Annotated in this window: 111 protein-coding genes and 2 tRNA genes (1 of these 113 only partly in view); 52 read left to right on the forward strand and 61 right to left on the reverse strand. The window is 61.8% G+C overall.

The annotated features are described in order from the left end of the window. Positions 1-89: 89 nt before the first annotated feature. Positions 90-569, reverse strand: a complete 480-nt coding sequence (gene smpB / locus V6617_RS11425) for an SsrA-binding protein SmpB (RefSeq protein WP_338607094.1) — start codon at positions 567-569, stop codon at positions 90-92. A 10-nt stretch (positions 570-579) separates the two neighbouring features. Beyond that, on the reverse strand, positions 580-1,458 hold the full coding sequence (gene dapA / locus V6617_RS11430; RefSeq protein WP_338607095.1) for a 4-hydroxy-tetrahydrodipicolinate synthase: 879 nt from the start codon (positions 1,456-1,458) through the stop codon (positions 580-582). A 378-nt stretch (positions 1,459-1,836) separates the two neighbouring features. On the opposite strand from dapA, the gene V6617_RS11435 reads away from it, so the two are divergent. Next, positions 1,837-2,796, forward strand: coding sequence for an alpha/beta hydrolase (locus tag V6617_RS11435; protein WP_338607096.1), 960 nt, complete (start codon positions 1,837-1,839; stop codon positions 2,794-2,796). 24 nt (positions 2,797-2,820) lie between these two features. Here V6617_RS11435 and V6617_RS11440 read toward each other — a convergent pair whose 3' ends face one another. The 3 genes from V6617_RS11440 to V6617_RS11450 all read right to left on the reverse strand — a co-directional run bounded on the left by V6617_RS11440 (position 2,821) and on the right by V6617_RS11450 (position 6,061). Beyond that, the gene (locus V6617_RS11440) at positions 2,821-3,249 is read right to left on the reverse strand and encodes a hypothetical protein (protein ID WP_338607097.1); all 429 of its coding nucleotides are present in this window, start codon (positions 3,247-3,249) and stop codon (positions 2,821-2,823) included. A gap of 239 nt (positions 3,250-3,488) precedes the next feature. Next, complete coding sequence (locus tag V6617_RS11445) at positions 3,489-4,685, reverse strand: OmpA family protein (RefSeq protein ID WP_338607098.1); 1,197 nt, start codon at positions 4,683-4,685, stop codon at positions 3,489-3,491. A 200-nt stretch (positions 4,686-4,885) separates the two neighbouring features. After that, positions 4,886-6,061: a porin gene (locus tag V6617_RS11450; RefSeq protein ID WP_338607099.1), complete on the reverse strand. Its 1,176-nt coding sequence runs from the start codon at positions 6,059-6,061 to the stop codon at positions 4,886-4,888. Positions 6,062-6,478: 417 nt separating this feature from the next. Between V6617_RS11450 and V6617_RS11455 the strand changes: the two genes are divergently transcribed. Then, positions 6,479-7,093, forward strand: coding sequence for a hypothetical protein (locus V6617_RS11455; protein WP_338607100.1), 615 nt, complete (start codon positions 6,479-6,481; stop codon positions 7,091-7,093). A gap of 54 nt (positions 7,094-7,147) precedes the next feature. After that, positions 7,148-7,223 (forward strand) — tRNA-Ala (locus tag V6617_RS11460). A gap of 282 nt (positions 7,224-7,505) precedes the next feature. Here the strand turns inward: V6617_RS11460 and V6617_RS11465 are convergent. Next, entirely contained in the window at positions 7,506-9,173 is a 1,668-nt protein-coding gene (locus V6617_RS11465) for a thiamine pyrophosphate-binding protein (protein ID WP_338607101.1), read from the reverse strand. Positions 9,174-9,521: 348 nt separating this feature from the next. On the opposite strand from V6617_RS11465, the gene V6617_RS11470 reads away from it, so the two are divergent. The 3 genes from V6617_RS11470 to V6617_RS11480 are packed head-to-tail and all read left to right on the forward strand — an operon-like array spanning position 9,522 to position 11,716. Continuing rightward, positions 9,522-9,992, forward strand: coding sequence for an Lrp/AsnC family transcriptional regulator (locus tag V6617_RS11470; RefSeq protein ID WP_338607102.1), 471 nt, complete (start codon positions 9,522-9,524; stop codon positions 9,990-9,992). Positions 9,993-10,040: 48 nt separating this feature from the next. Further along, a complete protein-coding gene (locus V6617_RS11475) occupies positions 10,041-10,790 on the forward strand; it encodes an electron transfer flavoprotein subunit beta/FixA family protein (RefSeq protein WP_338607103.1) in 750 nt (249 codons plus the stop codon). Further along, positions 10,787-11,716, forward strand: coding sequence for an electron transfer flavoprotein subunit alpha/FixB family protein (locus tag V6617_RS11480; RefSeq protein ID WP_338607104.1), 930 nt, complete (start codon positions 10,787-10,789; stop codon positions 11,714-11,716). Before V6617_RS11475 ends, V6617_RS11480 begins: the two co-directional genes overlap by 4 nt. Before the next feature lie 52 nt (positions 11,717-11,768). Here V6617_RS11480 and V6617_RS11485 read toward each other — a convergent pair whose 3' ends face one another. Next, positions 11,769-14,051 (reverse strand): VWA domain-containing protein, encoded by a 2,283-nt coding sequence (locus V6617_RS11485; protein WP_338607105.1) that lies wholly within the window; start codon positions 14,049-14,051, stop codon positions 11,769-11,771. 308 nt (positions 14,052-14,359) lie between these two features. Between V6617_RS11485 and V6617_RS11490 the strand changes: the two genes are divergently transcribed. Further along, complete coding sequence (locus tag V6617_RS11490; RefSeq protein WP_338607106.1) at positions 14,360-16,114, forward strand: pyrroloquinoline quinone-dependent dehydrogenase; 1,755 nt, start codon at positions 14,360-14,362, stop codon at positions 16,112-16,114. Positions 16,115-16,402: 288 nt separating this feature from the next. Then, positions 16,403-17,197 (forward strand): transporter substrate-binding domain-containing protein, encoded by a 795-nt coding sequence (locus V6617_RS11495; protein ID WP_338607107.1) that lies wholly within the window; start codon positions 16,403-16,405, stop codon positions 17,195-17,197. A 19-nt stretch (positions 17,198-17,216) separates the two neighbouring features. Here V6617_RS11495 and V6617_RS11500 read toward each other — a convergent pair whose 3' ends face one another. The 4 genes from V6617_RS11500 to V6617_RS11515 all read right to left on the reverse strand — a co-directional run bounded on the left by V6617_RS11500 (position 17,217) and on the right by V6617_RS11515 (position 20,371). After that, on the reverse strand, positions 17,217-17,663 hold the full coding sequence (locus V6617_RS11500) for a cytochrome c (RefSeq protein WP_338607108.1): 447 nt from the start codon (positions 17,661-17,663) through the stop codon (positions 17,217-17,219). Positions 17,664-17,847: 184 nt separating this feature from the next. Further along, entirely contained in the window at positions 17,848-18,738 is an 891-nt protein-coding gene (locus tag V6617_RS11505) for a carbohydrate kinase family protein (RefSeq protein ID WP_338607109.1), read from the reverse strand. A gap of 2 nt (positions 18,739-18,740) precedes the next feature. Next, positions 18,741-19,658 carry a pseudouridine-5'-phosphate glycosidase gene (locus V6617_RS11510; protein ID WP_338607110.1) on the reverse strand — a complete coding sequence of 306 codons (918 nt, stop codon included), beginning with the start codon at positions 19,656-19,658 and terminating at the stop codon, positions 18,741-18,743. A gap of 74 nt (positions 19,659-19,732) precedes the next feature. After that, complete coding sequence (locus V6617_RS11515) at positions 19,733-20,371, reverse strand: DUF1028 domain-containing protein (protein ID WP_338607111.1); 639 nt, start codon at positions 20,369-20,371, stop codon at positions 19,733-19,735. A gap of 278 nt (positions 20,372-20,649) precedes the next feature. On the opposite strand from V6617_RS11515, the gene V6617_RS11520 reads away from it, so the two are divergent. The 8 genes from V6617_RS11520 (at position 20,650) to V6617_RS11555 (ending at position 29,326) form a co-directional block, all read left to right on the forward strand. After that, on the forward strand, positions 20,650-22,203 hold the full coding sequence (locus tag V6617_RS11520) for an ABC transporter substrate-binding protein (protein WP_338607112.1): 1,554 nt from the start codon (positions 20,650-20,652) through the stop codon (positions 22,201-22,203). Between the two features lie 238 nt (positions 22,204-22,441). Then, positions 22,442-23,389 (forward strand): ABC transporter permease, encoded by a 948-nt coding sequence (locus tag V6617_RS11525; protein ID WP_338607113.1) that lies wholly within the window; start codon positions 22,442-22,444, stop codon positions 23,387-23,389. Next, positions 23,386-25,176, forward strand: a complete 1,791-nt coding sequence (locus tag V6617_RS11530) for a dipeptide/oligopeptide/nickel ABC transporter permease/ATP-binding protein (protein WP_338607114.1) — start codon at positions 23,386-23,388, stop codon at positions 25,174-25,176. The genes V6617_RS11525 and V6617_RS11530 overlap by 4 nt, the downstream gene beginning before the upstream one ends. After that, the gene (locus V6617_RS11535; protein ID WP_338607115.1) at positions 25,173-25,973 is read left to right on the forward strand and encodes an ATP-binding cassette domain-containing protein; all 801 of its coding nucleotides are present in this window, start codon (positions 25,173-25,175) and stop codon (positions 25,971-25,973) included. Before V6617_RS11530 ends, V6617_RS11535 begins: the two co-directional genes overlap by 4 nt. A 174-nt stretch (positions 25,974-26,147) precedes the next feature. Continuing rightward, entirely contained in the window at positions 26,148-26,951 is an 804-nt protein-coding gene (locus tag V6617_RS11540; RefSeq protein ID WP_338607116.1) for a FadR/GntR family transcriptional regulator, read from the forward strand. Beyond that, a complete protein-coding gene (locus V6617_RS11545; RefSeq protein ID WP_338607117.1) occupies positions 26,948-28,036 on the forward strand; it encodes an osmoprotectant NAGGN system M42 family peptidase in 1,089 nt (362 codons plus the stop codon). The genes V6617_RS11540 and V6617_RS11545 overlap by 4 nt, the downstream gene beginning before the upstream one ends. Positions 28,037-28,096: 60 nt before the next feature. After that, on the forward strand, positions 28,097-28,924 hold the full coding sequence (locus V6617_RS11550) for a TIGR02587 family membrane protein (RefSeq protein ID WP_338607118.1): 828 nt from the start codon (positions 28,097-28,099) through the stop codon (positions 28,922-28,924). Positions 28,925-28,933: 9 nt separating this feature from the next. After that, on the forward strand, positions 28,934-29,326 hold the full coding sequence (locus V6617_RS11555) for a hypothetical protein (protein WP_338607119.1): 393 nt from the start codon (positions 28,934-28,936) through the stop codon (positions 29,324-29,326). Here V6617_RS11555 and V6617_RS11560 read toward each other — a convergent pair. The 6 genes from V6617_RS11560 to V6617_RS11585 form a co-directional block, all read right to left on the reverse strand. Continuing rightward, positions 29,317-30,834: an aldehyde dehydrogenase (NADP(+)) gene (locus V6617_RS11560; protein WP_338607120.1), complete on the reverse strand. Its 1,518-nt coding sequence runs from the start codon at positions 30,832-30,834 to the stop codon at positions 29,317-29,319. The genes V6617_RS11555 and V6617_RS11560 overlap by 10 nt on opposite strands. 119 nt (positions 30,835-30,953) lie before the next feature. Further along, on the reverse strand, positions 30,954-31,559 hold the full coding sequence (locus V6617_RS11565) for an ABC-type transport auxiliary lipoprotein family protein (protein WP_338607121.1): 606 nt from the start codon (positions 31,557-31,559) through the stop codon (positions 30,954-30,956). A gap of 54 nt (positions 31,560-31,613) precedes the next feature. After that, complete coding sequence (locus tag V6617_RS11570) at positions 31,614-33,281, reverse strand: MlaD family protein (RefSeq protein ID WP_338607122.1); 1,668 nt, start codon at positions 33,279-33,281, stop codon at positions 31,614-31,616. Positions 33,282-33,284: 3 nt separating this feature from the next. After that, on the reverse strand, positions 33,285-34,064 hold the full coding sequence (locus V6617_RS11575; protein ID WP_338607123.1) for an ABC transporter ATP-binding protein: 780 nt from the start codon (positions 34,062-34,064) through the stop codon (positions 33,285-33,287). Positions 34,065-34,067: 3 nt separating this feature from the next. Further along, positions 34,068-35,207, reverse strand: coding sequence for an ABC transporter permease (locus V6617_RS11580; RefSeq protein ID WP_338607124.1), 1,140 nt, complete (start codon positions 35,205-35,207; stop codon positions 34,068-34,070). Positions 35,208-35,421: 214 nt separating this feature from the next. Continuing rightward, a tRNA-Ser gene (locus tag V6617_RS11585) sits at positions 35,422-35,511 on the reverse strand. A 151-nt stretch (positions 35,512-35,662) separates the two neighbouring features. On the opposite strand from V6617_RS11585, the gene V6617_RS11590 reads away from it, so the two are divergent. Further along, on the forward strand, positions 35,663-35,866 hold the full coding sequence (locus tag V6617_RS11590; RefSeq protein ID WP_338607125.1) for a CsbD family protein: 204 nt from the start codon (positions 35,663-35,665) through the stop codon (positions 35,864-35,866). A gap of 56 nt (positions 35,867-35,922) precedes the next feature. On the opposite strand, the gene V6617_RS11595 is transcribed toward V6617_RS11590, so the two are convergent. Together V6617_RS11595 and V6617_RS11600 are read right to left on the reverse strand one after the other, a co-directional pair. Continuing rightward, on the reverse strand, positions 35,923-36,630 hold the full coding sequence (locus V6617_RS11595) for a glutathione S-transferase N-terminal domain-containing protein (RefSeq protein ID WP_338607126.1): 708 nt from the start codon (positions 36,628-36,630) through the stop codon (positions 35,923-35,925). A 112-nt stretch (positions 36,631-36,742) separates the two neighbouring features. Next, positions 36,743-37,162 carry a glyoxalase superfamily protein gene (locus V6617_RS11600; protein WP_422394829.1) on the reverse strand — a complete coding sequence of 140 codons (420 nt, stop codon included), beginning with the start codon at positions 37,160-37,162 and terminating at the stop codon, positions 36,743-36,745. Positions 37,163-37,483: 321 nt separating this feature from the next. Here V6617_RS11600 and V6617_RS11605 point away from each other — a divergent pair, with 321 nt between their 5' ends. Next, a complete protein-coding gene (locus V6617_RS11605) occupies positions 37,484-38,239 on the forward strand; it encodes a sulfite exporter TauE/SafE family protein (RefSeq protein ID WP_338610700.1) in 756 nt (251 codons plus the stop codon). Between the two features lie 21 nt (positions 38,240-38,260). On the opposite strand, the gene V6617_RS11610 is transcribed toward V6617_RS11605, so the two are convergent. Beyond that, positions 38,261-38,722 (reverse strand): DUF1206 domain-containing protein, encoded by a 462-nt coding sequence (locus V6617_RS11610; RefSeq protein WP_338607128.1) that lies wholly within the window; start codon positions 38,720-38,722, stop codon positions 38,261-38,263. Positions 38,723-38,825: 103 nt separating this feature from the next. Between V6617_RS11610 and V6617_RS11615 the strand changes: the two genes are divergently transcribed. The 3 genes from V6617_RS11615 to tnpC all read left to right on the forward strand — a co-directional run bounded on the left by V6617_RS11615 (position 38,826) and on the right by tnpC (position 41,225). Then, complete coding sequence (locus V6617_RS11615) at positions 38,826-39,176, forward strand: transposase (protein WP_332717534.1); 351 nt, start codon at positions 38,826-38,828, stop codon at positions 39,174-39,176. Beyond that, positions 39,173-39,517 carry an IS66 family insertion sequence element accessory protein TnpB gene (gene tnpB / locus V6617_RS11620; protein ID WP_332717533.1) on the forward strand — a complete coding sequence of 115 codons (345 nt, stop codon included), beginning with the start codon at positions 39,173-39,175 and terminating at the stop codon, positions 39,515-39,517. Before V6617_RS11615 ends, tnpB begins: the two co-directional genes overlap by 4 nt. A 73-nt stretch (positions 39,518-39,590) precedes the next feature. Then, positions 39,591-41,225: an IS66 family transposase gene (gene tnpC, locus V6617_RS11625; RefSeq protein ID WP_338607130.1), complete on the forward strand. Its 1,635-nt coding sequence runs from the start codon at positions 39,591-39,593 to the stop codon at positions 41,223-41,225. Here the strand turns inward: tnpC and V6617_RS11630 are convergent. Beyond that, positions 41,213-41,629, reverse strand: a complete 417-nt coding sequence (locus V6617_RS11630; protein ID WP_338607131.1) for a DUF1206 domain-containing protein — start codon at positions 41,627-41,629, stop codon at positions 41,213-41,215. The genes tnpC and V6617_RS11630 overlap by 13 nt on opposite strands. Positions 41,630-41,808: 179 nt before the next feature. Next, positions 41,809-42,243 carry a hypothetical protein gene (locus tag V6617_RS11635; RefSeq protein WP_338607132.1) on the reverse strand — a complete coding sequence of 145 codons (435 nt, stop codon included), beginning with the start codon at positions 42,241-42,243 and terminating at the stop codon, positions 41,809-41,811. A 506-nt stretch (positions 42,244-42,749) separates the two neighbouring features. On the opposite strand from V6617_RS11635, the gene V6617_RS11640 reads away from it, so the two are divergent. Next, complete coding sequence (locus V6617_RS11640) at positions 42,750-43,151, forward strand: hypothetical protein (protein ID WP_338607133.1); 402 nt, start codon at positions 42,750-42,752, stop codon at positions 43,149-43,151. Positions 43,152-43,313: 162 nt separating this feature from the next. Here the strand turns inward: V6617_RS11640 and V6617_RS11645 are convergent, their stop codons facing one another. Further along, on the reverse strand, positions 43,314-44,306 hold the full coding sequence (locus V6617_RS11645; RefSeq protein ID WP_338607134.1) for a heparan-alpha-glucosaminide N-acetyltransferase: 993 nt from the start codon (positions 44,304-44,306) through the stop codon (positions 43,314-43,316). Then, positions 44,303-46,402 (reverse strand): molybdopterin oxidoreductase family protein, encoded by a 2,100-nt coding sequence (locus tag V6617_RS11650; protein WP_338607135.1) that lies wholly within the window; start codon positions 46,400-46,402, stop codon positions 44,303-44,305. Before V6617_RS11650 ends, V6617_RS11645 begins: the two co-directional genes overlap by 4 nt. A 186-nt stretch (positions 46,403-46,588) precedes the next feature. Here V6617_RS11650 and V6617_RS11655 point away from each other — a divergent pair, with 186 nt between their 5' ends. Beyond that, complete coding sequence (locus tag V6617_RS11655; protein WP_338607136.1) at positions 46,589-47,341, forward strand: transferrin-binding protein-like solute binding protein; 753 nt, start codon at positions 46,589-46,591, stop codon at positions 47,339-47,341. Between the two features lie 141 nt (positions 47,342-47,482). Next, positions 47,483-48,790 carry a hypothetical protein gene (locus tag V6617_RS11660; protein ID WP_338607137.1) on the forward strand — a complete coding sequence of 436 codons (1,308 nt, stop codon included), beginning with the start codon at positions 47,483-47,485 and terminating at the stop codon, positions 48,788-48,790. Positions 48,791-48,967: 177 nt separating this feature from the next. Here V6617_RS11660 and V6617_RS11665 read toward each other — a convergent pair whose 3' ends face one another. Then, a complete protein-coding gene (locus V6617_RS11665; protein WP_338607138.1) occupies positions 48,968-50,506 on the reverse strand; it encodes an MDR family MFS transporter in 1,539 nt (512 codons plus the stop codon). Between the two features lie 100 nt (positions 50,507-50,606). Here V6617_RS11665 and V6617_RS11670 point away from each other — a divergent pair, with 100 nt between their 5' ends. Further along, positions 50,607-51,230 (forward strand): helix-turn-helix domain-containing protein, encoded by a 624-nt coding sequence (locus tag V6617_RS11670; RefSeq protein WP_338607139.1) that lies wholly within the window; start codon positions 50,607-50,609, stop codon positions 51,228-51,230. Here the strand turns inward: V6617_RS11670 and V6617_RS11675 are convergent. Further along, entirely contained in the window at positions 51,210-52,076 is an 867-nt protein-coding gene (locus V6617_RS11675) for a LysR family transcriptional regulator (RefSeq protein ID WP_338607140.1), read from the reverse strand. The genes V6617_RS11670 and V6617_RS11675 overlap by 21 nt on opposite strands. Positions 52,077-52,183: 107 nt before the next feature. On the opposite strand from V6617_RS11675, the gene V6617_RS11680 reads away from it, so the two are divergent. Then, on the forward strand, positions 52,184-52,441 hold the full coding sequence (locus V6617_RS11680; protein WP_338607141.1) for a DUF1127 domain-containing protein: 258 nt from the start codon (positions 52,184-52,186) through the stop codon (positions 52,439-52,441). Between the two features lie 12 nt (positions 52,442-52,453). Here the strand turns inward: V6617_RS11680 and V6617_RS11685 are convergent, their stop codons facing one another. Continuing rightward, positions 52,454-53,371 carry a hypothetical protein gene (locus V6617_RS11685; RefSeq protein WP_338607142.1) on the reverse strand — a complete coding sequence of 306 codons (918 nt, stop codon included), beginning with the start codon at positions 53,369-53,371 and terminating at the stop codon, positions 52,454-52,456. Positions 53,372-53,726: 355 nt separating this feature from the next. Continuing rightward, positions 53,727-54,149 carry a nucleoside-diphosphate kinase gene (ndk, locus tag V6617_RS11690; protein WP_338607143.1) on the reverse strand — a complete coding sequence of 141 codons (423 nt, stop codon included), beginning with the start codon at positions 54,147-54,149 and terminating at the stop codon, positions 53,727-53,729. 154 nt (positions 54,150-54,303) lie between these two features. On the opposite strand from ndk, the gene V6617_RS11695 reads away from it, so the two are divergent. Both V6617_RS11695 and V6617_RS11700 read left to right on the forward strand, forming a co-directional pair. Beyond that, positions 54,304-56,178, forward strand: coding sequence for an ABC-F family ATP-binding cassette domain-containing protein (locus V6617_RS11695; RefSeq protein WP_338607144.1), 1,875 nt, complete (start codon positions 54,304-54,306; stop codon positions 56,176-56,178). A 44-nt stretch (positions 56,179-56,222) separates the two neighbouring features. Next, the gene (locus V6617_RS11700; RefSeq protein ID WP_338607145.1) at positions 56,223-57,128 is read left to right on the forward strand and encodes a DUF4344 domain-containing metallopeptidase; all 906 of its coding nucleotides are present in this window, start codon (positions 56,223-56,225) and stop codon (positions 57,126-57,128) included. Positions 57,129-57,269: 141 nt separating this feature from the next. On the opposite strand, the gene V6617_RS11705 is transcribed toward V6617_RS11700, so the two are convergent. From V6617_RS11705 to V6617_RS11715, 3 genes are all read right to left on the reverse strand, one after another. Next, positions 57,270-57,887 (reverse strand): YitT family protein, encoded by a 618-nt coding sequence (locus V6617_RS11705; RefSeq protein ID WP_338607146.1) that lies wholly within the window; start codon positions 57,885-57,887, stop codon positions 57,270-57,272. 85 nt (positions 57,888-57,972) lie between these two features. After that, on the reverse strand, positions 57,973-58,422 hold the full coding sequence (locus V6617_RS11710; RefSeq protein WP_338607147.1) for a DNA polymerase III subunit chi: 450 nt from the start codon (positions 58,420-58,422) through the stop codon (positions 57,973-57,975). Positions 58,423-58,475: 53 nt separating this feature from the next. Continuing rightward, positions 58,476-59,069 (reverse strand): TetR/AcrR family transcriptional regulator, encoded by a 594-nt coding sequence (locus V6617_RS11715; protein ID WP_338607148.1) that lies wholly within the window; start codon positions 59,067-59,069, stop codon positions 58,476-58,478. Between the two features lie 80 nt (positions 59,070-59,149). On the opposite strand from V6617_RS11715, the gene V6617_RS11720 reads away from it, so the two are divergent. Together V6617_RS11720 and V6617_RS11725 are read left to right on the forward strand one after the other, a co-directional pair. Continuing rightward, on the forward strand, positions 59,150-60,061 hold the full coding sequence (locus V6617_RS11720; protein WP_338607149.1) for an SDR family oxidoreductase: 912 nt from the start codon (positions 59,150-59,152) through the stop codon (positions 60,059-60,061). A gap of 9 nt (positions 60,062-60,070) precedes the next feature. After that, positions 60,071-60,592: a GNAT family N-acetyltransferase gene (locus tag V6617_RS11725; RefSeq protein ID WP_338607150.1), complete on the forward strand. Its 522-nt coding sequence runs from the start codon at positions 60,071-60,073 to the stop codon at positions 60,590-60,592. A 63-nt stretch (positions 60,593-60,655) separates the two neighbouring features. Here the strand turns inward: V6617_RS11725 and V6617_RS11730 are convergent, their stop codons facing one another. Then, entirely contained in the window at positions 60,656-62,152 is a 1,497-nt protein-coding gene (locus V6617_RS11730) for a leucyl aminopeptidase (protein WP_338610702.1), read from the reverse strand. Between the two features lie 199 nt (positions 62,153-62,351). On the opposite strand from V6617_RS11730, the gene V6617_RS11735 reads away from it, so the two are divergent. The 6 genes from V6617_RS11735 to rsmA all read left to right on the forward strand — a co-directional run bounded on the left by V6617_RS11735 (position 62,352) and on the right by rsmA (position 69,682). Continuing rightward, positions 62,352-63,431, forward strand: a complete 1,080-nt coding sequence (locus V6617_RS11735; RefSeq protein ID WP_338607151.1) for an LptF/LptG family permease — start codon at positions 62,352-62,354, stop codon at positions 63,429-63,431. Then, a complete protein-coding gene (locus V6617_RS11740) occupies positions 63,428-64,507 on the forward strand; it encodes an LptF/LptG family permease (protein WP_338607152.1) in 1,080 nt (359 codons plus the stop codon). Before V6617_RS11735 ends, V6617_RS11740 begins: the two co-directional genes overlap by 4 nt. Further along, positions 64,507-66,786 (forward strand): LPS-assembly protein LptD, encoded by a 2,280-nt coding sequence (locus V6617_RS11745; protein WP_338607153.1) that lies wholly within the window; start codon positions 64,507-64,509, stop codon positions 66,784-66,786. Before V6617_RS11740 ends, V6617_RS11745 begins: the two co-directional genes overlap by 1 nt. Before the next feature lie 133 nt (positions 66,787-66,919). Next, positions 66,920-67,840, forward strand: a complete 921-nt coding sequence (locus tag V6617_RS11750; RefSeq protein WP_338607154.1) for a peptidylprolyl isomerase — start codon at positions 66,920-66,922, stop codon at positions 67,838-67,840. Between the two features lie 34 nt (positions 67,841-67,874). After that, complete coding sequence (gene pdxA / locus V6617_RS11755; protein ID WP_338610703.1) at positions 67,875-68,840, forward strand: 4-hydroxythreonine-4-phosphate dehydrogenase PdxA; 966 nt, start codon at positions 67,875-67,877, stop codon at positions 68,838-68,840. Then, positions 68,837-69,682: a 16S rRNA (adenine(1518)-N(6)/adenine(1519)-N(6))-dimethyltransferase RsmA gene (rsmA, locus tag V6617_RS11760; RefSeq protein ID WP_338607155.1), complete on the forward strand. Its 846-nt coding sequence runs from the start codon at positions 68,837-68,839 to the stop codon at positions 69,680-69,682. Before pdxA ends, rsmA begins: the two co-directional genes overlap by 4 nt. Here the strand turns inward: rsmA and gmk are convergent. The 8 genes from gmk to V6617_RS11800 form a co-directional block, all read right to left on the reverse strand. Further along, on the reverse strand, positions 69,679-70,323 hold the full coding sequence (gmk, locus tag V6617_RS11765) for a guanylate kinase (protein WP_338607156.1): 645 nt from the start codon (positions 70,321-70,323) through the stop codon (positions 69,679-69,681). The two genes, rsmA and gmk, sit on opposite strands and share 4 nt — an antisense overlap. 40 nt (positions 70,324-70,363) lie before the next feature. Then, a complete protein-coding gene (locus V6617_RS11770) occupies positions 70,364-71,257 on the reverse strand; it encodes a YicC/YloC family endoribonuclease (RefSeq protein ID WP_338607157.1) in 894 nt (297 codons plus the stop codon). After that, positions 71,257-72,402 carry an endolytic transglycosylase MltG gene (gene mltG, locus V6617_RS11775; protein WP_338607158.1) on the reverse strand — a complete coding sequence of 382 codons (1,146 nt, stop codon included), beginning with the start codon at positions 72,400-72,402 and terminating at the stop codon, positions 71,257-71,259. Before mltG ends, V6617_RS11770 begins: the two co-directional genes overlap by 1 nt. Before the next feature lie 249 nt (positions 72,403-72,651). Continuing rightward, positions 72,652-73,914: a beta-ketoacyl-ACP synthase II gene (fabF, locus tag V6617_RS11780; RefSeq protein ID WP_338610704.1), complete on the reverse strand. Its 1,263-nt coding sequence runs from the start codon at positions 73,912-73,914 to the stop codon at positions 72,652-72,654. 33 nt (positions 73,915-73,947) lie between these two features. Further along, positions 73,948-74,184 (reverse strand): acyl carrier protein, encoded by a 237-nt coding sequence (locus V6617_RS11785; RefSeq protein ID WP_090595791.1) that lies wholly within the window; start codon positions 74,182-74,184, stop codon positions 73,948-73,950. 206 nt (positions 74,185-74,390) lie between these two features. Beyond that, positions 74,391-75,128 carry a 3-oxoacyl-[acyl-carrier-protein] reductase gene (gene fabG / locus V6617_RS11790; protein ID WP_338607159.1) on the reverse strand — a complete coding sequence of 246 codons (738 nt, stop codon included), beginning with the start codon at positions 75,126-75,128 and terminating at the stop codon, positions 74,391-74,393. 21 nt (positions 75,129-75,149) lie between these two features. Further along, positions 75,150-76,097: an ACP S-malonyltransferase gene (gene fabD / locus V6617_RS11795; RefSeq protein ID WP_338607160.1), complete on the reverse strand. Its 948-nt coding sequence runs from the start codon at positions 76,095-76,097 to the stop codon at positions 75,150-75,152. A gap of 137 nt (positions 76,098-76,234) precedes the next feature. Continuing rightward, on the reverse strand, positions 76,235-76,426 hold the full coding sequence (locus V6617_RS11800) for a hypothetical protein (protein ID WP_338607161.1): 192 nt from the start codon (positions 76,424-76,426) through the stop codon (positions 76,235-76,237). A 294-nt stretch (positions 76,427-76,720) separates the two neighbouring features. Between V6617_RS11800 and rpsF the strand changes: the two genes are divergently transcribed. The 9 genes from rpsF to V6617_RS11845 all read left to right on the forward strand — a co-directional run bounded on the left by rpsF (position 76,721) and on the right by V6617_RS11845 (position 85,627). Further along, positions 76,721-77,095 carry a 30S ribosomal protein S6 gene (gene rpsF, locus V6617_RS11805; RefSeq protein ID WP_338607162.1) on the forward strand — a complete coding sequence of 125 codons (375 nt, stop codon included), beginning with the start codon at positions 76,721-76,723 and terminating at the stop codon, positions 77,093-77,095. A 14-nt stretch (positions 77,096-77,109) separates the two neighbouring features. Next, positions 77,110-77,364: a 30S ribosomal protein S18 gene (gene rpsR / locus V6617_RS11810; RefSeq protein ID WP_408636241.1), complete on the forward strand. Its 255-nt coding sequence runs from the start codon at positions 77,110-77,112 to the stop codon at positions 77,362-77,364. Positions 77,365-77,450: 86 nt separating this feature from the next. Then, entirely contained in the window at positions 77,451-78,062 is a 612-nt protein-coding gene (gene rplI, locus V6617_RS11815; RefSeq protein WP_338607163.1) for a 50S ribosomal protein L9, read from the forward strand. Positions 78,063-78,354: 292 nt separating this feature from the next. After that, entirely contained in the window at positions 78,355-79,845 is a 1,491-nt protein-coding gene (locus tag V6617_RS11820) for a replicative DNA helicase (RefSeq protein ID WP_338607164.1), read from the forward strand. Positions 79,846-79,914: 69 nt separating this feature from the next. Beyond that, positions 79,915-81,048 (forward strand): alanine racemase, encoded by a 1,134-nt coding sequence (gene alr / locus V6617_RS11825; RefSeq protein WP_338607165.1) that lies wholly within the window; start codon positions 79,915-79,917, stop codon positions 81,046-81,048. A gap of 76 nt (positions 81,049-81,124) precedes the next feature. Beyond that, on the forward strand, positions 81,125-82,519 hold the full coding sequence (gene radA / locus V6617_RS11830) for a DNA repair protein RadA (RefSeq protein ID WP_338607166.1): 1,395 nt from the start codon (positions 81,125-81,127) through the stop codon (positions 82,517-82,519). Positions 82,520-82,631: 112 nt separating this feature from the next. Next, the gene (locus tag V6617_RS11835) at positions 82,632-83,240 is read left to right on the forward strand and encodes a CvpA family protein (RefSeq protein WP_338607167.1); all 609 of its coding nucleotides are present in this window, start codon (positions 82,632-82,634) and stop codon (positions 83,238-83,240) included. 193 nt (positions 83,241-83,433) lie between these two features. After that, positions 83,434-84,894, forward strand: coding sequence for an amidophosphoribosyltransferase (gene purF / locus V6617_RS11840; RefSeq protein ID WP_338610706.1), 1,461 nt, complete (start codon positions 83,434-83,436; stop codon positions 84,892-84,894). A 1-nt stretch (position 84,895) separates the two neighbouring features. Further along, the gene (locus V6617_RS11845; RefSeq protein WP_338607168.1) at positions 84,896-85,627 is read left to right on the forward strand and encodes an SDR family NAD(P)-dependent oxidoreductase; all 732 of its coding nucleotides are present in this window, start codon (positions 84,896-84,898) and stop codon (positions 85,625-85,627) included. 157 nt (positions 85,628-85,784) lie between these two features. Here V6617_RS11845 and der read toward each other — a convergent pair whose 3' ends face one another. Both der and V6617_RS11855 read right to left on the reverse strand, forming a co-directional pair. After that, entirely contained in the window at positions 85,785-87,245 is a 1,461-nt protein-coding gene (gene der, locus V6617_RS11850; RefSeq protein ID WP_338607169.1) for a ribosome biogenesis GTPase Der, read from the reverse strand. A gap of 111 nt (positions 87,246-87,356) precedes the next feature. Continuing rightward, positions 87,357-88,139: a tetratricopeptide repeat protein gene (locus V6617_RS11855; protein ID WP_338607170.1), complete on the reverse strand. Its 783-nt coding sequence runs from the start codon at positions 88,137-88,139 to the stop codon at positions 87,357-87,359. Between the two features lie 98 nt (positions 88,140-88,237). Between V6617_RS11855 and V6617_RS11860 the strand changes: the two genes are divergently transcribed. Further along, complete coding sequence (locus V6617_RS11860) at positions 88,238-88,933, forward strand: YafY family protein (protein ID WP_338607171.1); 696 nt, start codon at positions 88,238-88,240, stop codon at positions 88,931-88,933. A gap of 74 nt (positions 88,934-89,007) precedes the next feature. On the opposite strand, the gene V6617_RS11865 is transcribed toward V6617_RS11860, so the two are convergent. Beyond that, on the reverse strand, positions 89,008-89,910 hold the full coding sequence (locus V6617_RS11865; RefSeq protein WP_338607172.1) for a LysR substrate-binding domain-containing protein: 903 nt from the start codon (positions 89,908-89,910) through the stop codon (positions 89,008-89,010). Between the two features lie 99 nt (positions 89,911-90,009). On the opposite strand from V6617_RS11865, the gene V6617_RS11870 reads away from it, so the two are divergent. After that, positions 90,010-90,237, forward strand: coding sequence for a hypothetical protein (locus tag V6617_RS11870; protein ID WP_338607173.1), 228 nt, complete (start codon positions 90,010-90,012; stop codon positions 90,235-90,237). On the opposite strand, the gene glpD is transcribed toward V6617_RS11870, so the two are convergent. Both glpD and V6617_RS11880 read right to left on the reverse strand, forming a co-directional pair. Beyond that, complete coding sequence (gene glpD / locus V6617_RS11875; protein WP_338607174.1) at positions 90,234-91,745, reverse strand: glycerol-3-phosphate dehydrogenase; 1,512 nt, start codon at positions 91,743-91,745, stop codon at positions 90,234-90,236. The two genes, V6617_RS11870 and glpD, sit on opposite strands and share 4 nt — an antisense overlap. Positions 91,746-91,834: 89 nt before the next feature. Further along, on the reverse strand, positions 91,835-93,841 hold the full coding sequence (locus V6617_RS11880) for an aldo/keto reductase (protein WP_338607175.1): 2,007 nt from the start codon (positions 93,839-93,841) through the stop codon (positions 91,835-91,837). Positions 93,842-94,007: 166 nt separating this feature from the next. Here V6617_RS11880 and msrB point away from each other — a divergent pair, with 166 nt between their 5' ends. Both msrB and msrA read left to right on the forward strand, forming a co-directional pair. Continuing rightward, positions 94,008-94,448, forward strand: coding sequence for a peptide-methionine (R)-S-oxide reductase MsrB (msrB, locus tag V6617_RS11885; RefSeq protein ID WP_338607176.1), 441 nt, complete (start codon positions 94,008-94,010; stop codon positions 94,446-94,448). Continuing rightward, complete coding sequence (msrA, locus tag V6617_RS11890) at positions 94,449-94,955, forward strand: peptide-methionine (S)-S-oxide reductase MsrA (RefSeq protein WP_338607177.1); 507 nt, start codon at positions 94,449-94,451, stop codon at positions 94,953-94,955. 46 nt (positions 94,956-95,001) lie between these two features. Here the strand turns inward: msrA and guaA are convergent, their stop codons facing one another. From guaA to guaB, 10 genes are all read right to left on the reverse strand, one after another. Further along, on the reverse strand, positions 95,002-96,564 hold the full coding sequence (gene guaA, locus V6617_RS11895) for a glutamine-hydrolyzing GMP synthase (protein ID WP_338607178.1): 1,563 nt from the start codon (positions 96,562-96,564) through the stop codon (positions 95,002-95,004). Positions 96,565-96,972: 408 nt separating this feature from the next. Continuing rightward, entirely contained in the window at positions 96,973-97,773 is an 801-nt protein-coding gene (locus V6617_RS11900; protein ID WP_338607179.1) for a hypothetical protein, read from the reverse strand. A 147-nt stretch (positions 97,774-97,920) separates the two neighbouring features. After that, entirely contained in the window at positions 97,921-98,760 is an 840-nt protein-coding gene (locus tag V6617_RS11905; RefSeq protein ID WP_338607180.1) for a helix-turn-helix domain-containing protein, read from the reverse strand. Between the two features lie 86 nt (positions 98,761-98,846). Then, positions 98,847-99,590 carry a helix-turn-helix domain-containing protein gene (locus V6617_RS11910; protein ID WP_338610708.1) on the reverse strand — a complete coding sequence of 248 codons (744 nt, stop codon included), beginning with the start codon at positions 99,588-99,590 and terminating at the stop codon, positions 98,847-98,849. A gap of 208 nt (positions 99,591-99,798) precedes the next feature. Further along, positions 99,799-100,290, reverse strand: coding sequence for a TspO/MBR family protein (locus V6617_RS11915; RefSeq protein ID WP_338607181.1), 492 nt, complete (start codon positions 100,288-100,290; stop codon positions 99,799-99,801). A 58-nt stretch (positions 100,291-100,348) separates the two neighbouring features. Continuing rightward, complete coding sequence (locus V6617_RS11920; RefSeq protein ID WP_338607182.1) at positions 100,349-100,741, reverse strand: hypothetical protein; 393 nt, start codon at positions 100,739-100,741, stop codon at positions 100,349-100,351. Between the two features lie 5 nt (positions 100,742-100,746). Further along, positions 100,747-102,036, reverse strand: a complete 1,290-nt coding sequence (locus V6617_RS11925; protein ID WP_338607183.1) for an RsmB/NOP family class I SAM-dependent RNA methyltransferase — start codon at positions 102,034-102,036, stop codon at positions 100,747-100,749. Then, entirely contained in the window at positions 102,036-102,401 is a 366-nt protein-coding gene (locus tag V6617_RS11930) for a hypothetical protein (RefSeq protein WP_338607184.1), read from the reverse strand. The genes V6617_RS11925 and V6617_RS11930 overlap by 1 nt, the downstream gene beginning before the upstream one ends. A 3-nt stretch (positions 102,402-102,404) precedes the next feature. Further along, positions 102,405-102,839, reverse strand: a complete 435-nt coding sequence (locus V6617_RS11935; protein WP_338607185.1) for an MAPEG family protein — start codon at positions 102,837-102,839, stop codon at positions 102,405-102,407. Positions 102,840-102,843: 4 nt separating this feature from the next. After that, positions 102,844-104,343 carry an IMP dehydrogenase gene (guaB, locus tag V6617_RS11940; RefSeq protein ID WP_338607186.1) on the reverse strand — a complete coding sequence of 500 codons (1,500 nt, stop codon included), beginning with the start codon at positions 104,341-104,343 and terminating at the stop codon, positions 102,844-102,846. 257 nt (positions 104,344-104,600) lie between these two features. On the opposite strand from guaB, the gene V6617_RS11945 reads away from it, so the two are divergent. Together V6617_RS11945 and V6617_RS11950 are read left to right on the forward strand one after the other, a co-directional pair. Further along, the gene (locus V6617_RS11945; protein ID WP_338607187.1) at positions 104,601-105,065 is read left to right on the forward strand and encodes a DUF4126 family protein; all 465 of its coding nucleotides are present in this window, start codon (positions 104,601-104,603) and stop codon (positions 105,063-105,065) included. Then, the gene (locus V6617_RS11950) at positions 105,062-106,435 is read left to right on the forward strand and encodes an FAD-containing oxidoreductase (protein ID WP_338607188.1); all 1,374 of its coding nucleotides are present in this window, start codon (positions 105,062-105,064) and stop codon (positions 106,433-106,435) included. Before V6617_RS11945 ends, V6617_RS11950 begins: the two co-directional genes overlap by 4 nt. Positions 106,436-106,591: 156 nt before the next feature. Here the strand turns inward: V6617_RS11950 and V6617_RS11955 are convergent, their stop codons facing one another. The 5 genes from V6617_RS11955 to V6617_RS11975 form a co-directional block, all read right to left on the reverse strand. Next, positions 106,592-107,146, reverse strand: a complete 555-nt coding sequence (locus V6617_RS11955; protein WP_338607189.1) for a hypothetical protein — start codon at positions 107,144-107,146, stop codon at positions 106,592-106,594. 11 nt (positions 107,147-107,157) lie between these two features. Further along, positions 107,158-107,571 carry a VOC family protein gene (locus V6617_RS11960; RefSeq protein WP_338607190.1) on the reverse strand — a complete coding sequence of 138 codons (414 nt, stop codon included), beginning with the start codon at positions 107,569-107,571 and terminating at the stop codon, positions 107,158-107,160. 108 nt (positions 107,572-107,679) lie between these two features. Next, positions 107,680-108,420, reverse strand: coding sequence for a glycosyltransferase family 2 protein (locus V6617_RS11965; RefSeq protein WP_338607191.1), 741 nt, complete (start codon positions 108,418-108,420; stop codon positions 107,680-107,682). Between the two features lie 301 nt (positions 108,421-108,721). Then, on the reverse strand, positions 108,722-109,552 hold the full coding sequence (locus V6617_RS11970) for a metallophosphoesterase (RefSeq protein ID WP_338607192.1): 831 nt from the start codon (positions 109,550-109,552) through the stop codon (positions 108,722-108,724). Then, on the reverse strand, positions 109,552-110,523 hold the full coding sequence (locus V6617_RS11975; protein WP_338607193.1) for a diacylglycerol/lipid kinase family protein: 972 nt from the start codon (positions 110,521-110,523) through the stop codon (positions 109,552-109,554). Before V6617_RS11975 ends, V6617_RS11970 begins: the two co-directional genes overlap by 1 nt. Positions 110,524-110,677: 154 nt before the next feature. On the opposite strand from V6617_RS11975, the gene V6617_RS11980 reads away from it, so the two are divergent. Then, positions 110,678-112,123, forward strand: coding sequence for an MFS transporter (locus tag V6617_RS11980; RefSeq protein ID WP_338607194.1), 1,446 nt, complete (start codon positions 110,678-110,680; stop codon positions 112,121-112,123). Between the two features lie 130 nt (positions 112,124-112,253). On the opposite strand, the gene V6617_RS11985 is transcribed toward V6617_RS11980, so the two are convergent. Next, a protein-coding gene (locus V6617_RS11985) for an RlmE family RNA methyltransferase (protein ID WP_338607195.1) crosses the window boundary here: on the reverse strand, positions 112,254-112,387 show its end. The gene runs 583 nt beyond the window's last position; only the last 134 of its 717 coding nucleotides appear in the window; the start codon falls outside the window, past its right edge; its stop codon occupies positions 112,254-112,256.

Below are 112,387 nucleotides of genomic sequence, written 5' to 3' on the forward strand. Positions count from 1 at the left end.
GGAGCATCCCTACCCCCTTGGTCATCCCGGACTTGATCCGGGATCCAGTACGCTCGGCATTCGAGCAGGCCCGACCGTCCGAGGCCAGATCAGCCCTGCTTCAAGATCCGCTGTTTGTCGCGCGCCCAATCGCGATCTTTCTGGACGTCGCGTTTGTCGTGGGATTTTCGGCCCTTGGCGAGCCCGATCAGCAGTTTGGCCATGCCGCGATCGTTGAAATAGAGTTTGAGCGGCACGATGGTGTTGCCCTGCCGCTCGACGCCCTTGGCGAGCTTGTCGAGTTCGCGGTGCGAGACCAGAAGCTTGCGGCGGCGCTTTTCGTCGTGGTTGAAGCGGTTGGCCTGCACATATTCGGGAATGTTGGCATTGATCAGCCAAAGCTCCCCGCCCTCGGGCGACACGTAGGATTCGGCGATCTGGGCCTTGCCGTTACGCAGGGATTTCACCTCTGTCCCGCGCAGCACGATGCCGGCCTCGATGGTGTCGAGAACCTCATAATCGAACCGGGCACGGCGGTTTTCGGCCACCATGCCGGTTTCGAGCAGACCTTTTTCTTTCTTCGGTGCCATTACTTATCGATCAGTTGATGAGCCCGGCGTGGACCAGTGCGGCGTCGATGGCCGCGCGGGTGGTTTCTGTCACCGGAACCAGCGGAAGCCGGATTTCGTCGCCGAACAGGCCGAGCCTGGACGCGGCATATTTGACGCCCTGCGGGTTGGGCTCGATAAACAGTGCCTTGTGGAGCGGTGCCAGCCGATCCTGAATGGTGAGCGCGGTGCTGAAATCTCCAGCCTGACAGGCGGCCTGAAACGCCGAGCACAGCCTTGGCGCAACGTTGGAGGTGACCGAAATGCACCCCCTGCCCCCATGGGCGTTGTACCCCAGCGCGGTAATGTCCTCGCCCGAGAGCATGACGAACTCCGAGCCCAGCGCAGCGCGCGTCATTGTCGCCTTGCTCATGTCGGCGGTCGCGTCCTTGACGCCGACGATATTGGGGCACGCATCGCGCAGGCGCTTCATGGTGTCGACGTTGATATCGACCACCGTGCGGCCGGGCACCGAATAGAGAATGACGGGCAGGCTGGTCGCCTTTGCAATCGCTGAAAAATGCTGGAACAGACCCTCCTGGTTGGGCTTGTTGTAATAGGGCACGATGGTCAGAATGCCATCGGCGCCGGCCTTTTCGGCAAACTGGGCGAGATGGATGGCTTCACGCGTCGAATTGGAGCCGGCCCCGGCGATGACGGGAACGCGCTTGTCCGCTACTTCGATGGCGATCTCGATGACGCGGCGATGTTCCTCGTGGCTGACCGTGGGGCTTTCGCCGGTGGTTCCCACCGGCACCAGACCGTTGGTGCCTTCCTCGATCTGCCATTTGACGAAGCGCGCCATGGCGTCTTCATCAACAGCACCCTTATGGAACGGCGTTACCAACGCCGTGATCGACCCGGAAAACATGTGAGACAGTCCTTGATTTTCGACAGTAGGCGCGCCTGGCAGCCGCCTTTAACGAGATTATCGCGCTCCCAAAGAAAGCGCTTCAACTTTCTATTTTTGTCGCGCTTCCGAACCCAAAATTGGTCCCCACTTCTGCTGGAAGCACTCCAACATTTTGTTTTGTCGCGCTTCCGAACAGCAAAAGTGGTGCCCACTTTTGCTGGAAGCACTCCAGTATCGCCCTCGATCCCTAAGGGGATGTTTCTTGATGGCGCGGGATGACGGTTTTGTCACCCCAGAACTGGCGCACCATAATGGCACTTGCATGGCGCGACAAGGAGGGCCACGGCCTCACGCTCACCGCGATTGCCTGCGCCGCCGGGCGTGGTATGAAGCATCATGTTCAAGCGCGCAACTCCCCTGCCCCAAACACAGCTTTTTTCCGACCTTCCGGTCAGGACGATCACCTGCGGCAGTGCCAGTACACAGATTGCCGTGCATGTTCATGGCGAGATTTCCGATGATGTGGTCCCGATCGTGTGCCTGCCGGGCTATGTGCGCAATATGTCCGATTTCGCCGGACTGCCCGCCGCGATCAACCGGCTGCCCGGTACCGGCTTTAGCTTCATCCTGATCGATCTGCCCGGTCGGGGCCGGTCGTCGTACATGGGCAAGGGTGCGCGCTATTCCACGCTCGCCGATGCCGATTGCGTGCTTGATGTGATGGCGGCGCTCGACGTGCCGCGCGCCGTTCTGGCCGGCGAAGGCCATGGCGGCCAGGTCGCCATGATCATTGCCACGCGCCGTCCCCTTGCCGTTGCCGGAACCATTCTGATCGACGCCGGGCCGGTGACCGACCCGCGCGGGCTGGTGCGCACGCGCAACAATTTTCGCCATTTGACAGCGCTCAGATCGGCGCCGGCTTGCCGGGCTGCGCTACGCAAGATCCTGAGCACCGATTATCCGGGCGAGTCCGAGGCGCGGCTCGACGGGTTCGCCCAGCGCATTTATGCCGAAGACGGGCGCGGAAAGCTGCGCCCGCTTTTCGACAGCCAGTTGATCGCCCAGCTCGAACAGTTCGAATTCGACGACGTTCTCGAACCGCAATGGCAATTGTTCGATACGCTTTCCCACGTCCCGCTGATGATCGTGCGCTCGCAACTGACCGATCAGGTGCGGCGGGCAAGTTTTGACGAGATGGTGCGCCGGCGCCGCGACGCGGCAACGCTGGTCATATCCGACCAGGGATCGCCCGCCCTTCTCGAAGATGCCGAGGAACATCAGGCCATGGCGGCATTCTTGCGCGACATATGCCGGGCAGATGAGCCTGATGTCGGCGACAGGGCCGCGTCTGCCTGACATCGACGCCCCAACCGCGCACGCTCACTCCCGGCTGGCGGCCTTGGCCAGCGCCTTGGCCTGTGAGACCCATTTTTCCCGCTCGATGCGGCCCTTGAAGGACAGTCGGGCGTTCATCATGGCGATGGATTTGGCGTTCCAGGCGGCAATCTGGCTGAAATGATACACACCATTGTGGTGCAGAACCGATTCAAGTTTGGGGCCTATCCCCTTGATTTTCTTGAGATCGTCAGGTTGTCCGCCAATCGGTTCATTGAGCAGGCCAAGCGCTGGGTCGCCGAGGTCGGGCCGTTCGGGCGCAACCGGCGTTTGAGATTGATCGGGCTGGGCGACCGGTTCGGCGCGCCGGCTGGGCCCGAACATCCGCTTGAGCAGATATCCGACAAGACAGCCGATGAAAAAGGCGGCGAGCAGCAGCAGCGCGCTGGGAAGGATGTGCGGCGTGGGATCCATGGACTTGCTTTCAAATTCTTGTTTGCCGCGCTTCCGGACCGGAAAAGTCTGCAGCTTTTCCTGGAAGCATTCAACGCCCCTCTTCGGGTGCGCCGTACCATCCGGTCGCAATGCCGATCAGCACGGCCAGAACCAGAAATGGCCAGTTGATGGCGATCAGATATGCTATGTCACTCACTGCCCAAGCCCCCTCTTTCCGGTCGGAGCCCTGCCTTTGCGGCGGCTCACATCCGGCATTGCTATTGCGCAATGTCTTCGAAGCTGAAGACGATGCGCCGATTTTGCGCCTTGCCCGCCGCCGTTTCGTTGGACGCAACGGGAAGACTTGCCCCATAGCCGACGGCGAAAAGGCGCTGGGGGTCGATCCCCTGCGCCACCAACCGGTCGACAACCGCCTCGGCACGGCTGAGGGACAAAACCAGATTGGTTTCGTCGCGCCCATCGGCGTCGGTATGTCCTTCTACATAAACCGGCTGCGCAGGGCAAATGGCCAGTACTGCGGCGATATCGGCAATAAGGCTCTCGGACGACGCCGTCGGGGTCGTGCGGCCCGAGGCGAAGGAAATTGCGTTGTCTTGCGTGAGCGCGGCCAGCTGCTCACGGCACTGTGTAGCTTCCGCCTCGAGATTTGCATTCGCGGCAGCGTCCCCATCCGGAACGATCGGATCGGCGGGAGCAATGTCCTGCTGTTCCTGGACGAACGCCTGATCTTGTTGGCTGTCCTCATCGACCGGCGCTTGCCGTTCGGTCGTTCCTTCCGTGGGGACGATGTCGTCGGACAGCGGCTGTTCGCCGGTCGCGTCGTCGGCCTCGACCTCGGGCTCGGGCTCGGGCACCGTATCGGCTGTAGATTGCGTGGACGCCTCGGCATCCGCCGTTTCGATAATCTCCGTTATATCTTCGCGTGCTGGCTCGCTTTCCTCAAGCAGGCCTTCAACCGACTCCATGACATCCTCACCGATCGGCTCTGGGGGCTGGACGCTTTCAGTTTCGCCACCTCCCGGCCCTTCGACCGCCACGACCCATTCCGCACCGTCGCCGGCAGATCCAAGAGCTTCGATCAGCGCATCGCGACTCGCATCGGGCCGCAATGTGCCCGTCGCCGTCCATTGCCCCTCGCCATAGGCAATCGATCCGTCTTCCAGCATCTCGCTGGCCGCTATGGCTTTCATCGCATCACGCAGGAATCCCAGCGGCGCGCCGTCGGCAATCGTCATGCCGTCATCGTCGATCCCTGCCTGTCCGGAAAGAATCGTCGCGACCGACTGGTATGGCACATTGCCATTCAGCGTGATGTCGCCGGCATCGATCTGCACGGCCCAGACAAAGGCATCGCCGGACCCAATCTCCGCTGTCTCATCGAGTGATTGATACTGCGCATGCGCCGCCTGGATCGGGGTCAATACGATGACGGCGGGCAGGACAAAAAAGAGCAAGCGGGGAAAAGTCATTCAAAGCCAATAGGTTTACGCCGCGTGCCGCGGCAATGTCGGTCGACTCGGGATTTCGAGGTTCAGTGTAAAGCATTTTGGCCGCCGACGAAGCCAGTCCAGCCCATCATTTCCGGCTCAACGCAAAAGAAAAGGCCCGGCAAACGCCGGGCCTTTCCAAACAATCGCCTCGAGGCGAAGAGTTCTTAGAACTCTTTGGAAGCTTCGAAGGTCAGCTTGTAGTGGTCGTCGGTGTCGGCGAACACGTTCAGGCTGGTTTCGAAACCGCCGCCCGGTGCGTAGGTCACACCAGCAGCGCCGTAGATGTAGTCAGCGCCGCCGTTGTCGGTGTAGCCGAGTTCAGCGTTGGCAGCGATGGTTTCGGTGACATCAACGTCAACACCACCGTAAACGGTGAAGATATCGACAGCGACGTCTTCCTGGTAGCCGGCGCCGAGATAGACGGCAACGGTTTCAGTGGCGTCGAACGAACCTTCACCAGCAATGCCCCAATCGTTGTCGCCAGCGATTTCGTCGATGAACGCGTCAACGTCGAGCGTGAACATGTCGAGCGTTGCAGTGGCACCGAGCGAAGCAATGTAGTCACCGCTATCATCAAAGATCACAGCAGCGCGAGCTTCGAACGAATCGAACTCTGCAGTCAGAGCGGCATAGAAGTTGACCGGATCAGTGGCACCATAAAGGTCGCCAAGGAGAACGGCAGCTTCAGCCGAGAACATGCCGCCGTCATATTCGACGCCGAGCAGTGCAGTGCCGTCGCCGTCGAGGTCTTCGAGACCGGCGATGACGGTGAAGCCATCAGCAACCAGCGATTCGATGGTGATGACGTGGCCGCCCTGAGCAACGGTGTTGGACAGTTCGCCTTCGTCGAGATCCCAATCGAAATCGCCGTGCTCGTCGCCACCATAGGTGCGGTCGAGAACTTCGGTGTCGAGGATCTTGTCCTTCAGACCGGCCGAAAGAACGGTGGTGTCACCGAACTGAACATAGGCCTGATCGACAACGGGATCTTCCGAATAGGTGTGAACGAAGCCGGTAACGGTTTCGGTGTCATCATCAACGAACGAGATGAAGGCAACGGCAGCGCCGGCGTCGGTCTGGGTGGTGGCTTCGAAGGCCAGTTCCCAATCGACGTTCGAAATGATTTCGTAGCCGGTGATATCCTGGTGCGTATATTCGTACGACACTTCACCCGAGATCGACAGGCAGGTGTCGTCGGATTCGATGGTCAGGCCCGAGATGCCGTAGGCATCGCAAACGCCGAGCGACACGAAAGTCGCCGGAATCGGATCAGCGGCCTGAGCACCCGTCGACAGGGCCAGAACAGCTGCAGAACCCAGAAGAAGGCTCTTAAGTTTCATAATTGACCTCCAAAGTCAGTCATTCAGTTTGTTTGTGCCGGGCTATCCGGCAGTTTGTCGAAACGCGACCACATTATTGTTGGTGTCGTGTGTTGCCGTCGCGTTGCGACCGACAAACGATCCCATGCATGGATTCGCAAGACCCACTCTAGCGATGCCGGTTGGGTTCGCAACAGCCGTTCGCCCTGTTCAACGGCCATTCGGGAGGGTTGCGGGACCAATGTTGCAAAATGTCCACACATACGGAAACCACTCGTTAACACTTGAGGCAATCATTGTTTACGAGTCCTTTATCTATCGCCTGCGACAGACTGGGACGAACCGGTTTCGCAAAACAGCCACATTGGTGATGTGCTTGGGTTTCAAGCGCCACTTCGTATAATCGCAGGATTTCTCTTGTCCGACCGAACATCATTGTTGTCAGGCGCATTCGCTGTGCTGCTGGCCGTCTCGGTGGCCGGCCAGGCATCGGCGCAGAGTGGCGCGGCGGACGTCGACCAGATGCTGGCCGATGCAGATGCTCTGGTCGTGAGCACCGATGTCACCACGCGGTGTGCCCTTTTCGATGATTCCATCGTGTACCTCACGCCACTCGAACAGGTGGCCGCCCAGATCCGGCTCGGCGAAATCGCCACCGCGGCCGCAGAGACGATCGAGGACGCGCCGCACCGCATTGCCCGGATGCGGGCCGAGGCGGCAGCGATAGCCTGCGGCGATCCCGACCTCACGCCCTATATGGATTTCGGGCGGCAGACCGCGCGCGACGTCATCGATATCGCGCTGTTCGCCTGGCGGTCGATCGACGTTCCGGGCTGCAACTATTTCGCCGATGACGATTTCATGCGCGCCGCCGAACGGGCCACCACGGCTGCGGAGCAGGCAACGATCGAGGGCGCGGCCAACCGCGTCACCTATATCGAGCAGCGCGGCGCGGCTTGGGCCGAAATTTTTGCCACCAATTGCGCCAATCTCGGCTTTGAGCCGGTGGAGACCCTGCCGGGCCAGATCGCCCTGGCACTGCCCACACAATAGTCGCCATTCACCCCTTCCAGCCTGCGCGATATTGCGCTAAACCGATCCCCGAATGGGGCTGTAGCTCAGTTGGGAGAGCGCGTCGTTCGCAATGACGAGGTCGTCGGTTCGATCCCGATCAGCTCCACCATTTTTTCTCTCACGGGCCGCACCGCTCACGGCATGACGCGCTTGAACCGCGCTATGCCGCTCACTGGCCCTCCGAGGGGCGGCGAACGGTCGCCGGGGTCCTCGGCTCCGCCTCGTCCATTTTGTCTCGCGGCGCGCACCACGGCGGGCATGACGGCGCTGAAACCGCGCTTATGCCCTCCGCTGCGCCTGCGACGGCGCGGCGAAAACGTTCGCCGGGGTCCTCGACTCCGCCTCGTCCGTCCGTCTCAAGGCCGCTCGACGGCATGACGGGACCAGGGCCTCAAGCCTTGTCCCGGGCCGCCTGTCGCAGCTTGGTGAGAGTGGTTCGGGGCGTGATCGCCTCGGGATCGAGTTTGAGGTCGATCACCGCCGCCTTGCCCGATGCCAATGCACGCTCCATCGCCGGGGCAAACTCAGCGGTCGCGTGCACCGTTTCGCCATGCGCGCCGAAGGCTTTTGCGTAGGCTGCGAAGTCGGGGTTGACCAGATCGGTGGCCGAAACGCGCCCCGGGTAATGGTTTTCCTGGTGCATGCGGATGGTGCCCAGAATGCCATTGTTGAAGACGATGGTGACCGGTTTGGCACCGGCCGACATGGCCGTGGCGAGATCCTGTGCGCTCATCAGGAAATCGCCGTCCCCGGCAAAGCAGACCACCGGCGTTTCGGGCTGGACAATCGCGGCGGAGATGGCGGCGGGAAACCCATAGCCCATTGACCCCGAGGTCGGGGCCAGTTGTGTGCCAAGGCGGCGATAGCGATGGAAGCGGTGCAGCCAGACCGAGAAATTGCCCGCGCCATTGGTGTATATCGTTTCAGCCGGCATATTGGCCTCGAGCCATTCCATCACCGCGCCAAGCTGGATATCGCCGGGATTGGGCGGACAGACCTGCCATTGGGCATAGGCCGCATGGGCAGCCTCGCCGGACCCGGCCCAGGCCGGAGACGCAATCGGGGCAAGGATCTCGAGCGATTTGGCAAATTCGCGCGGGGTGGCGTTGATGGCCAGCGCGGGATGATAGACCCGGCCCAATTCCTCGGGATCGGGATGAACATGGACAAGTCTCTGTTTGGGCACGGGTATGTCGAACAGTGTATAGCCCCCCGTCGTCATTTCCGTCAGCCGGGCACCGACAACGATCAGCAAATCCGACGCCTTGATGGTTTCGAGCAGTTTGGGATTGGGCCCGATGCCCAGATCGCCCGCATAGAGCGGATGGGAATTGTCGAACCTGTCCGCACGGCGAAAGCTGGTAGCGACCGGCAGCTGGTTGGCTTCGGCAAATCGCTGGATGGCGGAAACAGCCTCGGCATCCCAGGGGGCGCCGCCGAGCAGCATCATGGGGCGCTGCGCCTCGGCCAGCATGTCTGCCATTGCGTCAAGTTGATCGGCGCCCGGCCAGCTTGCCAGCGGCGTATAGGCCAGCGCATCGGGCACGTCGGCCATCTCGGTCAGCATGTCCTCGGGCAGCGCGATGGCCACAGGGCCCGGCCGGCCGCTGGTTGCCACCCTGAAGGCGCGGGCGATCAGTTCAGGCAACCTGGACGTGTCATCGACCTGTGCGGTCCATTTGGTGACCTGCCCGAACATGCGGCGATAATCGATCTCCTGGAACGCTTCGCGCTCGATCTGGTCGCGCGCCACCTGCCCGATAAACAGAATCATCGGGGTGGCGTCCTGCATGGCCACATGCAGGCCGGCGCTGGCATTGGTCGCACCGGGACCCCGCGTCACCATGCAGATGCCGGGGCGGCTGGTGAGCTTGCCATGGGCCTCGGCCATCATGGCCGCATTGCCTTCCTGCCGGCAGGTGACCGTCTTGATCTGCGGTGCATCGTAGAGCGCATCGAGCACGGCGAGATAGCTCTCACCCGGCACGCAGAAAACGTGGTTGGCGCCGTGAATCCTGAGTTGATCGACGAGTATCTGTCCGCCGGTGCGGTTTGCCATGTAAAGGCTCCTGAACCCTGTGTGGTTATCCCCTACCGAGAGAGGGCAGGTCTTGTCGAGGCCGGCTTGGCATCAGGCCGCCGCGAGGACCCTCGGAACATTCAATCGAGTCCGCGACTTGGCAAGGGTTTTTCACAAAGCGATTCCAAACGGCCACCCGACAGGATCGATACTGGAAACCGGGTGCCCGAGCCGCCGGCGCATGTTTATTGCCATGAACCGGTTCGGCTGGGTCAGGATCGGATGCTCTGCCCCATCGAAGCGGAGAACTTGACTTCATTCTCCGACTATCGCGTAATGATTGAGACTTCTATCCTATCATTTTGCACATATTGAGGAGACGATTACATGGACGAGATGGATCGCAAGATACTGGCGGTGGTCCAGGACGACTCGTCCCTGTCGGTCGCCGATATGGCCGAAAAGGTGGGCCTGTCCCACACCCCCTTCTGGCGGCGTCTCAAGCGGCTCGAAAAGGACGGCGTCATCAAGGAGCGGGTCTCGATCCTCGACCAGCACAAGCTTGGGCTCGACATCACCGTCTTTGCCCACATCAGACTCAAGGAGCACGATGAGGAAACGCTTGAGGCGTTCGAGCGGGACGTGGCGGGTTACCCCGAGGTGGTGGAATGTTATTCCATGAGCGGGGAGACCGACTATGTGGTGCGTGCGCTGGTCGCCTCGATTGAGGAATATGAGCGGCTTTTGAAGCGCAAGCTGTTGCATTTGCCCGGCGTTGTGGCCATCAACTCCCATTTCGCGCTCAAATGCATCAAGCTCACCACCAAGCTGCCAATCGCTGCACAAACAGAGCGCTAGACGGGAAACGGCCTCACGTCCCGGATGACTGAATAAGAGGAGACGGCTTTGAAAATTCTAGTCCCGGTCAAGCGGGTGCTCGACGCCAACATCACCGTGCGGGTGAAGTCGGACGGAACGGGCGTCGATCTCGCCAACCAGAAAATGAGCATGAACCCGTTCGATGAAATCGCCGTCGAAGAGGCGATCAAGCTCAGGGAAGCGGGCATCGCGACCGAGATCGTCGCCGTTTCCATCGGCCCCGCCCAGTCGCAGGATACGCTGCGCACGGCGCTCGCCATGGGCGCGGACAGCGCCATTCTGGTCAAGACCGACGAGACCGTAGAGCCACTGGCGGTGGCCAAAATCCTCAAGAAGATTGCCGAACAGCAAAGCCCCGATCTTGTCATCATGGGCAAGCAGGCCATCGACGACGATTCCAACCAGACGGCGCAGATGCTCTCGGCTCTGCTCGGCTGGCCGCAGGCGACCTTTGCCTCCAAGGTCGAAATCGCCGACGGCAAGGCCACAGTGACCCGCGAAGTCGATGGCGGCCTCGAAACGCTCGAACTCGCCCTGCCCGCCGTCATCTCCACCGATCTGCGGCTCAATACCCCCCGTTATGCCTCGCTGCCCAATGTGATGAAGGCCAAGAAAAAACCGCTCGAGGAAATCGACGCGGCCAGCCTCGGCGTGCCGCTGGCACCGACCTTGAGCGTCCTTTCGACCGCCAAACCGGCTGAGCGCAAGCCCGGTTCGATGGTGGGTTCGGTGGCCGAACTCGTCGAAAAGCTCAAGACGGAGGCACGGGTGCTATGAGCATTCTCATCCTCGCAGAACACGACAACTCCACCCTCGCCGTCGCGACCGCCAAGGCCGTTGCCGCTGCGCGCAAGATCGGTGGCGACATCGATGTGCTGGTGGCCGGGTCCGGTTGCGGCCAGGTCTCCGAGGCTGCGGCAAAGCTCGATGGGATCGCAAAGGTTCTGGTGGCCGACAGTGACGCCTACGCGCACCAGCTTGCCGAGCCGGTGTCTGAACTGCTCGTCCATCTGGCGGCTGGTTACAGCCATATCGTTGCCGCCGCGACGACCGCGGGCAAGAACGTTATGCCCCGCGTCGCGGCATTGCTCGACGTGATGCAGGTGTCCGATATCACGGCGGTGCTGTCCGAGAAGCGCTTCGAGCGGCCCGTTTATGCCGGTGCGGCGATCCAGACCGTCGAAGCCACTGCAGACAAGATCGTTCTCACCGTGCGCGCCTCGGCGTTCGACGCCGTGGGGACAAGCGGTTCGGCCGCTATCGAAGCTATCGATTTTGCCCCCTCGGCGCCGAAGGTCAAATTCGTCTCGCGGGACGCGGCGGTCAGCGCCGGGCCGGAACTCGCCAATGCGCGGATCGTGGTTTCCGGCGGGCGGGCACTGGGCTCGGAAGAAAAGTTCAACGCAATCATCAAACCGCTGGCCGACAAGCTCGGTGCCGCCATGGGCGCTTCGCGCGCCGCCGTGGACGCCGGCTATGCGCCCAATGACTGGCAGGTGGGCCAGACCGGCAAGGTCGTCGCCCCCGATCTCTATATCGCGGTGGGCATTTCCGGCGCGATCCAGCATCTGGCGGGAATGAAGAATTCCAAAATCATCGTCGCCATCGACAAGGACCCCGAAGCTCCGATTTTCGGCGTGGCCGATTACGGGCTGGTGGGCGATCTGTTCGAGCTGGTGCCGGAACTGACCAAGGCGCTTTAAGCGCCCTGTCTTGTCGCAAAAGGGCGGCGCCATAGCGCCGCCCCTTTCTTTTTTATTCCACGGTGATCGGGGAGCGTCCCAGCACCGACTGGTTGGCAACATCGAGAAAGCGCACCTCGTAGGTGCCCGGCTCATCGGGGATGGTCAGTTTGGTCGCCTTCTCGCTGCTCGCGGACTGCGCCTCGATCCAGGCGAAATCGGCCTGATCGGCCCGGGCCAGCGAGATGCGCGCGCCCTCGACATCGGCGGTCCAGGTCACAAGGATCGTTTCGCCCGGCGCTGCCGAAGGCGGCACATCGAGGCCGGCACCGAAATCGATGGCACTGCCCTCTTCGAGCACCTCGACGGGCGTCGAGGCCATGGTGAGACCGCCTTGATCGAGCACGTAGCGCACCTCATAGAGCCCCGGATCGGCCGGCGCCGTGAGGTCTTGTTCGGACGCATCGCTCACGCGGCGGTAGTCGGTATAGCTCCCTTCCTCGGCTCCGGCGGGGACAATCGTCACATAGTCGCTGCCGTTGATCGCGCCGGTATAGCCGACCGAAAAGCGCTCATTGGCGATCACCACGGTGGGGGCCGAAACGCTCACATCGCCCGCCACGACCTCGACCGGGGTCGACGCCATGGTCCGTCCGCCCTCGTCGAGCACATAGCGCACTTCATAAAGGCCGGTCTCGGCGGGCGCCGTCAGCTCCTGCTCGGACGCATCGCTTACACGTCTGTAGTCGGTATAGCTGCCTTCCTCGGCTCCAGCGGGGACGATTGTGACATAGTCGCTGCCGTTGACGGCTCCCGTGTAGGTCACGGTAAACCGCGAACCGATGGTCACCGTTTCGGGGGCGGAAACCGTCGTCTCGCCCTCAACGACCTCGATGGGCGATGAGGCCAGGGTCCGCCCGCCCTCGTCGAGCACGTAGCGCACTTCATAAAGGCCAGGCTCGGCGGGCGCCGTCAGCTCCTGCTCGGACGCATCGCTTACCCGCCGATAGTCGGCATAGCTGCCTTCCTCGGCCCCCATGGGGACTATGGTGACGTAGTCGCTGCCATTGACAGCCCCTGTGTAGCCGACAGTGAAGCGGGCGCCCACCGTTACGGTTTTGGGAGCGGAAACCGTGGTTTGCGGCTCGACCACCTCGATCGGTGTCGAGGCCATTGTCCGCGCGCCCTCGTCAAGGACGTAGCGCACTTCATAAAGGCCGGCGTCCGCGGGAGCGGTCAGTTCCTGTTCGGACGCATCGCTTACCCGCCGATAGTCGGCATAGCTGCCCTCCTCGGCCCCGACCGGAACGATGGTGACATAATCGCTGCCATCGACAGCGCCTGTATAGCCCACTGTAAACCGGGCCCCGGTGGTGACCGTTTCGGGTGCGGTGACGGTAACGTCGGCATCGACCACCTCGACCGGGGTCGAGCCGGCCGTTTCGCCTGTGCTCTCAAAAACATACCGCACTTCGTAAAGCCCGGTTTCGGCCGGCGCCCTCAATTCCTGCTCGGAATCGTCGCGCACGCGCTGATAATCGCCATAGCTTCCTTCATCGGCACCGACCGGGACGATGGTGACATAATCGCTTGCCTCGAGCGTCGGCGCCCAGCTCACGGGGAACCGCATGCCGACCGTTACGCTGGCCGGCGCCTTGATATCGACCTGAGCGACTTCAGGTTCGGGTTCCGGCTCTGGCTCGGGTTGCGGCTCGGGCAAGGGCGCCTCCTCGATCACCTGCTTGACCTCGGCCAGGGCGTCGGCCAGTTCGCCGGCATTGGATGCGGGCACGAAGATGCCGCCCGTGTTTTCGGCTATGCAGGAAAGCTGAGCGTATTCCTCGGACGCCACGTCAAACCCGATGACGTGGGTGGTGAACGCGATGCCGCGCTCTTCAAGATGGGTCGCGAGCGCGCAGGGGTCGGCCTCGCAATTTTCGATGCCGTCTGAAATCAGAACCACAGTGGCGGGGTTTTCGAGATAGACCAGTTCTTCTGCTGCATGCTCGACGGCAGCCGAGAGCGGCGTGCGGCCCAGCGGGTTGATGGCGTTGACCGCATCACTGAAAGTGGCGGGCGAAATCGGTTGCGGTGCAATTACCGTTTCAATGTCCCCGCAATCGCCCTCGCGGCGATGGCCGTAGGCCACGAGTCCAAGATTGGTCTCGTCCGGCCACTGGTTGACAAGGTCCCCCAGCACCTCGCGGGCAATCTCGATCTTGGTGACGCCCTCGATCTGGCCCCACATGGATCCCGAAGCGTCATAGACCACCATGACGTCCTGTGCCGGAGCCTGGCCAGCCCCCAGCCCGACAGCGAGCGCTGCTGCCATCACAAATGTTTGTATGCGTCTCATCCTCGTCCCCTTGGCGATGCGAAGTCCTCGCAGTGCAGCGGCCAAAATGAGCACAAGCAAAAGGCAATTCAGGCCGCGCGCGCAGTAAACGCAATTTTTGAACGCCTGACAATCGCTGCGGGCGGGACCGCGGCACCCCAAGACAAGGGACCTCAAAAGAGCCGCCGTTAACCAGGAGTTGACGGCCTCTGTTTGGTAGGCGTACGATCAAATCGTACTAGCAAGGGCCTTGTCTGCCGACGCTACTGTGCCGGCCAAACATTTCAAGGGAGAGAGCTAGTAACTTCAGGCTTTGGAGGAGGCCTCTTATGACCAGAACTAAGATTTTACTTGGCTTTTTGGCGGTCGCTGCGTCATCGGCATCATTGTTGGCCGTGCAGGCGGCAAGTGCCCAGGACAGCCCGATCGACAACCTCACACCGGTCACCGACGAAATGTTGGTCGATCCGCCCGATGGCGACTGGCTGATGTGGCGACGCACCTATGACGGCTGGGGCTACAGCCCGCTTGAAGAAATCAACAAGGACAATGTCGGCGATCTGCAGCTGGCCTGGGCCTGGGGCATGTCGCCGGGCGGACGGTCGCAGGAAACCCCGCTGGTTCATGACGGTATCTTGTACCTGCAGAATTCGACCCACCTCATCCAGGCCCTCGACGGGGCCACGGGCGACTTGATCTGGGAGTATGAATACGAGCTGTCCGAAGGGACCAACCCCAGCGGCCAGCGGTCCAAGGCGATCTATGAAGACAAGCTGATCATCGCAACCCGCGATGCCCATCTGGTCGCGCTCGACGCCAAGACCGGTCAGTTGATCTGGGACAAGCAGGTCGCCAATCCTGAATTTGGCTACAGCTTTTCGAGCGGGCCGATCGTGGCGAACGGCGTTGTCGTTCAAGGCATGACCGGCTGCGGCGGCGGACAACCCGGCGGCTGCTTTATCACCGGTCACGACGTCGAGACCGGCGAGGAGCTGTGGCGCGTCAATACGATCGCGCGTGGCGATACGGCCGAAGGCAACAGCTGGAACGGGCTTCCCGTGGAAAGCCGCCACGGCGGTTCGGCCTGGATCAGCGGGTCTTACGATCCCGAACAGAACCTGATCTTCGCCGGTGTGGGTCAGCCCTACCCCTGGATTGCCGAGATCAGCGGGCTGCTGCCTGAAAGCTCGGAAGAAGGCGTTACCAACGACGCTCTCTACACCAACTCGACCCTGGCCATCGTGCCGGAAACGGGTGAGCTGAAATGGTATCACCAGTACCTGCCCAATGACTCGCTCGACCTCGATTATGTCTATGAGCGCATGCTCATCGACCTGCCGTTCAATGGCGAGGACCGTCAGATGGTGGTGACGACCGGCAAGCTCGGCATCATCGAAGCCATTGACCGGGTATCGGGCGAATGGCTGTGGGCTCAGGAAACCGTGCCCCAGAACGTGGTGGCCTCGATCGATGAGGAAACCGGCGAAAAGACCATCAATCCCGACACGATTCCCCATATCGGGGAGACGACGTTCAACTGTCCGGCCGATCCTGGCGGACGGGCCTGGCAGGCGACAGCCTACAGCCCGCGCACCCAGATGCTCTATCTGCCGACAGTCGAGTTCTGCTCGAACACGACGCCGAACCCGCTCGATCCGGGCGAAATCTACACCGGCGGCGGCATGGCGACCTTCGCCCGTGTGCCCCATCCCGATGGTGACGGCAATATCGGCCAGGTCCGTGCGATCGACATGACCGACCAGTCCGAAGCCTGGCAGTACCGCCAGCGCCCGGCAGTCACCAGCTCGACGCTGCCGACCGGCGGTGGGGTGGTGTTCGTGGGCAGCCTGGACCGCAAGTTCATGGCGCTCGACGACGAAACCGGTGAAGTGCTGTGGGAAAGCGGACCTTTGAGCAACTCGCTCGAATCCTTCCCCATCAGCTACGAAGCTGACGGCAAGCAATATGTTGCCGTCGTTGCGAACTGGGCCTCGGGTCTGGGCCGTCTTGCTTCGCTGACCCCGGACATCCGGCTGCCACCGGACAATCCGGCAACGCTGTATGTGTTCGCACTTCCCGACTGATCGGAAGGTGTAATCTGAGAAGTGGGGCGGGCACGGAAATTTCCGGTCCGCCCCGCCTCTCTTAAGGAGGCCCGGTTTCGAAACTGTCTGTTCTCCACACCGATCGCTTCCCCGGCGAAAGCCGGGGCCCATGGGGGGCCGCCGCAAGCGATGGTGGCTCGCCTCTTGCTGCTAGACCCCGGCTTTCGCCGAGGAAGCGAAGAGAGGGAGGGCGATCCGTATTAAGGGAGCTCGAACTTGCCCATTGCTTTGCGCTCGACATTACCGCTTTTGTTCTCGGCGCTAGCCATGCTCGCAACGAGCACCGCCCCCGCGCAACAGCCCGAATTCTATGACGTGCCCTTCGCGCCCGGCCAGTGGAACATCGGCCAGCCGCTCGATGCGTCCCATCTGCGCTATTGCATCGACGAGCGCGACCCCGACTGGGAGATTGCTGGCGATATCGCCGATGCCATAGCGGCGGGGTTGCTGCTCGAGCCACAGCGCTATGTGGTGCAAAGTGACATGGTGCGTGAAGACATCACCAAAATCTACCAGACCCTGCTCGAACATTGCGACGTTCAGATGGGCTTCAAGCTCATCCCGGACGGTCTGCCCGAATGGGTGATCGCCACCCGGCCCTACTATGAAGCCGAGTATGTTTTCGCGACCACCGACCCCTCCATCGAGACGCTCGGTGATCTGGCACCGGCAACCCCCATCGCGGCGACGATGGGAACGTCGGCTCACCTGCAATTGTTCACCTATGTCCAGACGCTGGCGCCCGAAGAGCGTTTGCGGGTCTTTCCAATGGGCACCAACGAGCTTTCTCTCGATTCGCTGCTCAACGGCACCGCTGACGTGGCGCTGGTCTGGGGACCCAGCCTGTGGGCAGCGGAACGCGAAAATCCCGATCTGCCTCAATTGCACCTGGTCGACCCCAGCCCGATGCGGCCCACGACCCTTGGCGTGGCCGGACTGTTGCTCTCGCAGAACACCTATCTGCGCACCGCCATCGACCAGGCGATTGCTGCGCTGACAGCGGATGGCACGATTGGCGCCATCCTCGAGAATTACGATTTTGCGGCTACGCCGGCCCGGTGAACGGCCGGCCCCCGGCCCCTTACTTCTGGACGATCAGGTTGTTGAGCGATTCCATGTCCGAGGGGAGCGGTTCGCCGTCCGGAAAGCCGTTTTCCTGGAGAATATAGGCCATCAGATCGGCATAAACCTCGGGCGTATAGCGGCCCGGGGCATTGGGCGGCATCAGGGCGCTCATAAACCCGAACATCGCCGAGGCGGGCGCGCCATCGGCGAATTTCTGTTCGAATGCCAGGCCGCGCAGGGGCGGCCCCCCGATCAGCCCGCCGCGCAGGTCGTCGCCGTGGCAGTCTTCACAGTCTCTCTCAAATCTCTCTTCGCCGCGATCGGCTTGTTCGGACGAATAGTGCACAGGGCTGGTGGTGCTCTCGTCCTGCGCATAGCCCTGGACCGGAAGCGACAGCCCTGAGGCAAAAAGCCCCCCGCTCAGAACCAGCACCGCGACAGGGCTGCGAGTAAACATAGTCATAAATTTCCTCCCTTTGCAGACCAGCTGCCACAGAGGCCAATCATGAGAGAAGGCATCTTCAACTGGGGCGAGATGGTCCTTGCCTGCCCAGAATGGGCCGACACGAAGGGCATTTGCAAGCACTATATCGATGGCCGGAGCGTGCCGTGACCGAAGATCGGCATGCAGCGCAGTGGATGCCCGTTCAGAGCGCCAGTGGCTGCGCGCCGAGCCGCGATACCGCCCGCGCGCCTGCCGCAATGGCGGCGGCCATGGCGCCAGCCGGCGTTTCTCCGCGCAGATCGGCGGCAAGAAAGCCGGCCAGAAACGCGTCTCCGGCGCCGGTGGTATCGACGATTTTTACCGCCTCGGCCGGCAGCGCGATGGTGTCCATACCTCTTGCGGCGTAGATGGCCCCTTCCCCGCCGCGCTTGAGCACCACACGGGGAAAGATATCGAGCAGAGCCGCGATCTGGCGATCAGGGTCGGTCTGCCCGGTCAGAAGTTGAGCCTCGTCGGCGTTCGGGAAGATGATTTCGGCATCTTGCGCCCAGCCAGGAAAATTGCCGGGCCCTGCCGCTGCAAGAAAGCCCGTGGAGGCCGGGTCGATGCTCACCGGAATATCTCTTGCCTTGGCCCGCGCGGCGAGCGCCATGACGGCGGCGCGGGGTTTTACCTCGAACAGGGCGTAGCCCGAGATGTGCAGGCGATCCATGCCCTCGAGCAGTTCGAACGGCAGATCGGTTTCACCCAGATGGGCATTGGCGCCGCGGTCGGTGAGAAAGCTGCGCTCGCCATCGGTATCGACCAGACAGATGAGCGACCCCGTGGGGTTGGCTTCGTCCCCCGCCAGATGGGCGGCGACGCCCTGTCCTTCGAAATGACGGCCGAGCCGGACCAGGTCGGAGGCTCCGACGCGGGCGGCGAAATGGGCATCGACGCCCATTGCGGCCAGCCATACCGCCTGATTGGCGCCCGATCCTCCCGGCATCTGCCGGATTGTTGCCGGCGTATCGGTGCCGCGCGCCACCGGCCCTTCAGGCACAGCCAGAATATCGGTGATGACGTCGCCGACAACCAGGATACGGCCCGTCATGGTCAGTGACGCTTGACGAGGGCGGCGGCGATCTGCGCGGCGACCTTGGCGTTGTTCTTGACCAGGGCGATATTGGCCACCAGCGATTTGCCGTCCGTCAATTCGAAAATGCGGTTGAGCAGATAGGGGGTGAGATCCTTGCGGGTAACGCCCTGCGCCTCGGCATCGGCGATGGCGGCGGCGATGCGCTCGTTGATCTCGTCGGCATCGAGCGCGTCGGCCTCGGGTATCGGGTTGGCGACCAGAACACCCCCAGTCATGTTCAGCGCCGCCTGCGTCGCGATCAGGGCCGCAACCTCCTCGGGACTGTCGAGCCGGTAATCGACCCCATACCCGCTTTCGCGCGCGAAGAACGCCGGGAAGGCGTCGGTGCCATAGCCGATAACCGGAACGCCATTGGATTCAAGCACTTCTAGGGTTTTGGGAATGTCGAGAATCGACTTGGCGCCCGCGCAGACCACCGCCACCGGGGTTTGCGAGAGTTCGGTCAGGTCAGCGGAAATATCGAATGTGGATTCGGCACCGCGATGCACGCCGCCGATCCCTCCGGTGGCGAACACCTTTATGCCCGCCATCGCCGCGATCTGCATCGTGGTGGCGACGGTCGTCCCGGCGGTCAGACCCTTGACCAGAATGGCCGCAAGATCGCGCCGCGAGGCCTTGGCTGCATCCAGACCCGTCTTTGCCAGTGCCTCGAGCGTCTCACCCGCGACGCCCACATGGCACCTGCCGCCGATAACCGCGATGGTGGCCGGCACCGCGCCATTGTCGCGCACCACCTGCTCGACGGCCAGCGCCGTCTCAAGGTTCTGCGGATAGGGCATGCCGTGGGTGATGATCGTGGATTCAAGCGCCACGACCGGCTGACCATCGGCCAGCGCGTATTTGATCTCGGGAGAGATTTCGAGGAAATCGGACATGAAAGGACCTTGTGCGTTTGCGCGATGCAAACCACAGCTTTGGGGGATGCGCAAGCGCCGTCGGGCCTGGCTGGTCAGCGCCGCGGCAGGGTGGCGAAGAAATCGGCGTAGCCGCCGGCGCGGACTTTCTCGAGAACGGTCGAGAGGTCGTCGAGGGGATTGAGAGAATAATCAATCCGCACGTCGATGGCCGGATAGGGTTGGTCGGAATAGGTCTTTATCGCCGCCGACTGGATGCCGCGCGCATCGCCGCCCGCCACATCGCCTGCGGTGAGCGCGGCAAGCAGGCGCAGCTCAAGCGGGCCGCCGGCGCGCGCAAACGCTTCGGCCATGGCGGGGACGACATCTGTGTTGGCGAGGAGATTTCCGGCGATGGCGATGTCGGTTTGCAGATGCAGGCCCACCGCCTCGGTCAGTCCCTGCCCGCTCCAGCCGGCCGTTGCGCCGGTGCGGTCCATGACGATCAACTGCCGCCGGTCGCGTTCGGAATCGGCGGTGGTCAGCGCATAGACCACGGCCTCGGCGCCCTGCCCGGCGTCCAGCGCCGCCAGCCCGTCAAAGGCATAAAGCGGGTTGGTGTAGCCTTGCGTTGCCAACGCCCCCACCCCGGCCCGCGCGTGCGGCACCAACGAGCCGACGGCCGGCCCGCCCGTCGCCGTTGCGACACCGAACGAACCGTTTGTACGGTCATGGGCGAGAATTGAGAACGTCATGGGCAGTTTTTCTCCCTGATTGAATTTATAGCGATAAATGTATTGCCATGTCCATTTATGCTGATAAATTCATTAGGAGACCAGCGCCTCCAAGGCAAGCTCCGGGGGCCAAGTCAGAACCGGGCAACGATCCGGAATACGTAATTAAGTCGTCGCGTTCCCGAACCGAAAAAGTGGGAGCCACTTTTTCTCGGAACGCCAGAAGCTGCCAAATCGCGTTCCCGAACCGGAAAAGTGGGGGCCACTTTTTCTGGGAACGCTCCAAAGGAGAGGTTATCATGAAGAAGCTTTTAGCCGGGGCCGCAATCGCCGTGCTCATGGCCGCATCGCCGGTTGTTGCACAGACCCCGCCCAATGTCCTGATCGTGGGCCAGATCGCCGAGCCCCAGACGCTCGATCCGCAGGTTTCCACCGCGGCCAACGATTTCCGCATTCTGACCAACATGTTTGAAGGCCTTGTGCGCTTTGCCGAAGGCACGCTGGAAGTCGAGCCGGCCCTGGCGACGGACTGGACCATTTCCGATGACGGGCTGGTCTATACCTTCACCCTGCGCGAGGGCGTCACCTTCCACGATGGCACCCCGTTCAATGCCGAGGCGGTCAAGTTCACCTTCGATCGCATGCTCGACGAGGAACACCCCTATTACGATACCGGCCCCTTCCCGCTTTCGTTCAATTTTGCCGACGTGACCTCGGTGGAGGTGCTCGACGAGTACACCGTCGAATTTACCCTGGGCACCCCGTTCGCGCCGTTCATGACCAATCTCGCCACCAACACCGGCGTCATCGTGTCCCCGACCGCCGTTGCCGAATATGGCGAGGATTTCGGGCGCAATCCGGTGGGCACCGGCCCGTTCAAATTCGAGGAATGGCAGTCCAACACCCGGGTCGTGGTTTCACGCAACGAGGATTATTGGGGCGATCCGGCCGGCATGGAAACCGTGGTCTTCCGCCCGATCACGGACGCCAACACCCGCGTTGCCGAAATGCTTTCGGGCGGCATCGACATCATGGTGGAAGTGCCCCCCGACAACGTCTCGATGTTCGCCGAGGACCCCAGCTTTACCGTTTATGACGCCGTTGGTCCGCACACATGGTACGTGATGCTCAACGCCAAGGAAGGCCCGTTTGCCGATCCGCTGGTGCGCCAGGCCGCCAACTACGCGGTCAACAAGGAAACGCTGGTCAACGACGTGCTTTCGGGCACTGCCGACGTATCCGCCGGCCCCATCCCCCCGGCTTTCGCCTGGGCCTATAACGATGCCGTCGAGCCCTACCCCTACGATCCGGAAATGGCCGAGCAGCTGCTCGAAGAATCCGGGGTCGAAGATCTTTCGGTCACCTTCTATGTCACCGAAGGCGGCTCGGGCATGCTCGATCCCATCCCGATGGGCACGGCGATCCAGGCCGATCTCGAAGCCGTCGGGTTCGATGTCGAAATCGAGACCTATGAGTGGAACACCTTCCTTGCGAACGTGAACCCGGGTCTCGAAGGCAAGGCGGACATGGCCGAAATGGCCTGGATGACCACCGATCCTGATACCCTGCCCTTCCTCACCCTGCGCACCGCCGCATGGCCGGAAGACGGCGGGTTCAATTCGAGCTATTATTCCAATGTCGATGTCGACGAAATGCTCGATCAGGCCCGCATGGAAACCGATCCGGAAACCCGCGCCGCGCTCTATCGCGACGTCCAGCAGGTCGTTCATGACGATGCGCCCTGGATCTTCGTTGCCAACTGGAAGCAGAACGCGGTCTCCACGGCCAATGTGCAAGGCTTTGAACTCCAGCCGGACTTCAACCTGCTCCTACGGACCGTGACCAAGCAGTAGCGGCCTTGGGGGTGGGGCTGCCGGCCAGGCGCTTGCGGCCCCGCCCCACCGCTCGCTCACCCACCAATGTCATCCCGGGCGAAGACCCGGGACCCAGTACCCGGCAGCCTTCGTGCTAATCCACAAGCGCTGCCGCATACTGGACCCCGGCTCAGGGCCGGGGTGACCAAGGGGGGCATAAAGCACCGCTCGCTTCCCCAACGAAACGAGCCCCCGCCGCAAAAGAGGAAATGCAGACATGCCCGGCTATATCCTCAAACGCCTCGTCTCGGCCATTCCCGTCATCATCGGGCTGTCGGTGATCGTGTTCGGCATCATGGCGCTGATCCCCGGCGATCCGGCGCTGGCCATTCTGGGCTCATATGCCACCCCCGAAAACGTCGCCCGCATCAATCGCGAACTTGGGCTGGACCGCCCGGTCTGGGAGCAGTATTTCGTCTGGGTGGGGAATCTGGTGCAGGGCGATTTCGGGCGCTCGTTCATCCTCAACCGCCCGGTGATCGATGAAGTGCTCGAACGCTTCGGCGCAACGCTGATCCTGGCCGGTGCCTCGCTGGTGCTGTGCTCGATCCTGGGCATTTTCGCCGGGGTCGTTTCCGCCGTCCGCCAGTTCGGCTGGACCGACCGGATCGTTACCTTTTTTGTCCTGATCGGCATTTCCACCCCCGCCTTCTGGTTGGGGCTGATCTTCATTCTGCTGTTTGCCGTGCAATGGCGCGTGCTGCCCGCTTCGGGCATGTACGCGGTCTATGGCGGGGGCGACCTGCCCGACCTTCTGATCCATCTGATTTTGCCCGCCACCACGCTGGCCATCGTCGCCACGGGCGTCATCGCACGTCTCACGCGGGCGGCGATGCTCGAAGTGCTGCGCCAGGATTTCGTCCGCACCGCCCGCGCCAAGGGCCTCAATGAACGCGCGGTGATCTATCGCCACGCGTTCAAGGCGGCGCTGGTGTCGATCATCCCGGTGATCGGCATTCAGGCCGGGTTCGTCATGGGTGGTGCCGTTTATATCGAGACCGTGTTCCAGTGGCCGGGCATCGGGGCGATGCTGGTCAACGCCATTTCCACCCGCGACATCCTTCTGGTGCAGGGCGGCGTGCTGGTGGTTGCCGTCACATACGTGCTCATCAATCTTCTCGCCGACGTGGCGCAGGCCATTCTGGACCCGAGGCTCAAGACATGACCCAGGCAATCGCGACCGCAGACAATGCGCCTTCGTCGGCCCGGCTCTCAAGCTGGAGCCTGTTGCTCAACAACCGGCTGGCAGCCGGCGGGCTCGTCGTTCTCGTTCTGATCGGCGCCATGGCGCTGCTCGCCCCGCTCCTGCCCATCCCCGACCCTGACGCCACCCTGCCCGCCAACCGGCTGCAGCCGATCTTTTCGGATGGCCATTTTCTGGGCACCGACCATCTGGGCCGCGATATTCTCGCCCGGCTCATCTGGGGTTCGCGGGTCTCGATTGCCGTGGGGCTATCCGCCACGCTGATTGCGGCGCTGATCGGCTCGCTGATCGGGCTGGTTTCGGGTTACGCGCGGGGCATCACCGACAACATATTGATGCGCGGCATCGATATGCTGATGGCCTTTCCCTATATCCTGCTCGCCCTGGCCATCGTTGCCGTGCTCGGGCCGGGGCTGCTCAATGCGCTTTACGCCATTGCCGTCGTCAATATCCCCTTCTTTGCCCGTAACGTTCGCGGCATCACCGTGGGGCTGGCCAGCCGCGAATTTGTCGATGCGGCCCGGCTTTCGGGCAAATCGCATACGGCGATCCTGTTTTCCGAAGTGCTGCCCAACGTGTTGCCGGTCATCGTCATCACAATGTCGACGACCGTGGGCTGGATGATCCTTGAAACCGCAGGGCTGTCCTTCCTCGGGCTCGGCGCGCAACCACCCCAGTCCGATCTGGGCTCCATGCTGGGCGAAGGCCGGCGGCTATTGTTCAATGCGCCCCATGTTTCGATCATTCCCGGGTTGATGATCTTTGCCATCGTCATGAGCATCAACCTGCTGGGCGATGGCGTCCGCGACGTGCTCGATCCGCGCCTGCGGGCCGGCGATCTCACCCGCCCGCTTTCGGTGACGCGGATCGAGCGCAAAAAGGCTGCCGAGTCCCAGGACAAGGCAACTGCCATTCTCGACGTCCGCAATCTCGAAACCAGCTTTCAGCGCGGCCGGGCCACCATCCCGGCGGTCAAGGACATCTCCTTTACCCTCAACAAGGGCGAATGCATGGGGCTGATCGGGGAGTCCGGGTCGGGCAAGTCCGTCACTGCCCTATCGCTGCTCGGGCTTGTCGCCTCTCCGCCAGGCATCATCACCGGGGGTTCGGTATCCATCGAGGGCGAGGACGTCTTCTCGCGGTCCGAAAGCGGCATCCGGGCGCTGCGCGGCTCCAAGGTCGCCTATGTGTTTCAGGACCCGTTGACCACGCTTCATCCGCTCTACAGGGTCGGTGAGCAGATCGCCGAAGCCATCACCACCCATCAACCGGTCGGCAAGAGTGAAGCCAAAGAGCGGGCTATCGCTTTGATGGAACAGGTGGGCATCCGCGATGCCGCCGAGCGGGTCGATGCCTTCCCGCACGAAATGAGCGGCGGGCAGCGCCAGCGCATCGGCATTGCCATGGCGCTGGCCAACGATCCTGACATCATTATCGCCGACGAACCGACAACGGCTCTGGACGTCACCGTCCAGGCCAAAATTCTCGACCTGCTTCAGAATTTGCGCCGCGAACGCGGCATGGCGCTGTTGCTCATCACCCACGATTTCGGGGTCGTCGCCCAGGTGTGCGACCGGGTCGCGGTGATGAAGGACGGCGTTATCGTTGAAAGCGGGACGACGCCGGACGTGCTGCGCGACCCCCAGCACGACTACACCAAAAAGCTCATCGCCTGCGTGCCCGAACTGGGCAAGGGCAAGGATTTCCTCGCCACTGTCCGGCCCCTGTTTGCGGAGGGCAAACCATGAGCAACGCCATCGTCGTAAAAGACCTGGTCAAAACCTTCGGGGGCAACCGCACCCTGTTTGGTGGCAAGAGCCACGCGGTTCAGGCCGTCAAGGGCGTGACGTTCGAGCTCAAACAGGGCGAAACGCTGGCCATCGTGGGTGAAAGCGGATCGGGTAAATCGACAATCGCGCGCATGCTGGTCGGGCTCGAAACACCGACCTCGGGCAGCGTCGAAATCGGCGGCAAAGCCTATGATGCGCTGCAATCGGAAGGCTCGCGGGCCTTCGGGCAGATGATCCAGTATGTGTTTCAGGACCCCGTCGCTTCCTTGAATCCACGCAAGACGATAGACAGGATTCTTGACGTGCCACTCAACCTGTTGCGCGGCTATGATGCCGACAGGCGCAAGGCGCGAAAACGCGACCTGCTCGACGCGGTGCAGATGCCCAAGGACACGCTGGAGCGCTATCCGCACGAATTTTCCGGCGGCCAGGCCCAGCGCATCGCCATTGCCCGCGCCCTGGCGGCGGAAGCGAAAATCATGGTTCTGGACGAACCGGTCTCGGCGCTCGACGTTTCGGTGCAGGCGCAGGTTCTCTTGCTGCTCGACGATCTCAAGCGCGAGTTCGGGCTGTCCTATTTGTTCATCAGCCACGATCTGGCGGTCGTGGAATCGGTCTCGGACCGGGTCGCGGTCATGTATCTGGGCGAGATGGTGGAACTGGACACCGCCGAGAAACTGTTTGCCGCACCGGGTCATGACTATACAAGGGAGTTGATTGCCAGCGCGCCCCGGCTGGCCGCAGCAGCCCAGTAAGATGTTCCCGACAATCGCGATATCCCCAATCATCCCATCCTCCCCACCGCCGTCATCCCGGGCGAAGACCCGGGACCCAGTAACCGGCAGCGTCGGCATTTCAGCCGCGAGACCTCAGTGTACTGGACCCCGGCTCAAGGCCGGGGTGACCGGGTGGGGGGTGGAGCAAAAGTTATGAACGCCCTAGACACCCCAATCCCCCTCCGCCGCAAGCGCACCGACGAAATCGTCGATGCGATCAAGAAGACCATCATCGAGCACGGGCTGCAGCCGGGAGACCGGCTGCCCCAGGAGCGCGAATTGATGGAGCAGTACACAGCGTCCAAGGGCACGATCCGCGAAGCGCTCAAATCGCTCGAAGTGCAGGGGCTGATCCGCACCCGCACCGGGCCGGGCGGCGGGGCCTTCATCGACACCATGTCGGAAAACCGGGCGATGAGCCTTTTGTCCAACTATCTGTTCGCCAAGACGGTGACGATTGGCGATATCTACGCGCTGCGCAAGGTGCTCGAACCGCTCGTTGCCGTGAGTGCGATGGCCAACATGAACGAAATGGCCTACGAGCGGCTCAATGGCATCATCGCAATCTACGATCACGAACCTGCCGATGCCCAGGAGCGCTGGGACCAGCGCATGGCCGAACTCGATTTCCACGCCGTGGTGGCAGAATACGCCGACAACGCCCTGCTCGCCTTCACCTGCCGCTTCCTGCAGCGGCTTTTGAAGGATCTGGCCGTCTGTCACGACATCTATGTCCAGCCCAAGCCCGTGCTGCGTGCGCAGGGGATTGAATACCAGCGCAAGATGATCGCCGCCATGCAGGCGGGCAATGCCGACGCCGTTCACAAGATCATGTCGGATCATATGGCCTACGCCGAGCGTTCCATGCTCGACCTGCAGGCCGAGTTGAACGGGGATTTCCTCCACGACCCCGTGGCCCGCGGTGGAACCGAGAAACGCAAAAAGAGCATTAAATGATCGACACCGGATACCTCCAGCGCTGTCTGGAGGACCTCGTCAACACCCCCTCACCGGTCGGGATGACCGAACGCGCCGCCGTCAAGGTCGCCGCATGGCTCGAAACCATGGGCTATCAGGTCAGCTACACCCGGCGAGGCGTCCTCAGCGTCACCATCGGCAATGGCCAACCGCGACGGGCGCTGGCGGCCCACATCGATACGCTCGGGGCCATGGTCATCGGCTTCCATCCCAACGGACGTCCAAAGCTGCGCAACACCGGAACATGGGCGGCGCGGTTTGCCGAAGGGGCGCGCTGCACGATCTTTACCGATACGGGAGAATTGCGCGGCACCATTTTGCCGCTCAAGGCATCGGGCCATCTGTTCAACACCGAAGTCGATACCCAACCGGCCGATTGGGACAATCTGGAAGTGCGGATCGACGCATTTTCGGAGGCGGACGGAATATTTCCGCAAAGTTCAGCAATGTCGGGTCACCGAGAGCACAAGTCCACACCTTTTGGCGTCAATGTTGGCGATGTTGTCGCCATTGATGCGCAGCCCGAATTCCTCGAAAACGGCTTCATCGTCTCGCGCCATCTCGACGACAAGGCGGGCGTTGCGTGCCTGCTCGCGGCGCTCAAACACTTCTCCGACGACGGTATTTCACCCTCCGTTCCTGCCCAGGTGATGTTCACGATTTCCGAGGAAGTGGGAATCGGGGGAACGCACGGATTTGGTGAGCAGGTTCAAGAACTTGTGGCCGTCGACAACGGCGTCACCGGCCCCGGCCAAACCACAAATGACGCCGCCGCAACCATCGCTTTCCGCGATCGGACCGGCCCGTTCGATCTGCCCATCACAAGGCACCTTCTCGCGCTGGCCCAGGCCAATGACATCGCCCATGTGCGCGACACGTTCCGCTCCTACCGCTCCGATAGCGCAGCGGCAATCGATGCGGGCTGGGATCTGCGGGTCGGACTGATCTGCTTTTCGCTCGACGCCTCGCATGGCTGGGAGCGTACGCATATCAAGTCACTGGAAGAACTGACGAAATTGATCATCGCCTATATCGGCAGCGAACTGGTTCCCCTGCCCGTCTGAATGGAACGCGCACCGCTTATCCCCGTTATCGCCCTATCTGTCATAATGGATGGGCGACCGGTGGTCACGCGCGCGGAATCGAAACAGGAGCAGGGCCCGTTTCCTTTGGGTCTGTTGCGCGGGGCGGGCGGCGCACTGATTTTTGCGCTGCCCATGCTTATGACCATGGAGATGTGGCAGCTTGGCATGACGCTGGACCGCTGGCGTCTGCTTGTTCTGCTTGTCACCGGCTTTCCGTTCATGATGCTGCTTTCGCGCGAGATCGGGTTCGAAAGCACCCGCGACTGGCGCCAGGATCTGCGTGATGTGACCATCGCCTATGGCCTCGGCATAGTCACCAGCGCAGCCGTCATGACCGTTCTGGCCATTTTCGGCAATCCGGCCAGCCTGAGCGAAACGGCGGGCATGATCGCAATTCAGACCTTTCCAGCGGCGCTGGGCGCCATGCTGGCCCGCGGCCAGTTCGGCGACGATTCCGAACCGGCAAAAAGGGACGAAACCTTCAACGGCCAGATGCTCATCATGGCTGCGGGAGCGCTTTTTCTCTCGCTCAACGTGGCGCCAACCGAAGAGATGCAACTTATCTCTTTCCGCATGACTCCGTGGCACGCGCTGGCGCTCATCCCGTTGTCTTTGGCGCTCATGCATGCCTTTGTCTTTGCTGCCTCCTTTGCCGGCGGCAGCGAAATCTCGCCTGAGACGCCGTGGTGGAGCGCGTTCCTGCGCTTTACGGTTTCGGGCTATGCGATGGCGCTGGCAGTCAGCCTGGCCAGCCTGTGGCTGCTCGGCCAGCTTGATGGGATGAGCTTGCAGCGCGCACTGCGCGTCACCGTCGTCCTCGGCTTCCCAGCAGCCATCGGGGCCGCCGCGGCCCGACTGATTCTTTAGGAGCGAAAGATGGCATCTGGCGCGAGACAATCAGGCGAGCGGATCGAATGGATCGTTGCGGCGGCAAGCGTGGTGCTTGTGCTGGCTCTGGCGGGCTTCATTGGCTTTGAGGCCCTGACCCGATCAGGCGGTGAGCCTCGGGTGGAACTCGCACTGGAAGACCGCCTGCCCATCGCAGACAGCCATGTGGCGAAAATCAAGGTCCGCAATCGCGGATATGTCACGATCTCGGATGTGGTGATCGAAGGGGTTGTTGCTCTGGAGAGCGGCGAGACCGAAACGGCCTCGGTCACGCTCGACTACCTTCCCGCGGAAGGCAAAACCGAGGTGGGGCTGGGGTTCTCGCAAGAGATCGATCCGGAGCGGCTCACGCTCCGGATCGCTGGCTATACTTATCCCTGAAGATCTGCCGGCAGCAGGGCGTCGGGGATGTTCTGATAGCTGACGGGCCGCAGGAAACGGCGGATCGAAAGCGTTCCGACCGAGGTATGCCCGAAATTGGTCGAGGCCGGGTATGGGCCGCCATGCACCATGGCATCGGCGACTTCCACGCCGGTCGGGAAACCGTTGGCCAGCACGCGGCCCGCCTTGCGCTCGAGGATGGGCATCAGGGAACGGCCCAAATCGGTATCGCCCGCATCCATGTGGATGGTACAGGTCAACTGCCCCTGCAACGACTTGGCGATCTGGCGCATCTGGTCGGCGTCCTTGACGGTTACGATCAGGCCGAGCGGGCCGAACACTTCTTCGCCGAGGTCGTGGTTGGCCAGCCAGGTGTCGCCATCGGTCTCAAACAGATAGGGTGTGGCGTTGCGCAGGTCGCAGGTCGAAGTCAACAGCTCCTGGACACCCTGTGAGGCGGCAATCCTGTCGCGGCCATCGCGAAATGCCTTGGCAATGCCGTCGGTCAACATTGTTTGGGGGCCGACTTCGGAGAGGGATGCCTTGGCGGTATCGATAAAGCTCCGGGCCTCATCGCCCTCGATCACCACGGCAATGCCGGGATTGGTGCAGAACTGGCCCGCACCCATTGACAGCGACCCGGCCCAGCCCTTGCCCATCTCCTCGGCCCGCGCCTTGAGTGCTTCGGGCAGAACGAACATGGGATTGACCGAGCCCAACTCGCCAAAGAACGGAATGGGTTCGGGACGGGCGGCGCACAGATCGTAAAGCGCCCTGCCCCCACCGAGCGAGCCTGTGAAGCCCACGGCCTTGATATCGGGGTGCTGGACCAGCGCCTGGCCAACCGAACGGTCACCGCCCTGGACCAGCGAAAAGACGCCAGGGTGAAGGTCAAGCTTCTTGCGTGCAGCATCGATTGCCTGCGCGACGATCTCGCCGGTGCCCGGATGAGCGCCATGGCCCTTTACGACAACAGGACAGCCTGCAGCCAACGCCGCTGCGGTGTCGCCACCGGCGGTGGAGAAGGCCAACGGGAAGTTGGACGCGCCGAACACGGCAACCGGGCCGATGGGACGCTGGACCATTTTCAGGTCAGGGCGCGGCGCGGGCTTGCGGTCGGGCAGCGCCGCATCGTGACGGCGATCGAGATAATCGCTCTTCAAAATGTGATCGGCAAACAGGCGCAACTGACCGGTGGTGCGGCCGCGTTCGCCTTCAAGGCGGGCGGCGGGGAGCCCGGTTTCCTGGGAGCCGATTTCGGTGATGTCGGCCCCGCGCGCCTCGATCTCGTCGGCGATCAGATTGAGGAACGCCGCACGATCCTCGCGCGACGAATAGCCATAGGACCAGAAGGCCGCTTCGGCGGCCTTTGCGGCTTGATCAACCAGTTCGGGCGTTCCGACCGCGAATTCGTGGCTCGGACCCGATGCGGGCTCGGATGCGAAGGTCCCCGCGCCGGAAACCCATTCGCCCGCGATCAGATGCTTGCCGGATGGGGTGAAACTCATGGAAAATCTCCGAAAATGGGGGTGGATGGCTGCTGAAAAGCGACCGAGATTAAGTATGATTTATTGTCCGCGGAGCCTTTTTACAACCCCGCAATTCGCGCCAGGTCATAAGTTTCCGCTCAGATACGGGCGGCGGTCCATTCCACGATCTGACGCAGGATGGCATCAAGCGCGGTGTTAAGGGCGGCGACGACATTGGCCTGATCGAGTGATGGCGAGGGAACATCGGCGCTGAAGGTCTGACTGGCAATCACCGTGCGGCTGCGGTCGCTGACGAGTTGTATGGCCAATGCCACGCGGGCCATTGCACCGCCGGCACTGGTATCGAGTTCAAAGGCACGGATATCTGTCGACAGGATCACATCGAGCGCGATGGGGTCGGTCGGCCTGCCGATATTGGTGACCCCTGCGTCGCGAAACGATTGCAGCATGCGGGTCTGGACGAGCAGCGGCAGAGTATCGGACCACTGGGACTCGCTAAGGTAGCTGAGAACGCCGCCCGGCTGGCGCACAACGATGCGCTGGGTATCGTATGTCGAAATGGTCGCAGGCTCACGCACAACGATAGTGCGGTTGCTCCGGCGCGGAACAGGGCCGGGAGCACCTGGGGTCAGATCGTAGGTGACGGGCGCGCTTGCGCCCAGACCAAGGCATCCGGCCAGGGTCGAGGTGAGCCCGATGGCAGACATCGAGAGAAAGGCGCGGCGGCCGATTTTATTACGCATCTGGCTCGTCCCTTGTTTAACTTTCTTTATCGCGTTCCCGAACCGGGCCGTTAGTCACGGCGCGAAATCGCGCACGGTTTCTCCACCAAACACCAGTGACTGAGGATTGCGTTCGATTTGTTGCATAACGCGGTTGAACAGCTCAAGGCTCCGTACTGCCTCGTTGGCGAGGGTCGTATAGGCGCCCAATCCGTTGTTGGTGAAATTTGAAAGTTCCGCCGACAGGGCCAGTGTGCGCTCGTCGAGCGCGTTGGCCAGACTTTCAATGGAATTGGCCGCAGTTGAAATGTCGGCGATCACCCGCTGGCCTTCAGGTGAGGCGGCGACGGTATTTAGCGTATCGGACAATTCGCGGATCGAGGTGGCGGCTGCGCTGAAGTCGGCAAACAGCGACTGGCCGTCGTCGGACGCGACCATTCCGTCCAAGCGGTCGATGAGTTGGCGCAGCGCTGTTGCCGTGGCACCAAATTCCTCGAACAGCATGCGGCCGTCCTCGGTGGTGATCATGCCGTCGATGCGGGCGATGATGGTATCGGCTCGCTCGGTGGCATTGCCCAGCGTTTCAGTGAAGGTGCGCGTGTTGGTGAGGATCTGATCGACATTGACGGCATTGCTGCCCAGCGCGGTCGAGAAGGAGTCGATATTGTCCATGGCGCGGGCAATGACGTCGGGGTCCACGGCCGCCGAAGCGCGATCGATCAGGTCCAGCGTGCCCTGCAGACCGTCCGAGACGCCCGAAAGGTTGGTGGCCAAGGAGCGGGCATCGTCAAAAAAGCCCTGGATGTTGTCCGTGTTATTGGCGAGCGTCTGGGCGAAGGCACCGACGTCTGCCACCGTCGAGCGAACATCCTCGGGGGGAATGGCCGCCACGATCTCGCGGACCTGAACAGTCAGATCGCGCAATTCGTCGGCAAGCGGACCGATGCGTTCGCTGGTCGCCGTCATCGACGACAGGAAGCCGTCGACACCCTCGGAGTTGGAGGCCAGCGCCGCAGAAAACGATTCAGCATTGGCAATCGTCCGCGAGAGGTTTTCGCGGTTGTCGGAAACCAGAAGCTCCAGCTCGGACAGCGTGGCAGTGGCGCTTTCGAGCGCCGTACTGACATTGGAAACGACGGTGTCGAAGTCCGAGCCCTCGCCTGCCCCCTCGACCAGACCTGCCAACCCGCTGGACAAATCGTCGATGCTGGCAAGGGTGGAGGTGAGCCGCTCTTCGTTGTCCGCAAAAAAGCTGTCGATGCGCTCGAAGGTGGATTCGGCGTTGGCGATGATGTCGCGCGCGCCTTCCATTATCAGTTGGAAGTCGGACGCCTCGCCCTGCATCACGGCGATCGTCTGGCCCGCCTGTGGTTCGAGCCGCCCCGCTTCAAGCGTGCCGCCGAGAAGCTGAATATTGGCAAAGCCCGTCAGCCCTTGCACCTCGAGTATGGCGCGGGTGTCGTTCATCACCGGAGCGTCTGCTTCCACCGCGATGCGCGCGAGGACCTGGTTGGGGTCCTCGGGATTGATGGAAACCGCTTCGACGGTACCGACCGGGAGGCCATTGAACAGCACATTGGTGCCCGGCGTCAGCCCCGTGACGGCGCCATCGAAGACGATGCGGTAGGCAGCGCGTTCGGTTACCTGTCCGGCGATCGAGAACCAGTAGACAAAGCCCATTAACCCAGCGATGACCAGGGTCACAAAGGCGCCGACGATGGCGTAGTTGGCCTTATTTTCCATCGATCAGGTCTGCTCCAGATGGTGCTCGGCGCGTGGGCCGTGGAAGTAATCGACAAGCCAGGGGTCTTCGGATGCCTGCAACTGGGCGAGCGTGCCCACCTGCAACAGTTTTCCCTGACCCAAAGCGGCGATACGGTCGCAGACTGTAACAAGGCTGTCGAGATCGTGGGTGACCATATAGACGGTAAGCCCGAGCGCCGTCTTGAGGTTCAACACAAGTTCATCGAAGCGGGCCGCGCCGATGGGATCGAGGCCGGCGGTCGGCTCGTCGAGAAAAATGATATCGGGGTCGAGCGCAAGGGCCCGGGCCAGAGCGGCACGCTTTATCATCCCGCCCGACAGTTCGGACGGATATAGGTTTTCCGAATCCGGGCCGAGACCGACGAGATCGATCTTGAAGCGGGCGATTTCGCGGCGCAGCTTTTTTGGGATGTCGAAATGTTCGCGCATCGGAAATTCGACGTTTTCGAGCACGGTCAGCGAGGAAAAAAGCGCGCCCTGCTGGAACAGGACGCCCCAGCGGCGCTCTATGGCGACGCGCTGGCTATAGGACAGGCTCGCATAGTCCTCGCCGAACACTTCGATGACGCCGGCGCGTTTGGGCAACAGGCCGATCAAGGCACGCAGGGTTACCGACTTTCCCGAGCCTGAAGGGCCGATGACGCCAAGCACCTCGCCCTTGCGCACATCGAGGCTAAAGCCGTCGATGACGTTTTGATCGCCAAAGCCGACGACGAGATCGCGGATGGAAATAATGGGATCCGGCGTTGCAGCATCGACCATTGGTCAGACTCCGATGGCCGCAAAGAACATGGCAAACAGGCCATCGGCGACGATGACCAGAAAGATCGACCGCACGACCGAGGCCGTTGTGTGGCGGCCCAGGGATTCCGCGCTGCCCTGCACCTTGAAGCCCTCGTTGGCCGCGACCAGCCCAATGATGACGGCCATGAAAGGCGCCTTGACCATGCCGACAAGGAGAGTTTGCATGTTGAGAGCACCCTGCAACCGGTCGAGAAAGATATCAAAAGGGATGCCGCCATAAACCAGTGCGACGATGGCGGCGCCCACGAGGCCCGAGAGAGCGCCAATGAAAGCCAGGAAGGGCAGGCCGATCAACAGCGCGATCATGCGCGGCAGGATGAGCACCTGATAGGGATCGACGCCCATGACCTTGAGCGCGTCAAGTTCCTCGCGCATCCGCATGGAGCCCAGTTCGGCGGTTATGGCCGAGCCTGATCGTCCGGCGATCATGATAGCGGCAAGCAGGAGCCCCACTTCGCGCAGCATGAGGATGGCAGCGAGATCGACGACATAGATCGCAACGCCGAAATTGTTAAGCTGGAGGATGGATTGCTGAGTGATTATGGCGCCGACCACCACTGAAATCAGCACGACAATGGGCACGGCCCGAAAGGCGATCAGATCGAGCTGGTTGACCAGTGCGGCAAAGCGGAACGGCGCACGAAAGGTGAGCGTGGCGCCGGCTGCGGCCATCACCCGCCCCAGAACGGCATGAATGGCCACCACATCCACCAGCGCGTTGGCCGTCATGCGGCCGAACCCGTCGAATGGCCGTAAGAGCCAGGGCAGCGTGGGCTTGGCCACGGGGGCGTGCGGCTCTATAGCATTGACGTGGCTGAGCAGCGCTTCCTGCGCCTCGGTGGTGCCGGTGATTGCGGTTTGGACGCCCTGTCCCATCTCGTCACGGCGTCGCGCCAGAAGGAAGGCCCCGACCGTATCGAGCGCAGTCACGCCGGTCAGGTCGAACTCGAGCCGGGCCGGCACGGAACGGTCCGCAAAGGCGGCCTCGATTCGCGACTGGATCTGCTGTGTCCATTGCGTGGTCCACGCGCCGGACAGCCGCGCGACAAGAGCACCGTCAGCATCGGACATCTCGATCTGGGGTTCATCCACCTGACTCATGAAGTGCGCGCTTGTCGTTCCGTGCTGGTCGAATCCGAAGCCCTTGGGGCCGTTCATGTTTTCTTAACATGGAGGAACAGGCTTGTCCTGACCGGGGTGGCACCGGCGCCCGCGCGCAAGAGAGATGACCGGCAGGTGATGCATTTGTGCACGTCGTAAGGCACCGCTCGGGACATGGCGCCCGGCGTGGTGTTCTTGCGGTTGGCTGGGAAAATGGCGGAGAGGAAGGGATTCGAACCCTCGAGACAGTTACCCGCCTACGCCCTTAGCAGGGGCGCGCCTTCGACCACTCGGCCACCTCTCCGAGGCGGGTGGTAGCCCGGAATGTCGCGGAAGTGCAAGGGGTTTTTGTCGCGAGAGGTGAAAATGGACGGGCGGGGGGCAATTTGCGGTTCGTGGAACCGGCGGGGCGGGCAAACCGTTTTGAAACCAGCGAACAAAAAGGAGAAGACAAAATGAATCGCGATCAGATGGAAGGCAACTGGAAGCAGTTTACCGGCAGCGCCAAGGAACAGTGGGGCAAGCTCACTGATGATGACCTTGATGTCGTAGCCGGAAAGCGTGAGCAGCTCGAAGGAAAGATCCAGGAGCGCTATGGCAAGTCGAAAGACGAAGCCAAAAAAGAGGTCGATAACTGGTTCGACCGCAACGGCTGGTAAGCGCCAAACAGCGCTGAACGAAAAAGGCGGCACCGGTGGGTGCCGCCTTTCTTTTGTTACTTAGCGCGTTGATTGAAAAGAACTTTTTGCGCTTCCCTGTCGTCAGCGAGGTTCATCTGCTGATCCTCGGGAAGCTTGACCGCCAGACCGCGTTCGACCGCAGGGCGGGCCTTGAGGCGCTGCTGCCAGGCGGCCACATTGGGAAATTCACTTAGGTCCATGCCCTGCTTTTCCCAGCCGAGCGACCAGCTCAGCGAAGCCATGTCGGCGATGGAATACTCACCAGCGATGTAGTCCTGGCCTTCAAGCTGCTTGTTGAGCACGCCATAGAGGCGGTGGGTTTCGTTGACGTAGCGATCGATCGCATATTGAATTTTTTCAGGCGCATATTGCTTGAAATGATGGTTCTGACCGAGCATCGGGCCGAAACCACCCATCTGCCAAAACAACCATTCGTCCACTTCTACCCTGGCGCGCGGGTCACGGGGATAAAACCGATCGAATTTTTCGGCGAGATATTTGAGGATCGCGCCGGATTCGAAGACCGAAATGGGCGCACCGCCGGGGCCTTCGGGGTCGACGATGGCGGGAATCTTGTTGTTGGGAGAGACCGCGAGAAACTCGGGCTTGAACTGGTCCCCCTTGCCGATATGGATGGCGTGAACCGTATAGGGAACACCCAATTCCTCGAGCATTATCGAGACCTTATGCCCATTGGGCGTGGGGAAATAATAGAGATCGATGGGTTTGGTCTGCTCGGACATGGGGACTCCAATCTGCCGATTTCAGGTGTTGGACGGCACATCATCGTAATTGACCGATGAATGCAAGGCCCGGCAAGGAAAAACCGGGGCGCTGGGGCGCCCCGGCATGGTTTCAGGCGCGGGCCAGGACCATGTGCGGCTGGCCGTCGCTGGTGCGCGAGGGGGTTATTCCGTCGCGGTTGACCGTTGCATCGACGCGATGCCGGAAGGCGGAAAAGCTATCGAAAGCAACGACATCGACCGGCTCGTCGAACTGGATGGTCAGGCGGAACATCTCCCCTGCCCCCAGCGCCTTGACGCCGATGATGGTTCCGGTAAAGGGCTGCTTGAGATAGGTGCCGGAGACCTGCTGGCTGACGGCATAGGCCGGGCCGCGGGTGACGGGAAGCACGCCGGCGGCGGTGTTCCAGTCCCGGAATCCATGAAATCTCGCAACCATTTCAAGGGCTTGCGATTGCGTTAGAGTTCGACCGGCGTCGAGCTGGGCGGCACGATACTTGCGCGCCTCGGTCTTGAGGTCGGTCGTGGTCAGATGGGATGCAGGTTTACGCATCGTCAAAGTCTCCACGGCGGAATTTTCGTCTTGGGAGCCCGCATTGCCAAGCACCGCCAATGGGTTGGGACGATGTTTGCTGGTTCGCGCGGCCCGGAAAAGCCGGGTTGGCGTGGAAGACTTCACCGTAGGACATGTGCCCTTGCGGACGGCAGGCGCTTCAACCGAGTGCTCAGATAGGTATGCCGCGACGCTTTGTCAACATGGGCAACAATGGCGCCAAAATGTATGGACTTGTGCGTTCGGGAGCCACAGATTGCGCAACATTGTGGGTATGTGGGAATCCCGAAATTGACGTATGTGCTGCTGTTCGCCGCCGGCTTGCTCGGCGGGATGATCAATTCGCTCGCCGGGGGCGGCTCTTTTGTGATTTTTCCGGCGCTGTTGTTTGCCGGGGTGCCTCCGGTGCTCGCCAATGCGTCGAACACCTATGCGTGCCTGCCCGGATATGTGACCGGGGCGATCGGCTACTGGAAGCATATCGCGCCGCACAAGGGGCGGCTGGCGCTTTATAGCGCGCTGGGGCTGGTGGGAGGATTTCTGGGCGCCGAGGCGCTGATGCGGATTTCGGACGAAGCGTTCTCGGTCATCATTCCCTGGCTGATGGCGTTCGCGGTGGCGATCTATATTTTCGGGCAACGGATCAACCGGTTCTTTGCCGCCCGCTCGGTGGGCTCGAAACGCGCGGCGCGGGCCGGCGCCATCGGGCTTTCGGTGCTGCTTTTGGCCATCAGCTTTTATGGCGGGTTCTTCAATGCGGGGCTGGGCATCGTGCTGCTGGCCTGGCTGGCGCTGGCCGGGTTCGAGGACGTTCATGCGATGAACGGGCTGAAACTGCTGATCTCGGCCGTGGTGTCGGTGGTGGCGGTGCTGCGGTTCGCTGCGACCGGGTCGATTGCGTGGGTCGAGGGCAGCGTGGCGCTGGCCGGGGCGATGGTTGGCGGGTTCGCGGCGGCGTATTTTTCGCACCTGGTGCCGGCCAAGGTGATCCGGGGGTTTGTGGTTGTGTATGGGGTGGGGCTGACGGTGTATTTTTTCTGGGGGGTTTATGGGTAGGCTCGCCTGTTTCCCGTTATCTCAGATGCGGGCGGCGGCGGCGCGCATGCCATCGAGGTCCGGCGCGTCGACGTGGCGATACCGGCCCTCGATGATGCTATAGACACCAAATGCCATGAGCCCCAACGAGATGGCACCGTAGAGGATACGGCCAAACGGTAGGGCATAGACATAGTCCAGGGCTTCTTTGGTCCCTGCGGCCTGATCGGGTGAGACGGTCAGGGCCGCGTAGAAGAGAAAGCCGCCGATGATGGCGAAGATCGTGCCGCGCGCGATCAAACCGATTGCACAGATGGGGTCCATCCAGCGCTTGTGCTGACCGGGCAACCGCACGCGCTTGCGATAGCCGCGCAAGGCGCCGTACCAGACCTGTACGCCACCGGCGAAGAGAACACCGCAGGCAACAAGACCCAACAGGAACGGGCCGAAGGGCTGCTGGAGCAGCCAAGCCGAGGCCTGCTCCTCGGTAAGCGAGAAGCCCACCCCGTCTGGTGACGGCCGACATCCGGCGGTATTGGCACCCGAGAATTTGTGATGGGTGTTATGTTCTATGTCTACGACTATGCCTGGAGATGGAAGTTTTCATATGATCGAGGCGGTGCCTGATCGTATGGAGGGCGCGCCTGTCGCTCGGCGGCGCCGGTGGTCGGATGCGTTCAAGGCCGAGATGGTGGCGCGCTGTCTTGAGCCTGGGGCCAACGTGTCGGCGCTGGCGCGCGAGATCGGGATTTCTCCTTCGCAGTTGTTCGGTTGGCGCACCGAGGCATTCAAGCGCGGCGAGGTCGCAAAACGCGATGACGATGCAGGAGTGGTAGCCGCCGCAAGGTCTGAGCGCGGTATGATCGAGATCGTGGTCAGTGACACGGTGGTCCGGGTTGGCTCCGATGTCGGAGACGCCCATCTGCGGCGGGTAATCCGCGCTGTGCGGTCGGCATGATCCCTACGGGTGTAAAGGTTTATCTGGCCAGCCAGCCCGTGGACTTTCGCAAGGGGCCAGACGGTCTTGTTGGTCTGGTGCGCGATGCTGGAGCGGACCCCTTCAATGGCGCGCTCTATGTCTTTCGCGCCAAGCGGGCCGACCGGATCAAGATCGTGTGGTGGGATGGCACCGGACTTTGCCTTTACGCCAAGCGGTTGGAGAAGGCGGCGTTCTGCTGGCCGCGGATTGGTAATACTCGGGTGCAGATGAGCTACGCACAGCTGCTGGCACTGATCGAGGGGATGGACTGGAAGCGGGTGCGAACAGTGCCGGTGAACCGGCCGCAATCTGCTGGGTAAACGTCTGCGGCAGACTGACTCAGGGAGCGCAAAAAGCCAGGCAATCGGGGGTGTTTTGTGCCATGATCGCGGCATGAACCCGGCCGATTTGCATGCGCTCCCCGATGACGTCCACGCCCTCAAGGCGATGATCGTGGCGGCCCAGGACAGGGTGGCGTCGGCCGAGCAGCGGCGCCGGGCTCTGGAAGCTGAAATCGCCGCGCATGAGGCCGAGATTGCCGCCATGAAGGCGGACAAGGCTGCCGACGCGGAAAAGATCGGCCGGCTGGAATCCATCATCGCCCTGCTGCAGCGGGCCCAATACGGCACTCGCTCGGAAAAGCTGCGGATCGCCCCCCTTGATGACGAGCAGATGGCTTTCGCCTTTGATGAGTTGCGGACCGGTCTTGGCGAGATCGAGGCCAAACGCGAAAAGCAATCCGGACAAGCCGCGCTCCGTCCTTCGCGTCCCCGGAAAGGGTTTGCACCGCACCTGGAGCGGATCGAGGAGGTGATCGAGCCCGAGGTGCCGGCCGAGTGCGAAGGCCTTGATGCCGTGCGGATCGGTGAGGACGTCACCGAGCGCCTCGATGTGACGCCGGCCAGGTTCCGCGTCATCGTCACCCGTCGCCCCAAATACGCCTATCGCCTGGCGGACGGCCAGGATCGCATCGCGCAGGCTCCGGCGCCCAACCATCTCATTGCCGGCGGCATTCCCACCGAGGCGGTGCTGGCCCAGGTGGCGGTCAGCAAATACGCCGATGGCCTACCGCTCTATCGCCAGGAAGAGATTTACTCTCGTGATGGGGTGGAGCTGGATCGGTCTCTGATGGCGCAATGGATGGGGCGGCTGAGCTTCGAGCTCGAGCCACTCGCCCACCATGTTCTCAAAACCATCAAGCTCGGTGAGCGGGTTTTTGCCGACGAGACCCGGCTTCCGACCCTGGCGCCTGGCACTGGCAAGGTGAAAACAGCTTGGCTTTGGGCTTATGCCCGGGACGACCGGACCTTTGGAGGATCAAGTCCACCGATGGTGGCCTATTGCTTCGAAGACAGCAGATCAGGCGAATGCGTCGCCCGGCATCTGGACGGCTATCGCGGGATCCTGCAGATCGACGGCTATGCTGCCTATAACCGACTGGGCAAAGCGAGTGGCGCCAACGACGCCATGACGCTCGCCGGGTGCTGGGCGCACGCACGGCGCAAGTTCTTCGATCTCCAGGCCAGTGACGGTTCGCCCTTTGCCGGTGCCGTGGTGACGGCGATGGCACCGCTGTGGGCCATCGAAGACGACATTCGTGGTCACGACCCCGATCTGCGCGCCGCCATCAGAGCCGAGAAGTCCGCGCCGATCGTGAGCGACCTGCTCGCCGTTCTGGACCGGGAACTGCCCCGCATCTCGGGGAAATCGAAACTGGCCGAGGCGATCCGCTACACGCTCGCCCGGCGTGCCGTGCTCGAACGCTTCCTCTCGGATGGCCGCATCGAGCTCGACTCCAATATCGTCGAGCGCGCCATCAGACCCCAGACCATTACGCGCAAGAACAGCCTTTTTGCCGGCAGTGACGGGGGCGGCCGCTCCTGGGCAACCATCGCAACGTTGCTCATCACGGCCAAGATGAACGATGTCGACCCACATGTTTGGCTCACCCAGACCCTCGAGCGTATCGCCAATGGCTGGCCCAACAGCGACATCGACGCCCTCATGCCCTGGAACTACGCCGGCTGAACGGTCCTGCCTTCTCGCTTACGCTCCTCGCCCTCGCCACCGCCACCCTGACCAAGGCTCAAAGCCAGGCGCGCCGCGGTCAAGGTGAGGAAAAGATTGGCGCCACCGCTGATCAGCTGGCCAGCACGCGTCGCGAAGCCCTCGAGGTCATCGTCGCGATTGTCGGCATTGAGCAGGCCCTGCGCCAGCTTCCAAAGCACATAGCCGAAAAGTCCGATGGCGACGAGGCCAAGCAGGATGCGACCGAAGGGCAAACCCAAAAGGCTCGAGAGGGCTTCGGACGACCCGTTCGAATCGCGCCCGCCCCAGATCGCCGAGGTCAGGGTGAGCCCGCCCAGCAGCAGATACACCACACCACGCGCCGCGTAGCCCCACCGGGCCAAGGTCTCGAAATGGTCTGACATGCTCGCCGTTATCCGTTGAAGACTGGTCGATAACGGTTTTAGGGGTGTTGGTGTTCCGTGAGGTGGCGATGGCGGGCGGATTGGCGGCGGCGTATTTCCTGTGGGGCGAGTTGGTGGCCAAGTCGTTGTCGAAATCGGTAAGTTCGCAACTCGCACTGTCTCGCGTCGAAGCATTCACGTCAGAGGCAGACCCCTCCCTGTCTAATCGTTGCCGTGCGCAGTCTGTCGCTGGCATCGTAAGTCAACGTCAAATAGAGTTCATTCCCGCAAACGACGCCACGGGAACCCGCCGCAAGGCGGAAAACCTGTATCGAAGCGGCTCCTGACGGAAGATCCTGAACCGGCGTATTCCACGCCTCTAGGCCGGCGTGTGTCAGCTCTCGCTCGATTTCCTGTTTTGGCTCGCCGCCCACAAAGAAACCAGGGATCATGTTCACATCACCATCTCCCCGCCCGACCTCCCTGTATTGATACAGGCGCCGTGTGGTTTCGTTCAGCAAGAGATGCGGCGCGTAGGCCGAGTAGGCCATCCAACCCACCGGGAGGGCGAACAGAAGAGTAGTACCGGTGAGCAACCACAGCGCAACTTTTCGGGACATGCTGATCGTCATCATTCATCGCGAAAGCTTTAGCAGCTATATACAACTCCGGTCCTAGGTGCCACATGCAAGACTTGGGATAGGAGCAGCGGCAGATCGAAAACCTGCCTCAAAACTTTAGTTTCAATCAAAGCTAGAAAGATGGGGTCGGTCGGGCCGCTCACGGGACCCGGGTCAAGCGGAGCGCTGGGGGTATTGGATCCCGGGTCAAGCCCGGGATGACAGGGGGCGTGGCGGCCGAGATGCTCGTCGCTGAGATAGCGAAGAGATTTTCGCGGTGCTGGTCGGCTCTACATCTAGTGGGCGTGGGGCCGCAGCCCGGTAAGCTCAGGTCTTGCGCCCGTGGCTCGGCTTTGGTCCTGATACCGACGAGAGGATAACAAACCATGCCCATGCGCCCTATACACACAGCACGCATTTTAACCTGTTGGGCAGCAATCATATGTTGTCTGTTCGCTGCTCCCATATCGACACGGGCAAACGACGGCCTTTCCGAGCTTTCGGAACTGGACAAGGTTGCAGTGATCGTCAACGGCAGTATTCCGGGCCGATATGAAATTGGTGACGTCGTGTGGATAACCGAGCGCGTAAGCGATGGGGTTTACCGCAGCAGAAACGATCCGCCTTCGGCACCCGGCTATCGCGAGTTCATCGTTCAGGAAACCAGGCCCTGCTACTACAAGTTTGTGTCTTCTTTGGTCGACGGCGATGGCAATAGCTACAGCCGGCACGGTGGCTTTGCGGACTTAAAGTCGTTGGAAGCGATTTCGTATCGCGCCGTGCCTGGCCATTCCCATATCTATCGCAAGGTGATGGTCAACGAAGGCCTGCCATATTATTGGGGCGATATGCTGGTGATGGCCGCTCTTGAACTTGACGTCATCAACCACCTTGCGGCCGAATTTCTGGAAAACGAATGCTAGGCAGATGTGGTGGTGCCCTTGCCGTAACGATCCCGTGAACCTCGACAAGCTGGCTCGCCCTATATCTTCTGCGCGTGTGGCCGCGGCCCTACGCTTACGCTCCGGGTCAAGCCCGAGGATGACGAGAGGGAGAGTGAGGTGTCGGGGGTCTTTCGCCCGCCCCTACTCCGCCTCCGGCTCCAGCAGCATTTCATCGAGCACTTGCGCGGCGCATTGGTTGGTGAGGTCGCTCAGGGCGATGTCCTGTTCGGGGGTGCGCTGGGGGGATTCGAGCATGGGCCAGAGGTTTTCGGCTTCTATGCTGTCCAGGGTGCAGGAACAGTAGGCCGTGCAGTAGGCGGCGTCGGGGGCGGATTGGGCGCAGCTGGTTTGGCAGCTTGCGAGGAAGTTTTCGGCGCGGCGGGTTTCGCTGATGCCGCTCAATGAGGCAAGGCCCATGAGGATGCCGATGAGGATGGGCTGGTGCAGGACGTAGATGACGAGGCTCCAGCGGCCGAGTTTGGACAGGGCGCGGGCGGGCGTTGAGGTGCCCTTGAATTGGGCGAGGCGGTCCGTCAGGCCGCTATTTATGGCCCAGCGGGTGGCGGCGATGCCGAGGAGGGCGACGCCGAACCAGGGGAAGATGGGGACCAGATCTTCTGACGGGGGCGGCGCGTCCCAGAGGCCGATCCAGGACCAGAGCTTTTCGCCGAACAGCGGGCTCTGGATGAAGAGTTGAAGGCCGATGAGGACAATTGCCAGCGCGAGGATCAGGACCAGCGGCGCTTTGAGGAAGGCCAGGCCCAAAAGGGAAAACAGGGCAATGGCATGGAGGACGCCGAAATAGACGAAGGTGGATGGATTGAAGGCGTAGGTGCCCGCAGAGATGAGGAGCGCGGCGCCGAGGATGATGGCGAAGCGGCGCCAGAAGGGGCGCCAGCGGATTGTTTCGCCATGGCCGAGGACGAGGGACACGCCGGTGAGGAAAATGAAAGTGCCGACGATGGATTTCTGAAAGACCACCCAGGGAAGCGACTGGGTGGGATCGAAATTCACGAACCCCAGAAAGGCCAGATCCCATGAGAAATGGTAGATGATCATCGCCACGATGGCGACGCCGCGCGCGACGTCGATGGCGGCGATGCGCGGGCGGGATGCGGGGGCGATGGAGGTCATGCGGCAGACGCCCGGACCCAGACGGCCGCATCGTGGAAGGCGGCGCCGCCAAAGGGTTTGACCGGATCGGAGCCGATCAGGGTGTTGATGCCCCTGCCCTTGCGGTGCGCCTTGTGGGGGTGGAGGCCCTCGGCGACGACGACACCGGTGCGCAGACCGTCGAACAGGCGCAGGGTCAGCTCGACCGAACCGCGATGATTACCGATGGTGACGGGCGCGCCATCTTCAAGCGCCAACCGGGCGGCATCGTCGGGGTGCATGAGCAAGGACGGGGTTCCTTCGCGCTTCTGGCTGGTTGGGGTTTCCCCAAAGGTGGAATTGAGAAAGGTGCGGGCCGGAGACGTGGTCAGGCGGAACGGGACCGTTTCGGTGGTCGGCTCGTTCCAATCGAGAAAATCGACCATGGCGGGCATTTCGGAGGGATCGCAGACCCAGTTGACGCCGCGCTTGATGCGGGTGGCTTCCCAATCTGGCTTGAAGCGGAATTTGCCATCGGGCCAGGCAAAGCCATCGGTGTAGCGCGATTTGTCGTCGGGCAGCGCGCGATCGACGAAGCCGGAAGCCGCTTCGATTTGATCGAGATCGCCATAGCCGGAGCGGGAAAAGGTTTCGGCGACCATCTCGCGGTCGGTCTTTTCAGTGACGGCTTCGGGCGCCCCTACCCGTTTGGCGATTTCGTTGATGACGAAATGATTGGGCATAGCCTCGCCGGGGGCGTCGACGATCTTTGGGCCGTAGAGGACGCGGGTGTGGCCGCCGCGGGTGTAATAATCATTGTGTTCGACAAACATGGTGGCGGGCAAAACGATATCGGCCATCTGGGCCGTTTCGGTCATGAACTGCTCGTGGACCACGGTGAACAGGTCCTCGCGCGTGAAGCCCTCACGGGTGAGAGAATGATCGGGGGTGACGACCATGGGGTTGGTGTTCTGGATCAGGAGCGCCTTGACCGGGCCGCCGCCTTCGAGCGCCTGGGGATCGCCGGTGAGGATGGGGCCGATGCGGCACATGTCGAGTTCGCGGACGCGGGATTTCTTGAGCGATGCGCCGGTGATCTGGGATTTATCGAGCGCCCAGGTGCCCGAATTGGAATGGAAGGCGCCGCCGCCGCGATATTTCCAGGCGCCAACCATTGTGGGGATCGAGAGCGCGGCGTGCATGTTGAGCGCGCCATTGCGCTGGCGGGAAAAGCCATAGCCGAGCCGGAAATAGGCGCGCGGGTTTTCACCGACCAGATGGGCGAAGGCTTCGATTTCGGCGGGGGTGAGGCCGGTGATTTCGGAGGCCCAGTTCGGGGTTTTGACCGCAAGATGTGATTCAAGAGACGAATCGAAGTCCGAGTGGGACTTGAGAAATTCACGGTCGGCGAGGTTGTCGCGCAGCAGGATATGCATGACGGCGAGCGCCAAAGCGCCATCGGTGCCGGGGCGGATGAGCAGCGCCATATCGGCCTGCTCCATGGTGGCGGTGCGGTAGATATCGACAACGACGAGCTTTGCGCCGCGTTCCTTACGGGCGCGGATGGCGTGGGTCATCACGTTGATCTGGGTGTTGACCGGATTGGTGCCCCAGATGACCACGCAATCGCTCTCGGCCATCTGCTCGGGATTGGGGCCGGTCAAAAGCCCGGTGCCGGCGATATAGCCGGTCCAGGAAATCATTGTGCAGATGGTGTCGTATTGCTCGGAATAGGACTTGGCGTTGCGCAGGCGGTTTATGCCGTCGCGGTGAACGTGGCCCATGGTGCCGGCATAGTAGTAGGGCCAGATGGATTGGGGGCCGTGTTCGGCTTCGATTTGCAGGAACCGGGTGCCGATTTCATCGAGGGCTTCGTCCCAGGAGATTCGGGCGAACTGGCCCGAGCCTTTGGGGCCGGTGCGGCGGAGGGGGTAGAGCACCCGGTCGGGGTGATTGGCACGCTCGGCGTAGCGGGCGACCTTCTCGCAGATCACGCCCGCCGTATAGGGATCGTCCTTGGCGCCGCGGACACGACCGATGACGCCGCTATCGAGGACTTCGACGTCCAGCGCGCAGGTCGAGGGGCAATCATGGGGGCAGACGGTGCGGGCGGTGCGGAGGACGAGTGGCTTGGTCATTCAGGTCAGGTTCATTGTGGAGGGGGCAATACTAGTTGGTATCGGGGCCTGTGTCAGCCGCCTGCGGCGATGTTGCAACACCTTGTTTTGCAAAGGCACTTATCCCGGAACCAACACATTCGGGCCGCATTATCGACCCGAGAGCGGGGGCTCACTCGACCATGACCACCAAGGAGGGTAAACCCCGTGACTACCAAACTTTTCGCTCTTTCCGCCGCAGCAGCGGCGCTGCTCGTTTCCGGCTGCACAAGCTCCAGCTCGCTCCCGCCCTCCCCGCTGAACTATTCGGCGGTGGGGCTCAATGCCAGTGGGACGGGCACGGGCAATGGTTCGTTTTCGGCCAATACAAACGACATTACCGTAGCCGTCGATGGCCGGAACTATACCGTCGGCAATGGCGCCGCCACGCCGGGACTGCCGGGCGGGCTGACGGGCTATACATACGCTGACGCCAATGGCGATGCGGCCTATATCGGGGGCAGTCATGCGGCGACGGCGCTGACCAGCCCGGCCGGAACCAACAGCGTTTATGCAATCGTTGACGGGCGCGAGACGACGAGCGGCCAGATGCAGTCCCTGCCCATGCAGGCGGCCAATTATGATGGCGTGTGGGGCATTTCGAGCTCTTCGGGCCAGCAGGCGGGCGGCACGTTCCAGGCGGGGGCCAATTTCGATTCGCGCACCGTCGGGTTCGAGCTTTCCGATCAGTCGGGCCTTGTGGGCGGCGGCAATGGGCGGATTATCGGGACCGGGTTTACCAGTTCGCTCAATACACGCGGTGCTGTCGACCAAGGACCAAATAACGTTCAGGTCAACTCGAACAACACCATCGATGGCCAGTTTTATGGACCGAATGCCGATGAAATGGCCGGGCTGGTGCGTGGCAACACCACCGACGGCAATGGTGCGACCGCCGGTTATCTGATCGGCACACAGTAAGCGCTGCCGGAGGCGGTGCATCGTTTTAGCTCGTCGCGTTTCCGAACCGGCCAGGTGGTTTCCACTTGGTCTGGAAACGCTCGGGGCACCGTCTCCGCCTTTGTAATGCGTACGCCCAAAGCGGCGAAGAACGGGGCTTTCATGGGGTTTTCCAGAATTCTTGCGGCAGCGCTTCTGACTGGCGCTGCATTGGTCGGGTCGGTGACGGGCGCTTATGGGCAGACCGCCTCGCTGGCCTCGCTCGACGAGGCGATCGGGGCGCGGGACTGGGCGCGGGCCGATGCGCTTGCCGCCCAGCTCGACGCAGAGGCCGGGCAAGGCGATGTGATGGCGGCCTATGCGGCGTCGGTTCGGCATGCGCTTGATGGCGAGTGCGCCGAGGCTGTGGTGCTGGCCGATCTGGTGATCGGGGCGGTGCCGTTTTTCGTGCCGCCCTATCTGGTGGCGCATCGGTGTTATTCCGATCTGGGCCAGAGGGATATGGCGGCGGCGCGGCTGGGCTCGTTGCAGGCCATATTGCCCGATGGGCCGGAGCGCGACGTGGTTTCCCAGATGCTCCAGAACGCGCAATCGCAGGGGCGGCCGGTGTTTTCCGGCTATTTCACGATGGCGCCCTCGACAAACGTCAACCGGCAGACCGGCGAAGACACAATCGATGGCGGGGTGTGGGGACCGGGGGAAATTCCCGAGGAAGCGCGCGGCAAGCGGGGCGTTTTGTTCAGCCTGGGGGGATCGGTGGCGGTGGAACTGGCGCGCAGCGAGGCGGCGAGCCTTTCGGGCGTGCTGCGCACCGACATCCGGTTTTCAACGGTCGATGAGGTGTTCGAGCCGAGCTTTACGGCGGAGCTGCCGATAACGTTTGCGGTTGGGGAGACTGCGCGGGCGGTGGTTGCGCCTTATGTGACGGTCGGGCTGGAAGAGGATGTGCTGGAGCGGACCGAAGCGGGCGTACGCTCGAGCCTGTCGGTGCCGCTCGACGCGTCGCAGCGGCTGGCGTTCGATCTGAAACTGGCGGCGGTGGAGCGGCATCTCGATCCGGGGCGGTCGGGGCTATTGGCCGATGGGGCGGCGTCGTATTCGACATCGCTTTCGCCCAACATGAACCTGACGACGACGGCGCGAGCGGTTTACAATCATACCGACGACGAGACGTTGCGCACGCTGGTGGGGACCCTACGGGCGCGGGTGGATACGCTGTTCGACAATGGATTGCTGGTGGGTGTCGAGGGAACGATCGGGCAGCGCTGGCACTGGCGCCCTGCCCCTTTCCAGCTCGAGGATCAGGTGGACCGGTTTGCGACCGGGCGGATCGAGGCGAGCCATCGCGACATCACCATCGGGCCGCTGATGCCTTCGATCTATTACGAATACACCAACAGCTGGTCGGACAATGTGTTTTACACCTATGACAGCCACGATATCGGGCTGACGCTGCGGGCGAGCTTTTGATGGCGTTTTGCCGTAGGGCGGGTCTGGGTTTTGACGTTTGGTGTGGGGTACTGGATTCCGGATCAGGTCCGGGATGACGAGGGTGACCAAGGCAAGGCTGGTGCGCAAGCTCAGGTTCCGATTCAATCCATTGCGGGATTGAATCGGGAACGTCTCGTAAGTGCCTGATGCTGAGTCTTATTCCGCCGCCTGCGGTTCGGCATCGGCATCCATAGCGGGGGCCGGCTTGCGGTCCGAGAGGGGGATTTCGATGAGGAACCAGCCGATGATGCTGGCGACGGCGGCCGCGGCGGCGGCAACCCAGTAGATGGGATGCAGGGCCGAGGTATAGGCCTGCAGCATGTCGAATTGCTCGGGCGCCGGCATGGCGGCGAGCGCGGCGGCATTAAAGCCTGCGGTGCCTTCGGGGTGACCGATGGCGGCAGTCTCAAAGGCGAGCCGGTTGGCGAAGATGGCGCCCAGTACCGCAACACCGAGCGAGCCGCCGATCTGGCGGAACATCTGGGCGCTGGCGGTTGCCACACCGAGGACGGTGTGGGGCACCGCGTTCTGGATGGCTGTGACGCCCACGCTCATGACCGGGCCGATGCCGAGGCCGACCAGCAGCATGTAGAACATGACGAGCGGGAACGGCGTATCGACGCCGAGCGTGCCGAGCAGCAGAGCGCCGACGGCAAGGATGGCCGTCGAGATGATGGGCAGCGCCTTGTAGCGTCCGGTGCGGGCGATGAAGATGCCCGAAAGGGTCGAGGAACCGATGAGCCCGATCATCATGGGCAACAGGGCAAGCCCGGCCTGGGTCGGGGCGAAGCCCTGAACGATCAGCAGGTAGGAGGGCATATAGGTGATGGTCCCGAACATGGCCGTGCCGACGATAAAGCCCACGGCGTTCGAGACGAGGAACGCATTGTTGCGGAACAGATAGAGCGGCAGGATCGGTTCGGCAGCACGTTGTTCGACCATGAGGAAGGCGACGAGCGCGACGGCGCCGATCACCGGCAGGACGAGCGCTTCGGGGGCAAACCATGGCAGAATGGTCCCACCGACACTGGTATAGATCACCAATGCGGAGAGTGCCGTGGTGAGCAGCGCGGCACCGGCATAGTCGATCTTGCGCTTATGGCTCTTGGTGCGGCTTTCAAAGGCGATGGCGATGACGGCAAAGGCCGCGATGCCGACCGGGATGTTGACGAAAAACAGCCAGCGCCAGGACAGGGATTCGACGATCAGGCCACCGAGCAAGGGACCGACCACGGTGGACAGGCCAAAGGCCGCACCGAGGAATCCCTGCGCCTTGCCCCGCTCACGCGGCGGCAGCACGTCACCGATGGCGGCCATGGCGGTGACGATCAGCCCGCCCCCGCCGATGCCCTGAACAAAACGGCAGAACACAAGCATGTTGAGATCGACCGACATTGCCGCAAGGACCGAGCCGGCAAGGAAAATGCCGATGCCCGACTGCAGCATGAGCTTGCGGCCATACATATCGCCCAGCTTGCCGAAAACCGGCGCGGCGACCGTGGCGGCAAGCAGATAGCCGGTGATGGCCCAGGAAATATGTTCGATGCCGCCGAGATCGGCGACAATGATGGGAAGCGCGGTCGTAATGATGGTCTGGCCCAACGAGGCCAGCAACAGGGTCGCGACCACCGCACCGATCACCAATTTGACATTGGGATCGGATAGCTGCGGCGCAGTTGGTGCGGGTTGCGACATTTCTAACTCCGGAATATTTGTCGGCTTGATATATCTGCCCGACGCAATTATATGTCAAGAGCATGCAATTGCTTTTGGCATGTATTAAGGATCGCCTCCCATGCCCACACGACAGGACACATTGCGGGACCTGCTGACCAGAAGCGGCAAGAACGCCGATCTGGCGGACGCCCTGATCCGCATAGATATCGTGGTCCAGAACTGGCGGCGGCAGATGCACAAGCGCGAACTTGGCCATCGCGCCACGCGGGCGCTGGGTCTGGATATGGATCTGGCGCAAATCGATGTGCTGTTCGCCATTGCCAACCCGCCCCTCCCCTCCGACGCCAACGCCGATGACGAGACAATGGTTTCAACCGTCGCCGAGCGGTTGCATATCGACCCGTCACGGGCCAGCCGGCTGGTGGCAGAGATGGTCAACTCAGGTTATGCCCGCCGCGCGGTGTCCCAACGGGATGCCCGACGCACGATCCTCGAGTTGACCGCTGCCGGCGAAGCGGTGATCGATGCGGTCCGGGGATACAAATGGCTGTTGCTGGGCGAATTTTTCAGCACCTGGCCGGCCGAAGACGTCGCCGCGTTCGTGCCGCTTCTCGAGCGCTATTCGAGCTGGATGAACAGCAGCGAAGTGGCCGAAGAAAAGTTTGCCGACGAAATCGATGAACTGGCGCGCTCGATCGAGCGGGCGAAAACCGAGATTTCCTCAAGCAGCAAGAGCGGGTGAGTTCAGCTCGGACTTCACATGAGCGAGAAACGCATCGAGCACGGGATTTGACGCAGCCGAGCCGCGCTTGATGCCGATTTCGGCCACACCCAGTGGATAGCGCGCATCCATTTCCTCGAGAATGCGCAGGCCGGGGCCGACGAACCATGAGGGCGCGACGGCGACACCGAGGCCGTCGAGCACGGTGAGCGTAATCAACGCCGCATTGGACGTGGTGACCGCAAGGCGCCATTTGCGGCCGTCCCGCACCAGCGCGGCCGAAGCCATTTCCCGCCACGAGCAGCCCGGCGACCATGCGCAGAATGGCAGGGGATCGTCGAAATGGGGCGAGACTTTTTCGCTGCCGATCCAGTGCAGCCTGTCCGAGCGCAGGGTTTCGGTATCGGCATCGCCCGTCCGGCACGAGATGATCGCCGCATCGAGTTCGCCATCGGCCAAAAGATCACGCAACTGACCGCTGGTGCCCGTAACGACTTCGACCTGCACGGCGGGATGGGCGGCGCCGAAGGTACGAAGCGTGCCCGGCAGGAAGGCCTGTGCATATTCATCGATGGCGCCAAGGCGCAGGCGCCCGCTGATCTCGAGCGGCTGGAAGGCGCGCAGCGCCTCATCGTTGAGCCGCACCATGGACGCAGCGTATTCGAGCAGTTTCAGCCCGTCCGGAGTGAGAACGTTGCGCCGCCCTTCCCTTTCGAACAGCGGCACGCCGATGATCTCTTCAAGACGTTTCATCTGGGCCGAAACCGTGGACTGGGTCTTGTTCACCCTTTCGCCGGCAGCGCCGAAACTGCCGGTTTCGGAAATGGCCAGAAAGGTGCGCAGAAAATCCGGATCGAGTGAAAACACGGCGATTTCCTTTCATCAGCAATTTCGATGGGTTTAACAAAAAACATTCGTTAGATCAATCCATCCGGCCAATCCATGATGGGCGTCATCGAGCAAGGAGAAGACAGATGACGCTATATGAACGGGATGATTTCGTTGAACGGCTGCGGTATCGCGCCACGGTGTGGCGCTACCTCAAGCTGGTGGTCTCGGGCTGGTGGGCCGACCGGCAAGCATATGCCCGGCGGCGGCGGGGGATGATCGAACTGGCCGAGATGGAAGACTGGCAATTGCGCGATATCGGGGTCGAGCGCAGCGAGGTCGACAGGCTGCTCCACCAGTATGGTGTGGCACGCGAGCAGATAAAGGAAGACGCGGCGCGCTAGGTGTCTGGACCCTCAGTAAACGTAGACGTTCAGCACGGACCCTTCGGTGGCTATTGCAAAAACGTCCTCGGGCCCGTGCGCGGCGCGCTGAAGGGCCAGCGAGACCAGTTGATCGCCGGCTGCGGCGCCGCGCACCGCTCCGAGCCGGCCACTGTTTTGCATACGGCCTTCAAGCGCCTGACGCGTATCGGTGCAAAAGCCCATTGAAACGACACGCACATTGGGCACCCGGCCCCAATCGCCAAGCGCGGTGTTGTTGAACAGGAACATGGCCCAGTCGGGGCTGGCGGTATCGCAATTTTCATCGGGCGTGGCGGTAATTTCGGGCTCAACCACGGGCTCGGGCTCAACCACGGGCTCGGGGTCCGCCGGGGGCGCATCGGCGCGATTTTCGGGCGGGTCGGCCAGCGCAACCTCGGCAATTTCAGTCTGCAGACCTTCAAGGGTCGGTGTCATCCCGGCCATTTCGAGCCATTGCGGCGCATCGGGCTCAGGCAGCGGCGGTTCGGGCCGGATGACGGGACCCTGTGGCGGTGGCTCGGGCGTGAAACTGACAAAGGACTGGCGGATGACGTCCTCATGCACGGGCGATGGCGGCGTCTGGGGCGCCGGTTCTTGCACAAGCTCCTCAGCGAGCGGTTCAGCAGCGATCCGGACCACCGGGGGTTGAGGGGGCGTTTCGACGGCCGCAACCTCGGTTGCCGGCTGTTCGGCCACGGGCGGTTGGGCGGTCGACTCGGTGGCGGCGCTCTGGCTGGCGGGGGTTTGCGTCACCGGCTCGGCGACAAAATCGGCCACTCCGGGCGCAGTGTCCGCCGGCCCTGAATCCTGCAGCCGGACGATCGCCACGGCCGCAATCGCTCCGAACGCAAAGGCCGATACAAGCACCAGCATCGCTATTCGCAACGCGTAGCCGTGTATGCTTTCCATTAGCCGCGCCTTCCCAAAAAGGCATGGCGCGCCCACCCAAAAGATGCGCACGCAGCCGCAAACTTATCCCGACCATTCCCCTTACGGCTTTTCAGCCGGTACCGCGGCGGCAATCGTTTGGCCTCTTTGCCGCCCGGCGCGCGAAGGCCAAGGCTCTTAATGCAGCATATTTGGTATCGGCACCTTGATGCAACTCGCAAAAAAACGCCGCGTCCATGCGAACGCGGCGTCGATGATACTGGTTTGGCCCTCGCCGCAGGCTCGGGCGTTCGGCCCTTCGCTCAGGCTCAGGGCGTTCGTGCCTCAAATCGCTCCACTGGAGCGATTTGACCTCGCGTTACCGCGAGGTCGGCACTCACCCAACGATTTCGTCGTCGCTAAAGAAGAACTTGATTTCTTCGGCGGCGGTTTCGGGAGCGTCCGAGCCGTGGACCGAGTTTTCGCCGACCGAGAGGGCAAATTCCTTGCGGATGGTGCCGGCATCGGCGTTTTCGGGGTTGGTGGCGCCCATGACTTCACGGTTTTTCGCGATGGCGTCTTCGCCTTCGAGGACCTGAACGACAACGGGGCCGGACGTCATGGATTCGACCAGTTCGCCAAAGAAGGGACGTTCCTTGTGGACCGCGTAAAAGCCTTCGGCCTGTTCGCGGGTCATCTGGATGCGCTTGGAGGCGACGATGCGCAGGCCGGCATCTTCGAATTTGGAGATGATCTTGCCGGTCAGGTTGCGCTTGGTGGCGTCCGGCTTGATGATCGAAAAGGTGCGCTGAATGGCCATTGTGTCTGGTCCTTATTGGAGGATGCAAAGAAAGTGGGGCCTTTTAGCGTCAGGTTGTGGCGGTGGCAAGACGGCTTGACGCGCATGGCGCGGACCTGCCCTGCAGGGACACCACTTGCGCGGGCGGGCAGTCAAGGTTACTCACCGCGCCATCATGCTTACGATTACAAACCTTCATTACAAGATTGCCGGGCGTCCCCTGTTCGAGGGGGCGTCTGTGACGTTGCCGACCGGGGCCAAGACCGGGTTCGTGGGCAAGAACGGGTCGGGCAAGACGACGCTGTTTCAGTTGATCCAGGGGTTCTTGTCACCCGAGCAGGGATCGATCGAATTGAGCAAGCGGGCGCGGATCGGGGCGGTGGCGCAGGAAGCGCCGGCCAGCGAGATGAGCGTGCTCGATATGGTGCTGTCGGCTGACACCGAGCGCACGGCGCTGCTCGATGAGGCGGAAACCGCCGAGGACCCGCACCGGATCGCCGATATTCATATGCGGCTGGCCGATATCGATGCGCATACCGCAGAGGCGCGGGCCAGCGCAATCCTCAAAGGACTGGGGTTTTCGCTTGAGCGCCAGCATGGGCCGTGCCGGGAGCTTTCGGGCGGGTGGCGGATGCGCGTGTCGCTGGCGGGGGTGCTGTTTTCCCAGCCCGATCTTTTGCTGCTGGACGAGCCGACCAACTATCTCGATCTTGAAGGCACTCTGTGGCTGGAGAAATATCTGGCGACCTACCCTTATACGGTCTTCATGATTTCCCACGACCGCGACCTTCTCAACAAGGCGGTCAATTCGATCATCCATCTCGAGCGCGGCAAGCTGACCTTTTACAAGGGCGCTTACGATACGTTCGAGGAAACGCGCCGCATGCAGCGGGAGCTGCAGAACAAGGCGCGGGAGAAAACGCTCGCCCAGATCGAGCACATGCAGAAGTTCGTGGACCGGTTCAAGGCCAAGGCGACCAAGGCCAAGCAGGCCCAGAGCCGGGTCAAGGCGATTGCAAAGCTGCGGCCGCCCGAGGCGCTGTTCGATGAATTTGCGGCGCCGTTCAGCTTCCAGCAGCCCAAAAAGTCGCCGGCCACACCGATGATCACCTTCGACAATGTATCGGTGGGGTATGGTGAGACGGTCATTTTGAAAAAGATCACCAACCGGATCGATCCCGACGACCGGATTGCGCTGATCGGGCCGAACGGGAACGGGAAATCGACCTTTGCCAAGCTGTTATCGGGTGAACTCAAACCGATGGGCGGGCAGATGCTGCGGGCGAAAACGCTCGATGTGGCCTATTTCGCCCAGCACCAGCTCGACCATCTCAAGCCCGAACAGACCCCTTACGAGCATGTGATCGATCTGATGCCGCTCGAAAGCGAGGCCAGGCGCCGGGCGCGGGTGGCGCAGATGGGGCTTTCGACGACGCGGATGGACACGAAAGCGAAAAATCTTTCGGGTGGCGAGCGGGCGCGGCTTTTGATGGGGATCATCACGTTTGGCGGGCCGGGCATGCTGGTGCTGGACGAACCGACCAACCATCTCGACATCGACAGCCGCGATGCGCTGGTTCATGCGCTCAACGACTACAAGGGCGCCGTGCTGATCATTTCGCACGACCGGCACCTGATCGAAGCGACCTGCGATACGCTGTGGATCGCCGAGAACGGCACGGTGAGCGAGTTCGAGGACGATCTGGACGGGTATCAGAAAAGCCTCACCGCCAACGGGGCGAGCGGGGCTGGCGGGGGCGGCTCGGCATCGGACCGCAAGCGCGAGCGGCAGGAAGCAGCGGCAAAGCGGGCCGAGTTGGCGCCGTTGCGCAAGGAGATCAAGGCGCTCGAGCAAAAGCTGGACTGGAAACGCAAGGACCTGGCCAAAATCGACAAACAGCTCGACGATCCGGGCCTCTATACCGGCGATGCGGACAAGGCGATTGCACTGGGGATCGAAAAATCGAAATTCGAGAGCGAGATCGCAGCGCTCGAGGACCAGTGGCTGGAGAAAAGCGCCGAACTCGAGGACGCGCAGGCTGACGCCTGAGCGGTTTCTTTACCGAACCGGCCAACGCGGTCTGGAACACGTTTATGCCCCGCGCTAAGGTGCTTCCGGACGATGCGGGACGAGGATCGAGCATGGCAAAACTGGTGATTGCGGCACTGCTGGCGGTATTGGCCGGGGCCGCGCCGGCGGTTGGGCAGCAATTGACCAATGCGCAGCGCGATGCGGCCATCGAATTTGCGCTCAACAACACCCGCCACACCATGCTGCACGAAATCGGGCATCTGCTGGTCGATCAGCTCGATCTGCCAGTGCTGGGGCGTGAAGAGGATGCGGTGGACATGCTGGCCACGCTGCTCATGCTCAATACGGGGACCGAAGCGGATGTGATCGGGCTGCAGGATACCATAGACGGCTGGCGTTATTCGGAGAGTTTCCGGCCCTCGCGGGGCTACGTCAATTCGGCATTCTACGGCGCGCACAGCCTCGACATCCAGCGCTCCTACGCCATGGCGTGCCTGATGGTGGGGAGCGATTACGAGCGGCACACCCAATATGCGACGCGGATTTCGCTGCCCATCGACCGGCAGAAAAGCTGCGCGGAGGATTACCGGATCGCCGAGCGGGGCTGGTCGAGTGTGCTCGAGCCGCATCTTCGCGAGGGAGCACCGGCTTCCGATGTTACGGTGCAGTATCGCGACACGCGCGGGCAGTACCCTATCGCGCAGGCGCTGCTGGAACAGTCGCTGGTGCTCGAAACCTATGCCGACTGGGTGGCCAAGAATTATGTTTTGCCCCACCCGGTGCAGATCACGGCCGAGAATTGCGGCGAGGTCAACGCATTCTACGACCTGGAAAGCCGGGAAGTGATCCTGTGCTATGAGTGGGTCGATTTTTTCTATGAGCTCTATGTGTCCGACATCATGCCGGTGCGCGAACATTTCGAAATGATGCGCAAGCTCAAGCTCGAGAAACTGGGACGGGTCGAGTAGCGCGTATCGAGGCTGGCGCGGGAGGGCGTCGGCCCTTTATGGGGCCCATCGGCTCGGCCAGGTCGAGCACATTTTGCCAGCGCTGCCGTGTACTGGATCCCGGGTCTTCGCCCGGGATGACCAAGGTGGTGGATTGCCTCGCTAACTGACCCCCATATACCGTCCCGGCTTGTGGTTTAAGATGATGACCAGGCTCATGAACACCGCGCCGACCAGCGAGAGCAGCACCCTGTCGAAGGGCAGGATGAAAAAGGCGGCGATCAGGATGAAAAAATCGATGCCGAACTGGACATAGCCGGCCGGTATCTTGTGATTGTCCTGCAGATAGAGCGCCAGAATGTTGACGCCGCCCAGGCTGGCGCGGTGGCGGAACAGGGCGAGAATACCCATGCCCATCATGGCGCCGCCGGCAATGGCGGCAAAGAACGGGTTTATGCCCGAAATGTTGAGCCAATTGGGCATCAGCGCCGGATAGACCGAGACGAGCCCCACCGCGACGAAGGTCTTGAACGTGAATTGCCAGCCCATGCGCAGAAACGCCAGAACGTAGAACGGTAGATTGACCACGAAGAACACCGCGCCGAACGGCAGACCAGTGGCGTATTGGACGAGCAGGGCCAGACCGGCGGTGCTGCCGGTTGTGATCTGAGCTTCGGAATAAAAGGTTACGCCGAGCCCGACAAACAGCGTGCCGAGCAGGATGGCGAGAAAATCTTCAAGCGGGGTGTGCCTGACCTTGGGTTCGAACGAAGAATCCATAGGTTCCGATTTCGGTTCGTGGAATCGAGATCGGAACTAAAGCATTGTTTGGTGCCAGATCGAACCGAAAAAATCTCAGTGATTTTCAGGCCTTCTTGCTCCAGCGACCCCCTTCGTCCTGCTGCCAATAGGTGAGATCGTAAACCGGCTTGAGGGTGCGCCACACCTCCCGCGCCTCGGTGACGGCGTCGGGGTCGTGGCCGTTGAAGATATAGACAAGCCGCTCATAGCCATCGAGCTGGCGCGGGGTGGCGCGATCGACGAAAAAGCGGATGGCGGCGCCGTTGGGGTTTTCATCGCCGCCGGTCAGCAGCACGGGCTGGATCGCATCGCCCTCCTCCCCCCGCGCAACAGCGTGGGGCAGAAAGCTGTCGTCGGAATAGGTCCAGAGCGCGGAATCGATGATTTCGAGCCGCTCGGCGCTGCCCACCTCCACCACCGCCCGCCAGCCGCGCTCGATGGTCTTTTCGAGCAGCATGGGCAGAACGGATTCGAGCGGGCGGGTTTCGAGGTGGTAGAAGAGAAGATCGGTCATGGCGATGTTATCGCATTGGATGGGTGGGGGCGCTAGGGGATGGCGTAAGCCAACTATCTTTCGACCGTTTCGTGAAACGGCCCCGCCGCTGTGTCGAGTATAAGGGCTACAAAGTCCCGCAGACTTTGTTCGACATAGCGCTCCACCGATTGTTTTGGATCGAATCCCCACCAAAGCAAGGCGCCTTGCCAGTGTGTTGCCGCAAGCAATCCGACGCCGGCAGGAACGCCGGTTTGCGCGAAGCATGCATCAAGGGCGGCGCAGAGTTGGTCTCGCCAGGCGGCGCCGCGCGCCCGCAACTGGGGGTCGCGCAAATCCTCGCGCAGGATCAAAAGACCTTCCGCATAGGTGTCGATGGTACCGTATTGCCCGGTGAGCCCCACGAGAAGTTCGATTGCCCCCTCGGGTGTCCGAGGAACCGAACCGGCGAGGCGTGCGGTATCAGCGTCCAGCCGATCCCAGGCAATCAGGAGTGATTTTTGCTTGAGGACGGCCTTGTTGCCGAAGCGCTGGACGAGGGTTGCCCCCGAGAGGCCACACCGTTTGGAAAGAGCGGCGAACGTCAGCGCCTCGGGCCCCTGCTCGTACATCAGGTCCAGAGCATGGCGCAGCACAAGGTCATCGGACTGCGTTTTTTGGCGGGGCATCTTGACTCCGATAAATAACCGAACGATTGTTTATATATACAAATCGCTGAGAAAGCCAGCCTAGCAAAGGGAGGTCGGCAATGACACTTTCAGGAAAGGTTGCGCTGGTCGCCGGGGCGACACGCGGCGCGGGTCGCGGCATCGCAACAGAACTCGGAGCCGCCGGTGCCACCGTGTATGTGACAGGACGCACCACTCGCGAGCAGCCATCCGAATATGGCCGCGCGTCCGAAACGATCGAGGAAACGGCCGAACTGGTGAGTGCAGCCGGCGGCAAGGGCATTGCGATCCAGGTCGACCATCTGGTTCCACAACAGGTCCAAACGCTGATCGAGCGAATTCGGACCGAACAGGGCCGTCTCGATATTCTCATCAACGACATCTGGGGCGGAGAGAAACTGTTCGAATGGGACAAGCCGGTCTGGGACCACGATCTGGATAACGGTTTGCGGCTGCTCAGGCTGGGGATCGATACCCACCTCATAACCGCCCATTTCGCCCTGCCGCTGATGATCGAGCGACCGGGCGGTCTTCTTGTCGAGGTCACCGATGGAACGGCGGACTATAATGCCGACCACTATCGCCTCTCCCCCTTTTACGATCTTGCCAAGGTTTCCGTAAACCGCATGGCCTGGGCTCACGCCAAGGATCTGGAAAAGCATGGCGCAACGGCGGTGTCATTGACGCCCGGATGGTTGCGGTCCGAGATGATGCTGGAAGCGTTCGGGGTTCGCGAGGACAATTGGCGCGAGGCCACGGCCAAGGTGCCGCATTTCGTGATTTCCGAATCGCCCCGCTTCGTGGGCCGGGCCGTCGCCGCGCTGGCCGCAGACACCGAACGCATGCGCTGGAACGGCCAATCGTTATCGAGCGGGGGACTGGCGCAAATCTACGGGTTCACCGATCTTGATGGCTCACGCCCCGATGCGTGGCGTTATCTTGTGGAGGTTCAGGAAGCCGGTATGCCGGCGAACGATACTGGGTACAGATAGGTCCCTTCGATGCCCCACTCCGAAAACCCGCCACAGGATCGCTTCGACGCTGCACCGGTCGGTGATGTGCGGAATGCAGAGATGGCCGAGATCGAACATCTTGCCGGTCTTTGGCACTCTGGCTGGCAGGACGCGCACGCTGCGATTCTGCCGGCTGAACTGTCGCGATATCGGACGCCGGCGAGTTTCCGGCAGCGGATTATCGACAATCTTGCGCTTACGCGGGTTTCCGGTCCACTGGGCAATCCGTCCGGCCTGTGCATGATCAAGCACGATGAGCTTTACCAGCTCTTTGTCGCGCCGGCGGCCAGAGGCTCGGGCACCGCAGCGGCACTGCTTGCCGATGGCGAAAGGCGGATCGCCGCGTCCCAAATCACCACGGCTTGGCTGGCCTGTGCTATCGGGAATGAACGCGCCGCACGATTTTATGAAAAGCATGGATGGAAGCGCGCGGGCCAGATGACCAACCGGCTGCCAACGCCCGATGGCATCTTTGAACTCGAGGTCTGGCGCTACGAGAAGCGCCTGTAGCTCAAATGGTCCGCCGGTTGGGGTAAGGATTGCAGTGCGAGCAACTCCGCCTGAGATTATCGCCTACCCTCCATCCTCATAGCCATCCCTGGTCAGCCTATCAAACAGCGCCACCCCGAACCCCGTTGCCCATGAGGCGTTGGTCTCGGTCGAGGCCTTGCCGAAGGCGGTGGAGGCGATGTCGATGTGGGCCCAGGGGGTGTCGCCCACGAAGTGGGAGAGGAACTGCCCGGCGATGGACGCGCCGCCCAGGCGGCCGCCCTGGTTCTTGATGTCGGCGAAGCGGCTTTCGATGAGTTTGTCGTAAGCCGGGCCGAGGGGGAGGTGCCAGACTTTTTCGCCCGAGGCGCGGCCGGCCTGCTGGAGTTTGGCGGCGAGAGAATCCGTGTTGGTGAAAACGCCGGCATACTCCTCGCCCAGCGCGATGCGGATGGCGCCGGTCAAGGTCGCGATATCGAACATGGCCTTGGGTTTGAACCGGTCCTGACAATACCAGAGGGCATCGGCCAGAACCAGGCGCCCTTCGGCGTCGGTGGAAATGACCTCGATGGTTTCACCCGACATGGCGGTGATGACATCGCCGGGGCGGTAGGCGTTGGCGTCGGGCATGTTTTCAGCCAGGGCCAGGATGCCGACGGCGTTGAGTTTGGCCTTGCGGGTGGCGAGGGACTGCATCAATCCAAGAACGGCGGCGGCGCCGCCCATATCGCCCTTCATGTTTTCCATCGAAGCGGCGGGCTTGATGGAAATGCCGCCGGTATCGAAAACGATGCCCTTGCCGACAAAGGCCAGGGGCGGCTGGCCCTTCTTGCCGCCGTTCCATTGCATGACGACGAGGCGTGGGGGGCGGACCGAGCCTTGCCCTACGGCGAGGATGGCGCCCATGCCGAGCGCTTTCATCTGGGTTTCGTCGAGCACTTCGACCGACAGGCCACGATCGGCCAGGGTGTTGGCGACATCGGCCATGTCGGACGGGCCGAGCAGATTGGCGGGCTCGTTGACCAGATCGCGCGCCAGAATGGTGCCATCGGCGACGGCGAGGGCGTCGTCAAGCGCAGCGTTCATGCCCGATGCTTTCGCGACAACGAAGGTGAGTGCGGTGGGATGGGTCGCACCATTCTTGCGGCGGGTGAGGTATTTTTCAAAGCGGTAGGAGCGTAGCCGGGCCCCTGCCCCCAGCGCGCCGACCAGATGGGGGGCCAGCCCCGCCTCGTCGAGCACCACGGCGGCATCGGAGACGCCGGCGGCGTCGAGCTTGGCAAAGAGCGAGCCGCCCCTGTCGGACCATGCGGCGGCGTTGTCCCCTTCCCCATCCGCGCCACGGCCGAGCACCAAAAGGCGGTCGCAGCCAAGGCCGGCGGGGGCGGCGATATCGATCATGTGGCCGGGGCGGCCGGAAAAGCCCGTGGCCTTGGCGATGCGGGAGAAATCGAGACCAGTGCGCTTCCAAAGGCCTGCGGCCAACTGGCCCATTTCTCCCTCGCCATTGGCGTAGAGCACGAGCGCTGAGGGGGAATCGGGCAGGCTTTCGGTGAGGGAGATCGAGAGCGTTTGCGGCATGGGCGCGGCAACCTTGAGTGGCGAGGGCATAGGCGGCGAAGATTCGCCGGGCTGGACGGGTCGAGCATTGTCCGTGGCGGTGGTTGCGTCAATGCGCAGCCATCATTTGGCATCCTGTGTTGCCACGCTGCGCTTTTTGCGGCCACACGAACAGGGTAAAAGCACAACTGACTCGCCGGCACAGGACCAGACCCGCCCCTTGGACAGACTTTCGCGATATCTGCAGAGCCAGTTCTTTGCGCAGGCGCTTACCATTTTCGCGGCGGGGGGCGCGCTGATCTGGCTGATGCAGCTGTTGCGGCTGTTCGATCTGGTTTCGGCCAAGGGGCAGAATTTTCTCACCCTGATGGGCCAGAGCGGGCTGACGACGCCGACCTTTGCGCGCTCGATCCTTTATGTGTGTTTCGCCATCGGGCTGGTGCGGGGGTTGCGGGCGCTGCAATCGTCGCGCGAATTGCACACAATCCATGCCGGGCAGCGCACCGATGCGCTGTGGAAGGCGATCATTTCGTTTACGCTGGCCGGTGCGGCCATCGTGACGCTGGTCACAAATTATATCGAACCCCATTCACGGCGGATTTCGGCGGACTGGTCGGCCGAAATTGCCGCCGATGTGGTCGGAAGGGCACTGGTGCCGGGGCGGTTTACGGAAATCGAAGACGGGCTGGTGTTTTCGATTTCGGCGCGGCGGCGGGACGGAACGCTTGTCGATTTCTTTTTCGACGACACGACCAACGAAACCCGGCGGACCTATTTTGCCGAAACGGCATCGGTGTTTCAGGATGAAACCGGCTATCAGCTGATCCTCAACAATGGCGCCATCCAGTATGAAAGCGCCGAGCGGCAGGGTTTGAGCCAGATCCGGTTCGCCCAATACCATATAAGCCTTGCGAGCCTGATCGATGCGGCGTCGCGCGCCACGAGCGCGGCCCAGACCGACAGTTTCGGGCTGATGGCCAAGGTGCTGGAGGGCAGTGCGACGGGCGAAGAGATCAAGATGCTCAACGAGCGGTTCGCCGATACGCTACGGGCGCTGGCCATCTGCGCGCTGGCGGCGGCGTTCTGCGCCTATCCCGATGGCGGGCGCGGGCGGCGGCGGATGCCGATGGAACTGGTGATCCTGCTGGTGGCGTTTGCCGAGCAGGCGGTGAGCGCGTTCTCGGGCGGCGGGGGCCGCCATTTCATCGCGCCAAGCGTGATCCTTGCGTTCTCGCTGAGCCTGTTGTGGCTGCGCAGCCGGCGCGCCTTCATCTTTCCGCGCTGGAGGGTGGCACGATGAACCGGGTCGGACGCCTCGTTTGCATTCGGCTGGCGGCCCGGATCGGGCTGGTGGTGGGGATCTTTTTCGGCATCATCCTGCTTGTCGAATTTCTCGATACGGGACGGTTCAACCAGACGGCAGCGCTGGCCGGGCCGTGGACCTCGACGGGGCTGGCGTTTCTGAGCGCTTTGCGCTGGAGCCTTCTGGGGCTGCCGGTGACCGTTCTGATCGGGGCCATCGTGGGGCTGATCGATCTGCATTCGCACCGTGAGATGGTGATCATCAGTGCGTCGGGGCGCTCGATCTGGTCGACGATGCGCTGGCCGCTCCTGATGATCATCCTCTCGGGCGTGATCGTGACGACGGTGGTCGACAGTTTTGCAATCAGGATCTATCAGCAGCTCGACGCCGCACAGATCGGCTGGGGACGCGCCTATGGGGTGCAGAACCGGGAGACGTGGTTCAACCAGACCGGCGCGGATGGCGACTACATGCTCTATGCGCGCTCGGTGACGCAGGGCGGCACGCGCCTGCGGGACGTTTCGATATTGCGGCCGCAGCCCGAAGGCGGGGGCGGCACACGCATCCATGCGCGAATGGCCGAACTCGAGCCCGGATACTGGCGCATCACCGACGGGATGATCCTCGACATCGACCGGGCGCCGCGCGCCTTTTCCGAAATGACACTGGCTACGACCGCCACGGGGTCCGAGTTGAGCCTGCAACTGGGGACCGCCGAGGACATGTCGTGGTTCGATTTGCGAGCGGCCCTGCGCAATGGAATCGCCGACCCGTTCGCGCGGGCGGCGGCGGAGACGCGTTTTCAAAAACTCAATGCCGTTCCGTTCGTTCTTGCGGGTGCTTTGCTGATTGCGTTTGCCTTTACCGGCGGTTATCGAAGAACAGGGCATTATGGGTGGACCATCGTCTATGGAATCGTCCTGGGCCTGGTCGTGTTTGTAATCACGGAGATGGCTGACCGGGCCGGCTCGGCAGGCGTTCTCGACCCGATTGCGGCGGCGTGGGGCCCTGCCCTTGTCGCCATCGTGATCGGTCTGACCGTGATCCTGCGTAGAGAAGACGGGCGCGTTTGATGGACAAACCACCCCTGGGGGCAACATCGGTGCGGCGTGGCGCACTTTTGGCCAGCGTGCTGGCCACGGCGCTCGCGTTTGCGCCCGTGGCAAGTGCCCAGCAGCTCGTTCCCGCAGATTTCTTTTCGCGCATTCCCTCGGGCAGTGCCGGCGACATGGCGGTTTCGGCCGATACCATGGTGTTCGACTCGCGCGACGATACTGTCGTGGCGCAGGGCCGCGTGGGGATCAGCTTTCAGGGCTTTCGCGCATCGGCTGACCGGGCGATCTATTACCAGCGTTCGGGACGGGTCGAACTTGTCGGCAATGTCGCGGTGATCGATCCCGAAGGGATCGAATACGTCGCGGAACGGGTGGAGCTGGAAGACGGCTTCCGCGAAGGGTTCTTGCGCGCGCTGACCGTGGCGTTTCCCGATGGCAGCCGGTTTACGGCAGCCGAAACAAATTTCGACGAAGGCGTCGAGCGGGTTTACGTCGATGGCAGCTATGCGCCATGCGGCACCTGCATCGATGCGAACGGCAACCGGATCGGGTGGTCGGTCAAGGCGGCCCGGATCGTCACCGACGAAGCCGAGCAGGTTATCTATTTCGAGCAACCCTCACTGCAATTGCTGGGGGTTTCGGTGATCTCGCTGCCCTGGCTGACGTTACCGCAGGACGAAGGGGTCGAATTTCCGGTCCTGAGCTATAACGACCAATACGGTGTCGCGCTGTCCCTGCCCTTTTTCCGCTACCGGATGGCCAATGGCACGCTGGCCGTGACCCCGATAGCCTATTTCAATCAGGGACCGGGCGTGTCGGTCGACTGGCGGCAGACCGTGGGCGATCTGAGCTATTCGGTGAGTGCATCGGGGGTCTATCAGTTCAATCCCGGCGCCTATAGCGGGCTGGCCAACCGCAATCTGCGCGGGGCGGTGCAGACCAGCGGCACATTTACACCGACCGCCGCGTGGACGCTGGGGTGGTCCTACACCGCGTTTACCGATCCGGGCTATCTGCCCGATTACGACATCGACAGCGGAACGGCACGCAATCAGGTCTATGCCCAATATCTCGATGCCGACACCTATGCCGATATCCGGGTGCAGCAATTGGTACCGCTCGACAACCAGCCGAGCCAGGCGGTGTTCGAGGCGCGCCAGAACGAGCAGGCCCTGACCCATCCCAATGCGGTGGCCGATCACATTATCGATCTTGAAAACGGGGCCGGTCGGGTTGAACTGAGCAGCCGGCTTTTGGGGTTGACGCGGGCGCTCGACGATACGAGCCATGGCTTTGTGCACGGCTATGAGGGCCAATCGGTCCACGCCATGATGCAGGCGAGCTGGTCCAACCAGTATGTCGTGCCGGGCGGGCTTCTGGTTTCGCCTTATCTCGGGATGCGTGGCGATGCGGCGTCCTATGACGGGGCAAGTTCGCTGGCCGGCGCGCCGGCGGCGCAGAGCCTGTTTTCAGCGACCCCGATTGCCGCTCTCGACATCCGCTATCCGCTTCTGGCGCGGACCGTTGGCGCTGCGCACGTGATCGAACCGATTGCGCAACTGGTCTATCGCGACGGCGAAGCAGTGCCCGGCATCACCAACAATGACTCCCAGGGATTCGTTTTCGACGACACCAATCTTTTCAGCTTCAACCGCTTCTCGGGGGCCGACAGGCAGGAAACGGGATTGCGGGCCAATGTGGGCGGACAGTTCCAGACCAGTTTCGACAATGGCGGATGGCTGAGCGGGCTGATGGGGCAATCCTTCCACCTGGCCGGAGCCAATGGCTTTAACGCAACCGATGGCAGCACGGCGGGCATCGGCTCTGGGATGAACGCTGACGCCTCCTATGTCGTTGCCGGCGTGCAGGGCGGCTATGGCGGGCTGGCCGGCGGGGCAAAAATGCAACTGGACCCCGCGACCGGCGACATACCGCGTGTCCAGCTGTCGGCCTCGGGCGAAGCTGATGGCTACAAAGTCACCGGCGATTACGTGTTCATCGCGGGCCAGGCGGCGCTAAGCCAGCCGCAGGACCGGCACGAAGTTGGTTTGGGCGCCGAAGTGCCGGTGGCCGATTACTGGACGGCCAATGCCGGGGTGGCCTGGGATCTCGACGCCAATGAATGGCTGCAGGCGACAGCCGGGCTGACCTATGACGACACGTTTCTGGCCTATGGCGTGCAGACGCGGTGGACGGGGCCGACACACCGGACGGCGAACGACTTCCGGGTCGGGGTCACCTTCAGCCTGAGCGGGCCGGAAAATTCGGACGTCGTCGATCTCGATGGCGGGTTCTGAACTCAACCATAAAAGCCAATTCCATTCCGGACCGGAACGCTTTAAACAGAACGCCAATCGCAACTGCCGAATTTGGCCGCATTTGTGCTAGAGGACGGCTTTGGCTAAAAGACGCTTTTAGGGAGCGGAACACATGAGACAATGGCTCGTATTGAGAACCGCTGGCATCTGTCTGGCTCTGGGATTGGCTTTCATGGCGGCTGCGGTGCAGGCGCAGGGCGCGCGGGTGACCGTGGACGGCCAGCCGATAACCGACCAACAGATCAACGACCGCGCAAATCTGTTGCGCCTCGAAGGGCAAGGGTCGAGCAATTCGGCCCGGGTGCAGCTGGCAACGGACTCCCTGATCGACGATACGATCAAGCTGGCAGAAGCCTCGCGCCTCGGTATCAGCGTTTCCGATGAGCAGGTGGATTCCGCGTTTGCCAATATCGCGACCAACATGCGGTCGAGCGTTTCCAACCTCAACAGCATCCTGACGCAGAACGGGGTCAATCCCCAGAGCCTGCGCGACCGGCTCGAAGCGGCGATTGCCTGGCAGCAGGTGGTGTCCCAGGTGCTGCGTTCGCGCATCCAGCTTTCCGAACTCGATCTGGAGATGCAGGCGGCCGAACAGGTGACCCCGGCGCTGGGGTTTGACTATATCCTCAAGGAAGTGCTGTTCGTCATTCCGCAGGGGTCGGGCATTTCCGCCTCGCGCCGCACGGCAGAGGCCAACCAGTACCGCAGCCGCTACAATGGTTGCGACGCGGCTGTCGATCTGGCCATCCAGTATACCGATGCCGCGGTGCGCGATCTGGGCCGGCGGCACGCCACCCAGCTTCCCGAGGCCATTGCCAACGAATTGGCCGGGCTGACCGTGGGGCAGATTTCGAGCCCGCGTGTCGTCGAGAACGGCGTTTCGATGCTGGCGATCTGTGAAAAGGCCGAAGCGGAGGATCTGACCTTCCTGACCGAAGAGCTGCGCCAGGAAGCAGGCACGGACGCCTTGCAGGCGGAAGCCGAAGCCTATCTGGGCCGTTTGCGCTCCAGCGCTTCGATCATCCGCCGCTAGCAGGCGAGGAACCGTGACCCCGCTTGCGCTCACCATGGGCGAACCGGCCGGTATCGGTCCCGACCTGATCCTGCAACTCTACGCCGACCGGCGGTCCCTCGGGCTGCCGGTCTTTGCCGTTTACGGGCATGCCGGGTTCCTCGCGGCGCGAGCCGATCGGCTGGGCCTCGATATCGAAATCAGGGCGGTGGCGCCCCAAGATACGACGGCGACTTTCGAGAGCGCCCTGCCGGTGATCGATATTGCCGGGGACGTCGGGGACACGCCCGGCGAGCCTGATCCCAACACGGCGCCGGTTGTGGTGGGGGCCATTGCCCAGGCCGTCGAGGCCGTGCGGACCGGGATATTCCGTGGGATGGTTACGGCGCCCATCCACAAGGCGGCACTTTATGGGGCGGGGTTCGAATATCCCGGCCATACCGAGTTTCTGGCGGCGCTCTGTGCCGAGGACGATGCCGTCCCCCTGCCCGTGATGATGCTTGCCCATGACGATCTGCGCACGGTGCCGCTGACCATTCACATTCCGCTGGCCGAGGTTCCGGGACAGATCACGCACGAATTGATCCTTGAAACGATCCGGGTGATCGCGCGCGATCTTTCGGCGCGGTTCGGCATTGCCAAGCCCAGCATCGGGGTGGCGGGGCTCAACCCGCATGCGGGGGAAGACGGGATGATCGGGAGCGAAGAGGTCGATACGATCATTCCGGCACTGGCCGCCCTGCGCCGGGAGGGAATCGACGTGTTCGGACCGCTTTCCGCCGATACGCTTTTCTATCCACCGCACTGGCGCAATTATGATTGCGTGGTGGCGATGTATCACGATCAGGCGCTGATCCCGATCAAGACCGTGGCGTTCGATGCGGGGGTCAATGTGACGCTCGGGCTGCCGATCGTGCGCACATCGCCCGACCATGGCACTGCGTTCTCGCTGGCGGGCACGGGCAAGGCTTCGCACAATTCCATGCTGGCGGCGATACGGTTGGCGGACGCGATTTCATGAGTCAGATCGATGGTTTACCGCCGCTTCGTGAAGTGATCGCGGAGCATGACCTGCGCGCGAAAAAGGAGCTGGGGCAGAATTTCCTGCTCGATCTGAACCTGACGGCACGGATCGCGCGCAGCGCCGGCGATCTGACCGATGTCACGGTGATCGAGGTGGGTCCAGGACCCGGCGGGCTGACGCGGGCCTTGCTGGCGGCGGGGGCGAAAAAGGTCATCGCCATCGAGCGCGACGAGCGCACGCTGCCTGCGCTTGCCCAGATTGCCGAAGCCTATCGGGGGCGGTTGGAGGTGATTTCCGCCGATGCGCTGGAGGTCGACTACGGCGCGCTGGCCGAGGGGCGGACGAAAATCGTCGCCAATCTGCCCTATAATATCGCCACGCCGCTTCTGACCGGCTGGTTGTCTCAGGAGCCCTGGCCGGCGTGGTTCGAGAGCCTGACGCTGATGTTCCAGCGCGAAGTCGCCGAGCGGATCGTGGCAACGCCCGAGGACAAGGCTTATGGACGGCTGGGCGTTCTGTCGGGCTGGCGGGCCGATGCACGCATTGCCATGAACGTTGACCGGAATGCCTTTACGCCGCCGCCCAAAGTTACCTCGTCAGTTGTACACATTGTACCCAAGCCGGTTGAATCCGATGTTCCGGTGCGGGCTCTGGAGGAAGTGACGCGGCATGCCTTCGGGCAGCGTCGCAAGATGATAAGGCAGAGCATGAAGGGATTGGGCGTGCCGCTGGAGGCGCTGTTTGCCGCCGTGGGTCTCAAGGGTGACGAGCGGGCCGAGACGCTGCCGGTTTCGACCTATATTGCCTTGGCGCGGGACGTGGCGCGGCTGCGCGGTTAGCCCAGCGCGTCGATCTGAGCCTTCAGTTCATCGACAAAACCTTCGAGTCTTGTCTGGCGGCCGCGCTGGAGGCGGGCGCTGGCGAGGATGGAGCGGACCATCTGGACCGATTGTTCGAGGTCTTCATTGACCAGCACATAATCGTATTCCGAATAGTGTTCCATCTCCTTGCGGGCGTTGCGCAGGCGCTTTTCGATGGTGCCCTCGCTGTCCTGGGCGCGGCGTTCAAGACGGGCGCGCAACTCGGCAATCGAGGGGGGCAGAATAAAGACGGTGACCATGTCGTCCCGGCAGTTCTCGTAGAGCTGCAGGGTGCCCTGATAGTCGATATCGAACAGGATATCCTTGCCGGCCGAGAGGCGCTCTTCGACCTTTTCGCGGGGGGTGGCGTAGTAATTGCCGTGCACCTCGGCCCATTCGAGTAGTTCGCCGCGCTCGCGCATTTTCTCGAACGTGGGGACGTCGATGAAATGATAATGGGTGCCGTCGATCTCGTCGGTGCGGCGGGTGCGGGTGGTGATCGAAACCGAAAGGCGGATGTTGGGATCCTGAGCGAACAATTGCCGTGAGATCGAGGATTTTCCGGCCCCCGACGGCGAAGCGATCACCAGCATGACACCGCGGCGCGCAAAATCCATCATTGTCGTTTTCCCTGCCCTGCCCCGTCCGGCGTCTTCCGGATTACTCCAGATTCTGGACCTGCTCCCGTAACTGATCGATAGCCGCCTTGAGGTCAAGCCCGATGGCGGTCAGGCTCACATCATTGCTTTTCGAGCACAGCGTATTGGCCTCGCGGTTGAATTCCTGGCTGAGAAAATCGAGCTTTCGTCCGACCGGACCGCCCTTGCCCAAAAGATCGCGGGCGGCGGTGATGTGGGCGGTGAAGCGGTCGAGTTCCTCTGCGATGTCGGCCTTGGTGGCCAGAAGCGCCGCTTCCTGATGCAGGCGCTCTTCGGACAGACCCTTGTCGGCATCGCGCAGGGTGGCAACCTGATCGCGCAGACGGGCCAGAATTGCGTCGCGCGAGCGGGCCGGATGGGCCTGCGCGGTGTCGGCGAGAAAAGCGATTTCCTCGATGCGCTGGGCGATGATGGCGCCGATGCGTTCACCCTCGCCACGACGGGATTCGACAAGGGCCGTGAGGGCCACGCCAAGGCAATCGAGGACCGAAGCGTGGAGCCGTTCTTCCACATCGGGCGTCAGTTGCGGCTCTTCGGCCTCCATGATGCCCTTGAGGGCAAGGATGGCTTCGATCGAAGGCTTGCGGGCGTCGATGCGCTTTTCGAGGCTCTCGATCAAAGTGAGGACGCGATCAAGGGCGCGTTCATTGACGACGAGTTCGGTATCGGCGGCCTGGCGCTGAAGGTTGACGAAAATCGAGACCGAACCGCGCGCCAGCTTCTCGCCCACCATCCGGCGGATATCGCCATCGAGCACGTCGAGGCCGGGCGACAGGCGTGATCGGACATCGAGCCCGCGTCCGTTGACCGATTTGATTTCGACGAGAATGGAATAGCCGTCGCTCTGGGCGCTGGCGCGCCCGAAACCGGTCATCGAAGCGAGCGGGCTTGCCATCACTGCTGGCTTTCGGCTGCGGGTTCCTGGGCGGCCGGATCGCCCGCCTCGGCGGCTTGATCGGCCTCTATGGCGTCCATTTCGGCCTGCGCTTCGGCATCGGCGGCATCCTCGGCGGCCTGGCGCTCTATCTCGCGATAGGCGGCGACGTTCTGCTGATGCTCGGCATAGGTTTCGGCAAAGACGTGACCATCGGAGGGCACGGCGCCCTTGGCGACGAAATAGAGATAATCGTGTTCGTCGGGGTGGGCGACGGCACGCAGGGAATCGATGCCCGGATTGGCGATGGGGCCGGCGGGCAGACCGTCGATCTGGTAGGTGTTGTAGGGGGTGACCTGATCGATCTCCGAACGGCGCAGACCGCGCCCGAGCGCCCCCTGCCCGAGTGTAATGCCATAGATGATCGTGGGATCGGACTGGAGGCGCATGCCGACACGGAGCCGGTTGACGAACACAGCGGCGACCTGGGGCCGTTCGCTGGCCAGCCCGGTTTCGCGCTCGACGATGGAGGCGAGAATGACCAGATCGGCCGGGTCGTCGATGGGCAGATCCTCGTCGCGGCCTTCCCAGATTTCGGCCAGCGCCTCGTCCATGGCGGCGGTCATGGCGTCGATCACCGACTGACGGGTATCACCGCGGCGATAGGAATAGGCGCCGGGCAAGAGGCTGCCTTCGGGGGGCAGGACGTCGATGTTGCCGGTCAGGTCAGGGTCATCATTGACGCGTTCGACCACCTGCCAGGAGGTAAAGCCTTCCGGGACCACCACCTGATGCTGGATCGGGGTGCCTTCGGTCAGCTCCTGGATGATATCGAGCATCGATGCGTTGGCGGCGATGTTGAACTCGCCAGCGCGCAGATCGTCTCCGCGACGCAAAAGACGCGAGCCGTAATTGAAGACATCGGCGTTGGAAATGAACCCCTGTTCCTCAAGGCGCGAGGCAACCGTGCCAAGAACATTGCCGGATTCGACAACGAAGCTGCGGTCCTCATCGAACGGCCCGTCGGCGTTAAAAACCGTGACGCCATAGATGAACACGCCGGCGATGCCCAAAAGAGCGAGCAGAATAAGGGTCAGCAGGCCATTGAGGGCCTCGAAAAAGCCATTGGACGAGCGGCGGCGGTTCTTCTTCTTGCGGTCGGCCATGCGGTCGAGTTCACCCCCTTCAGTCTGGCGCGGGCCTTGGGCCCGTCATATCAAGGATAGTCTATGCGTGCGAATCCGCATGGGCCGCATGGTCATATGGGCCAAAAAATCGGGCGAAAACAAGGGTCAAATGGGGGATTGGGTCCGCTGACCCGGCATTTGCCGTCACCGCTGTCGGGGCATCGGAGAAGTAGCGGGTCCCCGGGTCAAGCCCGAGGACGACGAGGTAAAAAGCATTGGGCGCTAAGGCTAGCCGACCTTGGAAAAGATCAGGGATGCGTTGGTGCCGCCAAAGCCAAAGGAATTGGACAGCGCCACGTTGATTTCCTTTTTCACCGGCGTGTGCGGGGCCAAATTGATGACGGAGTTCACCGAGGGATTGTCGAGATTGATGGTCGGCGGCGCGATATTGTCGCGCATGGCCAGCAGCGAAAAGATCGCTTCGACAGCGCCGGCCGCGCCGAGCAGATGGCCGACGGCGGATTTCGTCGAACTCATCACTGCATTGGACGCGGCATCACCCAGAAGACGGGTGACAGCGCCCAGTTCGATTTCGTCGCCGAGGGGCGTGGATGTGCCATGGGCGTTGATGTAGTCGATTTCGGCTGGTGCAATACCGGCGCGCTTGAGGGCGGCGGACATGGCGCGGAAGCCGCCATTGCCATCCTCGGCGGGCGCGGTGATGTGGTGGGCATCGCCCGACAGGCCATAGCCGATCACTTCGCCATAGATATGGGCGCCGCGTGCCTTGGCGTGCTCGTATTCCTCGAGAACGACGATACCGGCGCCCTCGCCCATGACGAACCCGTCGCGGTCCTTGTCATAGGGACGCGAGCCCTTTTCCGGGGCATCGTTAAAGCCCGTGGACAGCGCGCGGCAGGCGGCAAAGCCGGCAAGCGAGAGGCGGTTGATCGGAGATTCGGCGCCGCCGGCCACCATCACGTCGGCATCGTCGAGCGCGATCAGGCGGGCCGCATCGCCGATGGCGTGGGCGCCGGTGGAACAGGCGGTGACCACCGAATGATTGGGACCTTTGAGGCCGTGCTCGATGGAAACGTAGCCGGATGCCAGATTGATGAGGCGGCCGGGAATAAAGAACGGGCTGATGCGGCGCGGGCCTTTTTCAGCCAAGGTGATCGAGGCATCGTAGATGCCGCCAACCCCGCCGATCCCCGAACCGATGAGAACGCCGCTGCGCTCCTGCTGTTCGAGGGTTTTTGCCTCATAGCCGGAATCGCAGAGGGCCTGGGTGGACGCCGCCATGGCAAAGACGATGAACGGATCGACCTTGCGCTGTTCCTTGAGCTCCATCCAATCATCGGGATTGAACTTGCCCTCGGCGGTGTCGCCCATTGGAATGCGGCAGGCGATCTGGCATGCCAGATCGCCAACCTCAAAGTCGGTAACACGCTGCGCGCCAGATCTGGACGCAAGAATATTGGACCAAACGGTTTCGTGACCAACGCCCAGAGGGCTGACGATACCGAGACCGGTGACGACGACGCGGCGCATTTTCATGGGCGTAAAGCTAACCGGCGAAGCCGATTATGCAGTTGCCTTGGTGAGGAAGGCGACGGCGTCACCGAAAGTCTGGATGGACTCGGCAGCGTCATCGGGGATTTCCACGCCGAATTCTTCTTCAAAGGCCATCACGAGTTCGACCTGATCGAGCGAATCCGCTCCCAGATCGTCCATGAAGCTGGCCTTTTCAGTGACCTTGTCGGCCTCGACGTTGAGATGCTCCACGACGATCTTACGGACGCGATCTTCGATGTCGCTCATAGTGTCTTCCTTTTTTGCAGACTAAGAGTTCGTTGTTTAACGCTCTGCCTCTGGGCAGGGAGAGCTCCCTTTTTGCGCAGCGGCGGATTTTCCGGGCTTTTTGCCCTATTTTTTTAACTGCCGGCTACAGTGTGCCGGCGCAACTATCACACTTTGTTGTGCATGACCATATCGTCAAAGCAAGCGGACGCAAGTCCCTTTACCCATCAGATCATCACCATTCCACCATTGACGTTGAGGGTGTGGCCGGTGATGTAGGCCGCGCCCTCGCTGGAAAGGAACACGGCGGCGGCGGCAACTTCCTCGGCGGTGCCGAGCCGGCCGGCCGGCACCTTCTGAAGAATGGTTTCCTGCTGCTTTTCGTTCAATTCGTCGGTCATGGCCGAGGCAATAAAGCCCGGCGCAATGGTGTTGACGGTGATGCCGCGGCTGGCCACTTCATAGGCCAGGGACTTGCTCATGCCGGCAAGACCGGCCTTGGAGGCGGCATAATTGCCCTGGCCGGGATTGCCCACGACGCCGACCACCGACGTGATCGAAACGATGCGGCCAAAACGGCGCTTCATCATGCCCTTGATGGCCGAACGGGTGAGGTGGAAGGGGGCGGTCAGATTGATCTTGAGGACGTCGTCCCACTCCTCGTCCTTCATGCGCATGAACAGATTGTCGCGGGTCATGCCGGCATTGTTGATGAGAATATCGACGCCACCCATGGCCTCCTCGGCCTGCGGTACCAGACGTTCGACCGAATCGAGATCGGAAAGATTGCAGGGCAGAATGTGCTTTTTGCCCGAAATGCCCTTGGCAACCTCTTCGAGCGCTCCGACGCGGGTGCCCGAGAGGGCCACTTCGGCGCCCTGAGCGGCCAGAGCTTTGGCGATGGCCGAGCCGATGCCGCCGCTGGCGCCGGTGACGAGTGCGCGTTTTCCGGAAAGATCGAACATGGTGGTGCTCTCCTCGTTCATTCAGGTTCGGGCGGCCAGAAAGGCTTCGATATCGGCCTGAGTGCCGATGGCCTGGGCGGCGACATCCTTGCTGATGCGCTTTGCAAGGCCGGTGAGGACCTTGCCGGTGCCCAGCTCGTAGAGTTCGGTGACGCCGCCTTCGCCTGTGAGCCAGGTCACCGATTCCGTCCAACGCACCATGCCGGTGACCTGTTCAACGAGGTGGCGGCGGATTTCGGCGGGGTCGGTGATGGGGGACGCCAGGACGTTGGCAACGAGGGGCACCGCCGGGGCTTTCATATCGACCATGGCGAGCGCTGCTTCCATGGCTTCGGCGGCGGGCTCCATGAGCGCACAATGGAACGGTGCGCTGACCGGAAGCGGCAGGGCACGCTTTGCGCCGCGGGCCTTGGCCAGCTCCATGGCGCGCTCGATGGCGCTGGCATCGCCGGAAATGACCACCTGGCCCGGAGAATTGTCGTTGGCCACATCGCAGACCGAACCTTCAGCTGCAGAGGCGGCGATTTCGCGCACCGCATCCATTTCCAGACCGAGGATGGCGGCCATGGCGCCCTGCCCGACCGGCACGGCCTGCTGCATGGCGCGGCCACGGGTCTGGAGAAGGCGGGCGGTGTCGGCGAGCGAAAAGGTTCCGGCGGCGCAAAGGGCCGAATATTCGCCGAGCGAATGGCCGGCGACGTAGCTGGCAGCGTCTGCGACGGTGACGCCGTTGGCTTCAAGCACGCGGATAACGGCGATGGACGCGGCCATCAATGCGGGCTGGGCGTTTTCGGTGAGGCGGAGGGTGTCCTCGGGGCCTTCGAACATGATTTTCGAGAGCGCGACGCCAAGCGCATCATCGACTTCCTCGAAAACGGCGCGGGCCTGGGGATAGGCCTGGGCCAGATCGTGCCCCATGCCGACAGCCTGGCTGCCCTGTCCGGGAAAGGTGAAAGCCGGTTTGGTCATGACGTCCTCTCGCGCAGTTCTTTTTCTGGCGGCAATTTGGAGTTGCGGCTGGTCGATGACAAGCGCCCCGCTCCAGGTTGGCGGGCGAGGTGCCCGCAAAACCGGGCCAAGTCAAGGCGAAGCGGGGGAAAGGAGCGCTATTTCTGTGCGAAATCGAGCCCCGCTTCCTTCATCGCGTCCTCAACGGTCGGTAGCGATGCCGGGCCAACGCCATGCAGGGCGAGGAATTGTTTCCGGGAGAGTTTGGCGAGGTCTTCGAGGGTTCTTATGCCCGCGTGATCGAGAGCGCCGGCGGCGGGGCGGCTGAGTTTTTTGGGGAGGTCGGTCATTGTCATTGTTCTCCAAGCAATAAATCTGATCGCATGCGCCGGCAGCGTAAGAGCCCAAGGAAACCCTTGCAATCGGGCCCCATCCGCTATAGATGACGCCTGCATTCGTTTGGCCGGGGGCTGAACGGAGGGTTGTTTTTTGTGTCACAAACGCAAGGAACAATGGACCGATAGTTTGCTGGTCCGGCCTCCCGTGTTCCCGCTCTTTAGTAGAACCTTTGTCGCCTTTCCATGGCTACAAGGAGGCTCCGCGCCGGCGATGCTTTTTGAAGCTGAATGTGAGAAAGGCATTCTATGCCCCTTTATGAGCATATCTTTCTGTCGCGGCAGGACGTCTCCGCGCAGCAGGTCGAAGACCTGACCAAGACCTATACCGACCTTCTGGCCGAAAACGGCGGCAAGGTTGCAAAGTCGGAATACTGGGGGGTCAAGTCGCTCTCCTACCGCATCAACAAGAACCGCAAGGCCCATTACACGCTGCTCAACATCGAAGCGCCGGCTGTCGCCGTTGCCGAGATGGAGCGCCAGATGCGCATCAACGAAGACGTCTTGCGCTTCATGACCATCCGCGTGGACGAGCATGAAGAAGGCCCTTCGGTGATGATGCAGAAGCGTGACCGCGACGACCGCCCCGGTGGCGACCGTCCCCGCGGCCCGCGCCGGTTTTAAGGAGTAGATGAGTCATGGCTATTCGTGATCTTACCCAGTCGCAGACCCGTCGGCCCTTCCAGCGCCGCCGCAAGACCTGCCCGTTCTCGGGCGCCAATGCACCGACCATCGACTACAAGGATGTTCGTCTGCTCCAGCGCTATGTTTCCGAGCGCGGCAAGATCGTCCCCTCGCGCATCACGGCCGTTTCGGCCAAGAAGCAGCGCGAGTTGGCCCGTGCCATCAAGCGTTCGCGCTTTCTGGGCCTTCTGCCCTACGCAGTGAAATAAGCAGCTGTCGCTGCATTCGTTGGGGGCTGGAAATGGGTCCGGCCCTCTAACCGCCCTTGATGGCGGGACAGCATTGGAGAAAACAAATGAAAGTCATCCTTCTCGAGCGCGTGGGCCGCATGGGCACCATCGGCGACGAAGTGACCGTCAAGGACGGTTTTGCGCGCAACTTCCTTCTGCCCCAGGGCAAGGCACTCCGCGCATCGGACGCCAACCGCGCCAAGTTCGAAGCCGAACGTCAGACCATCGAAGCGCGCAACGCCGAACGCCGGTCGGAAGCTGAAAAGAACGCCTCATCGCTCGACGGCAAGACCATCGTGATGGTCCGCCAGGCCGGCGAAACCGGCCAGCTTTACGGTTCGGTTTCGGCCCGCGATATCGCCGATGCCCTGCTGGCCGAAGGCGAAAAGGTCGAGCGCAACCAGATCGATCTCGAAGGCCCGATCAAGGCTGTCGGTCTGCACGAAGTTGCTCTGAACCTGCACGCCGAAGTTGCGGTCAAGATCACCGTCAACGTCGCCCGGTCCTCGGACGAAGCCGAGCGTCAGGCCGCCGGCGAAAACCTCGCCCGCAAGGACTATAACGACGAGGAAGAGGAATTCGTCTCTCTCGCCGATATGGAAGACGAAGATTACGAGGCGACGCAGGACGAAGCGGCCACAGCGGCCGAGGAAATCGAGCGCCAGCAAGACGCATAAGCGTTTCCTGGAGTATTTCCGCGTTTCTTCGAATCGCGGCTCCAAGTACTTGTTTGGTCGCGCTTCCGAACCGGATAAATGGTTCCCACTTATCCTGGAAGCACTCCAGCCATCGAATCGAAAGGCCGGGCCTGCGCCCGGCCTTTTTGTTTGTCGAGGCAGGGGGGAAGTTATCCCCGCACTTTGTAGAAATCACACGGCGCGAATCTGATAAAATCAGAAGGCACATTCCTTCTTGCCTCGGGCCCTGCTCGGGTTAAGAGAGTGTGAACACCAATTCCAAGAGACCGCAATGGAAGCTGTGAGGCGGCTCGCGCCCGTCACGACCGAATCCGAAGCCAAGTACAAGACCGCCCCGCACAACATCGAGGCGGAGCAGGCCCTGCTGGGCGCGATTCTGGTCAACAACGAAGCGTTCTATCGCGTTTCCGATTTTCTCGAGCCCGACCATTTCTACGAGCAGATTCACCGGGCGATCTTCGAGGTGTGCGGCAAGATCATCAGGGCGGGCAAGACCGCGACCCCGGTGACCACCAAGACCTATTTGCCCGACGATCTGCTCGAAGGCGTCACCATGGCGCAATATCTGGCGCGGCTGGCTGCAGAAGCGACGACGGTTCTCAATGCCGCCGACTATGGGCAGGCGATCTATGATCTGGCGATACGGCGCAACCTGATCCTGATCGGCGAGGAGGTGATGGACACCGCCTATAACGCCGATGTGGAAAGCTCGGCGCAGATCCAGATCGAGGACGCCGAAAAGCGGCTGTTCGATCTGGCGGAAAAGGGCCGCTACGATGGCGGCTTTCAGGGTTTCAACCAGGCGCTGATCGAAGCGATCAACATGGCGGGCGAAGCCTATTCGCGCGACGGATCGCTTTCGGGCACCGCAACGGGGCTGACCGATCTCGACCGGCTGATGGGCGGGCTGCAGCGTTCGGATCTGATCATCCTTGCGGCACGTCCGGCCATGGGCAAGACCTCGCTGGCCACCAATATCGCGTTTTCGGTGGCCAAGGCCTACAAGGCCGAACCGACGCCGGACGGGCACATGAAGACCGTCAATGGCGGGGTTGTGGGGTTCTTTTCGCTCGAAATGAGTGCCGAACAGCTCGCCACACGTGTTCTGGCCGAGCAATCGGAAATTTCCTCGTCCGATATCCGGCGCGGCAATATTCACGAGAGCCAGTACACAAAGCTTGTGGACACCTCCAACCTTATGGCGCAGGTGCCGCTCTATATCGACGATACGGGCGGCATCTCGATTGCCCAGCTTTCAGCGCGCGCCCGGCGATTGAAGCGGCAAAAGGGGCTCGATCTTCTGATCGTCGACTATCTGCAGCTTCTGTCCGGCTCGAAAAAAGTCGGTGAGAACCGCGTGCAGGAACTGACGGAAATCACCACGGGGCTCAAGGCCCTCGCCAAGGAGCTCGAGGTTCCCATCATCGCGCTGTCCCAGTTGTCGCGTCAGGTGGAAAACCGCGAGGACAAGCATCCCCAGCTCGCCGATCTTCGCGAATCGGGGTCGATCGAGCAGGACGCCGACGTGGTGCTGTTCGTTTATCGCGAGGAATATTACCTGGGCAACAAGGAGCCCAAGGAGGGCACCCAAGAACATCTCGAGTGGCAAGCCGAGATGGAAAAGGTGCATGGGCGGGCCGAAATCATCATCGCCAAGCAGCGCCACGGCCCCACGGGCACCGTGCAATTGCACTTCCAGGCCAACCTCACCCGGTTTTCGAACCTTGCCCGCGAGGATTATCTGCCGACGCGCGGCGAGTAGGAGACCGCCCGACTTGCCGGGCGCCTTGGTTTCGCGCTACCCCAGATCGGAAGGGATTCGGCGGACGTTATGACCACTTCAAAGAGCATTCTCGGTGGCGGCATCACCATCGATCTCGATGCCATCGTGCGCAACTGGAAGGCGCTCGATACGGTGTCGGGGAAATCGCTGACCGGCGCCGTGCTCAAGGCCGATGGCTATGGCACGGGCGCCAAAGTCGTGGGCCGGACTCTCTATAAGGTCGGGGCGCGATTCTTTTTCGTTGCGACGCCCGACGAGGGTGTGGCGCTGCGCGAGGCGATCCCCAACGCGTTCATTTTCGTCCTCGACGGGTTGATCCCGCGCGCTGCAGCCGATTATGCGGCCCATGGGCTGATGCCGGTGCTGGCCTCGATGAGCCAGCTGACCGAATGGCTCGATTTCTGCCTCAACCGCGGCAAGGCGGTGCCGGCCGCGCTGCATTTCGATACCGGATTCAACCGGGTCGGATTTCGCATGAAAGAGGCCGAACTGGTGCGGCGCGAACTCGACCAGTCGGGGTTCGAGCCGCAGATGATCATGAGCCATTTCGCCTGCGCCGATCAGCCGAGCCATGAGATGACCCGCAAGCAGAACGGGCTGTTTCAGGGCCTGCTCAATCATTTCCCGGACGTTCCCGCCTCGATCGCCAATTCGGCGGCGGTGATGAGTTCGAAAGACTATCACTACCATCTCGTGCGGCCCGGAATAGCGATGTATGGCGGGCGTGCCATCAACGGGCGGCCCAACCCGATGGCGCCTGTGATCGAGATGAACGTCCCGATATTGCAGATAAAGGATGCGCGGATCGGGGAAACCGTGGGCTATGGCGCGGCCTATCGCCTGCGCCGCGACACGCGCATCGCCATCATGGCGTTGGGCTATGCCGATGGTTATTTCCGTGGGCTTTCGGGTATTGGCGGGCAGATGGGCGGACGCGTTGCCGTCAACGGAACCATCGTTCCGGTGCTTGGGCGCGTCTCGATGGACATGACGGCCATCGACATCACCGATGTGCCGGGACTGGTGCAGCCGGGTGATCCGGTCGAGATCCTGGGGCCGACCATCTCGATCGACGATGTGGCCGATGCGGCGCGGACCATAGGCTATGAAGTGCTGACGACGCTCAACGGGCGCTTCCCGCGCAATTATGTCAACGTGCCCGAAGGCGTATCGCTGGACTGAGATTTGTTCTCAATTTGTTCTTGCTCGAAACGCATCCAGACAATAGGGTCATTTTGACTCAGATTCGGGACGATCCTTGGCCAAACTGAAATCCAGTTATGTCTGCCAGTCATGCGGCAACGTGACCCCCCGCTGGGCCGGGCGGTGCGAGGCGTGCGGCGAGTGGAACTCGATCGTCGAGGAGGTCGCAACCTCGGGCGTGGGCGCGGGTCCCAAGGCAGCGGTCGCTTCGGGGCGTCCGGTTGAATTGGTGCCGCTTTCGGGTGACAGCGAAGACGCGATCCGTATCGAGAGCAAGAATGGCGAGCTCGACAGGGTGCTGGGCGGCGGGTTCGTCATGGGATCGGCTATCCTGGTGGGCGGCGATCCGGGAATCGGCAAATCGACGCTGCTGTTGCAGGCAGCCGCGTCGCTGGCGCGGCAGGGCAAGCGGGTCATCTATATTTCCGGTGAAGAGGCGATTGCGCAGGTGCGGCTGCGCGCGGCGCGGCTTGGCGTTGCCGATGCGCCGGTGGAGCTGGCCAGTGAAACCCATGTGGAGACCATTCTTGCCACCATCGAAAAAGGCAAGGCGCCCGATCTGGTGATCATCGATTCCATCCAGACCTGCTGGACCGAGCGCGTGGAAAGCGCACCAGGCACAGTCACGCAGGTACGCACCAGCGCGCAGGCGCTGACCCGGTTTGCCAAGAAATCGGGCTCGGCAGTGGTGCTGGTGGGGCATGTGACCAAGGATGGGCAGATAGCCGGACCACGTGTGGTCGAGCATATGGTCGATGCGGTTCTTTATTTCGAGGGCGACACATCGCTGACCTATCGCATCCTGCGCGGGGTCAAGAACCGTTATGGCGCGACCGACGAGATCGGCGTGTTCGAGATGGTCGGATCGGGATTGCGCGAAGTGCCCAACCCGTCTGCACTGTTTCTCGATCAGCGCGATTCCGGGGCGGCGGGATCGGCGGTGTTTGCCGGCGTCGAGGGTACGCGGCCGGTACTCGTGGAAATCCAGGCATTGGTAGCCCCCTCCCCGCTGGGCACGCCTCGCCGGGCGGTGGTGGGCTGGGATTCTTCGCGGCTTTCGATGGTGCTGGCGGTGCTCGAAACGCGGTGCGGGGTGCGGATCGGGGCCAATGATATCTATCTCAATGTGGCGGGCGGGCTAAAGGTCAATGAGCCGGCAGCCGACCTTGCCGTGGCAGCGGCGCTGATCTCATCGCTGACCAATTCGCCCCTGCCCGCCGATGCCGTCTATTTCGGCGAGGTTAGCCTTTCGGGCGGAATCCGTCCGGTGGTGCATGCCAATCTGCGGGTGCGCGAGGCGGCAAAGCTGGGGTTCGGATCGGTGCATACCGCCAAGCTCAACGCTTCGGAGCGGACCGACGGGGTGGCGATCAACGAATTTTCGGCGCTGGCCGAACTTGTGGGTCGGATCGCGGCAGCAGGCGAGCGGAGCATGGCCGATGCGGACTGATTTTGGTACACGACGTTGGGTAAGCCTTGGAAATCCCATGCAATCGCTTGGCTTTGCCACATTTAACCGCTAAACGGACAGTCAAACAGGGCTTGCTGGAGACCGATCCCCCATGCTGACTGCTTTCGACATTGCCGTCGGAATTCTCGTTCTGATTTCCGCGTTGCTGGCGACGGCGCGCGGGCTGACCCGCGAAGTGCTCTCGCTCGTCACCTGGGCCGGTGCGGCCGCGTTTGCCGCCTACATGTTTTTCTACCAGCCCCAGATCGCCCAGGAATTCGTGGCCGATCCGCTGTGGGCCAATATCGCCACCGTGGTGGTGAGCTTTATTGTTGCGCTGATCATCCTGCATCTTCTGACCATGAAGATCGGGGATTTCATCACCGATTCCAAGCTGGGTCCGCTCGACCGGACGCTCGGCTTCGTGTTCGGCGCGCTGCGGGGCATCCTGATCGCGGTGGTCGTTGTGATCTTTGCCGATTGGCTGATCGGGGAAAATCCGCCCAATCTGCCGTGGTATGGCGAGGCGCAGTCGCTGCCGACCTTGCGCTCGCTGGGTGACGGGCTGATCTCGCTTCTTCCGGAAAATCTCGAAGAACAGGTCAACGATCTGCTGCAGGGCACCAATCCGATGGAAGATCCCGTCATCACCGACGAGGGCTCCAACGATCCGCAGCCGGCAACGACCACCGAACCTCCGGCAGCGATCAACGGAGTGTGATATCGCCGCAGGCGGTATCGAGCTGTGTTGACTTGCATGGGTCGGGAGCGTAAGCCCCCGATTGACGGAGCGATTTTTGCGAAGCGCGCAAGGCTTTCCGAACCGCTCCTTTTATGTCCTCGCATCAATGGTGGATAATTTGAGCACGCTCCACGCGACGACAGGCGATCACCTGACAGGGCTTGCCCTCGAGATGGACGGAGACACGCTGCGCGAGGAGTGCGGCGTGTTCGGCATTTTGGGGCACAATGATGCGGCGGCGCTGACAGCGCTAGGGCTTCACGCCCTCCAGCATCGCGGACAGGAAGCCGCCGGCATCGTCTCCTTCGACGGCAAGCGCTTCAGTTCCGAGCGCCATCTGGGCCTGGTCGGCGATCACTTTACCGACGCCGCCACACTTGGCCGACTGCCCGGCAATATCGCCATGGGCCATGTGCGCTACTCGACGACGGGCGAAACGGTGCTGCGCAACGTGCAGCCGCTGTTTGCCGAACTCGAAGTGGGCGGCATCGCCATTGCGCATAACGGCAATCTCACCAATGGGTTATCGCTGCGCAAGCGTCTGATCGCGCAGGGCGCCATCTGCCAGTCGACGTCCGACACCGAAGTGGTGCTGCACCTGATCGCTCGATCCCAGCGCACACGGTCGGCCGACCGGTTCATCGATGCGCTTGGCGCCATCGAAGGCGCCTATGCGATGGTGGCCATGACGCGCACCAAGCTGATCGGCGCGCGCGACCCCAACGGCATCCGCCCGCTGGTGCTGGGCGATCTCGACGGCAGGCCGATCTTTGCGTCGGAAAGCTGCGCCCTCGACATCATTGGCGCAAAATTCGTGCGCGACGTCGAGAACGGCGAAGTGATCGTGTGCGAATTGCAGAAGGACGGCTCGGTCTCCATCGACAGCTTCAAGCCATTCAAGGCTCGTCCCGAGCGGGTGTGTCTTTTCGAATATGTCTATTTTGCCCGGCCGGATTCGGTGGTCTCGGGGCGCTCGGTCTATTCGGCGCGCAAGGCCATGGGCATCAATCTGGCCAGGGAAAATCCGGTCGAAGCCGATGTCGTGGTTCCGGTTCCCGATGGCGGAACGCCGGCGGCGCTGGGCTATGCGCAGCAATCGGGCATCCCCTTCGAATACGGGATCATCCGCAACCATTATGTGGGCCGCACCTTCATCGAGCCGACGCAATCGATCCGGGCGCTGGGGGTCAAGCTCAAGCACTCCGCCAACCGGGCGGTGATCGAAGGCAAGCGGGTCGTGCTGGTCGATGATTCCATCGTGCGGGGCACCACATCGCTGAAGATCGTTCAGATGATCCGCGAAGCGGGCGCCAAAGAGGTTCACATCCGGGTCGCCAGTCCGATGATCTATCATTCCGATTATTACGGCATCGACACGCCCGACCCCGACAAGCTGCTGGCCAACCAGTATGCGACGCTGGACGACATGTGCCGCTATATCGGCGCGGACTCGCTGGAATTCCTGTCGATCGACGGGCTTTATCTCGCCGTGGGTGGAGAAAAGCGCAATCCAAAGGCGCCGCAATTTACCGACCATTATTTCACCGGCGATTATCCCACGCCGCTCACCGATCTGGAGGGGCGCTCCAAGAACGACCCCAAGCAGATTTCGATGCTGAGAGAAGCCGTATAGCATGACCGATATCAAAGACCTTGCCGGCCGCGTGGTGCTGGTGACCGGTGCCTCGCGCGGGCTGGGCTATGCAGCCGCCAAAAACGCCGCCTCGCGCGGCGCGCATGTGATCGCCGTGGCGCGAACGGTGGGCGGGCTCGAAGATCTCGACGACGACATCCAGGCGCTGGGCTCTTCGACAACGCTGGTACCCATGGATCTGACCGATGGGGAAGCCATCGACCGGCTCGGCGCCGCTATTTTCGAACGTTGGGGCCAGCTCGACGGGCTGATCGGCAATGCAGGCGCGCTGGGCGTGTTGAGCCCCCTGCCCCATATCGCACCCAAGGATTTCGCCAACGTCTTTGCGGTCAATGTGGAAGCCAATTTCCGGCTGATCCGCTCGCTGGATCTGTTGCTGCGCCAGTCCGATGCCGGGCGGGCGGTGTTCATCTCCTCGGGCGCGGCGCTGTCGGCCAAGCCCTATTGGGGGCTTTATGCGGCGTCGAAAGCGGCGCTCGACGCCATGGTCAAAGCCTATGCCGGGGAAATGGCGATCACCGAGGTGAAGGCCAATATCTTTTATCCCGGCCAGGTCCGCACCGCCATGCGCGCCAAGGCAATGCCGGGCGAAGACCCCAAGACGCTGCCCTCGCCCGACGAGGTCGCGCCGAAAATCGTCGATCTGGTATCGGCCAATTACACACAGACCGGCATGCGGGTGGACATCCTGCAGGGCGAAGAGCCCCTTTAGAGCCGTTCAGGATTTGATTGAATCAAATCCTCGGCTCTAGCCCCTTGTTTTGTCGCGTGTCCAAACCGCAAAACCGTCTCCACTTTTGCTGGACACGCTCTAGCGGACTGGATTTCAAAAGAAAAAGGCCGGGTGCGAACCCGGCCTTTTTCAATGTCTACTTCCCGTCGTCATCGACATAGGGGTTCTTGCCGCCGCGAACCCAGAGGCGGATGGGGGTGCCGGGGAGATTGAAGTCTTCGCGCAGGCCGTTGACGATGTAGCGTTGATAGGCCTTGGGCAGCGCATCGGGACGTGAGGCGAAGATGATAAAGCTGGGCGGGCGCGTCTTGGCCTGGGTCATGTAGCGCAGTTTCAGGCGCCGGCCGGACACCGCCGGGGGCGGATGGTGCTCGGTCATGGATGCGAGCCAGCGGTTGAGCTTGGCAGTGCGGATCTTGACGTTCCAGGTCCGCTCGATCTCGAAAATCGCCTTCATGAGCTTGTCGATGTTGCGGCCCTGCAGGCCCGACATGGTGACCAGCGGGATGCCGCGCAACTGAGGCAACAAGCGTTCACATTCGGCGCGCAGTTCGAGGATCTTGGCGTTCTTGTCTTCGATCAGGTCCCATTTGTTGACGGCGATGACCATGGCGCGGCCTTCGCGCTCGACCAGATCGGCCAGCGCCAGGTCCTGTTTTTCGAATGGGATGGTGGCATCGAGCAGCAGGACGACGATTTCGGCGTACTGGATGGAGCGCAGGCTGTCGGAGACCGAGAGCTTTTCGAGCTTTTGCTGCACGCGGGATTTGCGGCGGATGCCTGCGGTATCGACCAGGTTGATGACCCGGCCTTCCCACTCCCACGGGACCATGATCGAATCGCGGGTGATGCCCGCTTCGGGGCCGGTGAGAAGACGTTCCTCGCCCACCATGCGGTTGATCAGCGTCGATTTGCCCGCGTTGGGGCGCCCGACGATGGCGACGTTGAGATAACGGTTGGGGTTCCAGCGCAGGGGAGCCGTGTCGCCGGCCTGATCCTCGCCCTCGTCTTCGTTGACGTCCACATCGACAGCGGGCTTTTGCACCATGTCGTAGTCGAATTCGGCTTCTGCGGCAGCAGCCTTGGCTTCATCGGCCCTGTCGACGGCCTGGGAAATGATGGAATAGAGATCGGCCAGCCCCAATCCGTGCTCGGCGGAGAGAGGAATGGCTTCATCAAAGCCCAGGGCATAGGCCTCGACCAGCCCGGCCTCGGCGGCCCTGCCCTCGGCCTTGTTGCCGATGACGTGGATTTCCTTGTCGGCCTTGCGCAGCAGACGGGCGAAATGCTCGTCTGTTGGCGTCAGCCCGGCGCGGGCGTCGATCATGAACAAGATGACGTCGGCTTCGGCGATGGCCATTTCGGTCTGGCGGCGCATGCGCGCTTCGAGACTGTCGTCGTTGGCGTCTTCATAGCCGGCGGTATCGACCAGCGTGAAGGTCAGATCGCCGATCCGGCCCAGCCCTTCGCGACGGTCGCGGGTGACACCGGGCGTATCGTCGACGATGGCGATCTTGCGGCCCACCAGCCGATTGAACAGGGTCGATTTGCCGACGTTGGGGCGGCCGACGATGGCGACGGTTACGCTTGCGCTCATATCAATTCACGCTCTTGTTCGTAGTCGCCATAATTTTCCTGCGCGATGCCGAACCGCAAAATTGCAAGCCACTTTTGCTGGCATCACTGGTGGCGACGGTTACATTCGCGCTCATTGTTCGGTTTCAGCTTCCAGCGGCTGACCGACCGTGTCCAGGCTCGGGGATTGGGCGGGAACGGTGGCCTGCTCGGGGGCCGTGTCCAAGGGTCCGGTGGCACCAAGCAGATCTTCGCTCACGTCCACGCCGGTCGAGGCAAGCTGCTCGAGATAGATGAAGGCGCGCAGCTGGATGTCCTGGCCCGCATTGGGGTCGGCGGCCATGGCTTCGAAATTAATACGCGCCTCCTCGAGATTGCCCGCCTTGTAGTGGGCGAGCCCCAGCGCTTCGCGGGCGCTGTTGCGCATGGCGCTGTCTTCGCCGGTCAGACCGCCGACGCGCTGCTCGACAGCACCGACATCGAGATGGTCCACGGCAAGATAGCCGCCGAGAATGTAGGCGAGTTCACGCAGCCGGCGCTGGTCGAGACTGGCGGCGAGCGCGTCATAGGCCTCGATCGCGCCCTGAGGATCACCCTGCTCGGCCAGAAGCGCGGCTTCCTGAAACCGCGCCAGAATTCCATAGCCAGCCGGCCCGCTCGCTTCGAGTTCGGCAAAGGCAGCCTGAGCGCCTGCGACATCGCCGCTGTCGGCCATTTCGACCGCGGCATAATACTGGTCGGACGCGTTGGCTGCCGTGCTCGAGCGATACCACTTCCAGACTTCGTTGGCGCCCACCAGCAGCACGATAAGCACAGCACCGCCGATGATGAACGGCGCAAAGCGGCGCCAGAAGGCTTTCAGCTTGTCGCTGCGCAGTTCTTCTTCGACTTCGCGCAGGAAGGAATCGTCGCTCATCAGGGGGTATCCAGACTGTCCAAAATTTTGCCGGACAATAGTGGTGCCGCCCCTATAATGCAACGTCGCAAAGGACCGGATTCGCAGCAGTTTCACACATGGACAAGACAGAACGCCTATTTGCGATCATGGATGCCCTGCGCCGGCACCGGCGGCCGGTGACGGCGGCGCAACTGGCCCAAGACCAAGGGGTGTCCGTTCGCACGCTTTATCGCGACATCCAGACGCTGATCGGGCTCGGCGCTCCTATTGAAGGGGAAGCGGGGGTCGGCTACATGCTGAGGCCGGGCTTTTTTCTGCCGCCGCTGATGTTTTCGGCCGATGAACTCGAGGCTCTGGTTCTTGGCGCGCGCTGGGTGGAGGCGCAGCCGGACGTCGAGCTGTCCGCTGCGGCGCGAAACGCCCTGGGCAAGATCGCCACGGCGAGCCCGGACGATTTGCGTGACCGGATTTCCGATACCGGACTGTGGCCGGTTCGGGTCGAGGCGGTCGGCGCCCCCCTGCCCCTCATGGCCCTGGTGCGCAAGGCGATGCGCGCCGAACGGGCCCTGCGCATCGACTATGAGGACGAAAAGGGCAATGCATCGGCGCGCGAAATCTGGCCAGTGCAGATCGCCTTTTACGAAAACAAGCAGATCATCGCGGCCTGGTGCACGCTGCGCAACGCGTTCCGCCATTTCCGCACCGAGAGGATTGTCGGGGCCGATTTGACCGAGGGGCGCTATGGCCGCCGCCGGGCCGCCCTCGCCGAGGACTGGCACGTCCAGTGGCTGGAAGAACAAAGCCGCCATTAGAGCCCCGGGCACGGTCGATTGCCCGGCCCTTGACGCGCGCAACCATCTGCCGACGGTGCGGGTAACCCCGGCTGTCAATCTCCATGGTTTTGCAGCGCCTCTGCCTCGGCCAGGAGCCAATCGCGAAAAGCCCTGATCTTGGGCAGCGTGCGGCGGGCATGGGGATAGACAAGCCAGTAGCTGACGGGATCGACACCGACAGTATCGAAAGGCTGGATCAGGCGCCCATCCTTGAGTTCCTCGCGATAGAGGGCCGGAGTCAGCATGGCGATGCCGGCGCCCGAGATCGCTGCTGCGGCGTCCAGATACTGGCTGCCGAAATTGACGTTGAGCCCCTTGACCACGTCGGGACGAGGCAGGCCGACCAGTTCGAGCCATTGTGCATTCCAGAGTTCGCCCTCGCTGACGAAGGGCAGCTTGAGCAGGTCGGCCGGCGTTTCGACGCCCCCTACGCTGGCGGCCAGAGCCGGGCTGAGCATGGGCGCGTATTCGGCCCTGAACAGAAGGTGGGAGACGAGCCCAGGATATTCGCCCAATCCGACACGAATGCCGACATCGATATCGTCATGATCGAAATCGACGAGGGCCGTCGACATTTCAAGCCGCACGGCAAGTCCGGGATGGCTGATCTGGAACGCGCCAAGGCGTCGGGCCAGCCATTGGGTCGAGACGGTCGGAAGCGCCGAAATCGACAGCGTACTGCCCGTCTTCGCTTTCGCGGCCTCAAACGCACTGGCTACCGAGCGGAAGGCGCTGCTCAGGGCCGGTGCGAGTGTGTTTCCCGTGTCGGTGAGATCGAGCTTTCGTCCCTGACGCACGAACAGGGTCGCACCGATGCGCTCTTCCAGCAATTTGATGTGATAGCTGACCGCCGCCTGGGTCATGCCCAGTTCCTCGCCTGCACGAGTGAAATTGAGATGACGGGCCGCGGCCTCGAACACGCGCAGGGTTGGCAGAGGCGGCAGATTTTCGCTCATTTATCATAAGCTCTCTTTATGGATCGATGTAACGTTCGATTGGTCTTCCGAAGGCGTTCCGGCGCATTCTGGCCGGACGATACCGGAAGGATAAATCTCATGACGCGGTTTTCCAATCTTATAAGAGCAGTGTTGACGCGCCCGAGCAATCGCCCGGAATATCTGGACATATCGCGGCTCAATGAGCGGATGCGGGCCGATATCGGGCTGGTGCCGATGCCGCAAGCGGAGCAGCGCGGCGCCTTGCGCCAGTCAAGCAACTTCCAGAGCGCGGTCGTGGTATGCAATGGGCTTTCGATAAGCCAGGTATCGCGCAGGCTCGTTTAGGGGTTCGGGGCGTCGACCATATCCCGCACGAATGCAGCGAGCGCTGGACCATCAATGCGCTCGCCATAAAGGCCGAGTTTGGAGCGGCGCCAGAGGATGTCCTGGGCGCTGCGGGCCCATTCATGCTCGACCAGATGGCGCACTTCGGCGCCGGTCAGGCCGCAGCCGAAATCGGGGCCGAGGTCTTGGGGGGTGCGGGCGTCGCCCAGGATGGCGCGGGCGAGCGTGCCATAGGCGCGCGTGAGCCTTTCTGCATCCCGTGCGGCCAGAAACGGGTATTGAGCCCGCAGACCCTCGACTTCGGCTTCAAAGCCGTCGACGGCGAAGCCGCCGCCCGGCAGGGACGAGTGCGCGGTCCAGCGGGGCTTTCGACGCCCCAGAGCGGATTCGATGTGCTCGAGCGCGGATTCGGCGAGGCGGCGGTAGGTGGTCAGCTTGCCGCCGAACACATTGAGCAGCGCGGGCGTACCCTTGCCGCCGGTGTGTTTGAGAACATAGTCTCGCGTGGCTTCCTGAGCCTTGGAGGCGCCGTCATTGTAGAGCGGGCGGACACCGGAATAGGTCCAGACGATATCGTCTTTGTCGATCGGGTCACTGAAGTACTGGTTGGCCGCCTCGAGCAGATAGTCGATTTCGGCCGGGGAAATGTCGACGGATGCCGGATCGCCGTCGAAGTCCTGGTCGGTGGTGCCGATCAGGGTGAAATCGCCCTGATAGGGAATGGAAAAAAAGATGCGGCCATCGGCATTCTGGAAGAAAAAGCAGCGCGGATCGTCGTAGAGCCTGCGCACCACGATGTGGCTGCCTTTGACGAGGCGGACGTCGTGGCTCTCATTGCCGCCGATCAGGCCCGAAAGCACCTCTGATACCCAGGGTCCAGCGGCATTGACCAGCATGCGGGCCCGTGCGGTCCGGGTTTGGCCAGCGTCATTGACGGTGGTGATTTCCCAATGGTCGCCTTCCCGGTGGGCCGATGTCAGGCGTGTGCGGGTGTGAATCTCGGCGCCAAGATCGGCAGCGTCGCGGGCGGTGAGGACGACGAGGCGGGCATCGTCGACCCAGCAATCGGAATATTCGAATGCCTTGGCGTGGCCGGGCTTGAGAACGGCCCCCAGCGGGTCTTTTCGCAGGTTACGGGTGGCGGTGGGCGGCAGGCGCTTGCGGCCGCCTATGTGATCGTAGAGGAACAGCCCAAGCCGCAGGAGCCATGCGGGGCGCAGACCCTTGTGATGGGGCAGGACGAAACGCAGCGGCCAGATGATGTGCGGTGCCATGGCCCAGAGCACTTCGCGTTCCTTTAAGGATTCGCGCACCAGCCGGAATTCGTAATGTTCGAGATAACGCAGGCCGCCGTGTATGAGCTTGGTGGAGGCCGAGGAGGTTCCAGAGGCCAGATCGTTCATTTCGACAAGGCAGACCGAAAAGCCCCGCCCCGCCGCATCGCGCGCGATGCCGCAGCCATTGATGCCACCGCCGACGATAAAGATGTCGAATACCGGGTCGCTCACCCGCGCCTCCAGGAGTTCAGATCAGAGTTCGGGGCCGTCATACACCGGCAAATGTGCCGATTGTGTAACAGGTTGGAATCGGCGGGGGGTCATCCGTCGCGCAGCCAGACGACGTCATCGGGCGTAAGCGCGATATCGAGCGCCTGCAGGCTGTCATCGAGTTCGGCGAGGGTGCGCGGACCGATGAGCGGGACGATCGGGAACGACTGATGCAGGCAATAGGCGAGCGCGACGTGGATGGGCTTTTTGCCCAGCCTGTGCGCCAGCTCGGCGGCGCGGTCACGACGGGCGAAATTGGCGTCTGTGTACCAGGTCTCGACCAGTTCGGGATTTTCCGTCTTGTCGCGCCCGGCCCGGTCGGTGAAAAAGCCCCTGCCCTGGCTCGACCAGGCGAAATTGGTGACCCGGCGGTCCGAGAGCCATTCGCGCCAGGCGTCATCGGACGAGGCGACACAGCCGGGCCAGAGCGGCTTTTGCATTTGGGCCAGCGAGAAATTGTTCGAGAGGGCGCCGGGCGCCGTCTTGCCGGTACGATTGGCGTAGGCGACAGCCTCATCAAAGCGCTCACGGGTCCAGTTGGAACCACCGAACGGACCCCGGATACGTCCGCGCCGGACTTCTGCATCCATGGCGTCGACGAATTCGTCGACCGGAATATCGGTGTTGTCGCGGTGCATGAAATAGACGTCGACATGATCGGTCTTGAGCCTGTCGAGGCTGGTGTCGAGCTGTTTGGCGATCATTTCGGGATAGGTCAGCGGCGAGTGGGCGCCTTTGCCGACCACCACCACATCGTCGCGGATGCCACGCGAGGCCTGCCAGTCACCAAACAAGGTTTCGGTGATACCATTGCCGTATATGAAGGCAGTGTCGAAGGCGTTGCCACCCTTTTCATAAAACGCGTCGAGCAGGATCGCGGCGCTGGAAAAACTGCGGAAATCTTCAAAGCCGATGGTGAGCCTGGAAATCGGTTTGTCCAGGCCGGGGATGGCGATGTGGCCGATCTGGTTGCCACCGATTAGCGCCTCGCCCTTGAGGGTCCTGGTGCGCAGGGCCGGCTTTTCGATCTCGTATTCGAGACCGGCGGCCTGGCGCCATTTGTCGAGGACGCGCAGATTGCCGAGGGTGTCGTCCCAGCTCATGCCGGGGGCGCTGAACTCGGTCTGGCCGGCAAGGATTGCCACACTGGCCGCCTCGGCCTCGAAGGAATAAAGCCATCCGGCTTCTGAGATCTCGATGGGCTCGTGCGTGCCGTCGGGACGGATGATGTCGATCAGGGCGGTGCCGCCCTTATGGCCGGTGGCGAACCAGAAGTCGCGCACCTCGATGCGTCCCTTTGTGCCCAGAATGCGCAGGATATTGTCCTGAGCTAGGGAAACCGAGCAGGAGACTTCGGCCAGGATGCCGCCGGGAAATTTGAGCACCGCTGCAGCCCATTCATCGACGCCGGATTGGCCGAGATGGGCGGCCCCGTGGACACTTTCGGGTTCGAGGAAGGGCTTGCCGTTTGCCGCGCCGGCGATCAGTCGCGCCATGGACACAGGGTAGCAACCGACGTCGAGGATGCCGCCACCGGCCAGATCATTGGCATAGAGGCGATGTTCGGGATCGAAGCGCGGCATGGCAAAGCCAAAGCTCGATTTTATGGCGCGGACCTCGCCGATTTCGCCGGACGCGACAAGATCGATGAGCTTTTGGGTCATGGGATGGACGCGGTACATGAAGGCCTCGCCCATAAAGGTTTTTGCCTTGCGCGCGGCGTGGAACATGGCGTCGGCCTCGAACGCGGTCAGGCCCATGGGTTTTTCGCACAGCACATGCTTGCCCGCCTCGGCCGCCTTGATGGCCCATTGGGCGTGCTGGGGGTGCGGAGTGGCGATATAGATCGCATCGACTTCGGGGTCGGCCAGCAGCGCGTCATAGCCATTGAGAACCCGGGCGCCGGGAAAGTTTTCGGCGTAGTCGGGCTTATCGGGATTGCGCGCGCCCAGCGCCACGAGTTCGCCCGATTGCGCGTGCGCCAGGCCGCCGGCGAAGGCGCGGGCGATGCCGCCCGGACCGAGGATCCCCCACCGGATTTTGTGCTGATTTGACATGGGAAGAATCTTCTTTCTCGAATTGGCCAGTGCCGCACATTGGCATCAAATTGCCTGTGACACCAAGGCACTCCTCGCCACCTTCGATAAATTGACCGCCCCTGGTTTGACGAACGGTTGGGCAGTACCCAAATATAGGCCAACACTTTCACGAAAGGACACATCGTTGACCTACGGCAAAACAAGAGAAGCCGTCGAGCGGCTGACGACCGAGCAGTTTCGGGTAACGCAGGAAAACGGGACGGAACGGCCTTTCACCGGCGAATATGACGAGCATTTCGAGCCCGGAATCTATGTCGATATCGTATCGGGCGAACCGCTTTTCTCGTCGGCGGCCAAGTATAATTCCGGTTGCGGCTGGCCTGCCTTTACCAAACCTATCGTCACAGACAATGTCGCCGAGCTGCGCGACGACAGCCACGGGATGACACGGATCGAAGTGCGTTCAAGCCATGGCGACAGCCATCTCGGTCACGTCTTTCCCGATGGACCCGCCGAGAGCGGTGGGTTGCGCTACTGCATCAACTCGGCCTCGCTCCGCTTCGTTCCCAAGCAGGACATGGAAGCGCAAGGCTATGGCTCATATCTCGATCAGGTGGAGGGATAGATGACTGAACATGCAATTTTAGCCGGTGGATGCTTCTGGGGCATGCAGGATCTGATCCGCAAGATGCCCGGCGTCATCGATACGCGGGTCGGCTATAGTGGCGGGGACGTGCCGAACGCGACCTATCGCAACCACGGCACCCATGCCGAGGCCATCGATATCACGTTCGACCCGAGCCGGATCAGCTATCGCGAACTGCTGGAATTCTTCTTCCAGATTCACGACCCCTCCACCAAGAACCGGCAGGGTAATGATCTGGGAACCAGCTATCGCTCAGCGATCTATTTTACGAGTGAAGCCCAGAAGCAGACCGCGCTGGACACAATCGCCGATGTCGACGCCTCCGGACTGTGGCCGGGCAAGGCGGTAACAGAGGTCGAGCCCGCGGGCGATTTCTGGGAGGCCGAGCCCGAGCACCAGGATTATCTGGAGCGCAATCCGAATGGCTATACGTGCCATTTCCCGCGGCCCAACTGGGTATTGCCCAAACGCGCCGCCGCGCAATAGGGCAGCCGTTCGGCGGCCGGACCGATGGGGTCCGGTCGCCGTTTTTTTATTCCCACTCGATGGTGCCCGGGGGCTTTGAGGTCACGTCGTAGACGACGCGGTTGATGCCCTTGACCTCGTTGATGATCCGGGTCGCGGCGCGGCCGAGGAAATTCATGTCGAAAGCGTAGAAATCGGCGGTCATACCGTCCACCGATGTGACGGCGCGCAGGGCGCAGACGCTTTCATAGGTCCGGCCGTCGCCCATGACGCCAACGGTCTGGACCGGCAGGAGCACGGCGAAGGCCTGCCAGATGGTGTCGTAGAGCCCGGCCTTGCGGATTTCATCAAGATAGATCGCATCGGCCTGGCGCAGGATGTCGAGTTTTTCGCGGCTCACGCCGCCCGGAAGGCGGATGGCAAGGCCCGGTCCGGGGAATGGATGGCGGCCAACGAAATGTTCGGGCAGGCCCAGTTCGCGGCCCAACTTGCGCACTTCGTCCTTGAACAGCTCACGCAACGGTTCGACGAGCTTCATGTTCATGCGCTCGGGCAGCCCACCGACATTGTGATGGCTCTTGATTGTGACCGAGGGACCACCGGTGAACGAGACGGATTCGATGACGTCGGGATAAAGCGTACCCTGGGCGAGAAATTCGACGCCGCCGATCTTGGCGGCTTCCTTTTCGAACGTCTCGATGAACAAGCGGCCAATGATCTTGCGCTTGGCCTCGGGCTCGATGACGCCTTCAAGCTCGCCGATGAATTCATCAGAGGCATCAACGTGGACGAGCGGAATGTTGTACTGATGCCTGAACATCGAGACCACTTCGTCGGCCTCGTTCTTGCGCAACAGTCCGTGGTCGACGAAAATGCAGGTCAACTGGTCGCCGATGGCCTCGTGGATGAGGATGGCGGCCACCGATGAGTCAACGCCGCCCGACAGCCCGCAAATGACCTTCTTGTCGCCCACCTGTTCGCGGATGGCGGCCACGGCCTGTTCGCGATAGGCGGCCATGGTCCAGTTGGCATCGCAGCCGCAAATCTGGTGTACGAAGTTGGCGTACAGCCTGGCGCCATCGGGCGTGTGATAGACCTCGGGGTGGAACTGGACGCCGAAGAATTTGCGCTCCTCATTGGCGATAATGGCAAATGGAGCGCCGGGCGAAGTGCCAACCACCTCGAAACCCTCAGGGATTTCGGAAACCTTGTCGCCGTGGCTCATCCACACCTGATAGGAATGGTCGAGTTCCCAGACGCCATCATAAAGCGAACAGTCCTTTTCGATGCGCACTTCGGCGCGTCCGAATTCGCGGACATAGCCGGGCTCCACGACCCCGCCCAGCGCCACGCAAAGGGCCTGCTGGCCGTAGCAGATGCCAAGAATGGGCACGCCGTAATCGAGCAGCTTTCGATCGACCTGGGGTGCGCCGTCCTCGATCACACTGGCCGGACCACCCGAGAGGATGATGCCCTTGGGTTTGAGCGCTTCGAGCGTGTCAGCGGCGGAGCTGAAGGGGTGGATTTCGCAATAGACCCCGGTTTCGCGCACCCGGCGGGCAATGAGCTGGGTGACCTGGGAACCGAAATCGACGATGAGGATGGTATCGGTGGGCGCGTCGTTCTGCATGGCGAGCCTTTAATTGGAATCGAGCGTTCAGGCAATGGGGAGAGCGACCTGAAACGCGACAATCCCGATGGATGCAAATAATGCAACCCCTTTTGCAACTCACTGCCGGTTTTGGCGTTGATAGGGCAAGCGGCAGCACACGGCAAACGGGCCGGAACGCCGAGAGAAAACGGGTTCTGCGCGGTCCCCCAAAGCGTCCCACTCCGCGCAATCCCGGTCAAAAGGCCAGTTGCGGTCCCATGCCCTCAGGCCTTTTGCAGCCACCCCGGATGTCCCTCGCATCCGGGGTGGTTTATTTGTGCGCCGCTTCGGGCCGGCGAACCGAATCCCGGACAATGAAAATCCGCGCATTGGGGGAAATGCGCGGATTCTCTCGTCAACGAGTGGCCTTTTGATCGCTACAGCCGCTTAGAAGACGAAGACCGTCAGGCTTGAGGACTGGCGGGTGACGCCAAGCACGCGGCCCGCGTCGTAGTTCGACCGGCTCAGAGAGGCTGCGACAAGCGGATCAGAGCGCACAAGTCCCTGCAGCTGCTGATATTTTCCGCTGCCCTCGAAGTAATCGGCAACAAATTCGCGGATATCGGGGCAGACCCGCAGCGCCTGAATCTGGATGTTGCTGGCGTTGTCCCAACCCGACAGGGTCGATTGCTCAAACATCTGGATCAGGGTGTAGGGATCGACGCCCATGCAGCTGGGGTCATTGGTGGCGAAGCGGCTGCCGTTGTTGTTGTTGTTGTTGTTACCGCCGCCGTTGACACCGCCGTTTCCGCCGTTGCCACCATTGCCGCCGTTTCCACCATTGCCGCCGTTGCCGCCGTTTCCACCATTACCGCCGTTTCCACCATTGCCGCCGATACCGACATCAACGTCGAGGATGTCGTCGCCGCCGACGCCGACATTGGCAGTCACATTGTCATCGAGGAGACCGGCATCAACGTCGAGTCCACGGCCATTGCCGGCGCTGACGTTGGCGTTCACCAGATTCCGCTCCTCGCCGCCGACATTGGCGTCGAGGACATTGCCGTCACCACCACCAACACCAACATTGACAAGCCCGTTGTCACCGGATTCGCCTCGGCCAATCGTAATGAGAGACTCGCTGTCCTTGTCTCCAATGATCCCCAGCAACGATCCGGCCTGGACGCTGGGCGCCATTGCCAAAGTCATTACGAGGGAAATTGAGACTCCAGTAAGAAATTTACGCATATCTTGCCTCCATATACGCCCGACAGCAGTTCATTGGGCCGAGCTTTAAAAACTGAACGAATCCAGTATTGCTCAACGTTGAGGACGACGTTTGCTCGTAGTTGATATGGGTGGCAATTTTTACCTGACTTTAACGTGAGGTTTACCCTACTCAACTGCATATAGTAGCGTTGTTTCTCCGTTTCCGGCCGTATCGTACAGCTCGATGGCGGGATCTTCGGTTACTGCCATGGATCGCCGGTAAAACAGGCTGTCGCCGACATCGACATAGCTTTGGCGGCGATCGTATGATTGGGCGGGAAAGCGGTATCCGGCATATTCGCGCTCACGGCTGAGAATGAGGTGCAATCCATCGGGCGCTTCGCGCATATCGACGGCATCGACGCGATTGACGACCACACAGCAATCGTAGCGCACGAGACCGTCCGGATCGGCGCGCCAGTCATTGTAGATCAGCCCTACCCGCTGCAGGGGATCGGAGTAGCGGGCGATGACATCACCGAACCGCATCAGGAAATCGTCCCAGAAGCCATCGATGTCCTCTGAATAGCCCCGATAGCGCTTGGCCAGAAGCAGGAGCGGCATGCCGTCGTCCACCTGGACGAATTGAGCGTGTTTGATCGGGGCAACCGCCGTCCGCTCGCGCCCGTAAGCGGCCCTGTAGCGCCCTGGAAGAATCCCGAAAAATCGGTCGAACACGCGCGTGAACGCGGCCTGGCTCGCATAGCCCACGGCATATCCGATACGGCCGATCGGTTCGCGCGACCATTGCAGCCGCAGAGCCGCCGCATGCATGCTCACCCGCCGACGATACGCACCGGGAGGCTCTCCCACGGCGATGGCGAATGTGCGGTGAAGGTGATGGTGAGAAATATCGAGTTGGCGCGCTATGGCGCGGATGTATTCGACAGCGCCGTCATCGATGCCCGATTCTATCGACCTGACGGCCTTCTCGACCAGAAATTGTGTTTCGATTCCCTGCAACATACGCCAAAGATGCTCAACCTTGAGCAGGGCGTTTGTCCGCAGTTGATATGGGGCGCTATTTTTAACCCACGTTAATGTGAGATTCACTACTCAACTGCATAGAGCAGCGTCGTTTTTCCGGATCCGGCTTCGTCGTAAAGCTCGATTGCGGGGTCTTCGGTGACCGCGAGGGAGCGGCGGTAAAACAGATTGTCGCCGACATCGACATAGGCCTGACGGCGGTCGTAGGCTCCCGCCTCGAAGCGATATCCGGCGTATTCGCGCTCCCGGCTGAGCACGAGATGCAGTCCGGCCGGCGGATTTCGCATATCCATGGCCTCCACGTCGCTGACAACCACGCAGCAATCATATCGAACACGGTTGTCGGGATCGGCCCGCCAATCGTTGTAGATCAATCCCACCCGGCGCAATGGCCTGGAGTGCCGGTCGATCACCGCGCCGAAACGGGTGAGAAAATCATCCCAAAAACTATCGATATGTTCGGCATGGCCTCGATAACGCTTGGCGAGCAGCAACAGGGGCACACCGTCATCGACACGAATGAACTGGCCGCTCTGGACCGGGGGCACCGCAAGGCGCTCCCTGCCGTAAGATGTTCTGTAGCGGCCCGGAAGGATGCCGAAAAACCTTTCAAACACCCGGGTCAGGGCTGCCTGGCTCGCATAGCCCACAGCATAGCCGATGCGACCGATCGGCTCGTGGGACCATTGCAGCCGGAGGGCGACGGCATGCATGCTTATGCGCCTCCGGTAAGCACCGGGAGGTTCGCCGACCGCCGCCGCAAACGTGCGATGGAGGTGATGGTGCGAAATGTTGAGTTGGTGCGCGATGGCGCGGACATAGTCGACCGCGCCGTTCTCGATGCCAGACTCTATGGACCTGACAGCCTTCTCAACTAGAAATTGTGTTTGGGTTCCTGGCAACATCCCGAAAGGATGCCGCTATCAAATTTGACTATTGATAAGTTCGGCAGGGCAGTTTTATTCAAATTTTATATTGAATTTTACTTTGTATAAGTCATACGCTCAGGAATAGTACTTACGTATTCAGCACGATGAGCGAAGCGTTCAATAAAGTTGCAAAACCGACCCACGCGGCATAAGGCACGAAAAGGAGCGCCGAAGCCCTATCTCGGGTCCATCTGTTAACGATAAAGGCGATGATCGCGGCGAGCATCGGTATTATAATCGCCATGGCCAGCCACAGGTTTTCGGCCGCGAAAAACGCAGGCGACCACACCCAGTTCAGGAGCATCTGGCCAACCCACAGGCCCATGCCGACACTCAGCGGTGCGGCGAGAAATGTGCGCCATCCAGCTATGGCGATCATGACGTAAAGCGCAAACCAGACCGGGCCAAATACCCAGTTGGGCGGATTGAAGACGGGCTTTTCCAGCCCTGCATACCAGGCGCCCGGAGCGGTCTGGGTTCCGATGAGGGCTCCCACGCCGATGACGACGACAAGAAAGACCGCCAACGCAATGAGCGCGCGCGGTTTTTTGACGTCGATCGATGTTGATGCATGTGTCATGCCTGCATAAACGGGGCCCAATCCGATTTAGTTTCACCCGGACGGAATTTTACGCCGTTCAGAGATTGCAATCTCGGTCGAGATCCATGGAAATCGACTGCTCCGTGCCGTCTGCACCGGCAAAGGAGATCAGGACGCCGCGCTCGTCGGAGGTCCAGTTCACATCGAGCGATCCGAAGGTTGGCTCGGTGGCCTCGATATCGAGACCGCAGCGTATCTGGATCGGCTCACCCTGCAGCCCCGGCATCTCGATAATGGCCTGATGGGTGCAGCCTCCGCGCTCGCAGGTCTCGATCAGATAGAGATCGACCTGGCCGGAGGGCGACACGAAATCGTAGCGGATGTCGTCAGCCGATCCCGAGACCAGGAACAGGGCAGCAATGCCAACTATGGCCAAGGCGGCGAGCAGCAGGGCAGACCCGAAGACAATCACGATCCACCGGCTTGCCATGGCCCCTACCCCCTCTTGAGCACCGCGCAGAAAAAGCCGTCAGTGTCGGTCGCGGCAGGGGTGAGTGTAACCGTGTTTGGGTTCGTGCTCAAAGGTTTCGGCGCATCGGGGAAAAGCGTGTCCCAGCGCTCGGAGACCGGAACCGGGGCAAAACCGTCGTGGCGCGCGAGAAATGCTGCAATCTGATCGTCGTTTTCCTGCGGCAGGATCGAACAGGTTATGTAAACGAGTTCGCCACCCGGTTTGAGAAAGCGCACGGCCTCATCGAGCACCTGGACCTGATCGACCATGCGCGCTTCGCGTTGGGCCGGCGTGAGCTTCCACTTGGTGTCAGGACGACGCCGCCACGTCCCCGTGCCCGTACAGGGGGCATCGATGACCACGCGGTCCATCTTGCCCACCAGATCGTCCAGCGCTCCCGGATCGGGATTACGCACCTGCGCGTTGCGCACGCCATTGCGCTTCAGGCGCTCATGAATCGGGGCGAGCCGTGTGCGCTGGGTATCATAGGCAAAGATCTGCCCGGTGTTGCCCATGGCGGCGGCAAGAGCGAGCGTTTTGCCGCCTGCCCCGGCGCACAGATCGAGCACCTGCTCGCCCATCTTGGCGCCGGCCAGCAATGTCACGACCTGGCTGCCTTCGTCCTGAATTTCGAACCAGCCCTTCTGATAGCCCTCGTCGGCCTGAACGTTGGCAGTGCGCGCATCGTTAGGACCGGAGGGCAGACGCAGTCCGTCGGGCGCAATGGCGGTGGGTTGAGGTGCGAAGCGGGACAGGGATTTTTCCACCCGGGTACGCTCGGATCTGAGCCGGTTGACGCGCATGTCGAGCGGTGGGCGGGTGGTCATGCCCCTGCCCTGTTCGGCCCAATCGCTGCCAAAATTACGGGCGAGCGGCTCAGCCAGCCACTCGGGCACATCGGCATTGATGTGATCGGGCGCATCGGCAAAAGCTGAATCGGATGAAAGCTTTAGAGCCTCGGTCTCGGAAATCGATTCCGGCGCGAACTTGTCAGCGCTAAAGTCCTGATTGAGGACGTTAATGTCCTGATTCCAGTCGTTGACCGCAACCGAAAGAATCAGCGCGCGCGGGGTATCCTGACCCATGCGCCAGGCATGGCTGGCCCGCTTGCGCAGCGCATCGTAAACCAGGTTGCCAATGGCGGCGCGATCGCCCGCCCCTGCAAAACGGTGGTCGAGCGCCCAGCCCTTGAGGGCTTCGGAAGCGGGCCGCTTGCGCGCTTCCATATCGGCGAGCACTTCGATGGCGGCGGCCATTCGTCCGGGAAGACGCATCAGTTGGCCTCGCCAAACGAACAGACATTGACGCGAACACCGGAGATATCAACGAAGTCGAACCACCGCATTGACGGCTGTTGATGAATCTCGGTGACTTCCCTGCCATCCGCGATCAGTGCGTTTCGGAGCGCCTCAGGATCAGGGCTGAAGAGATTGAAGGCAACATAAGGATTGCTGATCGTATCGACCGGAATCAGCGTCAAAGCGGTTGCCTTTGCCTCCCCCTCGTCAAACCGCAAGCCGATGTAACCGCCCGAGCGGAAAATCTCGGTCATTGAAAACATGCGCGCATACCATTTGGCAGCACTGTCGGTATCCAGAGCCGGAACGAAAATAGTATCGATACGCGTTGCCAGAGCCATAGGTCAGACCGTTTGAAATGCGAGGACGAGACGCACAAGGATCGCAATCCAAAGTGCAATGAGAATACAGAACCCCACGACATAGGCGGAAAATCGCCGATAGACATGGTTGGAGGTGACATGGATCGTCGCATGGACGATGCGGCTGCCAACGAACGCCCAGGCCAAGACCACTTCAGGCCAACCCGCGCCAAGATAGAGCGTGATCGCGATGCCGATGGCAAACAGCACCGGAAGCTGGAACTGGTTATTGAAGGCATTGGACGCCTTCTGGGCATCTTCAGGCCAGGGGCTGGTGTCGAGCGCGATGTCACGCACGGCGATCTTTTTGTCCGCGACCAGCGGCAGCCGCCGCCGGCCGAGGATGAACAACAAGAATATCGTCAGCGCACCCTGCGTCCACAGCGCAAGCAGGATCAGCAGGATGGCCAGACTCATGGGGCTACTTTCCGCGATAGTTGGGGCTCTCGCGGGTGATCGTCACGTCATGGACGTGGCTTTCGCCCAGTGCTGCGGAGCTTATCTTGACGAACGTCGCTTCGCGCCGGAACGTTTCGAGATCTTTCGAGCCGGTATAGCCCATGGCGGCGCGCAAGCCGCCGGCAAGCTGATGCAAGACGGCACCGGCCTGGCCCTTGTAGGGCACGGCGCCTTCGATCCCTTCGGGCACCAGCTTCATCTGATCGCTGACTTCCTGCTGGAAATAGCGATCGGCCGAACCACGCGCCATGGCGCCGACCGAGCCCATGCCGCGATAGGATTTATAAGAGCGCCCCTGGTAGAGATAGACTTCGCCGGGGCTTTCGTCGGTGCCGGCAAGGAGCGAGCCGACCATGGCAACCGATGCGCCACCGGCCAGCGCCTTGGCCAGATCGCCCGAAAACTTGATGCCGCCATCGGCGATGACCGGAACGCCCTGCTTGTCGGCCTCTTCGGCACAGCCCATGACCGCGGCAAGCTGGGGCACGCCCACACCGGCTACGATGCGGGTGGTGCAGATCGAGCCGGGGCCGATGCCGACCTTGATCGAATCCGCGCCGGCATCGATCAGGGCTTTGGTGGCCTCGGCCGTGGCGACATTGCCGGCGACGATGCGGGTGGAATTGGATTGGCGCTTGACGCGTTCGACGGCCTCGGCGACGCGGACCGAATGGCCGTGGGCGGTATCGATGACCAGAAGATCGACGCCAGCATCGATCAGCGCCATGGAGCGCTCGAACCCCTGATCGCCCGTGGTCGAGGCTGCGGCAACCCGGAGCCGGCCGTGGGCGTCCTTGATTGCGGAGGGGTGAAGCTGGGCCTTTTCCATATCCTTGACCGTGATCAACCCGATGCAGTTGTTGTGCTCGTCGACAACCAGCAGCTTTTCGATGCGGTGCTGATGGAGAAGCCGCTTGGCTTCTTCCTGACTTACGCCCTCGCGCACCGTGATGAGCTGATCGCGGGTCATGAGATCGGAGATCTTGTGGCGGTCGTTTGAGGCGAAGCGCACGTCGCGGTTGGTGAGGATACCCACCAGCTTGCCGTTGTTGCGCCCGCCGGTGCCGCCATTGGCGACCACGGGGATGCCGGAAATCTTGTAGCGGTCCATGAGTGCATAGGCATCGGCCAGAGTCGCATCGGGGCCGATGGTAATGGGATTGACCACCATGCCGGATTCGAAATGCTTGACCTGCTTGACCTGTTCGGCCTGCTGCTCGGGGGTGAGGTTGCGATGGATGACGCCCATGCCACCGGCCTGTGCCATGGCAATGGCCATATTGGCCTCGGTGACCGTATCCATGGCCGAGGAGAGGATCGGCAGATTGAGCGCTATGTCCTTTGTGACATAGCTCCTGATGTCGACGTCTGTGGGCAGCACGTCCGAACGGGCGGGCTGGAGCAGCACGTCGTCAAATGTCAGTGCGGAATCACCAGTGATGGAGGAAATAATCTTCGCCAAGGCCAGCCCCTTTCGTGCCCTTCATCGTAGAACGGATGAATGTCGATGGTTTAGCGTGACGCGTCGTCGGCTTTATGACCGATCCGTCCCGTCCGCATTGTCCGCTTGGCCGATGCGGGAGGTAGACTCGCACCGGCTTTGGGTTGGCGAGGGTCATTAACACCGAGCGGAGGGTTTGGGAAGTGGGGGAAGCGGTTCTATCTCGCTTCGCCTCGGGACAAGTGTTAATCTCGACACTTCAATTTGAGGGCATGGACATGATCTTCCTCTTTTCTCTGGTACTTGGCATTGTGGCGGGGCTGCGGGCGATGACGCCTGCTGCCGCGCTGAGTTGGGCGGCCTTTCTGGGGTGGATCGATCTTTCGGCCACGCCGTTCGCCTTTCTGGGGCACCCGCTTGCCGTTGCGATCTTCACGCTGGCGGCGCTGGGAGAACTTGTGACCGACCAATTGCCGCAGACCCCGAGCCGCAAGGTGCCTGTTCAGTTCGGCGCCCGGATCGTCATGGGCGCTCTGGCCGGCGGCGTGCTGGGGCTGCCATCGGGCATGTGGATCGGCGGAGCGATTGCCGGGGTCGTCGGTGCTATCATCGGCACGCTGGGCGGTTATGAAGCCCGCAAGCGCCTCGTGGCATCCAATGGCGGCAATGACCGGCCGATCGCGCTGCTCGAGGACGCGATTGCAGTGATTCTGGCACTTCTCGTCGTGTGGCTGGCGGCATGACGGAGCGGTTCGACGCCATTGTCGTCGGAGCGGGTCAGGCGGGGCCCTCGCTTGCCGCGCGTTTGGCCGGCCAGGGCCAGAAGGTTGCACTGATCGAGCGCAAGCTTTTGGGCGGGACCTGCGTCAATACCGGTTGCACACCGACCAAAACGATGGTGGCAAGCGCCTATGTCGCCCACATGGCCCGCCGGGCTGCCGATTACGGAGTGACGCTTTCTGGCCCCGTTTCCATCGATATGGCGGCGGTGATGGGCCGCAAGGACGGGATCGTCCAAGCATCCCGCTCGGGGCTGAACGATTGGCTGACCGGAACAGAAAACCTCACGCTTATCGAGGGCCATGCCCGCTTTATCGCCGACCACACGATTGCGGTCGGCGAGCGCACGTTGGAGGCACCGCGCATTTTTCTCAATGTCGGCGGGCGGGCGGTCATCCCCGACTATCCGGGAATCGATGATATCGACATCCTGACCAACAGCTCCATTCTCGCATTGGCCGAGGTTCCGCGCCACCTCGTGGTTGTGGGCGGGGGCTATATCGGGCTGGAATTTGCGCAGATGTTTGCCCGGTTCGGCAGCAAGGTGACCGTTGTCGAGCGCGGCGACCGGCTGCTCAAACGCGAGGATGAAGACGCCTCGCAGACCGTCGCCGAGATTCTGAGAGCAGAGGGCATCGACATCAGGCTCAATGCCGATTGTATCGCGTTCTCGCGGTCCGAGGACGGCCCGGTCGTCAAGGTCGACTGTACGGCGGGTGCCCCGGAAATTACCGGTTCGCATGTGCTCGTGGCGATCGGGCGCCAGCCCAACACCGACGATCTCGGGCTCGACAAGACCGGCATCGCAACCAATGATCGCGGCTATATCATCACCAATGAACGCCTTGAGACCTCGGTCGAGGGTATCTGGGCGGTGGGCGATTGCAACGGACGGGGCGCCTTCACCCACACGGCCTACAATGATTACGAGATCGTGGCAGACAATCTCGAAGGAGCGGATCGTTCGGTCGAAATGCGGACCGACGCTTATGCGCTTTACACCGACCCGCCGCTGGGACGGGCCGGCCTGACTGTTGCCGAGGCCAAAAAACGCGACCATCGGGTGCTTGTCGGCCAGCGTCCCATGACGCGTGTCGCGCGTGCCAAGGAAAAAGGCGAAAGCGTCGGCTACATGAAGGTCGTCGTCGATGCCGACAGCAACAGGATCATCGGCGGGGCGATTTTCGGCGTCGGGGGCGATGAAGCCATCCATGTTCTGCTCGATGCCATCCAGTGCGGCATGGCCTATGCCGATCTGAAAAACACCATGCACATTCACCCGACGGTCAGCGAGCTTATCCCGACGATTCTGGGGGAACTGAAGGAGGCTTAGAGCCGTTCAGGATTTGATTGACTCAAATCCTTGGCTCTAAACCCTTGTTTTGTCGCGTGTCCGAACCGCAAAACCGTTTCCATACCCGATCGCGTCGAGGACGTGCTTTTGCTGAATCTAGCTGCCCTGCCGACCGCACCGGCCCTGATCCGTATGCTATGCAGCAATATCTGAAATCGCCCGGTCGGGATGTGACAGCGTAATGGTCGGCGACTTGAACCCCATCGCAATCCAGGCTCCGAGCAGCCGGGCGTAAAATCTTGCAGTCTGGAGCCTGCCTGCGGGAATGGCGTCGTCGAGCGGAGGCAGACCCTCGCGATCGGAAACGACAGTCCGCAAATCGGCTGGTGGCAGTGCGCCATCCGGCCACAGGCTGCCGTAGAGGCTAAGCCAGTGACCATTCTGGAATTCCAGGAAAATCGGCGTATTGCAGCATGAGGCGACGACACGACGGGTCGGGGAGTCCGGCTTGATGCGGTAGGCGGCCAGCACGTCCAGTCCTTTTGAAAACGTCACCCGGTCCTTGCGGTAGAGGACAAAATGGGTACCCCCGTTCTGACCGATCATTGGACGGGCCAGCGGCAGCTCGGCGAGAGCTTCACCTGCCGTGCGGCAGCTTGTGCAATGGCATTCCGTGGCAATGAACGGGCCCTGGTGCAGTGTCAGCGCAGCTTTGCCGCACCCACAGCTTATCTCGGTGGTCTCGGACATATCGAACCTCCCTATTGTGCGCCGGAGGCCTCTTCCATGTTCATCCAGACCGGCTCGAAGATATTGCCATCGGGATCTTCGAATGCACGGCCATACATGAAGCCCAAGTCCTGGGGCTCGCGGATGTCGGCTTTGCCGCCCGCCTTGCCGGCCGCTTCGGTAATCGCATCGACCGCCTCACGGCTGTCACAGGACAGCGCGATCAACGCGCCGGCCGCGGCATGGGCGTCGGCGATCGGCCTGGTCGTGAAGGTGGAGAAATAGTCGTGCGTGAGCAACATGAAGGTGATCGCATCCGACCACATCATCGAAGAGACTTCATCGCTGGAGAAGTCGGCATTTTTGGTGCAGCCGATCGCCTCGTAAAAGCTTGTGGCCGCTGCAAGATCCCGAACCGGCAGGTTCACGAAAATCATCTTGGTCATTGTGTCGTCCTCAATTGTTCCCGAAGCGCATCTGCGCCCTCAGGGTTAAGACGGACCAGCTTCGCCGATCCCGACACGGGGGTATAGATTTTTTTGCGCAGGCGCGGGCTATTCGCGGATATCCTGATAGTCGACCGTCGCCGGCTTGCCGCGAAACGTCATGGAAAAGAAGTTCTTGGCATAGACCAGACCGGTCCGGATGATGCCTTCCTTCTCGATCCTGCGGCCCGACGTGTTCATGCGCAGCTTGTGAGTCCATTTGACCGGACCGATCTTGGAGAGCCGCACGGCAACGTCGGTGTCCTCGCCGTAGAAGGTGATGGAGCGGTCATAGCCACCGGTCTGTTCCCAGGCCTCGCGGCGGAAAACGAAATTGCCGCCGTGGATCACCGAGCCGACGCGCAGGATGAACCGACTCAGGATGTAAGTGCAGTAGGTGAAGGCGTAGAACACCTCGACCAGGGCCAGTTGGCTGCGCTTGAGGTCGTAGTAGTGATAGGGACCGGACACGCAGACGAGCTTGGGATGGGCTTCGAATTCGTCAAAAACCGTGGTCAGCCAGCCTTCCGGGACCATGGTATCGGCGTCGATATTGGCGACCAGGTCATAGCCTTCCGAGGCGACGAAACCGGCGTGACGGGCATGCACGAGGCCCTTGTTGGTTTCCTTGACGACCCGCACACCGGCATAGCTCGCGGCGATCTCGCCGGTCCGGTCAGTGGAGGCGTTGTCGACAACGACTACGTCGGCGGGGTGTCCGCTGCGCTTGATTTCGGCCATCACCGCGTCGAGGCACTGACCGATCATTGCCTCTTCATTGTAGGCGGGGATTACAAAAACGAGCCGCATGGAGCCTCTCGGGAATTGGTGCGAAGTTGCCCGATAAACGGGGAACACCGCCACTTGTCAACGCGATAAAAGCTCTTTTAAGGCGTATGCGCAGCCAGCACGGCCCCCATTTGCACAAAAAACGTCCGGTGTGGCACCTGGGCCAGCCCAATTGCCGCGGGCTGTTCAGAGCGCGAAAATATCCGCATCGGGATCGATTCGACCTGTGAGGGCCGTGGAGACCCGTTCGGTTGGTTTTTTCAGCGGGCGTGGCGTCCCGTCTGCCAGACCGGCTCGCCGGTGCGCAGATCGAGCGTCCGCTTCAAGCGGCTTCCCGCGCCTTCTCGCGCGTGGTCCAACCGTCTCCCAGCCACTCGCGCACCGTTATTGTGATTTCCTGCCCATCGATATCGATGAGGTTGTAGGCGTTGGGTTCTCCCCGCAGCCGGGTCGATGTCGTCGAGGCGGCCTGGGCGACCAGGATATGGCCTTCACTGCTTTCGCGCGGCCCGCTGGGAACGGCCGCGCGCACCTCGCCCGCATGGGCATGGCGGCGAACATAGGACATGTGAAAATGGCCCGAGAGCACCAGCCGCACACCAATGCGCGAGAAGACCTTCAGAGCCCTGTCGGCGCGGCGCACCCTGTTCTGGTGCCGCGCCATGGGCTCTTCGGGGTGCAGCAGGGGATGATGGGCGATCACGATCTTGACGGTGTCGGCCGGCACCTCGGCAAATCGGGTCTCAAGACGTTGGAGCTGCGTCTTGCTGATCGCACCATCGGACCAGTTGAGCGAATGAAAATTGGCGCGCCGGGACGTCTTGAGCCCGGCCAGCGCAACGCCGTCGCGATGCAGAAACGGTTCGAGTTCGTTGTCGATATACCGGCGGTAGTGGCCGTAAGGGTTCACGAAGCGCTTGATGAGATTGCGCTCGGGGACATCGTGATTGCCGGGAACCGAGATAAAGGGGGCGGGCAACCGATCGAGAAAGTCGCGAGCGCGGGCAAACTCTGAGGCTGTGCCGATCTGGGTGAAATCTCCCGAGACAACAATGAGCTCTGGCTTCTGGGCCGCAATTTCAGCGGCCATCGAGGCAACGACGCTGTCGTCGTGATGACCGAAATGCAGGTCGGAGAGGTGGACAAGTCGCATCAGGCGGGCTGCCCCGTGGCTCCTGGCTGCGCGACTGCTTCGGCCTGTTCGTCGGCCATCTCTTCCTTGATGGCCCGGAGCGGCGCCAGAACCGAGAGGGCGCGGGGGTAGATCTTGAATTCCAAGGGGGCCTCCATGGATTGCACTTCTCCGTCTATCATCAGCTGAAGCCTTGGCTTTTTGGTGCGTATGGTTACCGAACGGGCCGTCGATATATCAAGCGCTTCATAGTCGCGCCAATGGCCGGCCAGCATTCCGGTGGCGAGCCTGAACACATCGCCGATCCGGAGGTGACGCAGGACATAGATGGTGAGCAGCCCTGTATCGAGTTTATCGCGATGGAAAAACCGCCCCAGCCCTTCATCATAGGCGTTGGTGGCCACAGCGATGGCCTGTACGCGTTCAATTCTGGACTGGCCGTCGCCGGTTGCGATTTCCAGCGCCAGCCGACGGGCCCGCGAAATGCGACGGTAGAAATAGCGCATGAAGCCGATCTTGGCACCCATGCCCTGCCCCCGGATGTATTCCCGACCGGCTGCGAGCTCGGGAATGACGCCGATGACGGCCTTGTGCAGGAAAATCGTGCCGTTGACTTCCGAAACGTCGATGGCAAGCGGTTCCACATCGCGCAAAGCCTCTATCGCCTCGTCCAGATCAAGGGGCATGCCCAGGTCGCGCGCCAGCAGGTTGGCCGTGCCGAGCGGCAGGATGGCCAGGTTCTTGTCGGAATGAATAATCGCGGTGGCAAGGGCCGTCACCGTGCCGTCACCTCCGGCGGCAATGATCGTATCGGCATCACTTTCGATCGCGTTGCGGATGCGATCGGACAGTTCGGTCTGAGGATCGGCGTCAATGGTGACCTCCAACCCGTGTGCGGCGAACATCGCCCGAAGCGTGTCGGACGTCACCCCCAGCGCCTGAACGGTACCGGAGTTTACATTGAGGACGAGATGGAAGCGACGTTGAGTCATTGTGCCTGCCCGATCGGAGAAACCCGCTGCGTCAACGCGCGGGAGCGGTGAAAGGTTCGCCTGGTGGAATTTATCCTTTCTACGCATTGTCACGCTCAGCCTTAGCGGCAATGATGCGGCCAACAAGAAAAATATCCAGCCCCGGTCCGGTTTATTGTCCCGTCTGATCCCGCTCATCCTGGCGGTCGCCCTGTTCATGGAAAACATGGACGCGACAGTCATCGCCACCTCGCTGCCAGCCATTGCGGCCGATATCGGCACGACGCCGGTCGCTCTGAAACTGGCGTTCACCGCCTATTTCGTGGCCCTGGCCATCTTCATTCCGATCAGCGCGTGGCTGGCCGACAAGTTCGGCGCCAAGACGGTTTTCCGTGCGGCAATTTTGGTGTTTATCGCGGGATCGATCGCCTGCGCCTTTTCCGGATCGTTGCCTGAATTCATCATCGCGCGATTCCTCAAAGGCATGGGCGGGGCGATGATGAGCCCGCTTGCCCGCCTCATCCTGTTGCGTACCACCGAGCGCAAGGACCTGGTCAACGCCATGGCGTGGCTGACCATTCCGGCCCTGATCGGCCCGACGCTCGGCCCCCCGGTCGGCGGGTTCCTGACCACGTTTTTGTCCTGGCACTGGATCTTCATCATCAACGTGCCGATCGGGCTGGCCGGTGTGATTCTCATTACCAAGTATCTGCCCCATGTGGAATCGGCCACCCAACGGCCCATGGATTTTCCCGGTTTCTTTCTTTCGGCCATCGCCTTTTCCGGGATCGTTTTCGGGCTCTCCCTGCTTTCGATGCCCGTGCTGCCGCTTTGGGTTGCTCTGGTTTCCACGGCCGTTGGCATCGCCGCGGCCGTCATCTACGTGCCATACGCGCTGCGGATCGAGCATCCGCTGCTTGACCCACGACTTTTCGTGCATCCGTCCTACAGGGCGGTCATTGCCGGCACGTCGCTGTTTCTGATCGGCGCGGGGGCAACCCCTTTTCTGCTGCCGCTCATGCTGCAGGTCGGTTTCGGCTATACCCCATTCGAATCGGGAATGATCACGTTTGTCGGCGCCATCGGTGCCCTGTGCATGAAATTCATCGCCAAGCCGATTTATCAGCGCATCGGGTTTCGCACCGCCCTTATGACAGCCGGTGTGCTGTCTGCGCTGGGGCTGGCCATCAAGGGCACTTTCGTACCCCAGACCCCGATCATAGTGATGATGGTGGTGATTTTTGTCGTGGGCATTGTTCGCTCGCTCTATTTTACCGGCCAGAATGCGCTGGCCTTTGCCGATATCGACGAGGACGAGGCCGGGCCGGCAACCGCCATTCATGCCGTCATGCGCCCGATCGCAACGGCGCTTGCTGTCGCCACAGCCGGCGGTGTGCTGGAGGTTTCAAGCCATCTGCGCGGCCAGCCGCTGGGCGTTGACGATTTTCACACGGCCTTTTTTGTGATCGCCGCCATATCGCTTCTTGCCATCGTGCCCTATCTGCGGCTCGAGAAGGAAGCGGGCAGCGACATTTCCGGGCAGCGCACGGCAATCCAGCGTCAGGCGGCGCTGGAAAAGGCGGAACAGCAAGGCTACCAGGGCCGTTCGCCGCGCTTTTAGAGCCGTCCAGGATTTGATTGAATCAAATTCTTGGCTCTAAGCCTTTGTTTTTGTCGCGTGTCCGAACCGCAAAACCGTTTCCATCCCCAATCGCGTCGAGGACATGCTTTTGCTGGACACGCTCTAAGCCTCAGTCCTGCCGCTGCCCCTTGAAGCCCCGGGCAATCAGATAGGTTTCCGCCGATTCCGACCGGCTCGCGGGGGGCTTGGCGTGGAACGTGGTGGCAAAATTGCGCTTTAGCATGGCCAGAAGCTCGTGCTCGG

The sequence above is a fragment of the Pelagibacterium nitratireducens genome (assembly GCF_037044555.1).
Lineage (GTDB): Bacteria > Pseudomonadota > Alphaproteobacteria > Rhizobiales > Devosiaceae > Pelagibacterium > Pelagibacterium nitratireducens.

Excerpts from the sequence above, each read along its gene's own strand:
- V6617_RS11515 (WP_338607111.1), bottom strand. The coding sequence starts at position 20,371 with ATGACGTTCTCAATTCTCGCCCATGACCGTACAAACGGTTCGTTCGGT.
- V6617_RS11645 (WP_338607134.1), bottom strand. The coding sequence starts at position 44,306 with ATGACCTCCATCGCCCCCGCATCCCGCCCGCGCATCGCCGCCATCGAC.
- der (WP_338607169.1), bottom strand. The coding sequence starts at position 87,245 with ATGAGCGCAAGCGTAACCGTCGCCATCGTCGGCCGCCCCAACGTCGGC.
- V6617_RS11975 (WP_338607193.1), bottom strand. The coding sequence starts at position 110,523 with ATGACTCAACGTCGCTTCCATCTCGTCCTCAATGTAAACTCCGGTACC.
- gmk (WP_338607156.1), bottom strand. The coding sequence starts at position 70,323 with ATGATGGATTTTGCGCGCCGCGGTGTCATGCTGGTGATCGCTTCGCCG.
- V6617_RS11535 (WP_338607115.1), top strand. The coding sequence starts at position 25,173 with ATGAGCAACGCCATCGTCGTAAAAGACCTGGTCAAAACCTTCGGGGGC.
- V6617_RS11955 (WP_338607189.1), bottom strand. The coding sequence starts at position 107,146 with ATGTCCGAGACCACCGAGATAAGCTGTGGGTGCGGCAAAGCTGCGCTG.
- V6617_RS11935 (WP_338607185.1), bottom strand. The coding sequence starts at position 102,839 with ATGAGTCTGGCCATCCTGCTGATCCTGCTTGCGCTGTGGACGCAGGGT.
- V6617_RS11495 (WP_338607107.1), top strand. The coding sequence starts at position 16,403 with ATGCTCGCAACGAGCACCGCCCCCGCGCAACAGCCCGAATTCTATGAC.
- pdxA (WP_338610703.1), top strand. The coding sequence starts at position 67,875 with ATGGGCGAACCGGCCGGTATCGGTCCCGACCTGATCCTGCAACTCTAC.
- V6617_RS11635 (WP_338607132.1), bottom strand. The coding sequence starts at position 42,243 with ATGATGACGATCAGCATGTCCCGAAAAGTTGCGCTGTGGTTGCTCACC.
- V6617_RS11525 (WP_338607113.1), top strand. The coding sequence starts at position 22,442 with ATGCCCGGCTATATCCTCAAACGCCTCGTCTCGGCCATTCCCGTCATC.
- V6617_RS11630 (WP_338607131.1), bottom strand. The coding sequence starts at position 41,629 with ATGTCAGACCATTTCGAGACCTTGGCCCGGTGGGGCTACGCGGCGCGT.
- V6617_RS11915 (WP_338607181.1), bottom strand. The coding sequence starts at position 100,290 with ATGACACATGCATCAACATCGATCGACGTCAAAAAACCGCGCGCGCTC.
- V6617_RS11440 (WP_338607097.1), bottom strand. The coding sequence starts at position 3,249 with ATGGATCCCACGCCGCACATCCTTCCCAGCGCGCTGCTGCTGCTCGCC.
- V6617_RS11705 (WP_338607146.1), bottom strand. The coding sequence starts at position 57,887 with ATGGATTCTTCGTTCGAACCCAAGGTCAGGCACACCCCGCTTGAAGAT.
- V6617_RS11960 (WP_338607190.1), bottom strand. The coding sequence starts at position 107,571 with ATGACCAAGATGATTTTCGTGAACCTGCCGGTTCGGGATCTTGCAGCG.
- V6617_RS11565 (WP_338607121.1), bottom strand. The coding sequence starts at position 31,559 with ATGCGTAATAAAATCGGCCGCCGCGCCTTTCTCTCGATGTCTGCCATC.
- tnpB (WP_332717533.1), top strand. The coding sequence starts at position 39,173 with ATGATCCCTACGGGTGTAAAGGTTTATCTGGCCAGCCAGCCCGTGGAC.
- V6617_RS11510 (WP_338607110.1), bottom strand. The coding sequence starts at position 19,658 with ATGTCCGATTTCCTCGAAATCTCTCCCGAGATCAAATACGCGCTGGCC.
- V6617_RS11490 (WP_338607106.1), top strand. The coding sequence starts at position 14,360 with ATGACCAGAACTAAGATTTTACTTGGCTTTTTGGCGGTCGCTGCGTCA.
- V6617_RS11845 (WP_338607168.1), top strand. The coding sequence starts at position 84,896 with ATGACCGATATCAAAGACCTTGCCGGCCGCGTGGTGCTGGTGACCGGT.
- rplI (WP_338607163.1), top strand. The coding sequence starts at position 77,451 with ATGAAAGTCATCCTTCTCGAGCGCGTGGGCCGCATGGGCACCATCGGC.
- V6617_RS11470 (WP_338607102.1), top strand. The coding sequence starts at position 9,522 with ATGGACGAGATGGATCGCAAGATACTGGCGGTGGTCCAGGACGACTCG.
- V6617_RS11720 (WP_338607149.1), top strand. The coding sequence starts at position 59,150 with ATGACACTTTCAGGAAAGGTTGCGCTGGTCGCCGGGGCGACACGCGGC.
- V6617_RS11770 (WP_338607157.1), bottom strand. The coding sequence starts at position 71,257 with ATGGCAAGCCCGCTCGCTTCGATGACCGGTTTCGGGCGCGCCAGCGCC.
- alr (WP_338607165.1), top strand. The coding sequence starts at position 79,915 with ATGACCACTTCAAAGAGCATTCTCGGTGGCGGCATCACCATCGATCTC.
- V6617_RS11725 (WP_338607150.1), top strand. The coding sequence starts at position 60,071 with ATGCCCCACTCCGAAAACCCGCCACAGGATCGCTTCGACGCTGCACCG.
- V6617_RS11570 (WP_338607122.1), bottom strand. The coding sequence starts at position 33,281 with ATGGAAAATAAGGCCAACTACGCCATCGTCGGCGCCTTTGTGACCCTG.
- fabG (WP_338607159.1), bottom strand. The coding sequence starts at position 75,128 with ATGTTCGATCTTTCCGGAAAACGCGCACTCGTCACCGGCGCCAGCGGC.
- guaA (WP_338607178.1), bottom strand. The coding sequence starts at position 96,564 with ATGCAGAACGACGCGCCCACCGATACCATCCTCATCGTCGATTTCGGT.
- V6617_RS11595 (WP_338607126.1), bottom strand. The coding sequence starts at position 36,630 with ATGTCCGAGCAGACCAAACCCATCGATCTCTATTATTTCCCCACGCCC.
- V6617_RS11965 (WP_338607191.1), bottom strand. The coding sequence starts at position 108,420 with ATGCGGCTCGTTTTTGTAATCCCCGCCTACAATGAAGAGGCAATGATC.
- V6617_RS11715 (WP_338607148.1), bottom strand. The coding sequence starts at position 59,069 with ATGCCCCGCCAAAAAACGCAGTCCGATGACCTTGTGCTGCGCCATGCT.
- V6617_RS11500 (WP_338607108.1), bottom strand. The coding sequence starts at position 17,663 with ATGACTATGTTTACTCGCAGCCCTGTCGCGGTGCTGGTTCTGAGCGGG.
- V6617_RS11920 (WP_338607182.1), bottom strand. The coding sequence starts at position 100,741 with ATGGCAAGCCGGTGGATCGTGATTGTCTTCGGGTCTGCCCTGCTGCTC.
- V6617_RS11820 (WP_338607164.1), top strand. The coding sequence starts at position 78,355 with ATGGAAGCTGTGAGGCGGCTCGCGCCCGTCACGACCGAATCCGAAGCC.
- V6617_RS11710 (WP_338607147.1), bottom strand. The coding sequence starts at position 58,422 with ATGACCGATCTTCTCTTCTACCACCTCGAAACCCGCCCGCTCGAATCC.
- V6617_RS11685 (WP_338607142.1), bottom strand. The coding sequence starts at position 53,371 with ATGGAAAGCATACACGGCTACGCGTTGCGAATAGCGATGCTGGTGCTT.
- msrA (WP_338607177.1), top strand. The coding sequence starts at position 94,449 with ATGACTGAACATGCAATTTTAGCCGGTGGATGCTTCTGGGGCATGCAG.
- V6617_RS11450 (WP_338607099.1), bottom strand. The coding sequence starts at position 6,061 with ATGAAACTTAAGAGCCTTCTTCTGGGTTCTGCAGCTGTTCTGGCCCTG.
- V6617_RS11865 (WP_338607172.1), bottom strand. The coding sequence starts at position 89,910 with ATGAGCGAAAATCTGCCGCCTCTGCCAACCCTGCGCGTGTTCGAGGCC.
- purF (WP_338610706.1), top strand. The coding sequence starts at position 83,434 with ATGGACGGAGACACGCTGCGCGAGGAGTGCGGCGTGTTCGGCATTTTG.
- V6617_RS11485 (WP_338607105.1), bottom strand. The coding sequence starts at position 14,051 with ATGAGACGCATACAAACATTTGTGATGGCAGCAGCGCTCGCTGTCGGG.
- fabD (WP_338607160.1), bottom strand. The coding sequence starts at position 76,097 with ATGACCAAACCGGCTTTCACCTTTCCCGGACAGGGCAGCCAGGCTGTC.
- V6617_RS11575 (WP_338607123.1), bottom strand. The coding sequence starts at position 34,064 with ATGGTCGATGCTGCAACGCCGGATCCCATTATTTCCATCCGCGATCTC.
- V6617_RS11465 (WP_338607101.1), bottom strand. The coding sequence starts at position 9,173 with ATGGCAAACCGCACCGGCGGACAGATACTCGTCGATCAACTCAGGATT.
- V6617_RS11670 (WP_338607139.1), top strand. The coding sequence starts at position 50,607 with ATGCCCACACGACAGGACACATTGCGGGACCTGCTGACCAGAAGCGGC.
- V6617_RS11435 (WP_338607096.1), top strand. The coding sequence starts at position 1,837 with ATGTTCAAGCGCGCAACTCCCCTGCCCCAAACACAGCTTTTTTCCGAC.
- V6617_RS11695 (WP_338607144.1), top strand. The coding sequence starts at position 54,304 with ATGCTTACGATTACAAACCTTCATTACAAGATTGCCGGGCGTCCCCTG.
- V6617_RS11540 (WP_338607116.1), top strand. The coding sequence starts at position 26,148 with ATGAACGCCCTAGACACCCCAATCCCCCTCCGCCGCAAGCGCACCGAC.
- V6617_RS11615 (WP_332717534.1), top strand. The coding sequence starts at position 38,826 with ATGATCGAGGCGGTGCCTGATCGTATGGAGGGCGCGCCTGTCGCTCGG.
- V6617_RS11880 (WP_338607175.1), bottom strand. The coding sequence starts at position 93,841 with ATGTCAAATCAGCACAAAATCCGGTGGGGGATCCTCGGTCCGGGCGGC.
- rpsR (WP_408636241.1), top strand. The coding sequence starts at position 77,110 with ATGGCTATTCGTGATCTTACCCAGTCGCAGACCCGTCGGCCCTTCCAG.
- V6617_RS11530 (WP_338607114.1), top strand. The coding sequence starts at position 23,386 with ATGACCCAGGCAATCGCGACCGCAGACAATGCGCCTTCGTCGGCCCGG.
- fabF (WP_338610704.1), bottom strand. The coding sequence starts at position 73,914 with ATGCGCCGCGTCGTCGTCACCGGTCTCGGTATCGTCAGCCCTCTGGGC.
- V6617_RS11580 (WP_338607124.1), bottom strand. The coding sequence starts at position 35,207 with ATGAGTCAGGTGGATGAACCCCAGATCGAGATGTCCGATGCTGACGGT.
- rsmA (WP_338607155.1), top strand. The coding sequence starts at position 68,837 with ATGAGTCAGATCGATGGTTTACCGCCGCTTCGTGAAGTGATCGCGGAG.
- V6617_RS11560 (WP_338607120.1), bottom strand. The coding sequence starts at position 30,834 with ATGAGTTTCACCCCATCCGGCAAGCATCTGATCGCGGGCGAATGGGTT.
- mltG (WP_338607158.1), bottom strand. The coding sequence starts at position 72,402 with ATGGCCGACCGCAAGAAGAAGAACCGCCGCCGCTCGTCCAATGGCTTT.
- V6617_RS11750 (WP_338607154.1), top strand. The coding sequence starts at position 66,920 with ATGAGACAATGGCTCGTATTGAGAACCGCTGGCATCTGTCTGGCTCTG.
- dapA (WP_338607095.1), bottom strand. The coding sequence starts at position 1,458 with ATGTTTTCCGGGTCGATCACGGCGTTGGTAACGCCGTTCCATAAGGGT.
- V6617_RS11905 (WP_338607180.1), bottom strand. The coding sequence starts at position 98,760 with ATGTTGCAGGGAATCGAAACACAATTTCTGGTCGAGAAGGCCGTCAGG.
- smpB (WP_338607094.1), bottom strand. The coding sequence starts at position 569 with ATGGCACCGAAGAAAGAAAAAGGTCTGCTCGAAACCGGCATGGTGGCC.
- V6617_RS11505 (WP_338607109.1), bottom strand. The coding sequence starts at position 18,738 with ATGACGGGCCGTATCCTGGTTGTCGGCGACGTCATCACCGATATTCTG.
- V6617_RS11555 (WP_338607119.1), top strand. The coding sequence starts at position 28,934 with ATGGCATCTGGCGCGAGACAATCAGGCGAGCGGATCGAATGGATCGTT.
- V6617_RS11665 (WP_338607138.1), bottom strand. The coding sequence starts at position 50,506 with ATGTCGCAACCCGCACCAACTGCGCCGCAGCTATCCGATCCCAATGTC.
- V6617_RS11835 (WP_338607167.1), top strand. The coding sequence starts at position 82,632 with ATGCTGACTGCTTTCGACATTGCCGTCGGAATTCTCGTTCTGATTTCC.
- V6617_RS11745 (WP_338607153.1), top strand. The coding sequence starts at position 64,507 with ATGGACAAACCACCCCTGGGGGCAACATCGGTGCGGCGTGGCGCACTT.
- V6617_RS11680 (WP_338607141.1), top strand. The coding sequence starts at position 52,184 with ATGACGCTATATGAACGGGATGATTTCGTTGAACGGCTGCGGTATCGC.
- V6617_RS11855 (WP_338607170.1), bottom strand. The coding sequence starts at position 88,139 with ATGAGCGACGATTCCTTCCTGCGCGAAGTCGAAGAAGAACTGCGCAGC.
- rpsF (WP_338607162.1), top strand. The coding sequence starts at position 76,721 with ATGCCCCTTTATGAGCATATCTTTCTGTCGCGGCAGGACGTCTCCGCG.
- V6617_RS11870 (WP_338607173.1), top strand. The coding sequence starts at position 90,010 with ATGACGCGGTTTTCCAATCTTATAAGAGCAGTGTTGACGCGCCCGAGC.
- V6617_RS11860 (WP_338607171.1), top strand. The coding sequence starts at position 88,238 with ATGGACAAGACAGAACGCCTATTTGCGATCATGGATGCCCTGCGCCGG.
- V6617_RS11925 (WP_338607183.1), bottom strand. The coding sequence starts at position 102,036 with ATGCGTCTTCCCGGACGAATGGCCGCCGCCATCGAAGTGCTCGCCGAT.
- V6617_RS11730 (WP_338610702.1), bottom strand. The coding sequence starts at position 62,152 with ATGCCGCAAACGCTCTCGATCTCCCTCACCGAAAGCCTGCCCGATTCC.
- V6617_RS11660 (WP_338607137.1), top strand. The coding sequence starts at position 47,483 with ATGGGGTTTTCCAGAATTCTTGCGGCAGCGCTTCTGACTGGCGCTGCA.
- tnpC (WP_338607130.1), top strand. The coding sequence starts at position 39,591 with ATGAACCCGGCCGATTTGCATGCGCTCCCCGATGACGTCCACGCCCTC.
- V6617_RS11650 (WP_338607135.1), bottom strand. The coding sequence starts at position 46,402 with ATGACCAAGCCACTCGTCCTCCGCACCGCCCGCACCGTCTGCCCCCAT.
- V6617_RS11930 (WP_338607184.1), bottom strand. The coding sequence starts at position 102,401 with ATGGCTCTGGCAACGCGTATCGATACTATTTTCGTTCCGGCTCTGGAT.
- V6617_RS11520 (WP_338607112.1), top strand. The coding sequence starts at position 20,650 with ATGAAGAAGCTTTTAGCCGGGGCCGCAATCGCCGTGCTCATGGCCGCA.
- V6617_RS11970 (WP_338607192.1), bottom strand. The coding sequence starts at position 109,552 with ATGCGACTTGTCCACCTCTCCGACCTGCATTTCGGTCATCACGACGAC.
- V6617_RS11590 (WP_338607125.1), top strand. The coding sequence starts at position 35,663 with ATGAATCGCGATCAGATGGAAGGCAACTGGAAGCAGTTTACCGGCAGC.
- V6617_RS11945 (WP_338607187.1), top strand. The coding sequence starts at position 104,601 with ATGATCTTCCTCTTTTCTCTGGTACTTGGCATTGTGGCGGGGCTGCGG.
- V6617_RS11740 (WP_338607152.1), top strand. The coding sequence starts at position 63,428 with ATGAACCGGGTCGGACGCCTCGTTTGCATTCGGCTGGCGGCCCGGATC.
- V6617_RS11545 (WP_338607117.1), top strand. The coding sequence starts at position 26,948 with ATGATCGACACCGGATACCTCCAGCGCTGTCTGGAGGACCTCGTCAAC.
- V6617_RS11785 (WP_090595791.1), bottom strand. The coding sequence starts at position 74,184 with ATGAGCGACATCGAAGATCGCGTCCGTAAGATCGTCGTGGAGCATCTC.
- V6617_RS11700 (WP_338607145.1), top strand. The coding sequence starts at position 56,223 with ATGCCCCGCGCTAAGGTGCTTCCGGACGATGCGGGACGAGGATCGAGC.
- ndk (WP_338607143.1), bottom strand. The coding sequence starts at position 54,149 with ATGGCCATTCAGCGCACCTTTTCGATCATCAAGCCGGACGCCACCAAG.
- V6617_RS11900 (WP_338607179.1), bottom strand. The coding sequence starts at position 97,773 with ATGCGTAAATTTCTTACTGGAGTCTCAATTTCCCTCGTAATGACTTTG.
- V6617_RS11950 (WP_338607188.1), top strand. The coding sequence starts at position 105,062 with ATGACGGAGCGGTTCGACGCCATTGTCGTCGGAGCGGGTCAGGCGGGG.
- V6617_RS11800 (WP_338607161.1), bottom strand. The coding sequence starts at position 76,426 with ATGACCGACCTCCCCAAAAAACTCAGCCGCCCCGCCGCCGGCGCTCTC.
- V6617_RS11480 (WP_338607104.1), top strand. The coding sequence starts at position 10,787 with ATGAGCATTCTCATCCTCGCAGAACACGACAACTCCACCCTCGCCGTC.